Source organism: Nostoc sp. FACHB-152 (assembly GCF_014697475.1).
Classification (GTDB): Bacteria; Cyanobacteriota; Cyanobacteriia; order Cyanobacteriales; family Nostocaceae; genus Nostoc_B.
Map to the genome: position 1 here is coordinate 1 of NZ_JACJRV010000010.1, position 115343 is coordinate 115343.

Below are 115343 nucleotides of genomic sequence, written 5' to 3' on the forward strand. Positions count from 1 at the left end.
CGAACTCTAGCTAGTGCCACTGCCAAACTCAACCTCTGCTTCATCAGGCTCATGATTAAGAGGCTTGCAGGTTCTTCCTAAGATGTCAAATGGGTTCTATATATCGCTTATCTTCTGATTATCAGCACTTGATTGGTAGGCGGAGCAAAGCAAAATAATTTAGGCTAAAGATAATTCACAAATATCTATAAAATCCAAATTTATGTTGGACTTTCTTAATCCTCTACTCGGTCGCCATCCAGAACGAGTCAAAGCTAACGTTGAAATTTATACCTGGCAAACTTGCCCTTACTGTATTCGTGCCAAAATGCTGCTGTGGTGGAAAGGCGTAAACTTCACTGAATACAAAATTGATGGTGACGAAGCCGCCAGAATCAAAATGGCAGAACGTGCCAATGGCCGTCGAACAGTACCGCAGATTTTTATCAATAATCAACATATAGGCGGCTGCGACGACATTTATCAGCTAGACACTAAAGGTCAACTCAACCCTTTGTTAGAAACTGCTTAATTTTGATTACAAGGCAATAGGAACATTAAAATGGATTTCCCTATTGCCTATTACCTATTGCCTGTTCCCTCTCGATATGCTAATCGAAGATCCAGAGTATTTGATACACCGACAATGGATGAGCCGTGCTTTAGAACTAGCACAAACCGCAGGTAATATGGGTGAAATTCCTGTAGGTGCTGTTATTGTTGACTCAGCCGGAAACGTGATTGCCGAAGGTGAAAACAGAAAAGAACGAGACAAAGACCCGACAGCCCACGCAGAAATTATTGCTATCAGAAAAGCGTCTCAAACATTACAAAGCTGGCGACTACATGAATGTACTTTGTATGTCACTTTAGAACCTTGTCCAATGTGTGCAGGTGCGATCGTGCATTCACGTATAGGAATGTTAGTGTACGGAGTGGACGATACTAAAACTGGCGCAGTTCGTAGTGTCCTTAATATCCCTGATAGTGCTGCTTCTAATCATCGCTTGCAAGTCCTCGGAGGTATTCTAGAATCAGCTTGCCGTCAGCAGTTACAAGATTGGTTTGCGAATCGACGGCTTCAGAAAGCTACAGACAGAGGTAAAACTGTCCAATAACCGCTACACAATCTACGGAAGAGAATTTACGGTTGAATTATCAAGAGTTATTTAATTTTTTACTGGGCAATTCGCAGCTACCGATATGTTGAAATTTTACTCTTCCAAAGATACGTACCAAGCAACACCAAGAGATGAGGCAGCAAATCATCTGGTGACTCAAACAAACTCACAAGTTTCTCCTTTATTAGGGCCTTTAGCGTATCTTTTGGGTCGGCATTTAGTTTTACCTTTATTCTTTGGAAGAATTAGAATTACTGGACAACAAAATATTCCCATAACTGGGCCTGTTATCCTAGCTCCCACACACCGGGCGCGCTGGGATGCGTTACTTATACCCTATGCTACTTCTCTGATTACAGGTAATGATTTGCGCTTCATGGTGACTAGCAGCGAATGTCAAGGCATACAAGGTTGGTTTGTCCGTCGCTTAGGTGGGTTTCCTGTAGATCCTAAACATCCTACAGTCTCTACCTTACGGCATGGGGTTTCCTTACTTCAGCAAGGAAAAACTTTGGTGATTTTTCCTGAAGGCGGCATTTTTCGTGATGGCGAGATTCATTCTTTAAAACCAGGAATCGCTCGTCTATCCTTAAGTGCAGAACTAAATCACCCAGGATTAGAAGTTAAAATTGTCCCAGTCAACATTAACTACAGCCAACCCTATCCGAATTGGGGTACTGATGTCAGCATTGACATTGGCAATCCGATCAATGTTGCGGAATACACTAGTGGTACGATAAAACAAAATGCTAAACGCCTTACAGAAGATTTAGCAAAGGCAATGCAAAATCTCAATCACCAAGAATCAGAAATTAGTGAATGTCAATGGTCAATGGTTAATGGTCAATAATAAAAGGCAATAGGCAATAGGCAATAGTAGATCTGTAGAGACGCGAAATTTCGCGTCTCTACTTTTTAATAACCAATAACTAATTCCCAACTGTTTAATCTGCCGACATCTTGTGGTGCAGCATCTATCAGCCATAATTGCCAGCGTCCTTTAGCTGCAAGAGATAGCAACTGCTTGAGGGCTGGATGCGATCGCACACCATAACTCATCTGTAAATTCGTCCGTCTGCCTAAAGTCCGATTCTGCAACAAAACTTGCTGATTATTCGGTGCTACTAAGTAAATTTCTAAATCACCTAAAAACTCGTGAGTGATATTCACATTCACTTGAATATCTTTAACTGTGATAGATTCGGCAATTGCGATCGCACTTTTGACACCCTGGCGATCGTTATCAGGAATTCCTACAGAGTTGGTATTGCCTACCCGCAGCTGTTGAGTAATTGGTGATGCAACTGCCTGCATTTGCTTGGCTGCTTGCACAGCCTTAGCTGCATTTACCTTGCCATAACCAAACCACAGTGAATGACCATTACCATCGTAAGTCCCGCCTTTTAAAGCTAATTGAGGGTCAGGGTTAGGGTCAACTATTTTATCCGCAGTTTCTTGTAAGATGCGTTTAACTTGTTGGGCTGTCAAGTTAGGGTTTGCTGACAAAACTAACGCCGCTACCCCTGCTACTACGGGCGTAGCACTAGAAGTGCCGCCAAAGTTATTAGTAAAATCGCCTTTATCGTAACCTGCGGCTCCTAATTGGTCAGTTGTGAACACACCGACACCGCTAAGATAAGAGGCGATCGCCGGTTGGGTGAACACATAACCCTTCTCAGGAAATGACATTCCTGGTGGCGCATTATTACTAGGCGCACACAAAGCAATGCTATCGCCCCAATTACTGTAAGCTGCTTTTTTATTCATGCTAGTAGAAGCAGCGATCGCCATCACATCAGGATGTAACGCAAATCCACTGAGCCAATCTGTTTTTCCTTGTAACAAATTATCTGGCCATTTTTTCTCTACTACAGTACCATTAACTGGACGATTGGCATTTCCGGCTGCAAATAAAATTACACAGCCCTTGCCATTGCGTCCTTTGGTTGCTGCACGGGTAATAGCTGCCTTTTGCCTCAACGATAAAGGAAAGTAAACAGCCGAAGCTCCCCAACTGCAAGAAATAACACTCGCGCCCTTGTCAACTGCCCAGTTAAAAATTTGCTCAATCGATTCATCATCTAAATAACCAGTCGTCCGGATAGGCATGAATGCACAACCAGGCGCAACCCCAACAATTCCTGCACCATTCTCTTCCGCAACTGCTACCCCTGCACAGGCTGTGCCGTGGCTAGTTTCTTTGGCATCAGGTAGAGGTAAAAAATCATTTTGTCTTAAATCTCTAGGTGCAACAACTTTACCTGAACCTTGAAAATCAGGATGATTCAAATCAAAAGAATCATCTACCACTGCCACAACTACAGAACGGACACCGCGAGTAATATCCCAAGCTTTTTCTACTGAGATGTGAGAATTTAAAGTTAATTCATCACCGCCATTATGGTTTAAGTACCACTGTTGGGCATAAAGCGGATCGCGGGGTTTATAATGTGTCTCGCTATTAATAATAATGTTAGGTTCAGCCGATAAAACTTCTTTAAGTCCTTGGAGTTGGTTAGTAATTTTAATCGGGTTTTCTGTTGCTTGTTTGCTAACTAAAAATACGAAAGTATTAGGTATACCAAGAACAGGTTTATCTTGAATTAAACTGTATGTACTGGCTATGGCGTTAATTCTGGCGGTTTCTACGTTGGTTGCAAATTGAATAGTGATTTGGTCGCCTAAGTAAACAAAAGTCCCTGGATTACTTTTAATAGCGTAAACATGACTGGCAAAGGCGACATTTTCCGCCGCACGTGCTTGAGCCATCGCTGCGTCTAATTGGTCAGGCGCAACCGTGAATAATTCGAGTTGCGCTTGGGGAATACTTCGCTGCCAAATGCCCCAACTTACCTGAGATAATTGTTGAGGTGTAAAATCGGTAGCTGGGCGGATGGTGAAACGGTCGATAGCTTTTTCTAACACTAATTCTTCACCACCGCGTTGCAAAACAATACCCAAATTGCTTGCTGGTACACCTGTGGTTGGAAGATCAGAGGAATTGATGCGATCGCTCATAGGGGACGATTGTAATTAGTATACAGAGGCAATGGGAACTCTATTAAATCGATTTTCAGTCTAAAACAAAGAAACCAAGTATATAGCTGTGTTTTGATTAAAACGAAAACAAAGTTAAGATACCCCAAGTTTCCCTTAGTATTTGTATATATTTGTCGCACCCGTTTAATCCATGAAAATTGCTGCAACTGCGCCTTTAATTGGCCTCAGTTCCTTATCAGTCATCGCCTGCTTGAGTTTGCTATCACCTGCAAATGCTCAGGTACAGCTTTATAGCCAAAAAGCACAGCCTATTGACCCCAATGCACCCAATAATCTCCGCCCTGCCACCCAAAATAATAGCCTTTTAAGCATTGACGGAGGCGATCGACTGATGAAAGAAGCTGAAGCAGCTGTTTCCTCTCAAAACTACACCTTAGCTGCTAAAAAGCTTCAAGAAGCACGGCAAGTTTATAATCAGCTATCTAATTTTTATCAAGAACTCAACTCCAGCTTTTCAGGCATTGACCTGAGAGTTTCCGACTCTCAGCGTCAAAAAGCCTTATTAACCGCCCAAAAGCGAGATGAAGCCACCTATCAGTTAGCATTGGTACATCGCGCCCTCAACCAGCCAGAATTAGCCGTACCACTATTAATTCAAATCGTTAAAAGCCAAAACCCCACCAGAGATTTAGGCAAAAAAGCATATCAACAGCTATTTGAACTCGGTTTTGTTGATACTCCCTACCCCAGACAAGGCAGTGGCGGTTCAACTTCTCAAAAGTAAATCTTCAGCGTCAATAGTCATTAGTTATTCCCCCTTGTCTCCCCTGCTCCCCTGCCCCCCTGCCTCTTCCTCCCACTCCCTAATCTGCTAATAATAGAGAAGTAAGTTTTTTCAGGAATTGCGATGATTAGTCCGCAGCAGATTGAAGAAATGATCAAGGCGGAACTGCCAGACGCTCAGATACAAGTGCAAGATTTGACAGGTGGCGGAGACCACTATCAAGTTACTGTCGTATCATCGCAGTTTGCAGGTAAAGGACTGGTGCAACAACATCAGTTAGTTTATGGTGCGTTGCGGCAAGCTATGTCAACTGAAGCAATTCACGCCTTGGCAGTTAAAACATTTACGCCTGAAACTGGGCAGACAACAACCACTTCGTAAAATCAATAGTTTCGAGCTATGTTGAGCATGAACTATTGATTTTTCATATCAGTAACATAGGAAATCAAAATACCATGTCACCAGAACTAAAAGAAAGAATCGATAACTTAGTCAAAGAAAACAAAATTATGGTTTTTATGAAGGGAACTAAGTTAATGCCTCAATGTGGTTTTTCTAACAACGTTGTCCAAATTCTCAATACTTTGGGCGTTCCCTTCGAGACAATTGATGTTCTATCTGACAGCGAAATTCGCCAAGGTATTAAAGAATATTCTAACTGGCCAACTATTCCTCAAGTTTATATTGATGGTGAATTCATTGGCGGTTCTGACATTCTGATTGAAATGTACCAAAAGGGTGAATTACAGGAAAAAGTGACAATTGCCCTAGCTTCGTAAATTAACTAAGCAGCAATTAATCTAATATGACAAAAAAGCCCCTATATGGGGCTTTTTTTTGATGGACTACGCTTCCCAAAGCAGAAAAATTACTCAACATTTAGTAGCAAGTAGCGGATAAAAAATTTTCTGCTTTTTTAATGAAAATTACTTATTAAACATCCCTCAGCAGAATTAACAAAATTAGAGTGAGCATGAGGGAATGTTTCTCCCAGTACAATCTCTCCCCAAATTCACACCACAACACGGTTGATTACTACAGATAATGTGTTATAATTATCTGCGTCAATCTACGGTTACTTTTAATGACTAAAGCAAAGGCATTAGTAGTAATCGTGCTGCCGTTGTGGTTCTGGCTCCGGCATTGCAAAGTTTGATGCATCGTACAAGTAGCGGCTGGCTTCCTCTTCTAAACGATGAATCTGATATGGCTCTATAGCGTTGCCATGTCGCAGTGCGGCTAGATATCCATCCAAATACATCCGCATATCGTCCATACGATAACCGCGATTCCATAGCTCGACGAAGGCGTCTGTGAGTCTTTGGTAATAGCGGATGGTTTGTGTGTCTTGAAGCATAACTGCTGTTTTGATCTCTTTGGAATGAGAATTGTAAATGATTAAATCTGAAATGTGAAGTGCCACTTTCGCCTATTTAGCGTTTTTGGCATATACCTTATGCCAATGAGTCAACTTTTGTCAGTTCCCTCCAGCAGCTACAGCGTATATAGATCCTATTCCAGAAAACGGGTAATTGATTGTTTGGTAATTTATTCTTATGATTTTCTCGGTCAATACCCTGATTCTTATTGCTGATTGGAAGCTTCACAAAGCTGGATTCGCTCTCCGCAGCAAGGTTGAAGGATAGTTAAAGTAATCTTTATTTGCTTGAGTATAAATTCTTAATAAAGTTACATTTTGCTAAGAGCAACATGATTGTTAAGAAGAACTTTTAATAAGTCTAACAAAAATTTAAGAAAATTAGTATTTAACCTTGGAAATAGGCGTAGGTTGGAGATATTACGCCTGTTTCTTAGAATGAATGTCAGATGAATTGTGATTAGAAGTAGCACAGGCTACAAAACCTTGAGCATGAGCTTGTTACTTTGAAAGTCATCAACGCTAAGGGGTCTTACCGCCGTGGGTTCGGTTTGTATTGAAATCGTTGAGGGGAATCCCCATCTAAGATCGTTGCTGGGTTGGCACTTGCAACAATTGGAGTATAGGGTAAATCAAGCTGCCAGCATTTATCAAGCAAGGGAAGTGTTTTTAACCCATCAACCTACTCTAGTAATTCTAGATGCGGATTTGCCTGATGGAGATGGTATCGAGTTTTGCCGTTGGTTGCATCGTCAACAACAGCCTTTAATCTTAATGCTATCTGCACGTAGCAATGAAGCGGATATTGTCGCAGGCTTGAAGGCGGGGGCAGATGATTACCTCAGTAAACCGTTTGGAATGCAAGAGTTTTTGGCAAGGGTTGAGGCGTTAATTCGTCGCAAACGTACGCCTACTGCACCAGCATATTTGGACTATGGCACTTTGCAAATTGATTTAGTGCAACGCCGTGTCCGGTTTCAAGGAGAGTTTATCGATTTAACGCCTCAGGAATTTAGTTTGCTGTATGTTTTGGCACAAGCTGGCGGAGTTCCTTTGTCTCGGTCGGAATTGCTGCGTCGTGCTTGGCCAGATGCGATAGACAACCCGCGCACGATTGATACTCATGTTTTGTCGCTACGCAAAAAAGTAGAACTTGATCCCCGCCAACCTAGTTTGATTCAAACTATTCGGAATGTGGGATATCGCTTTAACATGGAAATTTTGAATGCTAATCTTCCTCAATCACAAACAAAGTTAGCAAAAGAAAGGTTCAGTAATCCACGCCCAACACTTACTACTCAACGGTAATGATATAGCAGGGAACAGGTGACAGGTGACAGGCGATAGGTTTAAATATCTTTTTTTGCCTAAGTTGTATCATCTGTTGATTTCCTTAACGATGCTTGTACTGTCGTATTACAACGTTTCTCGGTTGGGTGCAGTACAAAATCTCAAGGAGAGAGAACAGAGGCGAGAGACTAGAGATTAAAAACTAGGCTTACTGTGCCTCATCCGGATGAAAAGTACTGTAAGTGTTGAATTTAGGGTGATTTATCAGATCAGAAGTTTTTAAATCCATTCTTCTACGGCTTGAGTTTCCGCCTTTATCAAACTTGCTTGTAAACTAGCTAAGTCTACCTCTAAGGCTGGTTTATCTGTTAACAACTGTCCTTGGTGCAGGTGTAACAGCCTTGTACAAAATTTCTGGGCAAAGTCTAACTGGTGATTGACCATCAAAATTGTAGTTTGTTGGGTTTTAGCTAGTTGAATTAAGATTTGCATCAGATTAGAGGCGGTACCCGCATCCAAGGCAGATGTTGGCTCATCTAATAGTAAGATTTTGGGTTGAATAATTAAAGCACGAGCGATCGCAATTAATTGCCGTTGTCCTGCTGAAAGCTGTAACTCATTTTTACCTAACCAATCGTTAGGAATGTGCAATTGTTCCAGCCAATGGCTAACTCGTTGCTGAATAGTCTGTTTGGACATCCCACGCACAACTAAAGGATATTCTAAAGCTTGCTGGACTGTCATCCCTAGTAGCTTTGACTCTTGCAACACCAGTGTCACCATTTGGCGCAGCTGGATGGCAGGAATTTGGCGATACTCTTGATTGTCTAGATAGATTTTGCCGCTAGTAGGTTCACTCAAGCGATTGATTAGGCGTAGTAATGAGGTCTTTCCCGCACCAGTCACGCCGACAATAGCAATTCTTTCACCAGGGAATACTTGGAAAGAAATATCCCGCAAGATTGGGTATCCCTGGTGATTGCTTTTTAATTTTGTAAATAGATTAACTTGCTCAAGCTTGAGTTGGGCTTGTGAAGTGAAATTATCCACAGTTTAGAAATATAGCAGGTGAGAGGGAACAGGTGAGAGAATTAAAAGCCTTGGATAGGCTAGGTTTTTTCATCTGTTGATGTCTTAAACTATGCTTCGTTTGCTATGTATGATTTTTTTATTCTCACGCAAAGGCGCAGAGGCAAGGCAGTGCGTTGGGCGGCTCTGCTGACTTGTTCGCCTTGGTCTCCGATTAGGAGAAGCAACTGCCGCGCGGAGAGTGCCTTTGAGCCTTTGCGTGAGACTTTAAATTTAAGATAGTGTCAAGGCTGTATTAATAGTCCAAGCATCGACTAACAGCAGCAGTAATGTAAATCCAAATAAAATCGCATACATCCAAGGCTGTGCTAAGGGGCGGACATCTGTGGTGTCTATGCCTGTTTTTGCTTGGACGATGTTAACTAAACGGGCAAAACCAGCTACTCGCATCGGTAATAAATAAGCTTTACCATCTTTGCTGAGGAAATAATAAACCAGTCCCCCTTGACCAGTCGAGCGGGGCTTTAATTCTTTGACTTCTGACCAAGGTAAAGTCCAGCCTTTACGAAAGAAACGTGGAACCCACATAGGGTAAGTTACCTGAATTTCTTGGTCGTTGACAATTACTCTTTCAGTCAACACAGCATATAGCCCGACAAAGCCGATACAAATTCCTACCCACAGTAATGAGGGTGGTGTTGGTGCTGCTGTTGCTTGGGCTAAAAATGGCAATGGCACTGTAAGTGCTACATATAAACTCAACAGCGTAATCCGAATCAACGGCGATAGGCGAAAAATAGTAATAGAGGTATTAGCTGAGTTTGCTGTCACGGTTCCATTAAGATTGTTGCTTTCAGTTTTATCCTAACTGGAAGCAGAGTAGAGAAGCGAAAGTTGAGGCAGCGTGTTGCTGTGAGTCCAGCACTGCGGGAGGGTTGTCCTCCGCAGGCGACTGGCGTTAGCGACGCAGGAGCGTCACCCGAAGGGGGTTCCCATGCCACATACTTCAAGTCGGCAGAGCTGCAATACGGTTCGGATAAGCATTTTGAACTAAGAATTGGTTTGGGGAAAAGGTTAAAGGGTAAGGGTTAAAGGTTTTTTCTTCCCCTTTCCCCCTTCGCCTTTCCCCTTTAACCGAACCGTATTGGACAGAGCCGCCCAACGCAGTGGCTCCCCGTTGTAGCGACTGCCGTCGCGTTTCTACATCTGGTGGAATGACGAAAAATCAAGATTAATAGGACACGCCCTAGCCTCTGTTTCCTTTACTACCCTAATGCACTATTAATTGCATCTTCTTGCCCAACTAAAGATAAGTAAGGTTCCTTTAAATAGCGGGTAGCAGTTGCTTTTGCATCATCAACATTGACTGCGGCAATTATCTCTTGAAATTTACTGTCAAAATTAATGCCCAAGCCTAAAATTTCATACCAACCGTAAATTTGAGCAATTTGCCCATTAGTTTGTTTACCAAGGGCATACTGTCCCAAGATTTTATTTTTAGCAGCTTGAAATGCGCTTTCTGATACTTCTGTAGAACAAAGTAAGTCTACCTCTTTCCACAGTCCTTCTAAGGCAATACTGGTATTTTCTGGGGCTGTACCCATGTAGACGACAAATGAGCCTGGATATAACTTAGTGGGATAAAAAGCCGAGACTTCGTAAGCTAAACCCCGCTTTTCTCGCAATTCCACAAATAAACGACTTGATAACCCATTGCCTAAGTAAGTAGACAGCAGTTTGAGTGAGGCGTAGTCTGGAGAACTGACTGCGGCTCCTAAATAACCCAACATCACAATTGATTGCTGTGTCTGTAGCGGCTTCAGCCGATGTTGTGGGTTGACTGGAATTTCTGGCAAATTCAGGATGGGTAGTGGTTGTGTTGGTACTTGCCAGTCACCAAACACTTGCTCTACCAATGCTACTGCCTCTGTTAAGGTAATTCTTCCGGCAATACTAATTACTAAATTATCTGGACGAAAGTGAGTTTGATGATACTGCACCAAGTCAGAACGAGTAATGCTGCTCATGGTGGTTTCATCCCCTAGTAAAGACATAGCATAGGGATGATTTTGGTACATCGCTTGGCGCATTTGCTCGAAGGCGAGGGTAAAAGGCTGCTCTTTTTGCGAGCGAATATCTTGGAGTGCCAAACGTCGTTCTAGTTCTACTTGTTCTTCGGGGAAGGTTGGCGATCGCAAAATTCGCCCTGTCAGTGCTAATATCTCTGGAAAGTCTGATGTAACTGTTTTCAACGACAGCAAAAAATAATCTGTAGAGGTATCCGCGCTCAAACTAGCCCCTACAGACTCTACTTGTTCGGCAATTTCTAAGCTGGAAAGCCCATCACATCCCTTTGTCATCACAGCAGAGAGTAAATGTGCTAACCCCGCTTGCTCTGGTTTTTCGTAACAACTACCAGCACGAATAAAAATTCGCGCCGCAATAATATCCGCCGCCGGATTTTCTGCTGTCAAAACTACAATACCGTTGTTGAGTACAGTGCGATGGATGGGGGAGTGAGAAAGGGCAGTTTTCACAGTTTGAGTCATTAGTCAATGGTCAATAGTCGATGGTCAATAGTCATTTGTTTTTCCCTCTCGCCCCTGTTCCCTTGCCTCTTCCTAGCATGGATTAACATGGTCTGAGGATCGTAACTGCATAATCTTGAGGTGACAGATACTGTTTAGCTAATTGTTGCAGTTCTTGAGTAGTAAATGACTGAATTTGTTGCGGATAAGTTACCGCAACTTCGGCTTGCGCGATAGTGTTGTAGTAACCATACAGTCCTGTCAGTTGACTTGGCGTTTCAGTCGAAAAGGCATACTCATTACATAACAGCCTACGCATTCGAGCCAGTTCTTGTTCTTTAATTCCTTCAGTTTGCAAATCATGCAAATGAGAGCAAATTAAATACTCTACTTTCTCTAAGTTCTCTGGCTCTAACCAAGCAGTAATTGTAAATAAACTTGATTCTTGTTGTAGAGAAAAATTACTACAAACTCCTTGTACTAATTGCTTTTCTTCTCGTAAATCACGTACTAAGCGTGAAATTCGCCCTTCTGTTAAGAATACAGATAACACATCTAAGCCATAGGCGGTGCGGAGTTGTTCAACTCCGGGCGCAGTCCACGCCATCAGCAACCGGGCTTGTTCTAGGCGCGGTAAACAAAGCTCTTGACGCTGTATACCTTTAATAACTGGTTGTGATACTTTTACCGACTGGGGACAAGCAATTGGTTCGCTAAAATTAGCAAATGATTTATTTACTAATTCGTATGCTGTTTCTTGTTCAATTCCACCTACAACTACCACTGTCATGTTTTCTGGTTGGTAGTGAGCGCGATAAAAACAGCGCATATCTTCTGGAGACTGCTGTATGAGTTCTACTTCGCTACCCATTACAGAGCGTCCATAAGGATGGTGCTGATAAACATTTTTGATCAAAGACTGAAATCCTAGCCAGTCGGGATCATCGTTGCAGGAGCGAATTTCTTCTAAAACTACATCCCGTTCCCGCCCAAATTCATCTTCAGGAATTGCGGCATTAACTAGTAGTTCTGCTAAATGTGGTAAGGTATCTGCTAGATAAGACGCAGCAGTTGTTACGTAATAATGAGCATAGTCGTAACTAGTCGCGGCATTACTAACTCCACCACGATTTTCGATTTTGCGATCAAAAGCTCCAGGGGCTAGTTTGGCTGTCCCTTTAAAAATCATATGTTCTAAAAAATGAGCCATACCATACCAAGGTTCTGGCTCCCTGGCTGCTCCAGCACGCACCCAAACATCGGCCACAACTACAGGAGTTGTGGGAATTTCTTGATGAATTAACGTTAAGCCATTGTCTAGTCTGACAACCGAGGCTGGAAAAACTGAATTAATTAATTGTTGGTGTGACAATTTTTGGTAGTTTTAACCACAATTTAATATAATTCGGCTATCTTAACTCTTAACTAAATCTAAATTAGAATCAATTGATACAGATTTAATTTTATTAATCATATATTCTTTCCACGTTGGATATAGGGGTTAGGAGTTAGAGGCTAAGATCTAGATTCAGAGGAGCGATCGCGCTAAGATATAAAAATTATTAAGTTTTATTACTATAAATAATTAGGAGCAGCAGAACTAATTCCAACCTACTGCACAAATAATATTGTTGGGTTACACTTCGTTAGATCCCACTTTGTATCTAAATTTATTTAGATTTTTCAATATTTATTTTTGCTATTTATGCTAATTCAAAATATTAAAGCTCCCAAGTTTTAAATAAATTTGGGAGCTAAAAATTTTAAGTTCACCGCAACGCCGTTTTACCTAAGTTTATGACCTGGTTAAACCAGGTGGGAATTGATGTTGCTCGTTTAAAGTTTCCGGGTACCAGCCCGGTCTACTGCCACGAGAACGATTTAGTTCCCTTTTCTTTAAAGACATAGATCAAAAAACTTGATGGCAGTCACCAACGTCGCAGTGCAACTAATTCATTATAGCCTTCTCAACCACTTTGTGTGACTAATATGAAAATTTTCTGACCAATTTAATTGGGATACCAGATAGATTCTATGGTGTGGGCGAGACTATTTGCTGCTTCTTGGTTCTGTGCATCTAGCAAAACTGTAACGTGTCCTAACTTGCGCCCTGGACGAGATTCTGTTTTGCCGTACCAATGAACGCTTGCGTGAGGAATTGCGGCTAATTGTTGGCGTTTGTTTTGATAGTCGCTTTCGGAATTTTCGTATCCTAAAAGGTTGACCATTACAGCAGCTTTACAGTGTAGCACAGGATTGCCCAAAGGTAGACCACACACGGCTCTGAGGTGCTGTTCAAATTGTGAAGTTTCGCAAGCATCTATCGAAAAATGTCCGGAATTGTGTGTCCGAGGAGCGATTTCATTAACTAAAACTTTGCCATCTGTGGTAAGAAATAGCTCAATCCCAAAAACGCCCACAGCTTCTAAGCTATTTAATAGAGTACGAGCGATCGCTTCACTTTGTTGGGCTTGATTTGGTGTAATCTCAGCAGGTGCTATTACTCGCCGGCATACCTGTTGTTCTTGTTGAGTTTCTACCACTGGATAGATGACAACCTCGCCATTTATAGAACGTGCTGCAATAACCGCTAGTTCTCGCTCAAATGGCACAAATTTTTCGATTAAATATTGTGATTGAATTGCTGCATTCGATAACTTTTGCTGTAAATTTGCTAAATCTTCGATGATAAATGTCCCTTGTCCGTCGTAACCATGTCGTCGAGATTTTAAAACAACTGGAAAACCTAAATGCTCTATTTCTGCGAGATTGTCTATATTATCTACAGCAAAAAATTGGGGTACAGGTAATCCTAAATCCCTCAAATAACAACGCTGATGATATTTATCTAATAGCGGTGATAACGCTTCTAACCTGGGACGGAAGCAAACACCTTGATTTGCTAATAAAGATAAAGCATTGAGGTCAACAAATTCGTTTTCAAAGGTGATGACATCGCTTTTTTGAGCTAAGATTTCGGTTGCTTTTGCGTCATCAATTGCAGCAAAAACTGTATCCTGGGCAATGCTGACTGCGGGATCAGACTCGCTAGGAGTTTGCACTACTAATTCTACTCCTAGTTTCTTCGCTGCCTCCCCCATCATCCAGGCTAGTTGCCCACCACCAATTACACCAACACGCTTCATCGACATCCTAGAGAATCACGAGTTTCTACGCCAGTCTTAGAATTTATGCCACTGGCTTTGCTGCACAGTTCTTTAATTTGCGCTTTATCCAAAATTGCATCGGTGAAGTCTGCACCTTGGATATTCACATCTGTAAAGAGGGCGCGAAGTAATAATGCTTCTTTGAAAACGGCATCGCTTAAATCTGCCCCTGTCAAGTTTACCTGATCGACCATCGCATTTGTTAAATCGGCTTGGTGAAGATTTGCGTTTGTCATCACTGAAGCACTCATGACTGCTCCGCGCAAGTCTGCACCTGTAAAATTAGCCATTTCCATATTCGCGTTAGAAAACTCAGCCGCTTGCAAACTCTGTCCAGAAAAATCGCGTCTGCCTAACTCTGCATTGCTAAAAGATAGCGGATGAGTCCAGTCTACGGCTAGGGCTGGAGAAGGCAAGAGGCAGGAGGCAGGAGGCAGGATGAAAAGGGTAATCAAAACTTTAATTAAAGCCTTTCTAACTATTTGAGACTTGTTTACTTGTTGAATAAAGCAAAATACTAAAATTCCTATAATTAATGCTATTCCTTGCTGCCAAAACATATCTGTTAGCCTATTGAGTATTTAATTGCTGTAATTGAGGTGTTGTATTTGACTTCATCTTAACATTTCGTAACTAAAGATATGCGATCGCCACAAAACAAACAGCAAGTTCTTACCCAAGGCTGACTTATTACATTGCCATTTCATCAAGAAATCTATATATCAAAAGTTCTATTTCTTTGATTGCTAACTCTTGAAGAAGTCGCTACAGCATATACTCACTTTGAACTTTACAAATCTTGATTTTCTCTGATTAATTTTGCGATATAAAGATTTTATGATTAGACATCTATAAATAGAATTATTTACATTTCTTTATTATGGATTTTCCAGGTAAAGTTTATTGTATTTTGCGTTTAACACTCACTCTCGACTGTTAGTGTTTTTATTAAGGTGAGCAGTCAGCATTGCTTGAGCATATTAATTATCTGTCTCAAATGCCCAGTCGGCTGCACAAGAGGAGAAATTAACTAGATCGCAAATAGTTTTTTAGCCAGTGCAGAAAGTAGAAGGAAGTCGAAAGTTCAAGAGTATACAAAATAGGTTTGTTAGCCTTCTCTAACGGTCGGGTTATTTCCATTGCTACTTGCTAGTTAGAAACCTATCAGTTTATATTCAAAAACTACACAAAAGTCACAAGCTGCATTTTTACGCTAATGATGAAACATTATTCTCTTGAATGGATTGAGGCATGGTGCCAAGAAAATGGCTGGACAGAATTATTTGTCGAGCGGCGTAACAATTATTGGGCATTTCCTCCTGGAGGAGTAATGCCGGAACCAATTCCATCTCATGTACTGAGAGGAATTAAAGCCCAAAAAGGACTCACCTTTGAAGAAAGAATTTGGTCGATGTCAGCATTGATTGGTACAGTTGTAGCTGTTGTTAGCACCTTTATACTCAGATGCCCAATGCCATTGGTATTGGCGTTTGCCTTTAACGCTGTGACGGTAGCTCAATTTGAAATGGAAGATGTTTAGTAGAGTCAATAGTCAATAGTTATGGCAGTGGACAATTGGCTTTTGACTATTGACCAGATGCTTTTTTAATTTGTTGCGTGAAATAATCTTCTTCGTGTTTGAGTTGTTGTGCTAGTTGTAATCCTTGTTGAAAAGCTGAGACTGCTTGAGGATAGTCTTTTTGTTCTAGATAAATTTTTCCCATTTGGTCATAGGCTTCCATCAAGCCATAATAATTAGAAGCTTTAGCCTGGGTTTCGACAAGAATTTGGCTAGCTTGTAACGCTGCATCAATTTGTCCTTGAGAACGATACAGAGAAATTAACTTTTGTAACGCTTCTCCAGCGACTACAAACTGTTGTGATTGCCAAGCAATAATGTAAGCTTCTTGATAATTATTAAAAGCATCTCGTAAAAAATTAGGATTTTCGCGCGCTAAAGATTCATAATTTTTAGCGATCGCCAGTTTTAATTGTGGTACTTGAGTAAGATTGGCTTGACTCGTATAAATTTGCACGAGCTTATTTAATTTATCAATAGCCTGTTGAGGCTGTTTGTTTTGCTGATAAATATAAGCTAACTGTTGAGTGTATGTTAACTCATTAGTAATATCGCCTTTAGCAGTCGCTAGACCTAATAATTCTTCGTAGGTTGCCGCAGCTTTGGGATAATCAAACCAACCCAGATTTAATTCAGCAATTGTGGTTAAAGTTGCTAACTCTGCGGTTGCATCATTTTGCTGGCGGACAATAGCCAAAATCTGATTGTAAATTGCTAAAGCATCGGGAAGCGATCGCACATTTTGATAAGCTTCACCAAGAGCCTGCAATACTTGTAAATCTACAGGTTTTTGGGCGGTAACTTTTGGTGAAAGTACCTGCTTTTGAATAGCGCGTAATCGCTGGGTAATATATTCTAACTGTTGACGGTCATTTTGATTCCAGGCGATCGCGCCTACCCTTGATAACGCTTGAACTTCCGCTAACGTACCCAAATACCGCCGCAAGCGTAATTCCCGGTTCCAAATTTCAAACGCTGTATCCTTATCTCCAGTTTGCAGTGTCGCCGCCGCTTCTCGATTTAAATTATCTAATGCAGCCTTTAACGCTAGCTGTTCTGTCAAAGTTAAGGGTTGTTTGTTAACCGAAGACCGCACCAAAGGATCAGGCGTAGTAATTTCCAGAGGGCTAGGCGGGAATTTATCTGCTTGGTTAGGATCTTTAGGGGCTGCCAGACTTAATGAAGTATTTAATAGAATAGCTGGAAAAATAAACGCACTGAACCGCTTGAACATAGGTGGTGTAGTTTATAAATTTATTGACTAGCTCAATAATGACGGTATTTTTGTAAAAAGTCTTCCCGAAAGCTATGAAACACAGTCGATAGGCAATAGGCAAATAGGCAATAGGCAATAGGGTAAGAAGATAGTCCGCCTGCGCGGCTACCTTGCTGGTTCGCCATTTGTCGGGGTTTGGTGCAAGATGTAAGCCTCCAAATAGTGGCTCACGCCACTAGCAAAATATAGAAAAAACACAATTTCTTTTCTTATTGCTTTATTGCCTATTGCCTGTTCCCTATTGCCTTTCAGATTTCAGACTTCATAGTTCTACAATATTCAAAGAGATTTTTAAGCAATCAATAGATAAGCGGTAATGACAAATTCTACAGATATTGCTACCTTAGCGCGATGGATGGCAGCTGATTTTAGCAATCAAGCGCAAGCTTTTGAAAATCCACCTTTTTACGCACATATTCGGGTGTGTATGCGTCCCTTGCCTTTAGAAGTGCTGTCAGGGGTAAGTTTTTTCGTGGAACAAGCCTATGACTATATGCTAAATGACCCCTATCGCTTGCGGGTATTAAAGTTGGTCAACGGGGGCGATCGCATCAACATTGAAAACTACACTGTAAAACAAGAAGAAAAATTCTATGGTGCATCCCGTAACTTAGAACGCCTCAAAACCTTAACAGTCGATGATTTAGAGAAATTACCAGGTTGTGACATGATTGTCGAGTGGACTGGTAAAAGCTTTAAAGGTCATGTAGAACCCGGCAAAGGCTGTATAGTATTTCGCAAAGGTCAAAAGACTTATTTAGATAGTGAATTTGAAATTGACGACGAGAAATTTATCAGCCTTGACCGAGGACGCGACCCAGAAACCGATGAACATATTTGGGGTTCCGTCGCCGGCCCGTTTTACTTTGTCCGAAAGGCAAGTTTTGCAGATGAAGTGAAGTGCTAAGTAAACAGAGATATTAACTTTACGCTTATTGCGCCACAACTGCCAGCCGTTGAAGAGAAGTGCAACATTTGAGAATCGCTCATCAAACCTCATACTTCTCTTCTCCGCGCCTCTGCGCCTCTGCGTAAAAAAATTTCCTGAACGAGTCTTTGATACTCGCGGGCGAGTCTTTACTACTCGCGGGAGAGTGTTTGATACTCGCGGGAGAGTGTTTGATACTCGCGGGAGAGTGTTTGATACTCGCGGGCGAGTCTTTAAGATTCGTCAATGAGTCTTTGATATTCACCGATGAATGTTTGAGACTCATGAAAGAAAGTTTTAAATTAATTTATCACACTACTGCCTACTCCCAATTCTCTACTCTCCATGCTGCCAGACTATTGTGGTAAACATCGTTACAGAGTTAGTGAGGTTTACAGGTGACAAACAAAGAAGTGCTGAAAATTATTGAACGAGCATCCAAGGAAAAGGCAACGGAGCTAACCCTTTATAACAAGCGTCTAAGCAGCTTACCACCAGAAATCTGTCAACTCTTCAACTTGACAAGATTAGATCTCTCTAACAATCAACTGAGCAGCCTGCCACCAGCATTCATTCAACTTTCTAACTTGAGGGAGCTAGACCTCTCCAATAATCAACTGAGCAGTCTGCCACCAGAAATCGGACAACTATCCAACTTGAGGGAGCTATCTCTCCACAATAATCAAATGTGCAGCCTGCCCTCAGAAATTAGTCAACTCTCCAATTTGACAAGGCTATTTCTCCACGAAAATCAACTGAGCAGCCTGCCGCAAGAAATCGGTCAACTCTCCAGCTTGAAAGAGCTATTTCTTCACAAAAATCAATTGGGTAGTTTGCCGCCAGAAATCGGACAACTCTCCAACTTGACGCGCCTAGATCTGGATAACAATCAATTGAGTAGTCTGCCACTAGAACTCTTCCAACTCTCCAATTTGACGGAGCTAGACCTCTACAATAATCAACTGTGCAGCCTGCCACCAGAAATCGGACAACTATCTCACTTGTCTTTTCTAAGGCTCGATGGCAATCAACTAGGCAGCCTGCCACTAGAAATCGGCCAACTCTCTCACTTGACAAGGCTACAACTTCGTTACAACCAACTGACCAGCCTGCCGCCAGAAATTGGTCAACTCTCCAACTTGACTTTCCTATATTTAGATCACAATCAACTGGGCAGCCTACCGCCAGAAATCGGTCAACTCTCTAACTTGAAGGGGCTGTCACTCCATGAAAATCAACTGAGCAGCCTGCCGCGAGAAATCTGCCAACTCTCCAATTTGAGGGAGTTATCTTTCTTTGAAAATCCACAATTGGCTTGGCCACCAATTCAAATTGTCCAGCATGGAACGCAGGCAATCTTGACCTATCTTCGAGAAACTTTAGAGGATAAGTAAGTCTGTAGGAAAAAAGCTATGTTAAAAAAGTTGGTACCAGAAATTTATCTTTTTTGTCAATCTTTCTAAAGATGTAAAACCTAAACAAAATAGATGTAAATAATAAATCTAGAGATAGAATTTATCTTTAAAGAATGTATCGGAAAAGTTGACTAATGTATAGTAATATTTTTAGTCCGGATTAGACTAAAAATACTAAGGTTATTTTTATCTATCTTTTTAAATAAAAAATGAGATTTAGTGACTGGGCAACCAGAGTGTCGCTGATTTTTTTCATGTTAGCTGCACTAATGTTGGTACTATCTTTTGGAAAAGCAAAACAGTTACCCAAAAATATAACAACAGCAAATCCAGACATTAATGTATGGAGTCGATATCCGCAAATAAAAGCCCAGCAAATAGAAAGTAAAGGAGATAAGGCTCAAAAATTGCTGAAAACTCCAGAAAAAACAAAGCAACAGACTGGGAGATACACAACTACTGAAGCTTTTGCTAGTTATACACCTAGATATGAAGTTGCGGCGGTAGATTCGAGTAATTATGGCGATCGCTACACTCAAGACATTAATGGTATACCTGTCAATAATCAACCAATCATAGTCATACATGAAACTGGTTATTCAGCTGCCAGTGCCATTAATTTCTTTCAAAACCGCCACGACGATGAAAGTGTCCAAGCCAGTTATCATACATTAATTAAGCTAGATGGAACTGTTGTTTATTTAGTTCCTCCAGAAAAACGAGCTTTCGGCGCAGCTAACTCAGTATTTGAAGGTCTTTATGGCGCAGAAACTGTGCAGACTAATCCAAATTTACCCCCATCTGTGAATAATTTTGCCTATCACGTTTCGTTAGAAACTCCCCCAGATGGTCGTGGTGATAATTACATAAAAGCTCATAGCGGCTATACAGAAGCTCAATATCATTCCCTAGCTTGGCTAATTGCTCAAAGTCAAATTCCTGAAGATCGCATCACTACACATCAAGCCGTAGACCGTTCTGGTCAAAAAATTGACCCCATAAGTTTTGATTTTGATAAGTTGTTGACTTTACTCAATACCTATCGTGAAATCAGCCCAGTGTATCGCGTACAAAGGTGACAGGGGATAGGTTACAGGTTATAGGTGACAGGGATGAGAAGCTAAATGTTAGTGTAAAATCCAATCACAACACAAAGGCGTTGTAGGAAAACTAAATTAGCTTTTCTACAACGCTTTTATATAGTAGTTAAAAACTCTATTACCTGTCACCTGCCATAACTTACTCTGGTTTACTAAAACTATAAATTTGTTGTTGTTCCAAGCGATCGCATAGTGATGAAGGCACTGTCTCAAAAGAGAAAAACTGTCGATCAAGCTGAACTTGCAAATTACTTAAAGGATCACCACCAGTAGAAATCAGAAATTCTAGTTTCTGGATGTAAGGTAAAGTGACTAGGTTATCCAAAATTTGGAATACCGCTTGCAGGTAAGGATGACCTTTTTGCTGATACCAATCAGCACTAGCCACTGTAGCTTGGTCGAAACCTAAGTGTACTGTCAAAGATGGCTCGTCAAATAATGCGATTCCTAAAGGACGGGCTTCTTCTTGCAACAATAAATCATTGCTTCTGGCTAAATGTCGCAATTTTTCCAACCGTTCATAACGTTTCGTGATTGATTGCGGTTCATCTTGCCAATGCAGGGCAATTGTTACTAGATAGGTCTGCAACAGCATATGACCTAACTTTTTCGCCTTGGTCGCCAAGTAATAGGAATTGTAATCGTTGGCTTCAATCAACAACGGTACGCGATCCACTACTTCTAAGCCATAGCCTTTAACGCCAGCGATTTTCCGGGGATTATTGGTAATTAGGCGGATATTTTTGACACCTAAATCCATCAGCATTTGTGCGCCCATCCCGTAGTCGCGCAGGTCAGCCGGAAAGCCTAAACGCTCGTTTGCTTCTACTGTATCCAGCCCCATATCCTGTAACGAGTAGGCTTTGAGCTTATTAATCAAGCCGATTCCCCGACCTTCTTGGCGTAGGTAGACGACGATACCTTGACCAGCAGTTTCAATCATTTTCAACGCGGCTTGCAACTGCATCCGACAGTCACAACGCAAAGAACCCAAAGCATCACCAGTTAAACATTCTGAGTGCATCCGCACCATAACTGGTTCATCTTTGAAAGTAGCGGGGTCGCCTTTAACGATCGCCACGTGTTCGCAGTTGTCAAGGGTGTGGCGGTAAGCGTAGATTTTGAAATGACCGAACTGTGTGGGTAACTCAGCAATACTTTCGCGGATAACTAGGCGATCGTGTTGCAGGCGATAGCTAATTAAATCTGCAATACTAATAATTTTGAGATTATGCTGTCTAGCATAGTCAATCAACTGGGGCAACCGTGCCATTGAACCATCGGGGTTTTGAATTTCGCAAATCACCCCTGCTGGATAAAGCCCAGCCAATCGAGATAAATCAACCGCCGCTTCCGTATGTCCTGCGCGTTTAAGTACACCGCCAGCCTTAGCACGAATCGGGAAAATATGACCAGGACGGCGTAAATCTAAAGGTTTTGTCGCTGGATTGAGGGCAACTTGAATAGTCCGGGCGCGGTCTTCTGCGGAAATGCCCGTGCTGACACCCAAATGAGGGCCAGCATCGATACTAACGGTAAAAGCAGTCTGATTAGTATCGGTAATGTTAGTCACCATCAAAGGTAAGTCTAGCTCGTCAAGGCGATCGCCTGTCATGGCTAAACAAATCAGCCCTCTTGCTTCTACCGCCATGAAATTGATCATGTCGGGTGTGGCAAATTGGGCAGCACAGATTAAATCACCTTCATTTTCGCGGTTTTCATCATCTACCACCACAATGACTCGACCTGCCTTGAGGTCTGCCAAAGCAGCATCAATAGAATCAAATGCAAAAGCTTGGTTAGAGGAGGCAGCAATTTCCACAGTTTTCTCTTCTATTTGAGGAGTTACACCCTGAGAGTTTTCTCCCTCAAAGGGAGTGTCATGAGATTGCCGTGTAGGTTTAGGCGTTGACACAAGGACTTCCAGCTAACGATAGTAAATTTTTTTTAACAATTTCTGTTTTTTGATTGTAACTCCTTTATAAGGCAGAGAATTACACTAGCAATGATTCGATAACATGGTCTAGTTTCTGGCATTAAAATCAGGTCTAATATCAAGAATGCAAGTACAGAGGAGCAAGGGGGCAGGGGAGCAGAGGAGCAGGGGAGCAGAGGAGAATAATTTTGACCATTTCATTTACTATTGACCAAGGACAAATGACAAATGACCGTTGACCCTTCGGGTTCACCAGTTGCTTATGGGGGAAACCCCCAAGACCGCGCTGGTTCACCATGAACCATTAACTCATAAATTAATTAAAAGCAGATAAGGATTTTAGAAACATGGGCAATATTAGACGCGTACCTGTTGGGATTGTTGGCGCGTCAGGCTATGGTGGAGTGCAGCTAGTCCGATTACTCTTGGAACATCCAGAGGTGGAACTAGTTTATTTAGGCGGTGAGAGCAGTGCAGGTAAATGTTTTGGGGATCTTTACCCACATCTAGCTCATATAATTAACTTGCCAATAGAGGCGGTTGAGCCAGAAATTATTGCTGAACGCTGTGAAGTCGTGTTTCTCTCTCTACCAAATGGTCTGGCTTGCCAAATCGCACCGCAATTATTAGAAAAAGGTTGTAAGGTACTAGATCTAAGTGCGGACTATCGATTCAATAATTTGGCAACTTACACCAGTTGGTATGGACAAGAAAGAAGCGATCGCGCCGCCGCCGCCACAGCAGTTTACGGTTTACCAGAACTTTACCGCGATCGCATCTCTGAAGCACAGCTTATTGGTTGTCCCGGTTGTTATCCCACAGCCAGCCTCTTAGCACTGTCGCCACTCCTGAAGCAAGGCTTAATCGTCCCTGAAACCGCAATCATTGACGCTAAATCTGGCACATCTGGCGGTGGACGGCAAGCCAAAGTTAACTTATTACTCGCAGAAGCAGATAATTCCTTAGCAGCCTATGGCGTAGTTCGTCACCGCCATACTCCGGAAATTGAGCAGATTTGCAGCGAATTAGCCGGACACGAGGTAACTGTGCAATTCACACCCCACCTCATCCCGATGGTGCGAGGTATTTTAGCCACCGTCTATGCCACACTGCGCGATCCTGGTTTAGCCAGAGATGATTTAATTACGATTTATAATGCTTTTTACCGTAACTCTCCTTGGGTAAAGATTTGCGAGAGTGGTGTTTACCCGCAGACAAAATGGGTAAGCGGTAGCAATCTTTGCATGATTGGTGTAGAAGCTGACCCGCGCACAGGTCGTGTAATTGTGATGTCAGTAATTGACAATCTAATTAAAGGGCAAGCGGGTCAAGCAATTCAATGTCTGAACCTAATGATGGGTTGGGATGAAACCTTGGGGTTGCCCAAACTCGGTTTTTATCCTTGATGAGGTGAGAGGTAACAGGTGACAGGTAACAGGTAATAGTTTCTGTCACCTGTTACCTATAACCTGTTACCTACTTCGGCCCTAAACCCACAGCACCAGCATAAACGGCGCGATCGCCTAGTTCATCTTCAATCCGCAGCAAGCGGTTGTATTTTGCTACACGTTCACTGCGGCAGAGAGAACCTGTCTTGATTTGACCGGCGCGGGTAGCTACAGCCAAGTCAGCAATTGTCGTGTCTTCAGTTTCGCCAGAACGATGGCTAATTACTGAGCGGAAACCGTTGCGAGTTCCCATGTCAATTGTTTCTAAGGTTTCAGTTAGGGAACCAATTTGGTTGAGTTTAATCAAAATGGCGTTCCCGGCTTTTTCGTCGATGCCTTTACGGAGGCGGGTAGCGTTAGTTACAAACAAATCATCCCCTACCAATTGCACCCGTGAGCCTAACTTTTGGGTGAGCAATTGCCAGTTAGACCAATCTTCTTCATGCAAGCCATCTTCAATGGACACGATGGGATATTGGTCAACCAATTGTCCCAAATAATCAATAAACTCAGCAGGAGAGTGTGGTTTCCCATCGTAAACATACTGTCCATCTTTGTAAAATTCACTAGCTGCCACATCTAGTGCTAAAGCTACTTGTTCCCCAGGCTTGTAACCTGCCTTCTCGATTGCAGCCACCAGCAATTCTAAGGCTACCTGATTAGATTCCAAGTTAGGAGCAAAACCACCTTCATCACCCACACCAGTCAGCAAACCCTTATCATCCAAGACCTTGCTGAGTGTGGCAAACACCTCTGCACCCCAACGCAATGCTTCCTTAAAAGAAGATGCACCAACAGGAACAATCATAAACTCCTGAAAATCCACATTATTGGCTGCGTGTGCGCCACCGTTAATCACATTCATTAATGGTACTGGCAATAAATTTGCCAAAGGCCCACCTAAATAGCGATAAAGAGGAATTGCCAAAGCTTCCGCACCCGCTTTAGCAGCTGCTAAAGAAACAGCCAAAATCGCATTTGCACCCAAGTTAGATTTGTTTGCCGAACCATCGAGGGCAAACATTGTCCGGTCAATCAGTTCTTGATTCAGGACATCCAAGTTAATCAATTTTGGTGCTAATACTTCTTTCACATTTTGCACCGCCTTAAGAACGCCCTTACCCCCGTAGCGGCTTTTATCATCATCCCGCAGTTCATGGGCTTCAAAAGTTCCTGTAGAGGCTCCACTCGGAACCTGCGCTAGCCCCACAGCACCGTTTACCAAATGCACTTCGGCTTCCACCGTTGGTCTACCCCGTGAATCCAGAATTTCGCGGGCAACAATCGCCTCAATGGCAGTATCTAGAATGTTACTCATTTGTGCTTTGTCCTTTCTTCGAGTGCTTCCTTAGTTTTAAGCGCATACAGTCCAGTGGATTAACCCAACCCATTCGTTAGCATAGGCTTTTGCGCGACTTATGAGGCTGAGATTAAAGAAGATTTCCAGATGTTTGGTAAATCGCTGTTGGATGCACAAACTTTGGATTTTGAATTATTTTTTAGGCCAAAGTCAACAGTAGAGACTTGACTTGTCGTGTCTGTACAAGAAAGTTCTCAGTTCTGGCTAGAGAAGCAGGGAACAATAATCAACAGAACTGAAATATTTTTGTCAACCATGATGAAATCTATTTTGACTGCGATCGCATCTTTCACTATCCTTTCGGGAGGAGCTAATGCGGCTCAACTCTCTTTCCCGCAACCCCCTCCTAATTATGCTCCTATCCTGACTCAAGCGACAGAAACCTTAGATTTATCTTTATTAGCTAAAACTGTTGCTGCTTTTTTAAAAAGCGATCGCTATCAAACAGATTCACAAACCCAGTTTAAGGTTTCCAGTCAAGGTAATGAAACAACAATTTACTTACAAAATAAAATCATTACTCAGTCTGGTAAAAAGTTTCGGGCTGAAATTACTTATGCAAAACCAGGCGAACCACCTCAAACTGGAACTTTAGTAGTTTCTAATGGTACACAACTATGGATTTACCGACCTGATTTAAAGCAATATTCAGTCACAACATACACAAGTTTTAAAGACTCAGGCGATTGGATTTTACTTGGTTTATCTTCCTTCGCCTTCCTAGACTTTCCAGAAGCAGATAGAAAAATTGTTGTAGATGGTAAATTATCAGCTAAAAACGTTTTGACATACCTTGGCTTGTCTAGTAACGGCGAATTAAAAGGCGAAAGACGGACATTGGAGGGTGAAGCATTTTATGTCTACGATTACAAAGATTCGCAAGAAGGATTTACCTTAAGTGCTTTTGTCAATCCAAAAACTGCCACTCTCAAGCAACTGCAATTAGCAGGTAAATCACAAAATTTAGACATTCTGCTGACTGAAAAAATCCTCCGCAGAACTGCTAACCCTGCTGTTACTACCAACACATTCCGATTTTCTCCACCTAAAGGCACTCAAAGAGTTAAATCACTTTCCATCAATCCCTTGTAACCAAGGTTGAAAGGTAGGGACTAATAAAAATAAGGGTGTAGAGGTATAGGAAAGAAACAGTAATCTCAGATCTTGCAGCAAGCGAGGGAAAAAACCTTTTTTACTGTTGCCTATTGCCTATTGCCTATTGCCTATTCCTCTTCCCTTTCAAAATCCCAACCTTTCAGACAGTAGGTTAATTGAGTAACTTCTGTAAAATGTTGGCAGAAATCTATATTTTACAGATCCTTATGCGCTTACTACATACAATGCTGCGGGTAGGCAACCTAGAAGAGTCATTGAAATTCTATTGCGATGTACTAGGAATGCAATTGTTACGGAAAAAAGATTTTCCAGGGGGAGAATTTACCTTAGCTTTTATTGGCTATGGTGATGAAAGTGACCATACAGTTATCGAACTAACCTATAACTGGGGAGTAGAAAAATACGAGTTAGGTAACGCTTACGGACACATTGCCTTGGGTGTAGATGACATTTACGCTACCTGTGAAGCTATCAGAAATCGCGGCGGTAAAATTGTTCGGGAACCAGGCCCCATGAAACACGGTTCCACAGTAATTGCTTTTGTCGAAGATCCCGATGGCTACAAAATTGAACTAATTCAATTGGGTACTCAAGGATCAGCAGCAAAACAAGAATCACAAAACCAACTTGTGTCCCAATAATTTTACTAGGATAAAAGGGTAAGGCTAGGAAAGTTATGAAGTGTGAAGTATGAAGTGTGAAATTTTATCCTGGCTGTGGCAATTCCCTTCTGATACCCTTCATAATTCCTAGCCTCTAGTCCCTAACCTCTAGCCTCTAACCTCCAGCCCCTCTTCCTCCTCTCCACTTCCTTAAATAAAATCCGCAATTCAAAATCGTAAAGATGCAGCCTACAGATCCTAATAAATTTACTGATAAAGCCTGGGAAGCAATTGTAAAATCTCAGGATATAGTGCGTGCGTATAAACAACAACAATTAGACGTTGAACATTTAATTATTGCCCTGTTAGAAGAACCCACAAGTTTAGCTATTCGCATCTTAGCGCGGGCGGAAATCGACCCCATCCGCTTACAACAGCAATTAGAAGCCTATACCCAACGTCAACCTAAAGTTGCCAATAATGACCAGCTTTACCTCGGTCGCAGTTTAGATGCGCTACTCGATCGCGCCGAGGAAGCTAGAGTCAAAATGAAAGATACTTACATCTCAGTAGAACATATTCTCTTGGGTTTTACTGAAGATGAACGCATCGGTCGGCGGATACTGAAAGGTTTTAATGTTGACAGTACTACATTAGAAGCAGCGATTAAATCTGTACGGGGTAGTCAAAAGGTGACCGATCAAAATCCAGAGTCTCGCTATGAAGCCCTACAAAAATTTGGTAGAGATTTGACAGAACAAGCCAAAGCCGGAAAACTCGACCCAGTTATCGGCCGGGATGATGAAATTCGGCGCGTAATTCAGGTGTTATCTCGCCGGAGTAAAAATAATCCAGTATTAATTGGCGAACCGGGTGTAGGTAAGACTGCGATCGCGGAAGCTCTAGCACAGCGTATAATTAACGGCGATGTCCCGGAATCTCTCAAAAATCGTCAGTTAATCTCTTTAGATATCGGCAGTTTAATTGCTGGGGCAAAATACCGGGGTGAATTTGAAGACCGCCTGAAAGCTGTACTCAAGGAAGTTATTGAGTCCAACGGGCAAATCGTCCTGTTTATTGATGAACTGCACACCGTGGTTGGTACTGGTTCCAATCAACAAGGGGCGATGGATGCTGGAAATTTACTCAAACCCATGTTAGCTAGGGGTGAACTGCGGTGTATTGGTGCAACTACCTTAGATGAATACCGCAAATACATTGAGAAAGACGCAGCCCTAGAACGGCGTTTCCAGCAAGTATTTGTTGATCAGCCTAGCGTAGAAAACACCATCTCTATTCTCCGTGGTTTAAAAGAACGCTACGAAGTGCATCACAACGTTAAAATTTCTGACTCCGCACTAGTAGCTGCTGCTACCTTGTCAGCGCGATACATTGCTGACCGCTTCCTACCTGACAAAGCCATTGATTTGGTAGATGAAGCCGCCGCCCAGTTGAAAATGGAGATTACTTCCAAACCTTCAGAATTGGAAGCCATTGACCGTCGCTTAATGCAGCTAGAAATGGAAAAGCTGTCATTAGCCGGAGAAGAGAAAGTACCCGCCCAAACGCGAGAACGTTTGCAGCGAATTGAACAAGAAATTGACACTTTAAAGCTAAAACAGCAAGAATTTAACGATCAATGGCAAGGTGAAAAGCAGTTATTAGAAGCTATCAGCGTCTTAAAGAAAGAAGAAGAAGCCTTGCGTGTGCAAATTGATCAGGCAGAACGGGCGTATGATTTGAATAAAGCTGCCCAATTGAAGTATGGCAAACTGGAAGGCGTGCAGCGCGATCGCGAAGCCAAAGAAGCAAAACTTTTAGAATTGCAAAGTCAAGGTTCTACCCTACTACGTGAACAAGTCACGGAAGCCGACATCGCGGAAATCGTCGCCAAGTGGACAGGAATCCCCGTCAACCGTCTACTAGAATCAGAACGGCAAAAATTACTGCAACTCGAAAGCCATTTACATAAACGCGTCATTGGGCAACACGAAGCGGTAGAAGCCGTAGCTGCCGCTATTCGTCGCGCCCGTGCAGGGATGAAAGATCCCAGCCGCCCCATTGGTTCATTTTTGTTTATGGGGCCGACTGGAGTAGGTAAAACTGAACTAGCCCGTGCCTTAGCGCAGTTTCTCTTTGATTCTGATGATGCTTTGGTACGCTTAGATATGTCCGAGTATATGGAGAAACATTCTGTTTCCCGGTTGGTAGGTGCGCCTCCAGGTTATGTAGGTTACGAAGAAGGCGGTCAACTTTCCGAAGCGGTTCGCCGCCATCCTTACTCTGTAGTGCTGTTGGATGAGGTAGAAAAAGCTCACCCCGATGTGTTCAATATTTTATTGCAAGTACTTGATGATGGTAGAATTACTGACTCTCAAGGCAGAACAGTAGATTTTCGCAACACCGTCATTGTGATGACCAGCAATATTGGTAGCGAACACATTCTTGATGTTTCCGGTGATGATTCTAAATATGACATGATGCAGAACCGCGTGACAGATGCGTTGCGATCGCACTTCCGCCCGGAATTTCTCAACCGTGTAGATGATACCATCTTATTCCACACCCTCAGCCGTTCAGAAATGCGGCATATCATCCGCATTCAACTCAAGCGCGTCGAATTCCTCCTCCAAGAACAAAAAATCTCCTTTGAAATCACCCAAGAAGCTTGTGATTACCTAGTAGAAATGGGTTACGATCCAGTTTATGGCGCACGTCCTCTCAAACGCGCAATTCAGCGAGAAGTAGAAAACCCCATTGCCACTAAATTATTAGAAAATACCTTCATTGCTGGCGATACTATTCTTATTGATAAGAATGAGGCTGGTCTAACTTTTAGCAAAAAACAACCAGCGAAAGTAGTAGTCACTCAAGTCACAACATCGTGAGTTGAACTATCTCAGTGCTAAGTAGGGTACGTTGTCGTGTAGCACAACGTACCATTTTGTTATAGTTATCATCTTACAAGACTTTTAACCTGTTCCCTGTCACCTGTAACCTATCACCCAATACGGTTCGGTTAAAGGGGAAAGGCAAAGGGCAAAAGGGGAAGAAAAAACCTTTAACCCTTACCCTTTAACCTTTTCCCCAAACCAATTCTGAGTTCAAAATGCTTATCCGAACCGTATTGACCTATCACCTACTATAAAAAATTTATTAACTCAGTTTAAAGATAAAAGTTATTTCAGATGTAGACTATCAATTTAAGTGATTATACGGTAAAACTTAAATAGCATACTCTCCAAAAGTAGGTTAGACAAGCAAATTTTTATGCAGCTAATCACATCATTCGACCTGAAAAAGTCTGAGTATTTATCCAAAGACAGATTCATCAGTTATCATCATCAATTACGTTTAATATTTTCCCTTGGCAATCAAGTCAAAAACGTTTTAGAAATTGGAATTTACAATTCATTATTAACAGATATTCTTAAGTCTTATGGTTACGAAGTCAATACAGCAGATATTGACCATAATCTTAACCCAGATATAATTTTAGATTTAGCAACAGATTTTTCATTACCTAAAGATAAATTTGATGCGATCGTTCTATTTCAGGTTTTAGAACATCTCCCTTACGAACAGTCAGAACTAGCTTTAAAAAAGCTAGCAGCAGCAACCAAGAAATATTTAGTCATCTCGCTTCCTTATAACACGTTATATTCAGCTTTCCAAATTAGGTTTTCTGGGATACCAAGGTCAAGATATTTATTACTAGAAATACCTAAATTTTGGACTAACAAACCTTTATCAAAGCATCATTATTGGGAAGTTGGATTAAAAGACTATCCCAAAAAGCGGATTTTATCTTCAATTAAAAATGCTGGATTGAGTGTAAAAAAAGAATTTATTGATCCGATCAATCCCTACCACTACTTTTTAGTGTTGGAAAAAAATATTAATAACTATTAATGAAATTTACAGGGAAGGGTGCAATTTAAATCTTTTTAAAAATCCCAACCCAGCCATCTTTTCTGCCTAACCAACCAGATGAGATAAAACACAGCAATATATTAATAAATTCAATAATTTGATAAATTTTTGTAGTCCAATCTCTAATATATTTGCCCCTAACAAAAGTAAATCTATATGGTCTTTTGCGAAACTTGATGTCTTTTAATCCAAGTTTATTTCGGGAATAATATTGAACCTGAGTAGGTGTTTTGCCAAATACCATCAAAATTCCCAGAGGTAAATAGGGTTTAACATGATCAAAATCTTCATAAAAATACTCTGTTAATAACGGAGTTGCAATAATTAAATATCCACCTACTTTCAGCCTATCTAAATAAATATCCATAAAATCTTTGAGAGCCTCTGGATTAAAATGTTCAATGATATGAGACATTAAAATTACATCAAACTGGTTTTGAGTCTGAAGAAAATCTTCTACAGTGAGGCAATTTAAACCCTGTTTTTGATTGGCTTCAACAAGTTGATTATTTACATCTACACCTAAGACTTCATATCCGGCTGTAGAGATCGCCATCATTTTCTTGCCCATTCCACAGCCAACATCTAAAACGGAGCATTGCGATCGCTCTGGTTGACAGTATTTATTTAACAAACTAAGTATAATAGGCAGATCATAGTCATAGCGAATCGCCAAATAGTAAATTTGTTTAAGTTGTTCATATATTTTGCTAAGACTATAATTGCTCATGTTGCTATTGCCCAATAAAGTACTGTAGAAAAATTTTACGTAGCAAAAATTGAAATTTGTAACAAAAAGTAAATTACACGATTTTTTAAGAAGTAATATACAATTCGTCCAAAAGTACCCTACGCCTATATTTCGTGATAAGTAGGGTAATCCGAATCTGTTATGTCTAGATATTACTGATTAATTAGGAATGACTGCTAGACAAGCAGCCGTTACAATCCTCACTGAGACATTCTTATTCATTACAAACCATGCTAGAACAAGGCACTATCAGTATTCATACTGAAAATATTTTCCCGATTATCAAAAAATCTCTCTACTCAGACCACCAAATCTTTTTACGGGAATTAGTCTCCAATGCTGTAGACGCTATCCAAAAGCTAAAAATGGTATCCCGCGCCGGAGAATACAATGGCGACATCGGCGAACCAGAAATTCAACTGGCGATCGATAAAGATAAAAAAACCCTCTCCATCACCGATAATGGCATCGGGATGACCGCAGAGGAAGTCAAAAAATATATTAACCAAGTTGCTTTTTCTAGTGCAGAAGAATTTATCCACAAGTATGAAGACAAAGCTGATCAACCAATTATCGGTCACTTTGGTTTAGGTTTTTACTCCTCCTTCATGGTGGCGCAAAAGGTAGAAATCGATACTCTATCTTATAAAGAGGGCGCACAAGCAGTTCATTGGACTTGTGATGGTTCGCCAGAATTTACCTTAGATGAGTCTCCCCGCACTACTCGCGGTACTACAATTACCCTCACCCTCATGGCAGATGAGGAAGAATATTTAGAGTCAGCACGAGTTAAAAATCTGGTTAAAACTTACTGCGACTTCATGCCAGTACCCATCAAACTAGATGGTGAAGTCATAAACAGACAAAAAGCACCTTGGCGGGAGTCTCCTAGCAGTTTAACTAAAGAAGATTATTTAGAATTTTATCGCTATTTATATCCTTTCCAAGAAGAACCGTTGCTGTGGGTGCATCTAAATACAGATTATCCCTTCATCATCAACGGTATTTTGTATTTCCCCAAAATGCGCCCAGATGTGGATGTAACTAAAGGGCAAATTAAATTATTCTGCAATCAAGTTTTTGTAAGCGACAACTGCGAAGAAATCATTCCCCAATTCCTGATGCCGATGCGGGGGGTAATTGATAGTACTGATATTCCATTGAACGTATCGCGCAGTGCCTTACAAGGCGATCGCACCGTCCGCAAAATCGGCGATTATATAGCTAAGAAAGTCGGCGACAGACTCAAAGAATTATACCGAGGCGATCGCGAGCAGTACATTAATGCTTGGAAGGATCTCGGCACTTTCGTCAAATTTGGCGCGCTTAACGACGAGAAATTCAAAAAGCAAGTTGAAGATATTATCGTCTTCCGCACCACCACCGACTTAGCTCAAAAAGCTGCCGAAACTCCTGCCGTTGAAGTGCAGTCCCAAGAAGGGGATGCTTGGCAAGATGTCACCTCGACTACATCCAGCAGCATACCCTACACCACCATCAAAGAATACTTAGATCGCAACAAAGAACGCCACGAAAACCGCGTCTTTTACAGCACTGATGAAGCCACCCAAGCCCCTTACATAGAGTTGCATAAAAACCAAGGCTTGGAAGTCCTGTTTATGGACTCCTTCATCGATACCCATTTCATCAACTTCCTGGAACGGGAATACAATGATGTCAAATTTACCCGCGTAGACTCCGACTTAGATAGCACCCTACTCGATAAAGACAAATCTGGCGAAATAGTTGACCCCACAACCAACAAAACCAAGAGTGAAGTCATCAAAGAGCTATTTGAAAAATCCCTTAACAAACCCAAACTTAACATCCGCACCGAAGCCTTAAAATCGGACGATCCTCAAGGGACACCTCCGGCAATGGTACTGTTACCAGAAATTCTCCGCCGCCTGCGCGAAATGAACGCCATGATGCAGCAACAAACAGTAGAGTTTCCCGAAGATCATATTTTGTTAGTAAATACTGCCCATCCCTTAATTCAAAATCTAGCTAATCTCAACCAAGGCAGTATTATTCAAGGTGATACACCCTCACCCACAGGTCAGTTAGTTAACTTAATTTGCCAACACGTTTATGACTTGGCGTTAATGTCTCAAAAAGGGTTTGACGCTGAAGGGATGAAATCTTTTGTTGAGCGTTCTAATGAAGTTCTCACCAAGCTAACAGAACAAGCCACCAAATAGTGCTGAGTGCTGAATATTAAATACTTCCTCTGCACTCCTGCCCTTTACCCCCCACCTTCTTGTCCCTTTTTCTAGGAACTCTCCCTGATCTGTTTCCTAAGCCCTAAAATAGAAAGGTTGCGTTGAAATAACAATTTCCTATGTCTCGTCGTTGTGAATTAACTGGCAAAAAGGCAAATAACGCCTTTGCAATTTCTCACTCTCACCGTCGCACCAAACGCCTTCAACACGCGAACCTGCAAACCAAGCGCGTTTGGTGGCAAGGTGGAAATCGCTGGGTAAAACTGAAGCTATCTACCAAAGCTATCAAGACCTTAGAAATCAAAGGTTTAGAAGCAATGGCTAAAGAAGCAGGAATTAACCTGAATCATTACTAAATCCCTAAAGGGCAGTGAATTAAACGATAACAATATTAGCCTTAGGGTAAATATCGTTGAACTCAGCTTGAATTAGTTAAAAATATTGATTCTATAAACCTCCTCATTCTGGGGAGGTTTTTAATTGATTAATCTTGCATTAACATGACGTGATACCATTTCACAAAAAATCTGATACAAATACAGTAGAGACGCGATATATCGCGTCTCTACACAATTTATGGTTATCATGATTAACGTAAAATGGTATAAGTAACCATAATGGGTGAAGAAGACAAAAAAGTGTTCGTAACGACACTAATTTGTCACTTTACAACTTGTCTATTTATTACTCACAATCAGTGCGGATGAAAGGACTTGAACCTTCACTCCTCTCGGAACTAGAACCTAAATCTAGCGCGTCTGCCAATTCCGCCACATCCGCATCAGTTATCTATACTAGCATAACAAATTTTGAAAGGGAAGAGGTAATTTTAAAAAGGGAACAGCTTTAAAAAAACAGCTGAATATATGGTAGGCACGTGCCTCAAGTTATTTATGAAAAATCAAAATATTTCTTTTCAAGACACGTATTGCCACAAAAAAAGATTTCCCTATTGCCTGTTCCCTATTGCCTTAACTTTAGACAATTCCAACACGTGGTAAGCGATGCTTGAACCCACAGAGAATTTCCCAAGAAATAGTGTTTAACTGTGTTGCCCAATCGTCAGCTGTGATTTGCTCTTGTCCTTCTTTTCCTAGTAAGGTAACTACTTCGCCTTCTTGTAAATCTGGAATGGTGCTGACATCAATCATTAACTGATCCATTGTAATCGCACCGATTTGTGGTACTCGCTGACCGCGAAGCAACACCTGCATTTTGTTAGAGAGATTGCGTGGTACTCCATCAGCATAGCCAATCCCCACAACCGCTAGGCGCATTTCTTGGGGTGCAATAAATTGATGCCCATAGCTGACACCAGTACCAGCCGGGATTGTCTTGACTTGAGTAATTCGCGCCTTGACTTGTAACACAGGTTTCAGGCGAACTTGATGATTTAAATGTGTCGCTGGGGAAAGTCCGTAAACACCTAAACCTACGCGCACCATATCATAGTGCAGTTGCTGATCGGCAAGAGTAGCAGCTGAGTTAGCTAAATGCAAGCTAGGGATTTTGATACCCAGATTTTTGATTTGGGCGATCGCCTCTTCAAATCTTTGATGCTGTTCTTGCATAATGGCAGTGTCAGGACTATCGGCAGTTGCCAAGTGAGAGTAAATACTGGCAATTTTCAAATGGGGTAATCGTTTGACTAACTGCACAAACTCCGTCGCTTCCTGCCAATTAGTCCCCAACCGCGACATTCCGGTATCTAATTTTATGTGTACAGGTATGGGCGAACTGTAGTTAATTGTCTCTAAGACATTAGAAAAAATGAAAGCTTGTTTAGGACTGCACAAAGTTGGCTGGAGTTGCCATTGCGCGATCGCTTGAATTTGCTCTGGTGTCTGGGCAGCCCCTAAAATCAAAATTGGTGCTTGAATACCCGCTTCTCGTAGTTCAATACCCTCTGGAACGGTTGCAACTCCCAACCAATTAGCCCCTGATTGTAATGCTGTTTGAGCAACTGTCACCGCCCCATGTCCATAAGCATCAGCTTTGACTACCGCCATCAACTGAGTGCGTGGTGATAAAAACTGTTTAAATTGTTGTACGTTTTCCGACAAAGCCCCTAAATCAATTTCCACCCAAGCACGCTGCGAAAACCACGCATAGGTGTCGCATTCTTGATTTGACGCAACACCAGGCGTTTGATTTCGACTTAACATATTTCTTTCCTCCTCTCACACCACTTTTTTGTTAACCCCCTACGGGGCGGGAACGGGGAACGGCCAACAGAGAGAAAAATAGCCCCATCAGGTTTAAAACCAAGTGGAATTTTGGGCAAAAAAATTATTGCATCCAGGGTAAACTCGTGCAAAGTACTAGCTCACACTGGTGGGCAGCTTAGTTTCCCTTTTGCCTGTTGCCTGTTCCTTTTTATTATGTATTTTTAGTTATTCATACCCATATAACTTAAATTCTTGTCAGTTGAGAAATTTTTCTTAAAAGTATTGAGATATTAGGAACTAGGATTTTTCTGCCTAGCTCTTCCTCCCTTAGTTAATCAAAGAATAGCTAAGTTATTTTTCATACTCAGAAATAGCAGCACAGTAAATAACTGTATTGCTCAGTCTGAATACTTAATATATGGGGATCATTCTCCTCAATTGTTTGTGGCAAATGATATCTTATTCGTTACAACAATTATTGGTTATTGTGGAAGTATAATATCTTCTCATCTCCCAAGGAGAAGACATTCGTGTTAATATATGTAAAACTAATACCTTGAGCGATAATCAATGGGGAAGGTTTTAGTCTTAAACGCCTCTTACGAACCGCTCAATATTACGAGTTGGCGTCGCGCTGCGGTTTTGTTAATTAAAGGCAAGGCAGAACGAGTCGAACACAATGGTAGGTTGCTGTACTCTGGTTTCCCGTTACCAACGGTGATCCGGTTACGCCATTATGTGCGCGTTCCATACAAGGAAATGCCTCTGACTCGCCGAAACATTCTGCACAGAGACGGACATACTTGTCAGTATTGCGGCTACACAGGGGATGAATTGACGCTAGATCATGTCATACCGCGATCGCGTGGTGGCGGTGATAGCTGGGAAAACATTGTTACGGCTTGCGTTCGTTGCAATGTTAAGAAGGGCAATCGCACACCTCAAGAAGCGCATATGCTACTGCGTCATTTACCCCGCCAACCTTATAGCAGCCTCTATTTTGAGGTTAGTAAACAACTGAAAAGTGGACTGCATCAAGAATGGCAAAAATATGTGATAGGTCTTTGACGCTAACAACTTAACCCTAGCATTACAAAGTAAGCGTAGCCTGATTTAGGTGCCACACTTTTGTCATCATTGGGGTAATTAAATAGTCAGGTGCTAACATACTACTAAAAACAATGTTGCATTCTACATAAGTAATGCAGCTGCTGACGGGCTTTTACCCTAGTAGCTGTTAAGGTAGTGTGCTGGCATCTGCCTAAATAATTCAACAGTCTCTTATTGTATATCCATAGTCTGAAAAAATCTAGACTGTCCCAAAAAATTCTCTTCAATTCAGAGGATGGTCTAATTAGGCTCAATATTGCTATTTAGCGAAGTCAGAGTTTTGTCATCAACCACCAGAAGCAAAACCTTCTGCGACTGTATGCAATTTGAAAGAATTTAATAAATTTTTGCCTAGTTATCTTGACAAAAAATACACCAAGATACGTATCCCCAGGTTTCTAGATTTTTGCGAAGATCAGAATGTGTGGCTAAATCAGTAAAACCCTGGTTGTGATTTTCTCAATCAATCAATAGGGCCTCACACTTAACAAATATGTTTTCTATGCAACTAAATTCTTCCTTGAAGCAGTCAGAGAGTTTTTCATTGACCACAGAGCCAAATCCAGAGGATGCTGAGGTTGACCAAGAAGTAGTAGAAGTACCGCTTAACAGGTCATCCTTGCCAACATCGCCAAGCGACGGAATCAGTGTTTATCTCGGTCAACGTAACAATTCCGTAGCTTTTCAAAAATCAGAGGAACTGCAAAAGGTCTTTTTGGCGCATAGGCATGAGCGCCAACTAATCATTTTGCAAGATTTTCCTGATCCTGATGCGCTTTCCTGTGCTTGGACTTACCAGCTAATTGCTCAACAGTATGACATTAAGTGTGAAATTATTTATGCTGGTACGTTGAGCCACCAAGAGAATATCGCCCTAGTCAAGCTTACAGGTTTACCGGCGCAGCGTTGGACGCTACAAAACCTGAAATCTAAAGATTTGTCCTGTTATCAAGGTTTTGTATTAATTGATAACCAAGGAACCACCAGTCAGTTATTAGCAGGGTTACAGCAGGCAGGAATGCCATTAGTAGCAGTGATTGACCATCACAGTTTACAGGCAGAACTCAAAGCAGAGTTTTTGGATATTCGCCCATATGTACGAGCAACATCCACAATTTTTACTCAGTATCTGCAATCTGGCTTATTGACTTTAGACAGCAGCATCAGCCAACACGTTAAATGTGCAACCGCCTTGATGCACGGCTTGCGATCGGATACAAATCGACTGATGCAAGCACAAGAAGAAGATTTTATGGCAGCTGCTTATCTGAGTCGATTTTATGATGCTCAACTATTAAACGCGATTCTCCAGGCAAACCGTTCTAAGCGGGTAATGGATGTGATTGAGCGATCGCTTAAAAACCGCATCGTCCAAAATAACTTTTCCATCGCTGGCGTTGGCTATTTGCGCTACGACGACCGCGATGCGATTCCCCAAGCAGCTGATTTTTTAGTTACAGAAGAAAACGTCCATACCGCAGTAGTGTACGGCATTGTCCACGATGAAGACGACGAACTCGAAGTAGTCATCGGTTCCCTGAGAACCACAAAACTTACCCTCGACCCCGATGAATTTATTAAAGAAGCCTTTGGCCAAGACAGCACCGGACGCTTTTTTGGCGGTGGTAGAACCAGTGCAGGTGGCTTTGAAATTCCAATGGGTTTTTTATCTGGCAGTAACGAAAATCCTGCCTATGCCAAGATGAAATGGGAGGTTTTTGATGCTCAGATTAAGCAGAAATTACTGAAGTTAGTAAATCCTAGAGATAACCCGATTCAGTCCGAGTAATCTTGCAATCAACAGCGAAGAATCGATAGCAAAAGTTTAACTGAATTTAGATTTGCAGCCCAGAAATTTATTTCTTGGCTGTTTATTTACTTTATAAATCTAAATTTTAGTTAATTCACGTCAAAACTATAGTAAATCTACGGCTTATGTTTAGTATATTTAATAGCTAATATCATGTTTATTATGATTAGCCTATTGTATCGCTGATGGCAACTATTATTTTTCTTTGCAATAGTAATACTTATAGAGATATCCCTGATAGCATAAAGTCTAAGATTTCATTAGGTAATTATTATAAACTGTCATGGAGTTGCGGAAACTCTAAATTTATAAAAGTTGGAGATAGAGCATACTTTCAGAAGACTGGAAGCGTTGGTAATGAACCCAGTGGTTTTATTGCTGCTGGTCATGTTATTGCAGCATCGGAAAATAAGCAATTAAGGCTTCGGAATAGAAGTAAATATCCAAATTTAAGTGCAGCATATTCTGACATTCGTAATGAGCGTTTTTTTGTTCGCATTCAAATAGATTCAGTAGTGAATTTTGATGTTCCTTTGGAACAAAAATATTTAAAAAATTTGCTTGAATTTCAAGGAGTAAATTTTAATTTTCAAGGTAGTGGTTGTAGATTCGATGAAAAAGCTGCTTCCTTTTTGGATTCAGAATGGGAGAAGCATTCATTAATACAGCAAAGACAGAAAAGAGGACGTAGACTTGTTGATGTATTTTTTGATCAAGGTGAGTCTTTCAAACAAAATAAGGAATATCATGCTGCAATTGAAGCTTATGAATCAGCTTTAAAAATTGCGCCAAAATATGCTAAAGCAATTAATCAAATCAAGACTTGTCAATCAATTTTAAGCAGGAGCGAGAAGATAAAGCCACCAGAAACATCAATAGTTCCACCACCTCAAAAAACATCATCATTGCCAGATGAGAGTAAACTAATAGCTGAGAGAGAAAAGCTTGATAAAGAAAAATTCTTGACCTTTAAAAGCGATGCTGATGCTTGTGAAAAAATTACTGTATCGATTGCTAGGAGACAAGGGCAACAAAAGTTTCGTCAGGCTTTGCTAAATGCTTATTCTGGTAAGTGTGCAATTACCAATTTTGATGCTGAAGCAGCACTTGAAGCTGCTCATATAATTCCTTATATTGAAACAGAGAATAATGAACCATCAAATGGTTTATTATTACGTGCAGATTTGCATACCTTATTTGACTTAAATCTTATTACTATTGATCCAGAAACCCTGAAGGTTTATATTCACCCTACTTTGGAAAAAACTGAATATCGAACAATTGAGGGCAAAAAACTACGAGTTCCACAGGATGAAATGCGCCGTCCCAACAAACAGTTTTTGAAAGAGAGATTCAAGCAATGTGAATGGTGGAAAAATATTTAGTGCGAACACTCATCATAGAAACTAAGTAACCCCTTTCTATTAGCAGAAAGGGGTTATTGGGTAATATTTAAAGATAGGTCAAGACCTTTAAATTAGGCTCGAAATTCATGATTAAGAAATTCGGCAATAGATGCATATATCTCGCTTGGTAGGTGCATTTCTACTAGTTATAAATTTTTAGTAATTTTCGTCATAGTAGGCGAGATATTCCTTAAAATTTACCAATAAAATTGGTGTCTTAACCTTTTATATAACCCGTTTATAGTTGCTAGCTGACTAAATCAGGAAACACTTCTTGCACCGCAGGATGCACTAGGCGATGATTATCGACGTTTACACCCTTAGCTAAGGATGGGTTAACATCTAAAGCTTTGAGTCCTAGATTGGCTAACTGTACAACATAAGGTAATGTACTGTTGTTGAGTGCTTGGGTTGATGTCCAAGGCACTGCACCTGGCATATTAGGTACGCCATAATGGACTACGCCTTCTTCAATGTATACAGGGTTGGTGTGAGAGGTAGCGTGTAATGTTTCTACACAACCACCTTGGTCAACAGCCACATCAACAATTACAGAGCCAGGATGCATTTGTTTAACCAATTCGCGGGATACTAGGATTGGCGCTCTGCGTCCTAAGATTAAAACAGCACCGATAAGTAAGTCGGCTTGTTTCACAGCCTCTTCTATATGGGCAGAGTTGCTATAAAGTAATTCAACTCTGGAACCAAACAAAGTTTCTAAATAAGATAAGCGTTCGACATTAACATCTAAAATTTGTACAGTCGCGCCCATACCAACAGCGATTTTGGCTGCTTCTGTGCCGACTACACCGCCACCTAAAATTACAACTTTGCCGGGTTTAACCCCAGGAATACCACCTAAGAGGACTCCTCTACCGCCTTGTTGACGTTCTAAAAATCTCGCCCCAAATTGCACTGATAGCCGACCAGCTATGACACTCATGGGTGCGAGTAGAGGGAGTCTGTTAGCACCTGGTTGTTCTACAGTTTCATAAGCGATCGCACAAGTGCCACAATCAATTAAATGTTCGGTCAATTTGCGATCGGCTGCTAAATGCAGATAAGTGAACAATATCTGCCCTTTTTGCAAAAATTTATATTCGCTCGATAATGGTTCTTTAACTTTGACTACCAACTCTCGATTCCAGGCGGCATCTGCTGTCGAGACAATTTCTGCACCAGCACCCATATAATCTTCATCTGTAAAACCAGCACCATCACCAGCTTGTGTCTGCACAAAAACGTTATGACCATTTTCTCGCAGCACTCGCACGCTAGAAGGACTTAAACCTACTCGAAACTCTTGATCTTTAGTTTCTTTAGGAACACCAATTTCCATATAACGCCTCTGATGAATTTTTTTGTTTAATTTAGCCTGCCAGTCTTGGACTGACAGTTCCGTATTAGGGATAGCTATCTACAACATTAGTTTTCCCTTCCACGGTAACAAAGCTGAAAACTCTTACCCTTGACTATTGTCATAATTGACTACAATATATAAAGAATAATTACAAATTGTTAAAAGAGCACCTGCACAGCTACATTTGAGAAACTGGTTCTAGAGTTCGCAAGTTCTCTGGCTCAAACCTTACAAAAGTACTGATTCAACGTTTTACTGTTAAGTCCCGTTTGCCGAAAAGAGGTTTTTTGAACATGACACAAACACAACCAACAGTTACACCCAAGCTAGAAGACCCCAAATTTGGCTTTAATGAATATGCTGAACGCCTGAATGGTCGGGCTGCAATGATTGGCTTTGGCTTAATGGTGATCATTGAATATGTGACCAATCAAGGTGTGCTATCTTGGCTTGGTCTGAAGTAGTGCTGCCATAACGCAACAGCACTCAAGTTGTAAGCTAGTAATTAGAAGCTTGATAACCAGTTGGAATACCCAGCTGGTTATAACTGTATAAACAAAACTATCCTGCAAGATTTGCCGTCTATGATTGTAAGGCACACTAAAAAGTGTCAATCCGAGCGTAGATTTACAAATCTGCAAGAGGACTAACTGATATATTTCCTCACCTATTCCAGAAAATTATAATATTTAGATGCTTTTTTCATAAAAGGCAACTTGTAGGTGAGATATTCTCGGTAAACTTACACCAAAGGTGATTTGGATAAACCAAGCTGTGATGAACGTTGCATTACCTCGTTTCTTGAAATCAGCCTACAGAAGAGAGCCAATTATCAGTATCTTGATAACGATGGGCGTAGTAGATGCTGTAATTGGTGGATTAGATGATAGTTGGTCGTTGTTTGCTGTTGGGTTGGGAACAGCAGGTGTAACCCTAGCCTGGAAGTTGTGGCGAATGCAGCAGCGTCGCCCAATACTAGAAGAGGAACCTGTGGTACAACATTACCTACCCTCCCGCTCATCTAGCCCGACGCTACCAATATTGACTGTTGCTAAGAAAAAACCACCCCGTTGAGCAGTGATGAATCACAAAAGTGAAGCTAACTGACTTAATTATTTAAACAGAGAGGAAAATTTGTGAGGAGTCAGGGAAAAAGGGGCGGCTTTAAGCTGCGCCCATATATTGTTCTGGGATTGATGGCAGCAGCATTAATACCAGCAAATATTGGGCAAGGGTATGATATTCACCCTGCTCAAGCTGCCATTGAAGAAGTACCAAACTCCCAAACTCAAACTAGTTTTGCTAATCCCCAGCTACTTTATAGCTTGATGGCCCATGTGGGAACTGTTAAATCTTTAGCATTCAGCCCAGATGGTAGAATACTCGCCAGTGGTGGAGCCGAAAATGACGGTATAATCCGGCTGTGGAATCCCTGGACTGGGAAAAGATTAGCAAATATTCGCAAAGCACACAAAACCTCTGTAGAATCTTTGGTAATTTCGCCTGATGGTCGTACCCTCGTTAGTTGTAGTACTGACAGCACAATTAATCTTTGGAATTTAAAAAATAATAGGTTTCGTCGCTCTTTTGTAGGGCATAGTAGCAATGTTTTATCTTTAGCTATATCTCCCGATAGCAAAGTTCTTGTCAGTGGTGCTTTAGACGGAATTCGGATGTGGGATTTGCTACAGCAGCGTCCACTGACAACATTAGTTAAGTTCGATAACTCAATTTATACATTAGCTATCAGTCCTGATGGACAAACTATCGCCAGTGGTGACAACAAAGGTGAGATTAAGCTATGGGATTTAAAGGCGGGAAAATTAATCAGAGCTTTTTCTGCCCATTCCCAAGCTGTTAGTGCTGTAGCATTTACGCCCGATGGCTCAACATTAATTAGTGCCAGCCGCGATCGCACTATTAAACTATGGGATATTCAATCTAATACCTTAGTTCGTATCCTTAAAGATAATAACTGGATAAATGCGATCGCTATTAACCCCAATGGCAAAATTTTAGCTAGTGCTGGTAGAGATGGTTTGAAAGTGTGGGATTTAACTACAGGTGAGGTGTTATACACACTTTATGGACATCATGATTGGGTAAGTGCGATCGCGTTTAGTCCTGATGGCAAACTGTTAGCTAGTGGCGGTTTTGATGGCAGAGTCAATATTTGGGGAACTCCACTACCAAAACGTAAATAGCAACATCTAAAATGGCGAGAGATGTTTTTCATCAACAGGTCAAAGCTGCATTAATCAAAGATGGATGGTTTATTACTCATGATCCGTTTACAATTCGCATTAGTGAAGCGATTAAATTACAAATTGATTTAGCGGCTGAAAATGCGATCGCAGCACAACGGAATACAGAAAAAATAGCAGTTGAAATTAAAAGTTTTATTGCAGACTCAGATATTAGTGAATTTCATACTGCACTCGGTCAATATCTCAACTATTGTCAAGCTCTGGAATTACAAGAACCAGAGCGAATCGTTTATTTAGCAGTCCCTATAGACACATATCAAGATTTTTTTCAACTTCCCTTTGTTCAAAGTGTGCTGCAACGTTATCAAGTTAAATTGATAATTTACGAGCCAAAGCAAGAGGAGATTCGGCAATGGATAAAATAGAACACTATCGACAACTAATCAAGCAAATTATAACAGAACACGCACAACTGAGTAGTAACAGCGATACAGTTAAATCTGAACTAATTATTGATAGAGAAAACGACCATTATCAACTAGCTTACGTTGGCTGGCAAGGAGACAAACGGGTATTTGGGCCAGTCATGCATTTTGATATCCAGAATGGAAAAATTTGGATTCAGTATAACGGTACAGAAGAATCTGTTGCTGAAAGATTGGTTAAGTTAGGTGTACCCCACTCTGATATTGTGATTGGTTTCCATTCGCCTTTTAAACGGCAGTTTACTGCTTATGCGGTCGAGTAATTTTTAATCACCTGTTCTGCCCGAAACTTAACTTTTGTCTCTTACTCAACCCTAAAAATAAAAAAACCCCCAAAAGGGGGCTTTATTTTAAGTTATTCGCGTGGAGTGAACAACTTAATAATGAATACTTACAGTAGATACAGTAATCCGAATAAAATTATCCAGATTACGTCTACAAAGTGCCAGTAGATTTCCGCAGCTTCAATACCGAAGCGTTTTTCGTTACTGTAGTGACCTTTAACGCGCGATCGCCACAACACTGCCACAATTGCTAAAACCCCGATGGTTACGTGCAATCCGTGGAAGCCAGTTAACACATAAAAGGCACTAGCAAATAAATTGGTAGTTAAACCAAATTCTAAGTGTGTATATTCATACACCTGACCTACTAGGAATAGCGTTCCCATAGCGGCGGTAATTGCCAACCAAATACGCATCCCTTTTGTATCATTCTTTTTGATTGCAGTATCGGCATTGTGCATGACAAAACTACTAGCAATCAGATTGACTGTATTAACTCCAGGAAGTAATAATTCCAACTCTGGTGTACCTGCTGGCGGCCATACAGGTAAGGTCGAACGGAAAGCTAGGTAAGCTCCGAACAAGCCCATAAAAATCATCCCTTCAGCCACCAAGAAGACAAACAAACCAAACAAACGATGGTCTGGATGTTCTTCGTGATGAGCATCTGCTTGTGCCGCGTGGTGATGATTTAGTTCAGTTTTAGCTGGGTCAATGGTTTGACTTTGCATGAATTTTTTGAAGTATGAAGTGTGAAGTATAGTCAGAGGTTAGGGTTTAGGGGCTAGAGGCTAGAGAAAGAGTGAGTGGCTGACTGAAAATGCTGAGTAAAAATACTAGCCCCTAACCTCTAGCCTCTAGACCCTTATTCATCTTTAGTCATTCTTTTCTGATGGGTGCTGTTCTAAGTAAGATTCAGTGCGGGGATATGGCTCATCAGGATCGGCACGTAACACTGAGTTCGGGCCAGCAGATAAGATAGGGTTGGGATCGGATAAAGGTACACCTTCACTTGCCCTTTCCAAACCATAGTCATAGGGGCCTGTAGCCAAAACTGGGGTTCCCTCAAAATTCTCAATTGCTGGTGGTGAAGTTGTCATCCACTCTAAGGTAAGGGCGCGCCAAGGATTATTACCAGCCTTCTCGCCATACATCCAACTCCAAATCGCGTTGATGATGAAGGGGAATGTGGAAACAGCTAATAGGTAGGAACCGTAGGTGCAGATTTCATTTATTAAGGCAAACTTGGGATCGTATTGGGCAACGCGGCGGTTCATCCCCATCATTCCCAGCTTGTGCATGGGTAAGAAGGTCATGTTCAGCCCGACAATTGTTAAGGCAAAGTGAACTTTACCCCAAGTTTCATTCATCATTCGTCCCGTCATTTTGGGGAACCAATGATAAATAGCGGCAAAAATTCCTAGTACGCTACCACCAAATAAGACATAGTGCAGGTGGGCGACGACAAAATAGGTGTCGTGAACGTGAATGTCAAAGGGTACGGACGCTAACATTACGCCGCTAATCCCGCCAATCACGAAAGTTCCAACAAAGCCGATGGCGAATAACATGGGAGTGTTGAGTTGGATTTTGCCACCCCACATCGTTGCCAACCAGCTAAAAATTTTGATCCCTGTTGGTACAGCAATGATCATCGTCATGATCATAAAGAACATCCGCAACCAACCAGGGATACCACTGGTGAACATATGGTGCGCCCAAACAATGAGTCCCAAAAAGCTAATAGCTAGGGACGAGTAGGCGATCGCTTTATAACCAAAAATCGGCTTGCGCGAATGTACAGGTATAATTTCCGAAATTGCCCCAAAGAAAGGCAAAATCATGATGTAAACGGCTGGGTGGGAGTAAAACCAGAACATATGCTGGTAAACCACAGGATCACCACCACCAGTCGGGTTAAAAAATGTTGTTCCTGCTAATAAGTCAAAAGCCAGCAAAATTAAACCTGCGGCTAAAACTGGGGTGGATACCAACACCAGTGCGGAAGTAGCAAACATTGACCAACAAAACAGAGGCATTTGATGCACTCCCATGCTGGGAATTCGCATCCTTAGCAAGGTAACCAGGAAGTTAATCGCCCCCAAAATTGACGATGTACCCAACAGCAAAACACTGATAATCCAGATAGCTTCACCCACCTGACCTGTTACCAAGCTCAGGGGAGGGTAGGAAGTCCAACCTGCATCTGGTGCATCGCCCACAGCTAAACTAGAAACGAGCAACACACCACCAATGGGAATCATCCAGAAAGCAACAGCATTCAACCTGGGGAATGCCATATCTTTTGCCCCAATCATTAGGGGGATCAAAAAGTTAGCAAACCCGGCACCTGCTGGCACAATCCACAAGAAAATCATGATTGTAGCGTGCAGGGTAAACAGGCTGTTATATACCTCTGGAGTGACAAAATCCACTTCTGGAGTGCGTAGTTCTGTACGTACCAAATCGGCTAAGACACCGCCGATGCAGTAGAAAATGAAGGAAGTAACGAGGTATTGAATCCCAATTACCTTGTGGTCAGTATTGAAGCTAAAGTAATCTTGCCATTTTCTTACCCCTGGCTCCTCAATCCGAGCCGGGATATTGGCAGTTTCTTGTATTTGGGCTTGTGTCATAGGAGTTAGTTATTCAGTTATCAGTTGTCAGTGAACAGTTATCAACCTGTTTACTGATTACTTTTCACTGTTGACTGACTAATGGTGAACTTGATGAAGGATTTCTGGTTGAATTCCCATGTCCTTGGTGTAAGGAGCGAGAAATTCATTTGGGGATAGGTTTGCTGGGTTGACAGCCACTGCGTTATTCAAGGTTTCATTGCTGGCAACTAGCTGTTCTTGCATCCATTTGTCAAATGCTTCTGGAGTTTCCACAATTACTTGGCTTCTCATCGCCCCGTGATAAGGGCCGCAAAGTTCAGCGCAAATTAGGGGATAGTCACCAGCTATTTTGGGTGTAAAGCGAATTTCGCTTTGTCTACCGGGGATTGCATCTTGTTTCAAGCGGAATTCTGGAACCCAAAACGCGTGGATGACATCGTTAGCTGTCATATTAATTTGCACTTCTCTGCCAATAGGAACGTGCAGTTCACCAGTAGTGATGCCTGTTTCAGGATAAGTGAAAATCCAGGCATATTGCAGACCTGTGACGTTTATTACTAATCCTGGCGGTTTGCCTGCTCTATCTGGACTGGGGCCAATAGTGGGTGCAACACTACCTACACCAGGAGCATTACGAAGTTGGGGAATTTGGTCAGCATTGCGTACCTCAGCAGTTGCTGGGTCTTGCATAGCCTCATCAGATTTTTGTTGATTAAGGTTGGGTGCAGTATCGCTCAAGGTGGCGGCAATCGCTGATCCCGGCATTGACATCTGGCTGTGGGCAATAGGCGAGTCATGAACAGCATGGGGATCGAAGCCACCGATGTCGTTATAAACTTCAAAGCTGTAAATAGAAATACCGATGACAATAAAGGCGGGGATCGCCGTCCAGAGAATTTCTAAAGGTACATTACCTTCGACTGGTGGCCCGTCTTGATTATCACCAGGGCGACGGCGGTATTTAAATACACAGTAAATTAAAACACCTTCAACAATCAAAAATATACCTACAGATACGGTCATCATTGAGTTGAATAAACCATCAACTAAGACGGCTTCATCCGAGGCGGCTGTTGGCAACAAGCCATGATTTTGACCGTACCAAAGGCTGACTAGCGTTAGGACGATGCCAATTAGTAATGTCCAGATTGAACTTGGAATTTTCACGGCTTACTTAAAATAATTGACTACGTTTTCTCAAAGCTGCTCACTTACTAAGGTAGTCTAGGCCATTAAAGATAGAGCTAAATGGTCTGAAATTTTTATTAATTTTTTCGACCACTTTACTAATTATGAGTACAAGAGATTTATTAGATACTGCCAGGGATAGATGCTAGTGACAGGAAAAATTTAAGAAAAAATTTAGGATAGGAAATTATTTCGCAATTATCTACTTTCACATCTTGAAAAATACCTAAAGCTTCAGGCTAAAAGCATCTGGAGTGATTCAAAGTGTAAGTAAAAGCCCATCTTAAACCTGGCATATACGCTAGGGTGGAGATGAGTTGGTACTGAAAAATTCCAAATATTAAGAAAGCTACTAGCAAGAGTGGCAAAAGGTATCGTTCATGAACGAATTTGTCCTAAAACAACAAAATGAAACGGCAGTGGAGCAGCAAAAGCCAAAGGAAATGATTCGTCGCTTGGTGTGGAGAATGTGTATAGCTACCTTGATTTTGATGGCTATAGGCTCTGCCACCCGCGTGATGAATGCTGGGCTTGCTTGCCCAGACTGGCCGTTATGCTATGGGGAACTAGTACCAGCCAAACAAATGAATCTCCAAGTGTTTTTGGAGTGGTTTCACCGCTTGGATGCAGGCTTGATTGGGGTGAGCGCGATCGCACTGTCTGGTCTATCTTGGTGGCATCGGCGTTCCTTACCTGTCTGGCTCCCTTGGGCGGCAACATTTGCCCTGTTTTTAATCTTGTTTCAAGGCATCTTGGGCGGACTCACCGTTACCGAGCTATTGCGGTTTGATATCGTCACCGCTCACTTGGGAACAGCACTGTTGTTTTTCACTACCCTGTTAGTGGTCGGGACGGCACTGACTCCATATCAGGGAACTGGCAATGTCGGCAAGTTACCTTGGATAGGTTTAATAGCTGCGGTTTTGGTGTATGTACAAAGTCTCCTGGGTGCTGTAGTCGGCTCTCGTTGGGCGTTACACCAATGCTTTGGTGCGGCTGAACAGTGCAATGTGATGTATGCCCATATTTTTGGCTTAGTACCACCCACTGTGGCAACCTTAGGGGTAGTTGTAATAGCCTGGCGGACTCCAGCCCTACATCCTGCTTTGCGACGACTAGCAAATATGGCTGGTGGTTTGTTGATTTTACAAATCCTGTTGGGAGTTGCTACTTTTCGTTTGCATCTGCAAGTCGAGCCTTTGACAGTTTCGCACCAAGCGATAGGTGCGGCTTTGCTTGGTACTTTGGTAGGTTTTACGGTTCTAGCATGGCGTGACTGGGCAGCTAGTCGTGAGATTAACTCTTTGGCTGTAAATTTCGCTACAAATGCGATCAATACTCCTGCTAGTGGCTCGAATTCATAACCAAAGTGATGCGATCGCTACGATTACTAAATGACTAATGGTGATCATAAATTAGCCATTAGTCATGTAGTAATTAACCCCAGTTGCCATCACATAGTAGTGCTGAAAGTCTACCTATCCTAGCCTCTGTCTCAGTTTCTCAAACATTAGTAACTTACTCTTCAAACAGAGAAACGGCAAGGTTAAATAAAGACTCTAACCCAAGTAAAAGCAGCCTGTGTGCAGAAGACTGCATATAAATTATTGACAAGTAAGGAAATAGAACCAAGATGATTGAGACTAATGTCTCTCGCCACCACCAAACCTTCCTCCAGGTAGTTCAAAGCTATTACCAGCTAACCAAACCACGCATCATCCCGTTGCTATTAATTACCACGGCTGGGAGTATGTGGGTTGCAGCGAAAGGACAAGTAGACCCATTACTGTTATTAGTTACTCTCACTGGTGGCACTTTAGCGGCTGCTAGCGCGCAAACAATTAATTGTATCTATGACAGAGATATTGATTACGACATGGAACGGACACGCCACCGTCCGATGCCTTCAGGGAGAGTACAACCACGGGATGCACTGATTTTTGCAATTACATTAGCGGTGTTATCTTTTACCTTATTAACAGCGTTTGCTAATTTATTAGCAGCTTGTCTGGCGTTCTCTGGCATTGTTTTTTATGTATTGGTTTACACCCATTGGTTAAAACGCCACAGTACCCAAAACATTGTGATTGGGGGCGCGGCTGGGGCAATTCCGGCATTAGTGGGCTGGGCAGCTGTGACAGATACTTTAAGCTGGGCGGCATGGTTGATTTTTGCGATCGTCTTTTTGTGGACACCGCCGCATTTCTGGGCGTTGGCACTGATGATTCGTGATGATTATGCCAAAGTGGGTATACCCATGCTGCCAGTAATTGCAGGTGCTGAAGTTACAGTCAAGCAAATTTGGTATTACACCCTAGTAACAGTCTTCGCAACGCTATTATTGTTTTATCCCTTGCACGCTAGCGGTATTGTTTATGCTGCGATCGCGGCTGGTTTAGGTGGATTATTTATCCGTAAGTCTTGGTGTTTGTTACAGCAGCCAGAAGACCGCACTGTAGCCAAAGAATTGTTTCTTTACTCCATTTCTTACATGATGCTGTTATGTTTAGCTATGGTGATTGATAGTCTGCCCATTACCCATCGTTTGGTGAGTACACTCATCGCGCAGCTACACTTATTTAGCTAAAGCATTGTATCTTTGTCCATTACTTAAGAATAACCATAAAGGTGTTTGAGCAAAACTCAAACACCTTTATTATTTCGTGAATTTCAAAATCACAGACTTCTTACAGAATATGGCTTGTAAATTAGGGATAGTAGAGACTTAGCAATGCTACGTCTCTACATACCAATTTATGCATTCTAATTTTTATACACAAATCAAATATGAAATTGCTATTTGGAAAATTCCGATTTTTAGTATTTTTTCTAACCAGTATTTTTATATTTTTCTGCTTCCTGACTCCAGGGCTAGCACTGTTAACGCGACAGTATTACCCCAAACCTATATCTTCTGATTACCATGTACAAAGAAAGAAGATTGATATTCCCTCTATGACAGCAGCAAAACAATTTACCTACCCAGCTACCCAAAAAAGCGAACAAGTAGATAATTATCATGGTACGAAAGTAGCAGATCCTTACCGTTGGTTGGAAAATCCAGACTCAGAAGAAACTAAAGCTTGGATTGAAGCAGAAAATAAGATTACCTTTGGCTTTTTAAACGAAATTCCTGCTAGAGACAAACTGAAACAACGCTTAACTAAACTTTGGGATTACGAAAAGTATGGTATCCCGTTTAAAGAAGGCGAATCTCTGCGAGAAGGTTCCACCGAACGCTACTTTTATTTCAAAAATGACGGGCTGCAAAATCAAAGTGTTCTTTACACATTAAAAACCCTCGACGCGGAACCAAAAGTTTTACTTGATCCGAATAAACTTTCTGCCGATGGTACTGTTGCTTTGTCAGGTTTATCTATTAGTGATGATGGGAAACGTTTAGCTTACGGTCTTTCTACTTCTGGTTCTGATTGGCAAGAATGGAAAGTCCGTGACGTAGAAACAGGTAAGGATTTAGAAGACAATTTAAAATGGATTAAATTTTCTGGCGCATCGTGGACAACTGATAACAAAGGATTTTTCTACAGCCGTTATGAAGAGCCTAATTCTAAAACTAAATTAGAAGATGTCAACTACTATCAAAAGCTTTACTATCACAAATTAGGAACACCGCAATCTGAAGACATTTTAATTTATCACCGATCTGACGAGAAAGAATGGGGATTTAGCGGTGATGTGACAGAAGATGGACGTTATTTAATAATTTCAGTTTGGTTAGGAACTGACACGAGAAATTTAGTATTTTACAAAGATTTAACTGACCCTCAGGCTGAAGTTATTGAACTCATTAATGAGTTTGAGGCAAATTATAGCTTTATTGATCATGATGATAGCGTTTTCTATTTCCGCACAGATTTAGATGCACCACGCGGTAAATTAATTGCCATTGATACTACAAACCCTGCTAAGTCAGCATGGCAGGAAATTATTCCCCAATCGGAAGCAACTCTAGAAAGCGTTAGTATTCTGAATAATCAGTTTGTAGCTGACTATTTGCAAGATGCGCGATCGCAAATCAAAATTTTTGACCTTAAAGGTGCATTTGTGCGCGAGGTGGAATTACCTGGAGTCGGTTCCGCAGGTGGCTTTGGTGGTAAGCGTCATGATACAGAAACTTTTTATAGTTTCACTAGTTTTACTACACCCGGAACGATTTATCGCTACGACATGGTGACAGGAAAAAGCGAACTTTTCCGACAACCAAAAGTAGACTTTAATCCTGATGATTACGAAACGAAGCAAGTATTTTACAGTAGTAAAGATGGTACAAAAGTGCCAATGTTTATTACTCACAAAAAAGGTATTAAGTTAGATGGGAATAATCCAACTTATCTTTATAGTTATGGTGGGTTTAATATTTCACTGACTCCGACTTTTTCTGTGAGTATGTTGGTGTGGATGGAGATGGGTGGCGTTTACGCTATGCCAAATATTCGTGGTGGCGGAGAATATGGCGAAGAATGGCATCAAGCAGGGATGAAAGAGAAAAAGCAGAATGTGTTTGATGACTTTATTGCGGCGGCTGAGTGGCTGATTGCGAATAAGTATACAAAACCTGCGAAACTAGCGATCGCAGGTGGTAGTAACGGTGGTTTATTGGTGGGTGCTTGTATGACACAACGCCCTGATTTATTTGGTGCAGCTTTACCAGCCGTCGGCGTAATGGATATGTTACGCTTCCACAAATTTACTATCGGTTGGGCTTGGACTGCGGAGTATGGTTCGCCTGATAATGCTGAAGATTTCAAAACGCTTTATGCTTATTCACCGTTGCACAATCTGAAAGCAAATACAGCTTATCCTGCCACATTAATTACTACAGCAGATCACGACGATCGCGTTGTACCTGCTCATAGTTTCAAATTTGCGGCGGCTTTGCAAGCTGCACATCAAGGTGATGCGCCAGTGTTAATTAGAATTGAGACGAAGGCGGGACATGGTGCTGGTAAACCAACTACTAAGATAATTGAAGAAGCGGCGGATAAATGGGCGTTTTTGGTAAAGGTTTTAGATATTAAAGTTTAAACGCGGAGGGGTGCGGAGTTTTAAGGTGTGTTAATGCGATAGGTTAACGCACCTTTTATTTAAAGAATTGAGCGATAGTTTATGAACTACTTAGATGAAGTCAAAAAGTATTATTCTCAAGATTTAGAACAGAGAAAAAACTGGTATTTTCCCGTAGCAGATGCTTATAACAAAGGAAGACCACGCTACAGCAAAGAATTAATCAATCGTGTTGTAGAGTTAGCACATCTGACTAAGGTAGACAATATTTTAGAAGTAGGTTGCGGCCCCGGAAATGCAACTATTTCATTTGCGTCAATGGGTTTTACGATGCTTTGTCTTGAGCCGAATCAAGCATTTTGTCATTTAGCACGACAAAATTGTGCATCATATCTAAACGTTGAAATTCAGCAAACTTCCTTTGAAGAATGGCAGGTAGAACCTGAGAAATTTGATGCTGTTTTAGCAGCTAATTCTTTTCATTGGATTTCACCTGAAGTTAAATATATCAAAGCCGCAGCAGCGTTAAAAGATGACGGATATTTAATTTTGCTGTGGAACATGACACCTCAACCTCAGTATGATGTCTACCAAGCTTTGTCTGAAGTCTATCAGGCTTATGCACCATCGTTAGCGAGGTATGAAGATAGAGAGTTTCAAGAAAATGTGATTAATGCTTTGGGAACAAATATTATTGATTCAGGTATATTTAGGGATTTAGTAACTGAATTAGTTCCCTGTGAACTTACCTATAATATCGATAATTATTTGTCCTTTTTAGATAGTGGTTCGCCTTATCTAAAATTAGACCCAGAGATAAAGAATTTATTGTTTACTGGATTACGTGAAAAAATAGAGCAGAACTATGGAGGAATTATTCAAACCTCTTACTTAAGTGCTTGTCACATCGCACGAAAATGTTAGATGAATTACGGGTAATATGATAGCGATCGCCAGCCTGATTCGATAGTAGAGTAGCACAGGCAGTATCATGAGGCTTATTCACTATTCAGCAAATAAGCCTAAATCATCTCAAATTAAGCTTCGACTTTTACGCCTCGCCAAAAAGCTACGTAGCCTTCAATATTTTTAGCTTTTTCCTTAGCACTAGGATAGTACCAAGCAGCGTCTTTATTAACTTGTCCATCTACTTCGATGCTGTAGTAACTAGCAACGCCTTTCCACGGACAAGTGGTATGAGTACCGCTTTCTTGAAAATACTGCTTATTAATTGCTTCGGGAGGAAAATAATGATTGCCTTCCACAACTACAGTATTATCGCTTTCGGCTAAAGTTGCACCGTTCCAAATTGCTTTAGGCATAAGTGATTTTACGAGTAAACTATACACATAATATTTTGACACTATCAACGCTGATAGTACTTCGGATGATTCTAAATTAACTTAGCTTTAGTTTTGCTCTTGGCGGCGGTGGTTTGCTGCTTGTAATAGCAGCGATTCTGCAAAAGCGATCGCCTCACTTGCCGATTTACCACCAGCTAACTGTGCTAGTTCTTCCCGACGAGTATTTAAGTTATCTAAACAGGTGACTCGGACAACAGTACGCTGTTCGGCACTACCGTTGTTAGTTTTCTTACCCTTGCCTTGGGTAATAATTTGCTTGTCCACACGGAAATGCCTGTCAGCCATCGCCGCAACTAACGGCTGGTGGGTGACACATAATACTTGATGGCTTTGTCCAAGTTGGTGTAATTTTTCCGCGATCGCTTGGGCGACCCTCCCAGATACTCCCACATCAATTTCGTCAAATACCAGCGTTCCGGCGGAGTCGGCTTGCGAAAAACAAGCTTTCAAAGCTAATAAAAAGCGACTCATTTCCCCTCCAGAGGCAATTTCCGTTAACGGTTGCAAGGGTTCGCCGGGGTTAGGGCTAAAAACAAAGGTAATTTTGTCTGCACCCGCAGCAGTTGGAACAATCGGTACTATTTCTACTTGAAACTGTACCTTTTCCATCGCTAGGGGCTTAAGTTCTGATATCAAGCGAGATTCTAAATTCGCCGCCGCTTGACAACGTAGTTTAGTTAACTTGTCACAAGCTTGGGTAAGTTTATCAAAATAAGTCTTTTCTTGTTGTTCTAAACTTTCGATAGATTGTTCGCTGTCGTTAAGTTGGGCTAATTCTTCTTGGATTTTTTCGTAGTAAGCGATCGCTTCTGTAAGTGTCGGGCCATACTTGCGGCAAATTTGCTTTAATTCTCGAATCCGTTCTTCTACTTCTTCCAATCGCTGAGGATCTGCTTCTAAACTGTCACCGTAGGCGTTAATTTGTCGCCCGACTTCTACAACTGCTGTTTGTGCATCTCTGACTAGTTCTAATAATGATTGCAGTTGGCTATCGTATTCCACCATGTCATTTAAGGTGGCTTCGCTGTCTCCGAGTAAGTCTGCTGCGGCTGGAGTATCGCCATCGTTTTGATACAAAGCCTGATAGACTTTGTAACTCATCTGTTGTAAATCAACGACGTGATTGAGACGTTCTCGTTCTTGTGCTAGTTGTTCCAATTCTTGCGGATCGCTGAGATTGGCTGTGGATAACTCCTGCACTTGATAGGTAAGCAAGTCGAGTTGTTGCAAGCGTTCCCGTTCTGAGGTGCGGCGTTTTTCTAAGGCTAAATGGGCTTGTTGATAAGCACTATAAGCCGTCGCAATTACTTGACGTTGCCGGATTAAAGGATCGCCACCATATACATCCAGCCATTCCCGGACTTGGGCTGGTTGTCCTACTTGGACAGTTTGACCTTGGGCTGTAATTTCTACCAGGCGGTCCCGCAATCCTACCATGATTTGCCGATTTACCAACACACCATTTACCCGCGATCGACTGCGGATATTACTACCTGTGGTTGTAATTTCTCGGCTAATTACTACTGAATTGTCATCAATTAAATCTATTTCTTGTTCCGTCAACCAAGCGGCTAAAAAGTTATTAGATTTAAAACTTGCTTCCACCATTGCACGGGTTGTTCCAGTGCGGATGACTCGACTAGAGACTTTCCCGCCCAAGGCTGCGTCAATGGCATCTAATATAATTGACTTTCCTGCGCCTGTTTCACCCGTTAAGACATTTAGCCCAGCACCAAATTCTAATTCTAGTTGGTCAATGAGGGCAAAGTTTTCGATTCGCAGACCGAGCAACATCAAGCTAAATTCTCCATAAGTAGTGCTGAGTCGTGAGTGCTGAGTGCGAAGTCATAATCATGTCCTTCTACCTCCTTCCTTCTTGTACTAGTACACCCATATCAGTGTAACAAACGTAGTTCTTGCCTCTGCTGGTGTAAATAAAGTACCAAAAGTTAAGCAGATGCTTTATTTCTAGCTTGTAGGTTTTGTTGACCCTGAAGCATAGTTTACAACAATACTTATTGTTCAACGTTATAAATCTTGCCCTACCTAGAAAACCCTGGAAGGTTGATAATTATTTTTACTAAAAATTAAATAATTTTTAAGAGTTTTTGCGTGTAAATATCACAAGTGATGTTTAACAATAAGCCGATTTGCGTCTATGCATCTCAGTTTACAATCTAAAGATAAGCGTAGACGTATAGCAAAAATTTTATGTTAGGTCTAGATAGAATTACATTTGACTCTATGATTATGGGTGGACAAGCTTGCATTCGTGGGATGCGAATTCCGGTTTCTCTTGTCGTTAATTTAGTGGCTAATGGCAAACCTGTAGAGGAAATTTTAGAAGAATATCCTGATTTAGAACCGGAGGATATTCGTCAATCTCTACTCTACGCGGCTTGGTTAACTCAAGAGCGAGTTTATCCCTTCAAAAGTGCGTCATAAGTTATAATGAAGTTCTTGGCAGATATGGGAATTTCGCTACGAACTGTATTGTGGTTGCGTAGTAGTGGTTATGATGTAGTGCATTTGCGCGATGAAGATTTGCAAAGGCTACCAGATAACGAGATTTTAATCAAAGCTCGTACAGAAGAGAGAATTTTATTAACTGTAGATTTAGATTTTGCCCAACTGTTAGCCATCAGTGGAGATAATTTACCCAGTGTCATCTTGTTTAGATTGGGAAATGAAAATTACGATGTAATTAACGAACGGTTGACGCAAGTTTTGAATGAATGTCAGGAAGATTTAGAAGTAGGTTCAATGATTTCTGTGAATAATGAAAGTTTCCGGGTTAGGCGATTGCCGATATGAGTAAAATGGGCAATTTATTTCAAAACTTTTGGAGGTTGATTGCAGTTTATTCTTCAATTTAGCTGTAAGAATTGCCCCTAGAACACCGTTATTTCACCTATGAACACAAAACTTCGAGTCAAAAGGTAAAGCGATCGCCCTCACAACAACATTATTCCACCTGCAAACACGAAACTTCGAGTAAAAAAGTACAGCGATCGCCCTCAGAACACCATCATTCGACCTCAGAACAAAAACATTCTCGCTTGGAACACGAAACTTCGAGTTTAGAACATGAAACTTTGAGTTCGGAACACGAAACTTTGAGTTCAGAACATAAAACTTCGAGTTCAGAACTCGAAACTTGGAGATAAAAGCTTGATTGATGGGGTTGGGAACTGGAATTTTACTGTTGTGCGTTGAGGCGATCGCGTAAATCTGCTAAATTTTTATAGATAGTTATAGTATTAGGATGGTTTACCCCTAAGCTCCTTTCTAAGATCTTTAAAGCTTTACTGTAAAAAATTTCGGCTTTACTATATCTTCTTTGGAAGAAGTAGAGTGCTGCAAGATTACCGAGGCTTAAAGCAACATCTGTATGTTCGCTTCCGAGTGAGTGTTGCCATATTTCTAAAGCTTGCAGGTAAAGGGGTTCGGCTTTACTGTATTTTGTTTGGCAAAAGTAGAGTTCCGCTAGATTATTTAAGCTGCTAGCAACATCTGGATGTTCTTCTCCTAGCATGCATCGTGTTAGTTCCAAAGCTCGCAGGTAAAGGGGTTCAGCTTCGTTGTATCTTTCTTGGGATTTGTAAACTAATGCTAGATTGTTGAGGCTACTAGCAAAATTTGGATGTTCTTCTCCTAGCAGGCATTGTATTAGTTCCAAAGCTCGCAGGTAAAGGGGTTCAGCTTCGTTGTATCTTTTTTGGGATGTGTAAATTAATGCTAGGTTGTTGAGGCTGGTGGCAACATATAGATTTTCCTCTCCCAGCAAATTTCGTATCAGTTTTAAGGCTTGCCGGGATAGCAGTTCAGCTTTATAGTATCTTCCTTGGAAATTATAAAGTGATGCTAGATTTTTGAGGCAGGTGGCAACACATAGATTTTCCTCTCCTAGAGAATTTTGCATTAATTTTAAGGCTTGCAAAAATAAAGGTTCGGCTTTGCTATATTTTCCTTGATTTAAGAAGATATACGCTAGGTTATGCAGGCTTATAGCAAAGTCTGGATGTTCTTCTCCCAAAAAATATCGCCTTAGTGCCAAAGCTTGGAGGTACAGAGGTTCGGCTTTGCTATATTTTCCTTGGCAACGATAAAGTTCCGCCAGGTTGTTGAGGCTAGTTGCAAAATCTGGATGTTTGTCACCCAAGCATTGTTTGGTTATTTCTCGACACTTCTCATACCAAGGTAAAGCCTGGTCGTACAAACCCTGACTGGTGTAAAATCGAGCGTTACTGATGAATGCCCAAATTAAATCATCATTGCTGACGTATTGAATGAGATTGTTCGCTACTTCTGCTATGTGAGGTATGGTTGGGGAGAGACTGATGATTTGTTGAAGGGTAGAGTCTTCAGGGATCTTTTTGGCGAGTGCTACCATTACTCCACAAAACGATCGCTTAAATTCCTCTGGCTGTTCTAAACCTGTAAGCTTATATTGAAAAAACTCGCGCAGTAGTGGATGTAGTTGATAAATTCCCTCACCTTTGGACTGGAGTAAATGTAGCTGTAACAACTCACGTCTGGCTTTTTTCCAATCTTGAATCTCATCATTTATTGTTATTCCCTCCACTAACTCCCAAGGAATGGGGGCTTGGGCAAATAAACTCAGAAGACAACCTAAACATTGAGCATTTTCTCGCAACCGTCGCCAACTCAATTCAAAAGCAGCAGCTACACCTAATTTAGCAGTCATTTCTGAGCGAGCTTCATCTAAAGCTTCATTCTTCAAACGCTCCTTTTCCAAGTCTTGCAGCATTTCTGCTAGGGATAACTCCTCATCACCTAACAAATAACGCCCGACTAATTCCAAACCCAAAGGCAAATATCCCAGCCACTTACAAAGTTTTCTCGCAATTAAAGGTTCACTTCGTAGTCTTTCTCTGCCAACTATAGATTTTAATAATTGCATCGCCGCCAGTGGTGTCAGCACATCTAAATCTAAACGCACTATCGGCTGCTGTAATTTTTCCCGCGTGGTAATCAACTGCTTAAATCGGGAAGGAACAGACTCTAAATAACACCTGACTTCTTCTCGATAGTTAGTGACGTTATCAATTACTAGTAAAACCTCACCCGCCTGCCATTTTGTTAGACAGTGTTGAACTCTCCCAACTAAATCTAAATCTTCTGGGATGTTCAATTGCAGCTTATTAATAGCAAACTGCACTAGTTGCACCCCCACATCCTGTAATGCAGACAACCAGCAAATTCCGCCTTGATAAGTGACGCGGTGCGAATTGGCATATTGCAAAGCTAGTTCTGTTTTGCCGACTCCACCCATCCCCGCAATAGCAGCAATTGCTACCTGTTGGTTTTCCTGTAACAACCGATGGAGGTTTTGTAATTCCGCTTCACGTCCAACAAACTTTTCCCCAGGTAAAGCTAAAGGAATATTATGATGAATTTCTTTTGTTATTTGAGTGGGGAGAACACCGTTATGTTTTGCTGTTAGGTAAGCATTTAATGTTTCTCGCTTTCCGCGTTTAGAGGTAGCTAACTCAGGATAAATCTGAGCAAACTTGTCATAAACCTCAGTCATACGCTTTTTGAACGCCCCTACACCGATACCAATCTCGTTTGCTAGTTTCGCCTCACTTGTACGTAAGTCTTCAGTCTGGAACGTGACTAAAAAGGCTTCTGTTTGCTCTGGGGATAACTTACGATCAGCAGCTTCTTGTCTTAAAAACTCATCCGATAGCATAGCCAGCCTGACCAAACTTTGCTTGATTCTACTTATCTTATACCTTGCTTCTACTATGTCTCTATTTCTCAGGAATCTCTAGCTTTGAAGGCAGAAATAAGATTTACACAGTAAAGTTTTTCACAAGGTTCGCCATGAATATTCTTCTAACAACTTCTAACAACTCTCAGTCATCTACCCAAAGTTCACAGTTATCTTCCCCAACAATTGAAAAACCCTCTGCTTGGATGCGCGACGGTTACAGTCCGACAGAAATTATTCTCGCAGCAGCAATTTTAACTTCCTTATTGATGGGAGGAATTGCAACAGTGATCATGGCAATGACTGGGTTAGTTAAAACGTTAGCCCCAGCAACAGTAAATCAAACTAACCAAAAGAAGAAATAATTTAACGTGAATTCGACAGATAATAAAGCACCCCTCTCCAAACCTCTCCCCGAAGCGGGGAGAGGCTTAGAAACCTTAATTTTTCCTTCCTAACCAAGATATTAAAGCCCCTCTGCGTCTCGGAGAGGGGTTGGGGAGAGGTTCATCGAACTCACGTTAATTTATTTGAAAAAAATACATATAGCCATAGCCAAGGTAGTTAGGACATCGGTAAATCATAAAACTGAGACAGCAAAGACTTTTAACTCTGTCACTTGTCACCTGTCACCTGTCACCTGTCCACTGCTATATAAAAATTAATAATCCTTAATAGCCTTCACTACTAAGGATTTCCAAAAAAAATAGCAGTATTCACAATCCAAACCGTTTCTTAAAAATCATCAAGAAACTGACTTAGACGACTAATAACAGGGTCAACATCTTCAGGAGGTGTAGCAATATAGTTATTATTTGCCATCTCCATTGCTGGGACTGCCGAGGCTACTGGTGTTGGTGCTGGTGACGTTGGAGGCTGATGGTGAATAATAGGTCGCTCAGTGACCAAAATTGCCAGATGCGCCATTTGTTGCGTCAGTTGCACAATATGGCGTTCCATCGCCTCCAAACGATTAGATTCTTTAGCGAAAAAACGTTCCTCAAGGTCAGCCACTTGACGTTGCAGTTCATCGATTTTCTGTTCAACCGACTCTGTGGCTGCTGTATTTGAACCAGTTTTGACAGACTCCGGTACACATAAAAATTGCCAGAGGGCTTCTTTACAGAGGTCGCTGAAAGTCTTTTCTGGTTGTGGCTCTAAGTGGCTTTCCACCAGAGATAACAAACTTTCGTCAGCGACTTCTGGGTTGAACGTGACCGATTTAACTACTTTTTTTGACCATTGGAACATTGGTTTTAAGACCTAGCAGCACGAACGGCAGACAATTGCGCCTCTCCATAAATATACTGCCCCAAGGCGTTAGCTTGGCGAGATGGTGCAGCTAAATGAGCGTTAATTTTAGCCTCCTTCAAAAGGCGTTGCACATCTTCCCAGAAGAATTCACCACCACCTCCGGTAATAATCACATCAGTCACACGCTCTGGCAACCAAGCGAGTACACGGCTGCAAATATCACGAGAAAACATCTCAATCAAGTTGGGTAAGAAATCATCAAGATTGGTAGGCTTGCTAGCACCTTTGGGACGATAGAAACGTTCACCTTTGGGTTTGTTGACGGCGGTGATTAACGCCAGAGATTGGCTATCTGCGCCCTCAATTTCCTTTGCTACCATTTCGTAGAATTTGCTCATTCCGAAGTCGTCACTCTTAGAAGCACCTCGTGCAAAGCGGAAGTTATCTACCATCAACAAATCGATAGTTTGATGACCAATATCGACAATTGCTGCCGACACCTTAGTAAAGTCGGGAGACCCAGGGCCTTTCTTGGGTTGAGCTTCGCACCACAGAAGACTACCGTAACCTTCTGGCATTACCCAAACTTTATTGATGTTGAGGGATACGGTTTCACCTCTAAAGTTCATAACGTGAGGGCCAGTCAATTGACTGATGATCTGAGCCTTTTCTTTTTCAAATTGCTCTAGAGATAGAAAAGGTAAACCCAGGACTACAGAAATTTCGTCTTTGAGTTTGAAATAGCCAGCACAAGCTAAAACTTTTGCTAATGCATCTTCTACTTTAGATTTGCCAACTCCCAAATTCGCCCCAAAATCTGCTGCTAGTTGACCTACAGCATAGCCATTGCCTTGATACTCCATCCACAAATCCATTAAAGGATCTGTAGCGCGGGCTTCAAAAATACCTCCCCGCACTTCTTCCATTGACATTTGTTTGACATTGGCGGGGATGAAAACCACGTTGTTAGGTTCGCGGCTGACGCAGGTTTTGGTAGATGTTCTGCCTAAGTCCACACTGAGAATGGATTTACCAGAACCACCATTAGGCTTTACAGAAGTAGCAGTATTAATTGGGGTAGATGCTGAAACCCTGTTGAGAGGGATAGCAGCAGCATTCATTGGGGTAGCGGCGGAAGGTTGGTCTGTCATGAAAGCTCCTAGTCCTTTCTTAACTGTCAAAATTTATCTTGCTCATCTTACATAAAACCATGCGAGATAGCATAAATTATAGGTTTCGTAAAGTGTAACTACGAATACGCCTAATGCTGAGTTAGGCGATCGCAAATTCAGCATTATTGGGCATAGTGTAGGCGAATTTTTACCAGATGTAACCCCCAACTTCAAATAAAGTTCATATAAGGATTGCATATTTTAACGTCTAGTGCTTGTTCGCCTACGCTTGAGTATCCAACCAATAAATATTAGCAGCAAGCTTCCCAGCACGATTTTAGACACCGGAGCAAGGTACTTGTCTACAAGTTCATACTGGCTACCTAACACGTATCCTGAGTATGTTAACAAACCTACCCAGGCTGCACTACCCAAGGTCGTATAAAATAGAAATGGTAGCAAATGCATATTGCTAATGCCTGCGGGTACAGAAATTAGCGTGCGGACTCCAGGTATAATACGACCAATAAACACTGCTTTGCTGCCCTGAGAATCAAACCAGCGTTTTGCCTTGGTAATATCTTTGCTGGATACAGTGATCCATTTACCGTACTTGTCAGCCCACAATTTTAGGCGTTTTTCACCCAAAAACTTACCAGGATAGTACCATACAAGTGCGCCAGCAACCGAACCCACAAGCCCAGCAAGAAACACTCCAGTGACATTTAATCGGTCTGGAGTTGCCCTAGCAGTAAAGCCTGCCAGAGGCATAATTAATTCTGAAGGTATAGGGGGAAATAGGTTCTCTACGAACATCAACAGCGCGATGCCTACATACCCCATAGAATTGATTGTATTAGTTATCCATTCGAGCATTGAGTCTAGTCCTAAAATTACTTCACAAGTGATTGTTGCTAATTTAGCGTTAATCTTTGCACAACTTTACCTAATTGGTTTTGCGATCGCAAAATCCAATATCTGGTTTTTGTTAGACCATATTGTTTTGTACGAAAAACATCAGCCAAATGTTAGGGGCGCAATTTCTTACGCCCCTACCTGTCATATATGCACTTGATATGGCTGTTTCTCTGGATAAGGTAGCCAGAAAGCAAAGAAGCAGAGTAAAACTTCATCAGTATTTCCCCCTGCTCCCAATACCGTTCGGTTAAGGCATCTCTTCGTTAGAACAGCAGGGGTGCAGAGGAGCTTCAGGTGCAGGGGAGAGAGTATCTTCGTTCCCCCTTGTACCCCTGCACCCCTGCATCCTTGCCTGCCCTTCATGAACAAATTTCTTATCCGAACCGTATTATCCCTGCTTCTGACCCTATTAGATTGTTGAAGTCAAAGATTGTACTCTTGATTCAGTCCAATCTAATGGGTTGAATACTCGCTCTTCCAAAGCCATTTGCTCAATCAAACTTGCCAACCTCAAAGCTTTGAGAGCTTGTTCGCCACCGACTGAAGGTTGATTGCCTCCGTGAACACAGTTGACAAAATGCTCTAACTCTGCACTTAGAGGTTGAATATTGGTAGTGTAAACTTTTTCAATTAAACCATCTTGCCGATAAAGTAGCTGGCGGTTATCAGTTAAATTAGTGGTTGTTTGGCGATGAACCAGAATTTCATTCTTCAGAAAATCTGCTTCAGTGAAAGATTTTTTGCAATGGGCAACAATGCGACGAATTTTTTTGTGGGTGACTTTACTAGCAGTTAAAGTAGCGACAATGCCGTTAGCAAATCCCAAGGTGGCTGTTACATAATCTAAATAACCAGAGTCTAGGGCGCGAGTGCCACTAGCTGTTAGCTTTACCACTGGAGAGGCGGCTAATTCTAGCATCAAGTCAATGTCGTGGATCATTAAATCCAGCACCACGGAAACATCATTGGCCCGGTCTGAGTAGGGACTCATGCGATGAGCTTCCAGTGCCAACAATTCTTCAGTTTTCAGCACCTTGCTCAATTCCTGAAAAGCAGGATTGAATCGCTCAATGTGGCCTACTTGCAAGATGCACCCAGATTCAGCTGCGGCATTAACGAGAGATTCTGCCTCCGAAATGCTAGCGGCGATTGGTTTTTCAATCAAAACATGAATTCCCGCTAACAAACAGTTAATGCCGACTGCATAATGCAAACGGGTAGGCACGGCAACGCATACTGCTTCCACATGAGGTAGCAAGTCACAATAATCTTCAAAAAAACGCACCTTGTATTTACTGGCGGTTTCTAAGCCTCGTTCGACATTAATATCTGCCACGCCGACTAGTTCAACATCTTTCATTGAACTCAAGACACGGGCATGATGTTGTCCCATGTTACCCACTCCGATTACGCCTATACGAATCGGTCGTGGCTGATTACGCTGTGTGTATGAATTTGATTCTGCCACTGATATGCTATTTTGCACTATTGTTCTCTCCTCAACCACCAAATTTAGAGACGCTTGGGTCGTTGGCATTTATACTGAACAGCCAGTAATGATCCGTCTAAAACCATCCAGATGGTAACATAGAGGCTCTGTTTATGAAGAATTTCAAAGTTTGCGATAGTTCCCGCAATCTGGCTGTCTTTTTGATCTTCAGTTTTAAATCAATCAGTTTTTTGCGCTTTACACAATAGCTAATGTGTTTTTTTATTAACTTTAAACACAAACTAAAACGTAAGTGAAAATTTTTAGATGTCAGCCAGAGAATTGATTACCAGGAAATTTACCATCTTAAAACGTTAGAAATAAATAATTTTATTGTGAGTAAATTTACAAAAATAGCTTTAGTTACACTGAGATAATGGTACAGTTTATAAACTGGTACATAATAAATGAAAAACAAACTAGTGAGGCTGACTTCTACTTTTTTAATTATGATGATTTGGCAATTTGAAATTTAACTAAGAAAGTTGGCAGCCGAGATGAAAGCCGTAATTTTGTTGTCTGGGGGATTAGACTCTTCTACTGTACTGTATCAAGCTAAAGCTGATGGTTGTGAGTGTTACGCCATTTCCTTTGATTATCAACAGCGACATCGCCGAGAGTTAGATTCAGCTTTGCGGGTGGCACAAACAGCAGGAGTTATAGAACATCAGGTAGTTAATTTTGACTTACGGCAATGGGGTGGTTCAGCGTTAACGGACGACAAAATCGATTTACCCCAAGAGCGGTCTTTAGATGAAATGTCGCAAAATATTCCTATTACCTATGTACCTGCACGGAACACGATATTTTTAAGCTTTGCTCTAGGCTATGCAGAAGCGATCGCTGCCCAACGAGTTTACATTGGTGTTAACGCCTTAGATTATTCCGGCTACCCCGATTGTCGCCCTGACTACATCCAGGCAATGCAAGAAGTTTTTCGCCTCGGAACCAAACAAGGACGAGAAGGCGACCCGACTGAGATTGTCGCCCCCTTGGTAAATCTGAAAAAAACCGAAATCATCCAGCTTGGTAACAAGTTAGGTGTTCCGTGGGATTTAACTTGGTCTTGCTACACCGGTGGGGATGTAGCTTGCGGAGTCTGCGATTCTTGCCGCTTAAGACTGGCAGCGTTTGATGAATTAGGCTTAACAGACCCAGTTCCATATGCTTAGTGGGCAATAGGAAGTAGGGAGTTAGATATTCCTCCCCCCCTGCTCCTCTGCTTCATCCCTGCGGTAAGCGTTGCACCTGAATTTGATGCAGCCGCGGCCCGACAATAGAGACTATGGTGAACTGAAGATTTTCGTATAAAAATATTTCGCCTTTGGTAGGCATTTTTTGCAATTGATAAAGTAAAAAACCACCCAAGGTTTGATATTCTCTAGTCAAAGGTAGATTTAGATGCAAAACCTCGTTTAGGTCTTCTAGATTAATTTGTGCCTGTATCAAAAAGGTTTCCTGATCGACAATTTGAATTAGCAAGTCGTCGTTGCTTTCCGGTTCACCTGTGTTGCCAATAATTTCGCCAATCACATCTTGGATAGTTAATAGCCCTACAGTACCGCCAAACTCATCTACAACGATCACCATAGCTGGCTTTTCTTGCTGCATCATTGGTAATAGTTCACTCAAAGGAGTGTGTTCTGGTACAAATCTGGCGGGACGCATCCAAGAGTGAATATGTGATGTTAACGTCAGTTTCTCCATCGCCAAGGGCTGTGCCAAGTCCCGAAAGTAGACAATACCGCGAATGTCGTCTAAAGATTCGCCAATGATCGGGTAGCGGGAGTGGCCAGTAGCGATCACTTCTTGCAGTAAGGTTTGAAAAGTAGCCTCTTTGGGTAAGGCAACTATACCAGTCCGAGGAATCATCACATCTTGGGCTGTCACATCGCCAAACTCAAAGACATTGTTTAAGAGTTTTCGTTCTGAAAGTAGTAAACCTGTAGATTCGCGTTCTGTAGAGATGATGATTTGTAATTCTTCTGGGGTAACAGGCGGTCTCCAGCTTTGACCTGTATATTCGATACCAAAAATTCGTAGCAGACAAAAAGTTGATTGGTTAAGAATCCAGATGAATGGACTAAAGAAACGGACGATCGCTTTTACTGATGGCCCCAAAAATCGCGCTAGTTGTTCAGAATACAACAAAGCTACTGATTTTGGGAATAATTCCCCTAAAACAATTTGCAGATAAGCAACCAAAAAAAAGGCAATGGGAATTGACAGCGAATGAGCGATGAAGTTACTCGTTGTTTCTGGTAAAGGCCAGGATTTTAGCCACGCACTCACCAGCACCACAATTGTACTTTCGCCAATCCATCCCAGTGCCAAACTAGAGAGGGTAATGCCTAACTGTGTTGTAGAAAGAAGGCGATCAATACTGCGTTGCAGTGTCTCAACTGCGATCGCTTGAATGTCACCAGCCTTCACTAACTGATGAATGCGCGATCGCCGCACTGTCACCATCGAAAACTCTGCCGTCACAAAAAAGGCATTAATGGCAATCAGTAGTAATACTGATAACAATCGCAGCCCTACATCTGCCCAAGTTAAACCAGGAAAACCAATCACTGCCAAAGCCCGTGTAAACTCATGCCCCTATTTTTTAATGGGTATTAGGAAGATATGAAGTATCAAGAGTAAATTTCATACTTCACACTCCAGTTCCAGCCCCTACCTAGCTACAGGAATATTAGATACATCTAGCTTTAGCTTTTGTGCAGGGTAATCTGTCAGAGACAGTGATACCTTATTCACATCATCCAGTAAAGCCGTAGGAATAATTACTGTACCGGAAAATGTTGGGCCATTAGCAGGTAATTCTGCTGGCAAATTTTCTGTGCTGGCACTTAAGGTTCTGCCTTTATCATCAGTGACATCTAAAAAACTATACAAGAACCGTGCAGTATCTTTTCCTTTGTTCTGCATTTTTACTTTCAGTAATAAATCTCCCCCAGAGTAACGAGCCGATTGCACCGCAAAAGTCACACCCTCACTTTCGGCACTCACAGGAAATCCTGGTTGGGGTTTTTCTTCAACTACTTCTTGTGGCTTCTCTTGCTGCTTCTGCTTTTTGTTATTGGTTTCTTCTTCGTCGTCTTCTATTTTTTCTGATTTAGCGGCTTTGGTTTTGCCTTCAATTCGAGACTTAACAACTTTTAATATATCTTCTTCTTTTAATAGTGTTAGCCCCACCTGTTGGGAGTTATTAGCCTTAGCACTGGCAAATTTGGTTGTAGGACGGCCATCTGGGGTTGATACACCTTTGAGAGCTAAACTGCCCAAATTAAACCCTAAGAATGCGCTTACAGACCCTGCGCCCAACATCAGGATTAACAGAATAAACGTCAGAATTACAGTGGAATTTATTTTCATCGCTGACAAGCTGTTGCGGAAGAATGCTGGTCTATATTAAGAGCATTGAAGTTATGTACCTCAATCCTTAAAAGAACTTCATGAATAATAGTTTGCACTATTTCATAATTAAATTATGTAGTATAAAAATCTGATAGACTATTTTGGGGTGTAGACAAATAGCAAATTTGCGGTAAAATTAATATTCGACCAGGGTTGGCCGAGCGGTTGAGGCAGCGAACTCATAATTCGCCCAAGGCAGGTTCAACTCCTGCACCCTGGATTTTTTGAAGAGTCAATAGTCAATTGTTAATGGTTATGTATCATTACAATGGACTATGGACTTTTGACCATTGACTAAATACTATCTTGGTGAAGCAGTTTCAAAATGGAACTCAGTACCAACTTTCAACTTATTGGTATTTAAGCGCGGAGACATCAGCAAAGAACTATCATAAGGATTAGGTAAATCTGGTGTACGTAGGTAGGGATCATTGCCAACTTGCTGAGTCATAACATCTCGATAGAGAGTATTCATTAACTCAGCATCACGAGCAATTTCATTTTCCGGGAAAGAGTTACGAAAACCGGAACCATTACCAAGAAAATTTTGCAACTGACGCTTAGGGCTGTTATTTTCATAAAAATTGCGATCGTGACTAAAATAAGCTCGATCAAAGGCATCATTAGCTGTTTCATAATTGGGTGTAGCCGTCTCAGCAGAAACCACAGCCGGAAACATCAGACCTGTAGCTAAAAGCACCAAAAAACCACCAAAGGGTTTAAATTTTATACCCATCTTTTTTAGCTCCTCAATTTTTGGGCAAATCTTAACTTATGCTTAATTTCAGAACTCTCATGAGTTCAACCTTTGGTGTAGCACAACTCCTAATCATTTGTAATGACGTATTCTACTGAAACCCTTACCCAGGCTGATATGTGGGCCGCGACTTCTGAATTGACCACTCTGCGCCACAAACTTTTAGATTTATTTTGTCAACTCGCCTATAAAGAGGGTGATTTTGTCCTTTCTTCTGGACAACCTAGTTCTTACTACATAAATGGGAAACAGGTAACACTCCACCCCCAAGGTGCATTAGCCATTGGTCGGATTCTTTTATCTCTGTTACCTTCCAATACTCAAGCCGTCGCAGGTTTAACGCTAGGTGCTGATCCAATGGTTACAGCAGTCAGTGTGGTTTCTGCTTACGAAAATCGACCAATCCCAGCCTTAATTATTCGCAAAGAAGCTAAAGGTCATGGAACCAGGGCTTATATTGAGGGCCCATTATTGCCGGAAGGTGGAAAAGTAGTGGTTTTAGAAGATGTCGTCACTACTGGACAGTCTGCGATGAAAGCTGTTGACCGACTCAGAAATGCTGGTTATGTCGTTGATGAAGTGATTTCATTAGTAGACAGAAAGCAGGGGGGCGCAGAATTTTACGATTCCGTTGGGTTGAAATTTACTGCTGTATTTACGATTGAGGATATTCAACAAAGATATCGAGAATTAGGCAATTAGTTAGGGAATTTAGGGTCGCCTAGCGACTCTCCCAACTTTAATTATTGAATATTTAGCGATCGCATTCTCTTCATTTTAGAAAAAGCCTTTTAAACGCAGAGGTTTGCAAAGGAAATCGCAGAGGAACGCAAAGTTTTCTCCGCGATACTCTGCGTTTACCTCTATGTACCTCCGCGTTTCAAAAATTAACCTTGTGTCACCTTTTCTTTCGCCAAAAACTTCTCTAGTTCTGTCAGTGCATCAGCATCAACTTTAGTTTGCATCGGACAGAACTTAGGCCCACACATCGAACAAAATTCAGCCGTTTTATAGATGTCTGCGGGTAAGGTTTCGTCGTGATATTCCTTCGCTCTTTCTGGGTCGAGGGATAATTCAAACTGACGATTCCAGTCGAAGTTGTAACGAGCGCGAGAGAGTTCATCGTCTCTGTCTCTTGCGCCTGGGCGATGTCTGGCGATATCAGCTGCATGGGCTGCTATCTTGTAAGCAATTAAACCGTTGCGGACATCTTCAGCGTTAGGTAGACCTAAGTGTTCTTTAGGTGTCACGTAGCACAACATTGCTGTACCATACCATCCAGCCATTGCTGCGCCAATAGCGGAAGTAATATGGTCATAACCAGGAGCAATATCTGTTACTAACGGGCCAAGCACATAGAAAGGTGCTTCAGAACACTCTTCCATTTGCTTACGCACGTTAAATTCAATTTGATCCATTGGTACGTGTCCAGGCCCTTCTACCATCACCTGTACATCGTGTTCCCAAGCTTTGCGGGTGAGTTGACCGAGGGTTTTAAGTTCTGCTAACTGGGCTTCATCGGAAGCATCATGGGTACAGCCAGGACGCAGGGAATCACCTAAGCTGAAGGAAACATCATATTTCTTGAAGATTTCAATGATGTCTTGGAAGTGGGTATATAGCGGGTTTTGTTTGTGATGATGCAGCATCCACCTTGCCAAAATACCGCCACCACGGGAAACAATACCAGTAATGCGGCTTCTGACTAGGGGCAAATGTTCCATCAAAATGCCAGCGTGGATGGTTTGATAGTCTACCCCTTGCTGGGCGTGTTTTTCGATGATGTGGAGGAAGTCATCGGCGGTGAGGTTTTCAATTGTGCCGTGGACGCTTTCTAATGCTTGGTAAACTGGTACTGTTCCGATGGGAACGGGTGAAGCGTTAATAATAGCTGTGCGGATTTCATCTAAGTTACCGCCACCTGTGGACAAGTCCATCACAGTATCAGCACCATACTTCACCGCTAGCTTCAATTTATCTACTTCTTCCTGAAGGTTAGAAGAGTTAGGTGAAGCACCAATATTGGCATTTACCTTACATTTGGAAGCGATACCAATAGCCATCGGCTCTAGGTTGGTGTGATTAATGTTAGCCGGGATAATCATCCGTCCCCGTGCTACTTCCTCACGAATCAGGTCAGCAGGAAGGTTTTCCCGTTGAGCAACGTAGTGCATTTCTTCAGTGATAACACCCTGACGTGCGTAGTGCATTTGAGTTACATTGCTCTGCCCACGCCGCTTGGCAACCCATTCTTTCCGCATATTGAAATTCCTCGATAAACAGCTTCCCTCCGCTGGTATTACCCAGACTCAGGTGTTAAGGGTGTGATCTCAGCCTTGATGATTTAGGCACCCCTAGCATGGATGTAGATTGTACCACCTTGTTTAGGGTTAGGGGCAAGAGGGTTAACAATTTATGAGGATGTGGGTTAGAGCGATCGCTATTTTTGTTATGACTTTATGAATCTGCTGTCGGTTCTTGAGGCGGTATGACTCACAGTTAAATGTTTTGTGAGCAAACAATATTTTTTATCTCACGCAGAGGCAAGGCAGTGCGTTGGGCGGGTTCCCCGACTTGTAGCAACTGCCGCGCAGAGACGCAAAGAAGAGCGCGGCAGATGTCTATACATTCTTGGGAAACTCAATCTATATGGATGCTGAAAGCGATCGCTCTCTTCTTACAATGAATTAGGGTCAATTCCTAACTGACGTAAGCGTTCTGCCAAGCGTTCGGCTCGTTGCTGTTCTTGTTCTAACTGTAGTGCTAATTGGTGCGATCGCTCATGTTCTTGTTCTAACTGAGATGTTAACTGTTGGGATTTTTCATCACTATTTAATAAAAGATTCCCTTGGGCATCCCACCAACGTAACCAAGGTGCTGCGCTATTTTTATACTGCCCTTGCCAAATACCTAATTCAACGCCCATCGGGGGGATAACATAGTGACCCCGTTCATTAGCTGTTACTAATTCATAGTGACCATCTACTAGGTGATATACTTCCACAGAAGCTTGGTTTACTTCATAGATGCCATAAAATGGCACTCTAATCGCTTGCTCATATACCCAAAATTTACCATTCAGGGGTGTTTTGTCCCGTTCTTCTGAACCATCACCAGACACAAATTCTAAGACGATTAAGGGCGCGACATACTCTTGCCACAACACATAAGAACGGCGAAATTTACCATTTAACATTGGCGGTACATTAGGCACATAAAACCAATCAGGTGCTTCTGCGCCTCTTTCTGGTGGTTCAGTCAAACGCCAGTAAATACCGCAATCTTGCCCGATACAGTATTGATTATCAGGATGTAGTTGCTGCAATACATTTGTAATAGAATCTGTCAGCAGGATACTCTGAGGATGTTCTTGAAAATTTTTCACGAAAGTTCCGTCTGACTCTGGTAATTCAGTATGGTCTGGAAGATGAGTAATGCCTAGTTCAGAAGATTTAGCAAGAGTCATAGAACTTTGGCGCAGTTTAATTTGGAGTTAGTAATTAGTAATGAAGCTTGGGAATTGGCTAACTTAAACTTAATTAAAAAATTTGGCTACATATTAGTATAAATAAAAATTAGGCAAGCAGAAGAGATCAGAAGATAGGGAAACTATAATAAACCAGTTTGAAGTAGGAACGCTCGCACCTCGTTAATTAGTAAAAAATTCTCCACAAGTAGCGATCGCACTCACCCTTCTAAATACCAGATAAATAACTCATGTTTATGTGATTTTTATTAAAATTTCTAAATTTCTGCATAATTCTACCCAGTCACTCCTGTTAAGTTTCAATTAAGAAGTTAAGGAGTAGACAAAAAATAGATAATCTCTAATGATTAGTAGTTTTCGATATCTGATTTTTTACAAACCCTACGGTGTTCTCAGCCAATTTACGCAAGAAACACCTAACCATAACACCCTGAAAGATTATATTGATGTGCCTGATGTCTATCCTGTAGGGCGTTTAGATTGGGATAGTGAAGGGTTATTACTGTTAACCAACGATGGAAAATTGCAACATCGACTATCTGATCCGCGTTTTGGACATCAGCGAACTTACTGGGTACAAGTAGAGCGGATTCCCGATACAGATGCTATAACCAAATTGCAAACGGGTGTAGAAATCCAAGATTACCGCACTCGTCCTGCAAACGTGAGACTGTTACCCAAAGATCCACCAGTGGGCGATCGCAATCCACCTATCCGATTTCGCAAAAATGTGCCGACAGCATGGTTAGAAATGACTTTGACAGAAGGCAAAAATCGTCAGGTGCGCCGTATGACTGCGGCTGTGGGGTTCCCAACGTTACGGCTGATCAGGGTGAGCATAGCTCATCTACGATTGGATGGTTTACAACTAGGCGAATGGCGCGAACTGAGTGTCTCTGAACTTCAATTGCTGCACCAATTGCCTAAGAAAAACTCACAATCCCGAACTCAGAAATCAGCAAAATAATTCTAAGTTTTTGCATTTATTAGCAATTAAATGTAAATAAACGTTATGAAAAGCCTGTGGGTAATAGGTATCACCAGAAAAAAATAAAAACCAGAAAAGAAGGTTTTTAGCTATTTTTGGCAATAATCCAGTCAATAACAGTATAATAATCTTTTTTTCGCAAATCATAAAATTCAGTCTTTGGGTACAAGTTTAAGTCTTATGAGCTTTAATCAGCGATCGCTCTGGCATCAAACTCACAAACCACAACCGCCAGCAACTCCTGTTCGCTTGGAACTTGTGCCGGAACGAACCTCTAATGTAGAACTGTACACAGCAGAAATGCTGCAACGTACTCAAGACGAACTCCACTGGTATCGGCAACTTTACAACCACGCCCCATCTATTCATTTTAGTTTGGATACAACAGGGGTAATTTTGTCTGTAAACCAGTTCGGGGCTAGCTATTTGGGTTACACACCTGAACAATTAGTCCAAACATCTATTTTTAATTTGTTCGACTTGTCAGAGAAACAAAGGTTATCTGAGGCTTTAATCAAGCTTGGTAAAACTTCTCTCTCTACTACTATTAATGGCGAATATCGTTTAGACTGCCCTGAGAGTAAAATTGCCTGGGTCAAAGTCATACTCAAGATATTGCCTGATGAAAACGGAGACTTACTAGCTGATGGTAACTTGTGTCAAAAAAGTCCTGTGATTCTCATGGTGTGTGAGGACATTACTACTGATAAACAGGAAGCAAATACTTCTCAAAAAACTCAAATCGTTCATAAGACTCAGACCTCTATGCAGGCGCAGTTGACAGATATAGAAAGTCTTAATCGCCTGAAAGAAGAATTTCTCAGTACAGTTTCTCACGAACTCCGCACACCACTCACGAATATGAAAATGGCGATTCAAATGCTAGGAATCGCACTAAATCAACAGGAAAAGTTTGTTGAATTCTCAAAAATATTTCGCTATTGTGAGATTTTAGATAACGAGTGTGAACGACAAATCAACCTGATCAATAATTTTCTTGATTTACAAAGGTTAGATATAAATGCTAAACCTTGGCTACTAGAAACTATTCCAGTACACAAATGGCTGCGGAACGTAGTAGAGTTATTTCAAGCAAGTAATGATGAGATATTTAAGCAAAAAATAAATTTAAGCATAGCACCGAATCTTCCTTTACTAATATGCGATACATTTAGCTTAGAACGCATATTGATAGAACTGCTAACTAATGCCTGTAGATTTAGCCCTCCAGATGCCGAAATTACTATTTCTGCTCAATTAAAGTTACAAAATATGCAATTTCAAGTGATTAATTCTGGTGTAGAAATTCCTAAATCAGAGTTCCCACATATATTTAAGAAATTTTATCGTATTCCTAGTACAGATCCGTTGAAGCAAGGTGGTACAGGTTTAGGGCTGGCATTAGTAGACAAACTAATTAAGCAATTAGGGGGAACAGTAGAGGTAGAAAGTAGCTCCAATCTTACCTGTTTTACTATCCAATTACCTCTGCATCGTCAGGTAGAGCAGGGGATAGGTAACAGGTGAGAGGTGACAGCGTTAAAAGTCGTTTGGTGTTGAAATTTTCGCATCTGTTAATGTCCTAAACTATAGCAAACCTAAATGATATCCAAACAAATCTATTGCTATTGCCTATTGCCTTTCTCCACGACTAGTTTGTAAATTCAGCAGGGTTGCTATATAAAACAAGAGAATTCCTAAAAAAGTGAACTTATACTTATACTTTATTGATCAGAAAAAATTAACTTGCCGTTATCTGCAATATTTAGCTAATATGCGTCACAATTAATACTGCCACCAAAATTCACTGATGAAACCACAATCTTTTGTAGGTCTACTGTAGGCAGGGGCAACTAAATTGTGGCATTTTGGAGGATATTAGTGGCTAGAAGCACCTTGGAACGGGAATAGAGGAACTTCCGCTATGCTGATTTGCCCTCAGTGTAATTTTGAAAACCCCAATGCTAACAAATTTTGTCAAAACTGTGGCACCTCCCTAACCCATCATATTTGCCAGGAATGTGGTACTGAGGTACCCTTAAACGCCCAAAGTTGTTATAACTGTGGTGCAGAATGTGGGAAAGTTTGGTGGGCAATTATTACTAAAGAAGGAAGCGGGGACTGGGACTTAGGCAGTTGGCAAGATATTCATGACGATTTACCAACTTTACCTCTTTCCAGTGAATTTGCTCCATCGCCTGCTACTAGACCTGTGTTAAAAGTAGGCTCTTACATAGATCAAGAGCAACGTTATCAATTATTAGAACCGCTACCAATCTTAGAGACAAACACCGCTCAGACAGAACTTGGTGTGCGAGTTTTAGATGCTCATCCATACCAAATATCACCTATCGAGGCAATATTAGAAAATCAGAGTCAAGGCTTGTTATCATCAACAGACCAAGAAAGGGGAATTCCTGGGCTAGCTAAAGCTTATATAGAATTGCAAGCCCAAAATCAGCCAGGAACACCAGTAATTCATGATGCTTGGCAGGAGGGCAACACCCAGGTTGTTCTCATAGAAGACCGTTCGGATTGGCCGCGTTTACTTGATCTGTGGAAAGAAGAGACGACAAGTTCGTTACAAATCTTACACTGGTTTTATCAAATGACTCAACTTTGGGCGGTATTAGAACCGTTAAAATGCCGTCAAAGTTTGCTGGAGTTGTCGAATCTGCGATTAGATGAAGACCAAACACTGGTGTTAGCAAGGTTGTATCTGGAAGCATTAAGTGGCGAACAGTCTATTGACCTAGCGACAGAAGCAAGAGACGAAGACGTAACATTAGCCCTTACTAAGCAACCTTTGACACTCAAAGCTTTGGGTGAGGTTTGGCAGGAATTATTTAGGCAGTCCCAACGCACACAGTTTGGTTCTGTATTGCAGATTTTGGAGGATTTAGAACTAGGAAAAATCCAGGCGATCGCACAGTTGCGATCGCGCCTAGAAGCGATCGCCACAGAACTAGAAACATCACCAATTCCTAGTTTCTCTCGCACTGCAAATCAATATCCGACTGCGCCGACAATTGTACAGCCAGAAGATGATTTAGAAGATAGTTCTGCCAAAACCGATGACCTGCCTACTATCGTTCTCTCAATGCAGTTAAGCAGTCTAGAAGATGCAGGACGTACAGACGTAGGTCGTCAACGTCAGCATAACGAAGACTACTTTGGCATTGAAACGAAAATTGACAAGTTAGATCTACCCAGAAATCGAGCATTCAAAGCCCGTGGTTTGTATATTCTCTGTGATGGTATGGGCGGTCACGCAGGTGGCGAGATAGCCAGTGAATTGGCAGTTAGCACTGTGCGGCAATACTTTCAAGAATATTGGCAAAGTGACCAACGCCCAACAGAAGAAAATATGCGTGAGGCAGTTTATTTAGCTAATCAAGCAATTTATCAGCTAAATCAACAAGATGCCCGTTCTGGAGTGGGTCGGATGGGTACTACCTTGGTAATTCTGCTGATTCAAGATACACAAGCCGCAATTGCTCACGTAGGGGATAGTCGCCTCTACCGCTTGACCCGCAAACGAGGACTAGAGCAAATCACTGTAGACCATGAAGTTGGACAGCGAGAAATTGCTCGCGGAGTAGAACCCAGCATTGCCTATGGTCGTCCAGATGCTTATCAATTGACTCAAGCCTTGGGGCCGCGTGACGAAAGAGCTATCAACCCAGATATTGAGTTTTTTGACATTAATGAAGATAGTCTCTTGATCCTAGCCTCCGACGGTTTATCAGATAATGATTTACTAGAAACCCATTGGAAGACTCACTTACTTCCTTTGCTTAGTTCTGGCTCTAGCCTGGAACGAGGTGTTAGCGAATTAATTGATTTGGCAAACCAAGAAAATGGTCATGACAATATTACGGCAATACTTGTGCGGGCAAAAGTGCGCCCAAACATGGATAATTCAGGGATTAGAGGCTAGAGATTAGAGGTTGCATCAAATTCAGGTAAAACGCTTACCAGAATGAAATACAAAGGAGACAAGGAAATATATTCTCCCCTCTGATCCATGCACCCTGCCCCTTTTCCTCTTTCCATTCCCAACTCCCAACTCCCTATTTTTACCTCATTCAGGTTTTATTGTGGTTATTCTGACACTGTTAGAACCGCAACAAAAAACACCTCTGAAACAGTGGTGTTTTGAGAACTCCGCCGTGATTCGGATTGGTCGAGCGGCGGACAATCATGTGGTTTTACCCGATAGTTTGGTTTCCCGGCATCATTTAGAAATTAGACACATCAGTGCAGCTAATGATGAATCTTGGCAGGTGTACAGTCAAGGTACAAATGGTACTTTCCTGAATGGCGTTTTAGTCATTCAAAGTTCGCTACCTAATAATGCTCTGCTGCAACTAGCACAGGGAGGCCCAATACTGCAATTTCAAATTCAGGAAGTATCGACCATTAGTGCTGAAACAGAAGAATCCATTGCATCATTATCTTTAAATCAAGACCCGACAAGAGCAAGTAATACTTGCACTCACGAAGGCAATTCTCCCAACAATTTGTTTTGCATCCATTGTGGTCAACCTTTGGCTGTACAGCAGACCATCCGCCAGTATCAAGTTTTGCGAACTTTGGGACAAGGCGGGATGGGTACTACTTATTTAGCTTGGGATACAAAAGGTTGGATGACGGGAAATCCTCAACTCTTGGTCTTAAAGCAAATGAACGCTGATATGGCTAAAATTGCCAAAGCCCAAGAATTATTTGAGCGAGAAGCCCATACACTCAAGTCTCTCAATTATCCAGGAATTCCCAAGTATTACGATTTTTTTGTAGAAAATGGCAAAAAATACTTGGCTATGGAATTAGTTCATGGGCAGGATTTGGAAAAACGAGTCCAGATGACTGGGCCAGTAACGCCAAGCCAAGCGATCGCCTGGATGATTCAAACCTGCGACATTTTAGACTATTTGCATAGCCAAGAGCCACCACTAATTCATCGTGACATTAAACCCGCTAACTTAATGGTGCGGAATGCCAATAATCAGATAGTGGTGTTAGATTTTGGTGCTGTTAAAGAAATTGGCACGACACCCGGCACTCGAATTGGTGCAGAAGGTTATTGCGCGCCCGAACAAGAGCGCGGACAACCTCTGATTCAATCAGATTTATATGCCATTGGGCCGACACTAATCTTTTTACTGACTGGGGAAAACCCGTTTAAGTTTTTCCGCCAAAAAGGACGAAATTTCCGGTTTGATGTGGCTAACTCTCCCACGATTACACCCCAATTAAGAGAGGTGATTGAACGTGTGACAGAGCCATTACCACGCGATCGCTATCAAACTGCTATAGAATTAGCCGCAGCATTAGCAGATTGCAAGACTTAGGGAGTAGGGAGTTGTGAGTAGGAAGAGGAAAGAGGGCTGGAGGTTGGGGGCAAGAGGGTAAATTTCCTCCCCCTATCTCCCTGCTCCTTGTCTCCCCTGTCTCTTTTTACCCCACTCCCGCTTACTATTCTTCATCCCATGCTTCTACTGCTAGCAATTCGCTGATTGGGTCTTGCATAGTAAAGCCAAAGTCCAACAGTTCCTGTTTCCAGTGCTGCCAGTCATTGCCGTAGAGCAAGGCAATTTTCCAGATGCTATCAGTTGGTTTGATGATATTGGATTCTACGAGTGATTGCACGTTACGCTGCAATTTCACCATAGGGTGAATCACTTGCTGAGTCATAACCTAAATTCAATTCAGATTTCGTTTGGGTAAATGCTTAATCAAAACTGCTTTCCGCTTTGCAATTGTTATCGATGCGTAGAGCGTTTGGAATTGGTAAAGCTAGTCTTAACTTTCTAACTATACCATAACAAACTCTACTTGTTTTTGGATAAATTCGGTTTTGTACGGTAATTACCACCACATAACTAAAATTTATACCTTGCAACGATTACTTATGCCTAACGTAAAAATTAGCCGTCTTGAAAGTTGTAGCCGTAAAATAAATGGAACTTACAGAATTTATGTGCCTCAGCCATTGTTATCTGATGTTTTAGAAAAATTACTATTTTGGGCTGTTTTGAAGTTTTTGAGACACAGTTAAGGAGACTTGACCCCGAATACTAGTTATCTACATTATCGCAAGTATCTAGGACTAAATATATTTATTACAAAAGTTCATATATTTTTAATTTTTTAGCAGACATTCACCCGTAGTGCCGTTAACATTTATATCAAAGTCAAGCTAAAGATCGATTGATTTAAGGCATTGCATAAATGCAGGATGAATTTTCTCACGCCCAGGTGCAAAGGCGCGGAGAGTATCAGGAGTTTTACATTTGAGTACCTGGAATTTCATCCCTTAATTCAGCAACGCCTGATTCAATTAGCTGGGTATGACACTGAAAGATTATAAAAACTTTACAACCAGATGATAGTTTCTCTAGGCTGCTGGGTACTCTCATAACGAGGGGTTTGCTGGCATCTCAGTATTTTCTACAGCAAGCATTGAATATATGTCTAGTTCTGGGGATGACTATATTATTTCGCGTCAAAAGAAAATTGAGCGGAAGAAAAAGATTTTAACGGTAGTAGGTTTAGTATCCTTTTTAGGTTCTACGGTATTTGGTTTAGCTAATTTAGCTCAACAAAAACAGCAGCCTCAGACAAGCAATGCAAGCAATGTATCTCTTGAGTCTACTTTACAGAAACAAGCACAGGGTTATGAGCTAGTTCTCAAACGGGAACCAAACAACCAAGTTGCTTTAGAAAAACTATCTGTAGCTAGATTGCATTTAAAGGATACCAAGGGTGCGATCGAGCTTATGGAAAAGTTAGTGAAACTACACCCTGAACGTAAGGATTACAAAGTTGTATTAGAGCAAGTAAAACAACAACAAGATAAGAGCGATCGCTAAGTTTTTTCTAAAATTAAAAAATAAAGAGATTGATTAGGTGCAACCTACTATAGGGAATTAAAAAACATGAGTCAACATATATTATTATCTACAGAAGATCCAGGGGTTGGTGGAGTTGCACAATACAATCATTCACTATTATGTAAATTAGCTAACTTAGGTTATCGAGTTACCTGCCTACAACCTCAAGCAGTAAATGATAGTATCATCACTGAGCAAAAAAAATTAGGAATTGAGCATATTTGGTTAAGCCAAGACATAATTCAAAAGTTATCTCAAATCTTAACAAATGCAGGTAATCAACCTGATTTAATTATTTGTAGTAACACAAATCCTTTTGCTAATTTAGCTATCAAGCAAATTGCTATTCAACTTCGTATACCTTACATTATTATTGAGGGACTTGTTGAGCCTCACTTAGCAGATAAATTTTATGTTTATTTAGAAGAATTATCCTATCAATATAATGAAGCTAAGTCAGTAGTTGCAGTTTCATTTGAAAATTTAAATTTATTACACAAATTATTCAAGTTATCTCCAGATTTGGGAGAAGTTATTTATTACGGACGACCTCAACAATATTTCACTGCTTGTGATTTGTATTTACGTAAAAACCTACGTCAATCACTAGGTATTCCTTCAGATGCGATAGTTTGCTTGACTGCTGCTCGTATAGAATCAAGAAAAGGCTACCAGTATCAATTAGAAGCAATTAAGCGTCTGATGAATAGTCCAATATGGGCTAAACTTTACTTTATTTGGATAGGTGGGGGAATCTTTGAGCCACAACTAGAAACCAACCTAAAAGAAGAAGTTGAGCAACTAGGAATTAGCAACAAAGTTCTTTTTTTAGGGCAGCGATCTGATGTTTTAAATTGGCTAAATACAGCTGATATTTTTGTTTTCCCTTCTGTATTAGAAGGAATGCCTTTATGCGTCATGGAAGCGATGGCGAAAGGATTACCAGTCATCGCTTCAGCAGTAAGTGGCATTCCTGAAGAATTGGGTGAAACTGGTAAACTACTGACTGATCCTAAACTTGATCCACAAGCCACAGTCAGAGAATTAGCCAGCACTATTGAAGACTGGGCTATAAATTCTGAATTACGTGAATCTATTGGTCAAGCTTGTAAGCAAAGAGCAGAATATCTGTTTCGGGAAGAGCGAATGCTAGAGCAAACTATGACAGTAGTTGAAAGAGCATTATTACCCGCTAGAGACTATGCTTCACCAGGATTAAAAATCATCCAACCCAATCAATTTTTTCCTAATATGATTGTAGGTAATACAAGCATTTGTAAATGGCCTTATCTACGTCATGATATACCTCATAACTGGTATGTCGATCAGAGGCAACCAAGTATTGGATTTTTAAGTCGTGACGAGGCACATATTCTTTATAATACAGCCCTGAAATTTAAAGGTAAAAAAGCTTTAGAAATTGGATGTTGGCTTGGTTGGTCTGCTTGTCATATGGCTTTGGCAGGGGTTGAATTAGATGTAGTTGATCCTTTATTAGGTAGAGAAGATATTTATGAAAGTGTCAGTGCTTCTCTAAGGGCTGCTGGGGTTTTTGATTCGGTTAATCTTGTATCTGGTTATAGCCCACAAAAAGTAGATGAGTTAGCCCAGCAATTACAACGCAAGTGGTCTTTAATATTCATTGATGGTGATCATGAAGCACCAGGGCCTCTCAATGATGCGATCACGTGCGAAAAATTAGCAGAGCCTGATGCTTTAATTCTATTTCATGATTTAAACTCTCCTGACGTAGCCCAAGGCTTAGACTACTTTAAGGACAAAGGGTGGAATACAATGATCTACCAAACCATGCAAATTATGGGGGTAGCTTGGCGTGGAAATGTTGAACCAGTTGAACACCAACCTGATCCAAAAATTAATTGGAAATTGCCAAAGCATTTAAAAAATTATGATGTCAGCCACAGATCTCAGGCTCAATTACAAATAGTAGGGATTGAGAAATTAGATAATATTAAACAAGCATTTGGAAAAATTATTATTGATGGCGTATTTTTTCAACTCTACCAAACTGGTATTGCTAGAGTTTGGCGAAGTTTATTAGAAGAATGGGCAAATAGTGATTTTGCTAATCATATTTTAGTTTTAGATAGAGCAAATACTACACCTAAAATTAAGGGTATTCGTTATCGCACAATTTCTGCCTACGACTATAACAATAGCGAAGCTGATAAACAGATGCTGCAACAAATCTGTGATCAAGTAGGCGCAGAGTTATTTATCTCTTCTTATTACACAACTCCTATGACAACCCCTTCTGTATTCATGGCTTATGACATGATTCCAGAAGTTATGGGATGGAATATGGATAATCCCATGTGGCAAGTAAAACATCAAGGTATCCAGCAAGCGTCTTCTCATATAGCTATTTCAGAACATACTGCGCGTGACTTGGCAAGGTTTTTTCCTGAAGTAGCTGTAGAGTCTATCACTGTAGCTCATTGTGGAGTTAGCAGTACTTTTTCGCCAGCAAAAGCTGAAGAGGTTAACGCATTTAAAGCTAAATACGGCATTACAAAACCTTATTTTATTTTGGTTGGTGCTGGTAATGGTTATAAGAATAGTATGTTATTCTTTCAAGCTTTTGCTCAACTTGCCAGTAGCTATGGATTTGATATTGTTTGTACAGGAAGCGGCGGTATATTAGCACCTGAATTTCGAGCTTGCACATTAGGTAGTTCTGTTTATATGTTGCAGCTTAGTGATGAAGAATTAGCAATAGCTTATTCTGGTGCTGTGGCACTCGTTTATCCTTCTAAGTATGAAGGCTTTGGAATGCCAATTGTAGAAGCTATGGCTTGTGGCTGTCCGGTAATTACTTGTGCTAATGCTTCAATTCCTGAAGTAGGAGGTGAGGCGGTAATATATGTCAAAGATGATGATGTATATGGACTGGCAAATGCTTTATGTGATGTGCAGAAGCCGAGTGTTCGTCAAGCCTTAATTAAGGCTGGTTTAGCTCAAGCGCAAAAGTTTTCTTGGTCAAAGATGGCTAATATAGTAAGTTCTGCTTTAATTAATGCCACTTTGCTGTCTTTAAATCTTCAGGAAGTTAATTTGATAGTTTTCCCAGATTGGTTGCAGTCAGAAGAGTTAGTTGGTTTAGAATTGCAATCAGTAATTCAAGCGATCGCAACTTATCCTGACAGTCAAAAAACTACTTTACTCATCAATACACATAACATCGCTACTGAAGATGCACAAATGTTACTTTCTGGTATTGCAATGAATCTTCTGATGGAAGAAGATTTAGATATCAGTGAGGGGCTAGAAATTTCTTTGGTTGGTAGTTTAGCAGATGTTCAATGGCAAGCTTTATTACCTCGTCTCAACAGCAGAATTATTTTGGAACATGAAGATAAAACTGCTTTAGCAGAACTACCAGTAAAATTGCTTCCAGCTTGCAAACTAGAAAGTTTTGTTAATCAACTGTGTGTTTTATAAAGTGAAGTGATACAGAGGTTTGAAGTATGGAATTGCAAAATTCCATATTTCTCCTTTGTAATGTACAGCAGTGAAAGATCCTAAATAGACTTTCAAGCCTGTTGTTTATTGCCTATTGCCTATTCCCTGCTATCTTAGCTTACTCCTCAGACTGACCAACGCGACGAATATTGATAATGTCGCTCATTTTTTTGATTTGAACAAAGACTTGTTCGAGTTGCGAGCGATCGCGTATATCTATTCCTAAGTCCATTAAGGCTGGTTGTCCAATAGCTGTTTTAACTTGGGCATGACGGACGTTGATGCCTTGGTCACTCAATCGCGATAGGATATCTTTTAAAACACCCACACGGTCAAGAGCTTCAATTTGAATACTCACTGGGTAAGTGTGGGGACGGCTACTATTCTCTGCGGCTGGGTTCCATTTTACAGGTACTAGGCGATCGCACTCCACATTATCCAGATTATGACATCCTTGGCGATGAATCGAAATTCCTCTGCCTCTGGTCACGACCCCAATAATCGCTTCTCCAGGAATTGGTGTACAACACCCTGCCATATGATAAACTAGCCCTTCCACACCTACAATTGGGGAATCGCTTGCACGGGAACTAGTGTGAGGTACATCCCGTAACGATTTGGTTGTAGCTGATTCTTTAGGTAAAACTAGCGGCGCAGTTGTTACAGGTTGCTGTGACTTAACTACTTCACGCCAACGATTAAGTACTAAGTTTAAGGTGACTTCACCGTAACCCAAACCTGCTAGTAAGTCTTCCACACTGTGATAATTACATTTTTCCGCCACAGTTTGCATTGCATCTGACTTCAGCAAGTTATCAAAACCTGTTTTACCCAGTTCTTTTTCTAATAATTCTCGTCCACGGGTGACATTTTCTTCGCGGCGCGATCGCTTGTACCATTGTTTAATCCGATATTTTGCCGTCGAAGTTCTGACAAAGTTCAACCAATCTAAACTCGGATGGCTATTCTTTTGGGTAATAATTTCTACAATATCGCCATTTTGTAGTCTTGTAGGCAAAGGCACCATCCGCCCATTTACCCTAGCACCGGCACAATGGTTACCTACTTCTGTATGGATGCGATAGGCAAAATCTATACTAGTAGAACCAGGATTTAAGGAAACAACATCTCCCTTAGGGGTGAAGACATAAACATCGTCTTCAAATAAATTATCTTTGACGCTATCTAAATATTCTTGGGCATCTTTCAGGTCACTTTGCCATTCCAACAGCTGGCGTAACCAAGTAAACTTTTCATCTGTGGCTGTCAATGGTGTATAAGAACCACCTGTTTCTTTGTACTTCCAATGGGCAGCAATTCCATATTCCGCAATATGGTGCATTTCTAGGGTACGAATTTGAATTTCTAAAGGACGACCTGTTAAACCAATCACCCCAGTATGCAAAGATTGGTAGCGGTTAGGTTTGGGTAGTCCAATATAATCTTTAAATCTCCCTGGAATAGGGCGAAAAGCATCATGAACTATAGCTAAGGCGCGATAGCATTCTTCGTTTGTTTGAACAATAATTCGCAGGGCTGCTAAATCATAAATTTCATGGAATTCTTTGTGCTGTCGCTGCATTTTTTGGTAAATGCTATAAAGATGTTTGGGACGACCGCTAATCTCTAGACAGCAAATTCCTGCTTGTTGCAACCGTTCTCTTAAAAGTTCTGTAGCTTTAACTAATTTCTCTTCTCGCGCCTTGCGTTTTTCGGAAACGTGCTGCTGTATTTCCCGAAAAGCTTCTGGTTCTAAATATTTAAATGCTAAATCTTCTAATTCCCATTTAATCCGCCAGATTCCTAAGCGGTTAGCTAGAGGTGCAAATATATCTCGTGTTTCTTGGGCGCTGCGGCGGCGGCTTTCTTCGGACATATATTGCAGTGTTCGCATATTATGCAAACGGTCTGCCAATTTCACCACTATTACTCTAATATCTTGCGCCATTGCCAAAAACATCCGCCGGAAGTTTTCAGCTTGGCTTTCGGTTTTGCTTTTAAAATTAAATTTAGAAAGTTTGGTGACACCTTCGACTAGGCACCGCACTTCTGCGCCAAATAGCTCTTCTATTTCTTCAATGGTGACATCTGTATCTTCTACTACATCATGAAGAAATCCAGCTGCTATCATAGCAGGACTACCCCCTAAGTCGCGTAGCAAACCAGCTACAGCTACGGGATGACAGATATATGGTTCTCCCGATTTGCGAGTTTGTCCTTTATGCAGTTGATAAGCAAATTCAAATGCTCGGCAAATTAATGATGCATCATTTTGCCGTCGGTCATCTTCTGCTTCACTCCTGGGTGATGACTCGCGTAAACATTTGTTTAGCCATTCCGGGAGTCTAACGTCAATTGAAGTACTAGTAGCTGTGCCGCTCATACAAGAGGTAATCGCTGGTTAGGTAAACTATGGACGAGATTTACAGCATTTTCTGGGAATGATGCTGTGGCCCTGGTGGGGGCGATAAATGGAATGTCAGGATGGTTGTTAAATTGCCTTTGTTAGTTATCTAGTTTGGTTTTCCAGGATCGTAAACTTGAAAAACAATAGATGACAAACAAAGCCTCAAACCCTGCTTTGAAGCTTGTGATAGTGGTTCAAGAAGATATATTGTAGAAAAATTCTTGTCATTAATACTATCTTAAATGGCACTCAATGTCTTTAAATTGTGAGAAATATCAGGCACTAGCCAATTTACTAGTGCAATTAAATTCGGAAATAACTGCTAACGAACCTGACATAACCCTATTTCGGCAGCGTGTTGCCCAGTTGCAGCAGTTATTTCAACAAGAGATTGTGCCTTTAGTAGCAGAAAACTCAAAAGAGCAATCTTATCGGACGGAAATTAGCAAACAACTGCGTTTATTAGAAATTGATGTTATGTTTTTTCAGGGAGCGCGGCAGACTGCTACGGCACAAGTGAGACTTAAGACCATTGGCGATCGCCTCACTACATTACTTCAATATTGCCATGCGATACTGCAACAAGAGACACCAGGAGAAATTAAAGATTAGCTTGCTGTTGAAGTTTTGTCGTTAAATTAACCAGGATCAAAGAAAACTTATCAACAACATATCTCCTTTAATATCATAAAGATTTAATACTAAGATTCAGTCGCAGATTTGGATGGACATTATTAGTAATAAAACTGTATAAGTATGATTAATGAGTGCCAACACCTTTGATTATCAGTTCTAGAGTCTGGCGCATATAAGCTGTTAATGGTGCGGATGTCGGTTTGAAGACAAGTGCATAATATAATGACCCACTCACTAGGTCGATAATTAAGTCAATATCAGCATCCGGTTGAATTTCACCTCTTGACTTGGCACGTTCTAAGACTTGTGCAAACGCATCACGTCGGGGTTGGGTATATTTTTTCCAATAGACTTGGGCAAATTGCGGATTGCTAGATGCTGTACTGATTATCAAAGCGAGTGTTTGGCGACCTAGGGGACTCTGTATTCTGTTTGCCGCATTCTCGATCACAATATCCATATCTCCCCAAAAACTGCCAGTATTGGGTATCTGTAAATCTTCCCGCAGACTTTCGATCGCATCTGCAACTAATTCTTCTTTAGAAGTATAACGTCTGTATATTGTCGTTTTACCTACACCCGCGCGGGAAGCGATCGCTTCTATACTCATGCTTTGATATCCAATTTGGGCTAATAAGTCTAGGGTTGCTTGCAGAATTGCTTGGTCTGCCTGGCTACTACGTGGTCTACCAGAAGGATTTTTCATAAGGAGTGGGGAAGGGAAGGAGAAAGGGTAAGGGGGATAGGGGAAAGATTTAAATCCTTACCATTTCCCCGCTCTACACCTGTCAATATTTGCGTGGTGAACTACTACTGTGTCTTTAGATAGTATTTTTCCAGTTTTAGCGAATTCCCCCTTGACCTTTCTTAATATGATACGCTACCGTAGCGAAATAGATTGGTCAGCATAATTATGCCCTAACAGGTCAGGGCATTCTCTGAAATTTTTAGCTTTAAATATAATTCTGTTGAGAAAAATGGCTATTACTAATAGTTCCAGTTTTAATCAAGCTGGCTATGTGCAGGGGCCGCTAAAATGGGCGATCGCTTTCTCTGCTGCTCTCGGTGCGATTCTCGAAGTAATTGATACTAGTATTGTGAATGTTGCTCTGACATCTATGCAAGCGAGTTTAGGAGCAACCGTGAGTGAAATTGGCTGGGTGGTTACAGGATATGCGATCGCTAACGTCGTGTTAATTCCTTTATCTGCTTGGTTAGGAGATTATTTTGGTAAAAAAACATACTTTATCTTTTCCCTAATTGGGTTCACCATTGCCTCGGTTGTGTGTGGGTTATCAATTAATCTACCGATGCTGATTGCTTCCCGCATCGCCCAAGGCTTATTTGGCGGAGGATTATTAGCCAAAGCCCAAGCTATTTTATTTGAAACCTTTCCACCAGCCGAGCAAGGTTTAGCGCAAGCAGTATTTGGCGTGGGGGTAATTTCTGGCCCAGCAATTGGCCCAACGTTGGGAGGTTATCTCACCGACGCTTTAGGCTGGCGGTGGATTTTTTTCATTAACATCCCCTTTGGGATTCTAGCAGTAGTCATGTGTTGGATGTTTCTGCCGAAAGACAACAAAAACACAGATCATAGTAAAGCTGTTGATTGGCTAGGGATTGGGCTGTTAATCATTGCGATCGGCTGTATGCAAACTTTCCTAGAGGAAGGCGAGAAAGAAGACTGGTTTTCCTCTGGGTTTATCACCAGTTTGGCTGTAGCTAGCGTTGTGGGATTGGTGTTATTTATTTGGTGGGAACTAAAAACTTCCCATCCAGCCGTTGCATTGAGAGTTTTGCGTCACCGTTCTTTAGCTGCGGGAAGCTTTTTATCTGCAATTGTCGGGATGGGATTGTATGGTGCGCTGTTTGCAGTGCCGATTTTTGCCCAAAGTATCCTGCACTTTACAGCCACACAAACAGGATTATTGTTAGCTCCTGGTGCTTTAGCCTCAGCGATCGTAATGATTATGCTGGGTAAATTATCCACCAAAATCGATGCCAGATTATTAATTGCGATCGGTGGTGTTGGTACAGCTTTTGTCATGTTTGACTTGTCAAAATTGACTTTGCAAACTGGCACAGATGATTTATTTTGGCCGTTGATCTGGCGGGGGGCTTTTACTGTACTGATGTTTTTACCCCTAAGTTTGGCAACTTTAGGTCCTTTACCCAAGCAAGACGTTTCTGCGGGTTCTGGCTTTTATAACCTCACCCGACAACTAGGTGGTAGTGTTGGTATTGCCTTTCTGACTACTTTGTTAGATAAACGCGAAGCTTTTCACTGCGCGATTTTGTCAACTAACCTCAGTCTTTATGATTTTGAAACGAATCAACGCCTCAGTATGCTGACTGGGGCGATGCAAAGCCAGGGAATGGATGCAACCACCGCCCAACAACAAGCCCTGGCTTTACTTCAGCAAACTGTAAATACCCAAGCTGCTGTTTTATCTTTTGCAGATATATTTCGAGTTGTGGGAGTAGCCTTTCTTTGCTCATTACCTCTGTTGTTGTTCTTAGGTAAAGGCGGTGCAAGCGCAAAAGCCCCTGTCGGGCATTAGATACCCGACTTCTTTGAGGATACTGTTGGTGAATGGTGGGTATAACCCCTCACTCCACGAAATTTCGTCATTTCACCAAATGTAGAGACGTAGCAATGCTACGTCTCTACAAGCCAATTTGTAGATAAACAAGGGGTCTGACCCCCTATTCACCAGCTGTATCCGCTTTGGAGAGGAGTTGGGAGAGAGGTCTAAACTATTCATCGAACTCAAGTTAATTTAGTACCTTGAAACAGTTACTTTTGCGGATCTGATAGACTATCTTAAATTTGAAATTTATAGAAGCTAATAGCTCAGGGCTGATCACTAAGATGAGCGATGCCTTATTTAGTATAGAAAATTTGCGAGTAGCCTACCCTCAACGAGGCGACGAAGAGCTAACTTGGGCGGTTGATGATGTATCTTTTAGTTTAAAACCAGGCGAGCGTATGGGCTTGGTAGGTGAGTCTGGTTGTGGTAAATCTACTTTGGGACGGGCGGCGATGCGGTTGTTACCTCCGTCTAGTCGGGTTGATGGACGGGTGACTTTTCAGGGGCAGTCGGTATTTGATTTAACAATTCCTCAATTGCGTAAATTCCGTGGTGAGGCAGTAGCACTGATTTTCCAAGACCCGATGACGCGCCTCGACCCTTTGATGACGATTGGTAAACATTGCATAGAAACTCTGCAAGCACATTCACCTCATTTATCAACTAAGGAAGCGAAAGAAAAAGCTTTGGCGACTTTGGAAAAGGTGAAAATTCCTGCTAGTCGTTGGAATCAGTACCCCCATGAGTTTAGCGGTGGGATGCGCCAAAGGGTAGCGATCGCACTCGCTTTACTTCTCAACCCCAAGTTAATTGTCGCTGATGAACCGACGACAAGTTTAGATGTGACTGTCTCAGCGCAGATATTACAAGAGTTAACGCGATTGTGCGCTGAAGACAACATGGCATTGTTGCTGATTTCTCACGATTTGGCGATGGTGGCAGAATACTGCGATCGCATTGGTGTGATGTACAACGGCAAAATGGTGGAAATGGGGGCGACATCATCTGTGTTTGGCAACCCTCAACATGAATATACGCGATCGCTTTTACAAGCAGCGTTACACATTCAAACGGTGGATGAACTAACTGAAGATTGGGGACTGGGTAATGAAGAACACATTTCTGCATCGCCGATTTTGCGTGTCACAGAACTTCAGCAACACTACACTATAGAACCTAACTTTATTGAAAAGTTATTTAAAGCCGAAAATCAGACAATCAAAGCAGTTGATGGAATCAACCTCGAACTATATAAGGGAGAAATTTTAGGCTTAGTGGGCGAGTCAGGCTGCGGTAAAAGCACTTTATCACGGACTATTTTGCAATTAATTCGTCCGACTGGTGGCAAGGTAGAATTTTTAGGCAAGGATTTAACAAAACTATCGCGCCAACAAATTCGCGCTTCCCGGCGACAGATGCAAATGGTGTTTCAAGACCCCCATGCTTGTCTCAACCCGGCGATGACAGTAGGACAGAGTATCGGCGATCCTTTGTTGATTCATCATCTTGCGGATGCAGCTAAAGCCAAAGAAGAAGTTTTGTGGATGCTGCAAAAAGTCGGGTTAACGCCGCCAGAAGTTTATTATCAGCGTTATCCTTCAGATTTGTCTGGAGGACAGCAGCAACGGGTAGCGATCGCCCGTGCTTTGATTACTCGTCCGAAACTATTAATATGCGATGAACCTGTGAGTATGTTGGATGCAAGTGTACAATCGCAAGTTTTGGATTTGATGTTGCAATTAAAAGAAGAATTTGAGCTAACTTATCTATTTATTACCCATGATTTGTGGTTGGCGCGATTTTTGTGCGATCGCATTGCCGTAATGAATGGCGGCAAAATCGTCGAACTGGGGTTAACAAAACAAATTTTTGCCAATCCTCAACATCCGTATACTAAAACTCTATTAGCTGCGGCTCCCCTTTTAGCACGTGCCTAATACCGTTTCACTATTGAAAGGAGCTTGAAACCCGCGCAGGCAGTTTTTGCCTGTGTAGCCGCGACTCCAGTCGCATGATACAAGATAAGAGTTAAGTCAAAACCAAGTTATCTCTATGTATTACCGTATCTACACCGACATAGCCTAATATCTCAGGAATCTCCCGCGAGTGACGACCGCAAATCTTTTGCAGTTCATTGCTACTATAATTTACAAGTCCTCTGGCGATTTCGTTACCGTTGGTGTCGCACAATTGCACTGCGTCTTGAGTATCAAACTCTCCTTCTACAGTTTTAACACCTGCTGCTAATAATGATTTTCCGGCTTGAGATATCGCTGCGATCGCTCCTGCATCTAAATACAATTTTCCAGATGGGACAAGGCCATAAGCTATCCAACGTTTTCTGGCGGAAGTTGGTTCCGGTTGCGGCTCAAAATGAGTTCCCAACAATTCGCCTTGTAAAATTTTTTCGAGATTTCGCGGGTATCGCCCTTGAGTAATCACAGTCCGCACTCCAGCAGCAACGGCAATTCTCGCAGCCGATATCTTTGTCACCATTCCACCCGTTCCCCATTGTGAACCTTGAGTGCCTGTTTGCACTTGCAATTGAGCTAATTCTTTGATGTCACTCACCAAGGAAATAGGTTTTGCATCAGGGAAGGAACGCGGGTCGGCGGAGTAGAGTCTGTCTACGTCGGTGAGTAAAAATAGCCAATCTGCTTCAACTAAACTAGCCACCAATGCCGAGAGAGTGTCATTGTCGCCAAATTTCAGTTCATCGACGGCGACGGTATCATTTTCATTAACTACAGGAATTACCCCCAGCCCTAGCAATTCTTTAAAAGTGTTGTAAACGTTCAGGTAACGGCTACGTTGTACCAAGTCGCTGCGAGTCAGTAATACTTGAGCAATCGGTTGTTGCAAGGTAGTAAATAAATCATCATACACCCGCATTAACCGCCCTTGACCAACTGCGGCTACTGCTTGTTTAAGCGCGATCGCTTTGGGACGCTCGGTTAAGCCTAATCTGGCACAGCCCACGCCTACCGCACCAGAAGAAACTAAAATTACGCGATTGCCTTTCCGCCTCAAGTCGCAAAGAGTTTCCGCTAAGGTAGCAATGGTAGAAAGTGCTAATTGCCCTGTTTCTGGTTGGGTGAGGCTAGAAGTGCCGATTTTGACGACAATTGTTTTGGTCATTTCTCAATGGTCAATGGTCATTAGTCATTAGACTTCTTGCAAAAGTCCTTATTTGCGAGCTTTTCTTTGCGTCTTTGCGCCTTTGCGTGAGACAAAAAAATATTTATGCAAAAGGTCTATTCGTCATTAGTCAATGGTCATGAACAAATGACAAAGGACAAAAAAGTAAAGCGTCATTCCTTCTATAAGTGAAGGCTGACGCTTTACCAGTTTATAGTTATTTGTTATTTACTAGGGTCTTTTTTGGCTGACCCCATGTTATCAATACTTATAATCACAGGTTTTTTGTGCTTCCCAATAATTTTTAATTATTTCTTTAGATTTACTTTCCTGACGATTTGTTAACTTTTGTGGATTTTAGATTGTTTAGGTGTGATTGAGGCTCCTAATATCTCTGAAATCCAAACTTCAAAATTTCTGACGGGATGGGAGCGCAGGGCAGCATCAGGATGGACAATCGGTTCTACAAGAATTGTAAACATTCCCAGGCGATTACCAGCCAAGACATCAGTAAACAAGCGATCGCCCACCATACCTACTTGTGCGGCGGGCAAGCTCATTGCTTGGAGTGCGGCTCTAATTTTTCTGCGTGAGGGCTTGGCTGCACCTAAGTAGTAAGGCAAGTTTAAAGAACGAGCAATGCTGCCAATTCGGGCTTCACTTAAGTTATTACTCACCAACCACAAATCGACATGACTGCGAATTTCTTCTACCCATTGTTTAAGTTCTGGAGAAGCCGTATCCACAGTAAAAGGAACTAAAGTTTCATCAACATCTAACACCAGCCCTTTCAGCCCATATTGTTGAATCGTTTCTGTACTCAACTGCAAGATTGAACCTTCTAAAATCAAGTCAGGCTGTAAGAAATTGTTCCAGGTCATAGACATAATTAAAGATCACAAATAGAAACGCCCTTTATGGAGAGCGTTTCTTTAGTACTCACGAAATCTTTTTGATTAAAAAATTCTCAATTAAAAGTATAAAAATGTAACATTTTTATTTTCAATTTTGAATTTTCCATTTTATTCCACTTCGTTAAAAAGTTGTTCTTCTAAAAGTGGTTGAACTTGGCGAAATTCTTCTGGAGAGAGCAATTCCGGTTCACCATCTTTGGTAATCCTAGCAAAAAATAGCAAGGGGTCAAGAGGCGTATAAATTGCGTACTCTTGCTCTTGGTGATAGAAGCTAGCAAGTAACTGTAATTGCTCTGGTTCTAAATCTGTATTGTCGTCTTCGATTTCTAAAGTGAAAAGTTCAGATTCTTCTACAGCTGGTAAGTCGCCAGCTACCGTCAAAGCGTAGGCGGTGTTTTTTAGAACTAGATTTTGTTCAGATAAGACAGCTTGAGCTGTGCTAAAGATTTCGTCAAGAGTCTCATCATCTTCTACTAAAACAGCTTCTTCTTCCTCATCTTCACCTTCCCAAGCAAAAACTTCTATGGGTGAATCCACAGGCAGAAGTAAAACATAATCTTGCCCATCTACAGAGAGCGAATGTTCTATATAACATTCGAGGGTTCGCCCTGTGTCATCAGTCAAGGTGATTGATACTGTACGATCGCGATCGTTGTCTTCAGAAAATGGAGAGGAAAACATAGCCGATTGGTTAAACTTTATCTCTACTCGCAACTGTGAAATTGGCTTGACTATTGAATGACATTTAATGACAAACAAATAGTTTTAGGCTAATACACAACTGCTAAGTAATTGCTTTCAGAATATCATGTCAAAAGCTATCAAGACTCGACAGTTGCCGCCCAACTGCGCTTACTAGCTCGTCTGGCATCTAGCCATTGTTGCAAAATCAAAGCTGCTGCTTTACGGTCAATTAAACCTTTGTTACGTGATGGTGAACGGTTTTCTGCTATGAGCATCTGTTCTGCTTGAAAAGATGTTAATCGCTCATCCGCGTATTCTATTGGTAAATTGAGAGCATGAGCCAGTCTGGTGGCATATTTCTGCACTTGACGCGCCTGGAAACCCAAAGAGCCATCCATTGAATATGGTAAGCCAACCACTAAGATTTCTACCTGACGCTCATTGACTATATGTTGAAATTGCTCTACATCATGGATAAAAGATGAGCGTTCAATAGTGGTGAGTCCAGTGGCAATTAAACCAGTGCGATCGCATCCTGCCACACCAATGCGCTTGCGACCAACATCTAATCCTAGTGCTGAAATATGCTGATTTATTGTCATTATTGCTTTCTGCTTTCTACCTCCTCATTTAAGTATGAAGTATGAAGGATAAAAATAAAATTTCATCCTTCAGCCTTGCAACCTACTTTTCCTGCTGTGCATCTACTGAATCATTTGGACAAGATGCTTCCATATTACAGTTGTTGCACTTAAAAGCAATAGGATCTGATTTAGCTGGTACTGGTATTTCTGAGGCTGGCTGCTGTGCAGTTTTTGCCCAAGACATCCCACCTGGTATTGGTTTGCGGGCTGGTTGCAGACCTTGCAGTACATCAGTCCACTGAATGCCTTCTAGGGAAACAAATTTAGATTCCCGCAGTTTATGCCATACAGAACGAGACATAATCAGCGTATGCTCTGTGCGTTTTGCACCAATCCGTTCTAAATATTCTTCACGTTCTGGCTGGTAATCTAAAGAAGCCAGACGCAAGCCTTGTTGCGGAAAGTCTTGGACAATACGAGCCAACTGCGAAAGCAATTCTGGATACAGCCAAGTATAAGCAGGGTGAACTGTCAGCGTGGCAACATGGGGAGCGTCACCCTGACGCTCAAGCTGCACTTGAAAATAGCCAATTGCGGCTTTGCGTTGCGGTTCAAACACATAGCCACTTACGACTTCGGTTTTGGTTAACCACTGCTTAACTGCATCGGTCAAAGCTCCGAACAAGCTAGTTTTAAAATCGCGGATATTGCGGTCAAATACTTGACGCACCAAGGGTGGCATAGATGCTGTATCTAGTTGATAGAGTAACTGAGCATCTGCATTACTAACTGGTAACAAATTGGGTAAGTCTGGCTCTGCTTGTGCCAATTCTGCTACTAATTCAGGTTCAATTTCCCAGTGGGTGATTTCTGCTAAACGTTGAAAGCCGTTTTGCCGATAGAGTGCTAAGGCATCTACGTCATTGATATTTACTTCTAATACCCAAGTCCGAGCTTCTAAAATCGACTCAAAGCAATAACGCAACAATTGTGAGCCAATTCCTTGCTTATCAGCAGCCCGTTCTAACATCACCCGATCAATTCGCCAAGTACTGCGAGTGCGGTTAAACGGTGATACTTGAATCATTCCTAAAAGTATCCGCCCCTGTTCTGCTACGTAGGCGCAAAAACGATACTGTAGCGGATTTGGGAACCAACTCAAAAATTTAAGCAAGCCGTACCAACGACGCAGCCATTGCATCTGACGGTTAGCATAGCTAGCCCCTCTGGGAGTCATAGCTATGAATGACTCTTGAGTTAATCGCTCAATGCCATCCAAATCCCGATAGTGGACTGGCCGGATGACAACGCTGAGATTTCGAGGAAGTAATGAAGTCATTTTGATTCAAGCCGCCATTTAGCTTTAACTAACTGCTCTTGGTAGGAACTGCTGCAATAATTTTAACGGCTTTCCGTTGCTTGCTATTGCTCCAAAAGATTGATTTTATTGATTCAATACTAACAAAAGCAAAAAAGCAGACCTGATAAGTTCGCTATTAGCATTAACTTAACAAGATCTGCTTCTATTTTATTTAAATTTTGATGAAATTTCCGTTAATTATAGCCCTTGCCGAGAAATTAGCTTCTCAAAGTTAGCTTGGGTTTGATGAAGTAGTTGCTGCCGACTATCTTCCACAGTATGCTTCAAATTTGGAACCAGATTGCGAGCTTGCAGAGTCATGTGTAGCTGTAAATGGGCAACATATTCGCTAAAATCTTCGTTTTGTACAGCTTTGCCCGTTAGTAAATTGGATTCCATTGCCACTGTGTTCTCCTTTACTATGTCTATGATTGCCGTTGCTTCACATCATCAAAACTTATCATGTTGGTGAGATTAGCTTTTTATTTTGCAATGAAGTTTAACGGTTGTTTGCAATTCAGTCAGCAGTTAGCTTCAGACTTCACTCGCGCAGAACGTAGCCAACGCCGCGCACTGTTTGAATTAGGCGTTTTTCGTCGTTGGTTTCTAGTTTGAGGCGCAAGTAGCGGATGTAAACTTCGATGATGTTGGAGTCACCCATGAAGTCGTAACCCCAAACTTCTTCTAAAATGCGATCGCGGGTTATTACTTGTCGTGGATGAGATAGTAGATAATCTAGCAAATCAAATTCTTTGGCAGTTAACTCTATTAATCTATTGGCCCGATAGACTTCTCTCGTGCGACGATTTAAGCTGAGGTCTTCAAATATCAATATTTCTGCTGCGTCTGCTTCTTGGTTACGACGTAGATGGGCGCGGACTCTGGCTAATAGTTCTTCGATACTAAAAGGTTTCACTACATAGTCATCAGCACCAGCATCTAAACCTGCAACGCGATCGCTAACTTCATCTTTAGCAGTTAATAATATGACTGGTACTTTATCACCTGTGCTACGCAGGCGACGGCAAATTTCTAAACCTGATAAGCCAGGTAGCATCCAATCTAAAATAATTAAATCTAAATTTAACTCTCGTGCAGCTGTAAGCGCAGTTAATCCATCGTAGGCGACACTGACTTGATAACCTTCGTAATTCAGTTCCAATTCGATAAATCGTGCCAGTTTGACCTCATCTTCTACTAGTAAGATGTGCGTCATATTAATGATTTCAGCAGAGTAGGGCAGTAATGAACACAGACTCAAAAATATTTAGATACATATCGAATTGAGTCTCGACTAGCTTAGTACAGGCTCAACCAAATCACAAGCGTAAGTCTGTAATTACCGATAGCTGCTGTTTATAGTAGCATCCCTGTTTAACAATAAATAGTTACATCTTCACCGCATTCATCGGCAAGATAGCATAATGCCTTAAAACGCAGACTTACTACTTGCTCGTATAGAGGGTTTAGTTTACACATTGCAGGAATGTGAAACAGTTTACGACCAAACAAAATTACGTCTCGTTCAAACGGACATTGAGCAGGTATATTTTTACATAAGAAATGCGCAAGTTTGGAGTTATGAATTTCTATATTGTCTAACCACTCACGGACTGGGCTTAAGAGGTCTTTTTGTAGATAACGTAGGGTAATAGATGTAGATGTCATAATTTTTACCTTAATAATTTTAGTTTGATGAGGTTATAGCCTCTGTAAATATATACGTTGAAATTACCTGGGGTTATGCAGCGATCGCTTGTGGCTGCTAGATTCAGAGATAAGATTTACTCTGTGGCTATAGATTAAACTACAAGCTATATTTCCCAGATTTCAGAATAACTAACTTAGTTCCCCAAATTTTTTGCTGCACGCTAGGCTAGATATCGCTCAATACTGTATTGACCAATGACTGATAACTTTCTCAGTAACAAGAAACTCATTTTTGACCGATGGGCTGCAAGCTATGATTGGATTTTCCCGTCGGTATTTTATCGAGCTATTCATCAACGATTATTAGAATATGTTGATTTACCACCAGCCAATGTCCTTGATTTAGGCTGTGGTACTGGACGCTTGTTAGGCCGCTTGGCCACACAATTTCCTCAGCTGCGTGGTACAGGTTTGGACTTATCTCCGAAAATGTTGCGTGTGGCGAGACTCAGCAACCACCACCATCCGCGCTTAATTTATGTTGAGGGTAAAGCTGAGTCGCTTCCTTTTGGAGTAGGTCAATTTGATGCCGTTTTCAACACTATCAGCTTCTTACATTATTTAGAACCTCAACAGGTGTTGAGTGAAGTAGCAAGGGTACTAAGTCCTGGCGGACGCTTTTATTTAGTGGATTTTTCCTTGAAACAAGAGTTAGACCTTCAAAAACTGGCAACTTCTCAGCTAGGAATCAGAGTTTACAGCCCCAAGCAACGCGAAGCTTTAGGTTCTGCTGCTGGGCTTTTGTGTGTAAGTCACTATTATTTATTAGGGCCGGTTTTGCTGACGATTTTTGAGAAAGAGGCAATAGGCAATAGGCAATAGGCTAAAAAATGTAATTCAGACTTCAGAGTTTCTATATTCCATAAACACCACAGGCACTTTCACTAGTTTTTTAGCTAAATGCGAAACTCTAAATTTCCGTTTAAGAGACTGGGGTAAATTTTCAAAAGCAACTGGTACGAAACCGAAGTGGCTGTAAAACTGTGCTAGTTTCTCACCTAAACATTCAAGATACAGTGGTTCTGTGGCTTGGTTTATCAAATGCTGAGTGAGCAAACTGCCTAAACCACGACCTCTCCAAGCTGGTGCAACAACCAAACTACCAAGTTCTTGTACACCAGAAAAACTCCTTAGTTGTCCGCAAGCTATGACGTTGCTGTTAGATTCGATAATCCAGAATTGTTGCCAACGTAATTGCGTAGGATCGAGTTTAGCGGAAAGTACTAATAATATAATCGGCCACTTATCGCCTGAGGTGGCTTGACGTAAAATACACCCATATGGTAAGTAGAGAGCATTTTGCTTCATGAACTATACTTCAAGCTTTAGTATTGCAAAATATATATATTGGCTGTCACCAAGAACTGACGAGTTTATAATTAACGGTCATCCAATTAATTAAGGTTATCAGCTATAAAATCACTTTTATCTATTCGTTAATTTATAAAAAATTATCATCGCTTTTCAATTCAAAAAATGTAATTTTATGCTGAATCCAAGTATATATAAGTAATGATAAATGATCCTTGGTGAAAAGCAGGCTAAAATTTAATAATAGAATAGGCGATCGCTCTCCACTTTCAAACGTTGTTCCGTCGTCTAACAAGAAATATATTGTATTTTTGATTAACCTATTGTTAACTTGGCTCCAAGCTTTATACCTAGAGAGCTATGCAGTAAACAATGTAAATATAAGCATAGCTTTGATGAAAGTTATAAATTTTGAATGTATCATTTGATTCAAAAGCTTAATTGCTAGCTATAAAGAATAAATCTATTGAAAGATTAGCTGCCTTCTCGCCAAGCATCTATGAACAAACTATCACAAAAAATTGTTGTATATGGTTTTACTTTGGCATTATGTTTACTAAGTGGTGTTGGGATAGCTTCTTTTATAAGTTTCAGTAGGTTAAAAGCAGAAAAGCAATGGCTGATTCATACTCATCAAGTTATAGAAGCTTTAGAGAATGCACGTCTGAGTTTAACTAATGCCAAAAGCGCACGCAGTAGTTACATACTTACCAAGAAAGCGGTTTATAAAGAAGTTTATCAGCAGGAAAGACAGAAAGTTAATCAACAAATTAAAACCATCAGAAATCTAACTATTGATAATCTCTATCAGCAAAAGCAAATTGACAAGCTTGAACCTTTGATGGCACAAAAGTTTAACTTATTGCAGGAATCTATCCAGATATTTGAACAACAAAGTTTAGATAAGGTTACTCCATTTGTTAGTAATGATGAAGTGATAGCAGTTGGTGAACAAGTTTATGGAATCTTTCAAGCAATGGAAATTGAGGAAGTAAATCTATTGCGACAAAGGACATTAATTACAGATACAAGTTTTAGAAACATGATTGTGTTGGTAGGACTGGGATATGGTTTGAGTCTTTTGTTGATTGTAGTTGTTTACTGGCTGTTGCAAAAGCAAATTCGCATTAATAAAGCTTTGGCAGAAGAAGCGATTCGTATGGAACAGCAAGCTACACAAGCACAACTGACAAATATTTTAGAGACAGTCACAGATGCTTTTGTGGCTTTAGATAATAATTGGTGTTACACCTACGTTAACCAAAGAGCCGGGCAACTTTTTAATCGTCGGTCTGAGGACTTAATAGGCAAAAATATCTGGGAAGAATTTTCTGAAATTCGGGGAAAAAAGTTTTATGATGCTTGTTACAAAGCGGTGGCAGAAAAGCAACCAATTGAGATAGAGGAGTATTATCCACTATGGGATCGTTGGTTAGAAAATCACATTTATCCTAGCAAGGAAGGTCTATCGATTTTCTTTCAAGACATTACTCGCCGCAAATTGGCCGAAATTGCCTTAGAAAAGAGTGAAACACGCTATCGTTCGTTGGTAATTGCCACATCTCAAGCTGTTTGGATAGCAGATGCAAATGGGTTACCCAAAGAATTTTCATTGTGGAGTGCTTTGACAGGGCAAACTCAAGCAGAAGTCGAAGGTGGGGGATGGTTGAATGCAATTCATCCTGATGATAGGGAGTTGTCACAATTGTTATGGAATCATGCGTCGGCAAGTAAAAGCCCTTATAAGCTTGAGCATCGTGTACGAGTAGCTGATGGGAGTTATCGATTTTTTTCTGTATATGCAGTGCCGATATTAGATAGCCAGAATGAAATTCTGGAGTGGATAGGCACTCATACTGATATAACAGAGCGTAAATTAGCGGAAGAAGCTTTACACCAGACCAAAGCAGAGTTAGAAATTAAAATCCAAGAACGTACAGCAGAATTACAAAAAATTAATGAGGAACTTAAGCGTTCTAATCAAGAATTAGAACAGTTTGCGTATGTAGCTTCTCACGATTTGCAAGAACCATTAAGGGCTGTGACTGGCTATAGCCAACTACTAATGGAAGAATATCGAGAGGTGCTTGATGAATCTGCTAAGGAGTATATAGATTACATTATTGATGGCGCGAAACGGATGCAGCAGTTAATTCAAGACTTGCTTGCTTATTCGCGTGTAGGAACTCGTGGGCGAGAATTTACTCTGATTGATTGTCATACTGTACTAAATGAAGCTTTGAGTAATTTATCTGTAGCGATCGCCCAAAGTCAAGTTATCATCACCCATGATTCATTGCCCACCTTACTCGCAGATAAAACTCAACTGGTGCAATTGTTTCAAAATTTAATTGGCAACGCCATCAAGTTTCACCGCAAAAATGTGCCACCAAGAATTCATGTTAGTGCGGTCAGGGCGGAGGAAGTGGGGGAGCGGGGGAGCGGAGGAGCAGAGGAGCAAAGCTGTGAGATTTCCCCCCTGCACCCCTGCATCCCTGCACCCTTACATAGTTCCCACCCAGTCTGGTTGTTCTCGGTACAAGATAACGGCATTGGGATTAAAACCCAATATTTAGAGCGTATTTTTGAAGTTTTTCGTCGTCTTCATACCCGTCGGGAATTCCCAGGTACAGGTATTGGTTTGGCTATCTGTAAAAAAATTGTGGAACGACATCATGGTCACATCTGGGCGGAATCTCAGTTAGGTATAGGCACAACTTTCTACTTTACTCTTCAGGAAAATTCTGTTACCTGATAAATTTTCTAAAAACACGCTTAATATATGCTTAATACCATCACATATAATATTCAAGGATTCCGAAATATTGAAATATTGTTAGTAGAAGACTCCCCTAGTGATGCAAATCTCACTATTAAAGGGTTTGTGAATGCCAAAATCGCAAATAATTTGCAGCCGTGAGGCTAGCAACGGAGTTTCAAACTTGAGAATATTTGTTTTTCATGAATACTTCTAGCAGTTGGCCAGTAGGGAAAGTACAAAATGTAAGACTTAAAACTAGCCATCAAGTGTTAATAACTATTGCCTCATACCTCAAAACTAATAGCTTTGTACTTCATCCAAAAGAAAACTGCTGTATTAATATTTAGTGCTGTTCTACAAATGAAAAATGCAGATAATTATTGGGACAATTTATCTAACGCTTATTGTTTATGCAAAAAAATCAGATTTACATTTTACTTGTAGAAGATAGCCCCAGCGATGCCAAGCTGTTGCAACGGATATTTCTCCATGCAGATAAACATGGTTTAAAGATGATACACGTTGAACGATTATCCCAAGCAATAGATGTTAGTTTGGCAGGTTATGAACTAAGTCCAGATGAGCAAGAAAATGAAGCTTCTAGACAAGCTAAATTTGATGTAGTATTATTAGACCTTGGCTTGCCAGACTCTGTTGGGTTAGATACTTTAAAAGGATATAAAGCAGCAGTTACAGATATTCCTGTAGTCGTGTTGACAGGGCTGGATGATGAAGAATTAGCCATGCAGGCATTAGCAGAAGGCGCGCAAGATTATCTAGTTAAAGACCAAATTACAATTCAACGGTTAGTACGTGCTATTCGCTATGCCATTGAACGAGAAGAAATTTTAAAAAAGTTACGAGAAAGTGAAGAAATCAGCCGTCAGGCACTAGCTAAAGAACAACAACTCAATGAGCTAAAGTCAAATTTTGTGGCAATGGTTTCTCATGAGTTTCGCAATCCGATGACGACAATTCGGACTGCTATAGATATTATCCAAAATAATAGTGAATTGACTGAAGAGCGGAAAGATTTCTATTTTGAGCGGGTACAAGATTCTATTAACCATATGCTTCAACTATTGGATGAAGTGTTGTTTTTAAGCAGAAGCGAAGCTGCAAAATTAGAATACAAACCTGCACCTTTGGAATTAATCAGTTTTTGCGAAGAAATGATAGAAGTTTTTCAAATGCAGGCTGGAGAACAGTACACTATGATCTTTAACTTTGAAGGGGAATGCACCGCAGCCTATATGGATGAAGAACTACTTCATCATATTCTGACTAATCTAATTTCTAATGCTATTAAATATTCTCCACCACAAAGAAATATCTGGTTACATTTAAGTTGTCGTGATGGTATGGCAACTTTTCGGGTGCAAGATGAAGGGATAGGTATACCAGAAAAAGACCAAACAAATTTATTTCAAACTTTCTATCGCGCTAGCAATGTGCGTCGAATTCAAGGCACAGGGCTAGGACTGGCTATGGTAAAGAAGTGCGTGGATATACATGGTGGTGAGATTTCTATCGCAAGTCAGCAGAATGTGGGGACTACGGTGACAGTGATACTACCATTAAATTATCGGGGCTTGGATAATATGAACAGTCAGAATGAATAAGCTGGCAAAGTAATTGTAAACATACTTCCTTCACCTAAGCGCGATCGCACTGTTACATGACCACCCATCCCTTCTACCAGGGTTTTAACTATTGATAACCCCAAACCACAACCACCAGTAGAACTGGTACGCGCTTCATCTACACGGTAAAATCGCTCAAAAATGCGTGATTGATGTTGTAACGGGATACCATAACCTTGATCGCAAACTTGAATAATAGCTTCGTCTCCTTGTTGATGTAGCTTCACAGCCACAGGAGTCTCAGGTTCAGAGTATTTAACGGCGTTATCAGTCAAATTTAGTAAAACTTGTTTGAGGCGGTTGTAATCGGCTTTAACTACGATTGGCTGACTTGCTGATTCAATTGTAATCTGGCGATCGCTATAAATCTCTGCCATAGCAACAACTTCTGCCACTAAGTCATTCACTACGCAACGCTCTAAGCGAAAATGCAAATAACCACTATCTGCCCTGGCTAAATCAAGTAAGTCTTGCAGAAGACGAATAGTACGTTCGGCTTCCGCCGATGCTGTTGTTAAGGCTTCGCGCTGAATTTCGGTTAAATTACTTTGCCTGCGTAAAACACTTTGCAAGTAACCATGTACTATCGTCAGAGGTGTGCGTAACTCGTGAGATACATTACTCACAAATTGTCGCTCTTGTTCCCAAGCTTGGGCAAGGCGCGATAACATCATATTGCAGGTTTGGGCTAATTCTCTAACTTCACTAGGTGCATTGTCTAAATACAGTTGCGCTTGTCCTAAGTCTGCAATGGAAATAACTTCTGTCATTTGGCTTAACTGGCGCAGAGGTTGCAGAGAACGTTGAATATAAAGTGCGATCGCTAGAGAAATTACAATGATTGTACAAATACTACCAATTTCTATACTCTGCACAATTACTAAAAACATCGTTTGTTCATAGGTAACATCCTGCACAACAAACAATTGTCCCATTACCTTACCGCGTAATGGTAATGCACCACCACACAGCACAAAATAACGTTCATCTACTTTTTTAACTTGGGGTTTCATTGACATCTCAGTTAACGAAATTAACTGAGATACTGTTGGTTGAGATAAATGATTTAAGCTCTGTGATTTTGCCAAAATCTTATTATCAAAGCTTTTTATCCATAAAAATGTATTGTTAGTACTTAAACTATCAATTATTTTTTGTTCACCATCAGCTGATGGCATCATTTTATGATAAAGTTCTATATCATGGGGTAAACGCGTGGCGATTTGTTGAATATTATTTTTATGCTTATTAATTAAAAGTTGCTGCATTTTCCAGCTTGTCCAGATTGAGAGACTGCCTAATCCTAAAGCTGAAACCGCAGCCACCCCAACGCTCAGGCGGACTCGTAACGAAAAAGGGTCAATTTTTTGTAATAATTGCTTGAGTTGGTTCACTTTGGCTCTTGAGTGTTTGGCATTGGACAAGTTTTGTTGACATAATCACACTGATAAATGTATGGTTCCTGCCAACTTAAAGGAATTTCTAATAAATCTCTTGTTCCAGTTAACCCTTGACCCATAAATAGTAATAAAGCTACACAGTTTAAAACTGTGTGAATTAACCGCCAACGATGAGATTTATCTTGATAAATATCTTGCACAATTGCTACAGAAAAAATCATCAGTAAGGCTGCGGTAATTCCGATATAGTAATGTGACCAATACCACTCGTTTGTGCGTCTGAACACTCCATCTTGACAGCCAATAATTACTAAACCAGCGCCAGTTAAAGTGGCAAAAATACCGCGCCATAACTTCTGATTTGACCGATAAAGCAATACGAGAGAAACTATAGTCGCAGCAAACATTAATAAGATGAAAATTACTTGAAAACTAGCTGTACTCCATAGTTGCTTCTGCACAATATTTTTACCAATAGCATAGGCTAAACCTACTAAAGTTAATCCCACAACTGAACTGGCTAGCCAATCACCTAATTGCTTATGTTCTTTGCCAACAATAGGTGGAATTTTACTCTTACCCTCCGTTGAAATTTGCAAGCGACGTTGACGTGTCTGCCAAGCAAAATTAACGATGTTGCCAATCAGGGGAAAGACAAAAATAACTGCGATCGCTGGATGTACAAGCCCTAAAAAATCTGCTATTTCCATAAAATATCTGACAATTAATTATTTACAACTGACAAAACTTTTGTTCACTCATCAAACCGAACTTCTATAGCAGCCCTAATTAAGCTACAACCACATCGATGCTACTGTCCGGTTTGAAACTATAATAAATTTGTGATTTTGATTGTGCTGCTAAATTCTCCTTGGATGGGTGTTCTAGAAGCTGAAATTAACCAGACAAGGTTACAAAAGTAACAGCTTGAGTAATTGAAGTATTAACGACAGTATCTTAGTAGCAGTCTAATATGCAGTTAGCTTTTTAATCAAGCTAAACCTAAAAGTTGCACTTTCCTAAGAACAGCAAAACTCTTGACTCACATATGATTTATAGCTGCGAATTCAGCATATGATGATAATTTAAATCTATCTGCCATGTTGAAGATTAATTTAAGCTGAGAATTGGTTTAAAATTCAATTTGAGAGTTTTTAGCCTAATTTCAACTAACAATAACATAGTTCATGTCAACATCTTCTGAATTGCGGCTACACAGGCAAAACCTGCCTGCACGGCTTATTATATATAGTTCCTGTAATTTAACTCTGTTTGTGTATCAGCGAATTTTATTCGCCCAATTATTGAAAAATTAATCACAACTGTTCAGGATTGCTATATATTAAGTTGACGCAAAGAATTAAATAGCAAATAAATTTTTGAGAATTTAGGAGATTAATCAGGTGCGAAAACGCGAGATTGTAGAATTCAATCAGAAACGAAAAACTAATAAAAATACTGTTTCTCAAAGAGTTTTTCAATTTCGGTCGGCAACGCTAATTCTTTTGAGTATTGTTGGTTTAATAAGCCTCTTGGTAGGAGGTTGGTTTGCCGGATTCAGCACAATTAATAAATTTTTTACTCAAATTCATCTTTGGCAAACCAACCCACCTATGTGGTTAGAAGCACCAATGGTAAAGGATGAATATTTACTGCTACCAACTGTGCTATTACTACTCGCTGTGTTTGCAGTAATGAAACTTTCTCCTCAACCCCGTATTTGGTCGCAGAGGTTGGTCGTAGGGATTTTAATTATTTTAACTTTGCGGTATTTGTTGTGGCGATCGCTTTCTACCCTTAACCTGATTGATCCACTAAATGGGGTAATTAGTTTGGGGTTATTTGGCTTTGAATTTGTGACGCTTTGCAGCATCTTAATTGAGCTATTCTTAATGTTAAATATCAAAGAGCGTCACCGCGAGGCAGATCAAAAATCAATTGCTGTAATTGCTGGCTGTTTTACACCATCTGTAGACATCTTTATTCCGACATATAATGAACCAGAATTTATAGTCCGGCGCACAATTATTGGTTGTCAAGCTCTAGAATACCCGCACAAAAAAATCTATCTTTTGGATGATAATAGACGCTCACAGATGCGGGGATTAGCCCAAGAATTAGGCTGTCACTATATTGCAAGAGCAAATAATCAATATGCTAAAGCTGGGAACTTAAATCATGCGATCGCTCAAACAGATAGTGAATTAATTGTTGTTTTTGATGCAGATTTTGTCCCTACTAAAAACTTTCTTACCCGCACGGTTGGCTTTTTCCAAGATGAAAACATAGCCATTGTTCAAACTCCCCAAAGCTTTTATAATTCTGACCCCATAGCCCGTAATCTTGGCTTAGAAAATATTCTCACTCCTGATGAAGAAGTATTTCATCGCCACATTCAGTCCATCCGAGATACTGCTGATAGCGCGATTTGTGCTGGTACTTCTTTTATTGTTCGTCGTAGCGCATTAGAAGAGAATGGAGGTTTTGTCACTGAATCTTTATCTGAAGATTACTTTACAGGAATTAATCTGTCTGCTCAAGGTTATCGCATTATTTATTTAAATGAATTATTAAGTGCTGGGTTAGCAGCAGAGAACATGAGCGCGTATGCAACTCAACGCTTACGCTGGGCGCAAGGAACGCTCCAAGGATTATTTATTAAAGCTAATCCTTTAACAATTCCAGGGCTAAGTTTGGCGCAAAGGATGGCTCATTTAGAAGGATATTTGAATTGGCTAGGAAGTATTGCTCGAATTTATTTTCTGTTAATGCCCTTAGCTTATTCGTTTTTAGGTGTAATTCCTATTTACTCAAACTTACCAAATTTGCTTTATTTTTGGCTACCTTTTTACTTAGTTAATCTTTCAGTATTTAGTTGGTTAAATAGACATTCGCGGTCAGCTTTATTGTCAGATTTATATTTTTTAGTCATATGCTTTCCTATAGCTTTAACTGTGATGCGCTCTCTATTTAATCCCTTCTCGAAAGGCTTTAAAGTTACACCTAAAGGGATAAAGAGCGATCGCTATATTTTTAATTGGAAATTAGCCCTGCCTTTGATAGTATTATTTATTGCTACATCTGCTAGTTTGTTGCAGAACTTTTGTATGTGCATAGTCAAGCATCCGGCAACTACAACATTACCATTAGTGGCTGAACAGACAACAGGCTTAGGCTTAGGTTGGCTGTGGAGTATCTACAATTTATTCATGATTGGTAGTGCTTTATTAATTTTGTTGGATGCTCCTAAAACTGATAAATTTGAATGGTTCGATTTACGGCGAGTCGTGCAGGTAAAAATCGGTAGTTATAATTTTTGGGGTGTAACAACAATGATTTCCGAAGTTGGCGCAAAAATAGCACTAACTCAGCAACCGCCTATCAAATTAGTTGTAACTCAACCAGTAAAAATTAAAATCGCCGAAGAAAATCTACAGCTTGATGCAGAAATTATCAGCACTGGATTTGAAGATGAGTTTCCCACAGTCAGAATTGGGTTTGAATCATTGACTTTAAGCCAACATCGCCGTTTAGTAGAAATGTTATTTTGCCGTCCGGGACAGTGGAAGCGTCAAAAAGCACCCGGAGAGTTAGCTTCATTATGGTTACTGTTGAGAATATTGTTGAAACCGCGCATTTTATTTGAGAGAAAAGTGGAAATAAATCCCGTAACAGTTTCTAAAATATAGAGGTTAAATCCCTGACTTCTTTAAGAAGTCGGGGATATTGTTATTGACACCAAACGACTTGTAAATCTATCACCTATAACCTGTCACCTGTCGCCTACTATATCTACTTTCCAAAGCTGATAATGATTGTCACTATAAACAACATTAGTTATAGATTTATATTGAACTTCTATTTCCTTGCGCCATTTCTCTGAAGGGCTTAATAAAAAAATATCACTAAAGCCATTGGGGATATTAGGAAAATTCTGTTCTGATAGTAATAGATATTTTACCTTTGGCTGCAAAACATAGCTCAAAGAAAACACATTTCCATAATTAATTCCTACATCATCACTAATCAAAAGAGGATTTTCGGCTTGATTAATGATTTTGGCAACCTGTGGATTACCATCGCTAATTACTTTACTCCACCAAGTTTCTGCTTGAGAACTTACACAATAGGAAACTAACCCACAAATTATCAGCACCATCATAATAAATTGCCCAATTCGGCGGCGTAATAAACTTCTATTACATAATTGTTGAGCTATTAAGTAATTAACCGCTAGTTGGATACCTAAATAAGATGGTAATAAATAGCGTTCTGAAAGTGAGCGTATCCCCCCAACAATTAAATCTGGTAGCATCAGGGGCAATGCTGGTAAAACAGTTAAGGTTACAATAAATAGCCAGACTTGAGATTTAGCCGTCCGACAAAGGAAGTAAATAGCGTATACAACTAAAGTTAAAAATATTAGTGTTATTAAGTAAGATATAGGGTTTTCAAAGCCAAAGTTTAAATCTAAAAAAATTCGGCTCAACTGTAACAGCCAAGATTTTATTAAAGCTTCTAATGGTAATTGCAATTTTGTCCAGGATGTCGATTTATCAAACTGTCCAAAATTATCTATCAAAACTGCTATCCAAGGCATGAATGCTAAAAAGCCTGCTAAGGATGCTAAAAGATAAGCTTTGACAGTTTTGTTTACTGAGAATTTAGCAGTAGCAATTACATAAATGCTATGAGCAACTGCTACAAATCCACTCAATAAAAATGTATATAAACTTAATGCTAAAGTTACACTATAAATTACCCAATTCCCAATCCTAATTGATAGGTTATTTTGGGATTTTGCATCTAATCTTAATGCTCGTAAAAGTGACGCACTAGATAGCAAAATAGTGACAACCCAAAGTATATACTCTCTGGCCTCTTGAGCATATACTAACTGAATCGGGGATATAGCCATAAGTGCGATCGCAACATTTGTTATCCCTGAAGGTGCAGGAAATAATTCTCGGCAAAGCCAATAAGTACAAGGAAATACTAACAAGCTAATCAACGCCGACAAACTTCTGATTGCTGTAACTGAATTACCAAAAATTCCGACCCAAAATCTAGCAAGGACATAATACACTGGCGGATGTTGAGGGTCTTCAATTGCTAAAGATTTGATAGTATCATTTAAACCTTTTTCCTGATTTAAACCTTGATAGTGGGCTAAACTTTCTTTCGTAATCACACTATTAGTTAATATTCTCTGTTTAACTTCACCTGCTGTATAGCCAGAAATTCTTAAGGAAGTAAAAGTTTCATCATGCCAGTAAATTTTGCCATCTAAGTTAAAAAAGCGAAAAAATACCCCAACTACTAACACAACGACAATCAACAACCGCAACCAACTTGGAGCTAGTTTGAAATTCCGTATAATTGAGTTGCTCATGAAGATGCAAAATCAAATACTTTGCGAGACACTAGCTTTAACTTTTTTCATACATCGCGCTATTAGTCAACTCCCAAAGGATTGATTACTGTGTAAAACCCTTGTTTGGCAGGAGGTACAAGATTTAATTAATTTCTAGAGCGAATAATATTCATTGTGATGAACTGAATTTATTTGATTGATACTATCTAGCTATTTGCAGCCAAGTATCAATGGTAGAAGTAAAATCCCTGGTTGATGCTATTTGTTATGATTAAAATATTAGCAGGCTGTTATTTTTTTGCTAAAGACGCACTTATTTTTTACCAAAACAAGCTGGTGAATGCCATCTAGTAAAGTTTTCTATATTAGAGATAGTCAAAAAATCAATTGTTTTAAATTGCCGATCAATTGCTGGTAGGCTGCATATTTTGGCTCCGATACTCAAATAAGCTTGTAAAATTTTGGGAATTTCTAAATCACATTTATTTGAACAGGTATGGATAGTTTCTAAAGAGTATTGCGAATTTGGAGAAACCAAAATACTTGAATGCATGAATTTATGTTTTTGAAAAAAGTTATAAGCACAAGCAGCTTGTCTAGAAGATTGCGTGAGTAATGATGCACAGCCAAAAAAATATTTGCTTTTACTCCAGATGAGGTAATTTGCTAATCCTTCCCAGAGTAATAGTAATGCTTGACTATTGCGAAATTCCTTAGCAATACAAGCACGCCCAACTTCCACAGATGCTTGCAGCACAGAATCTGGAATTGTGCTGAGATTAAATACGTCAGCAGCATCAAAACCTAGCCTTTGAGATGCCATTTTATAAGTTTGCATCCGATATGTTCCAATAGTTTTACCAGTATGTTTAGAAATTAGGATCAAATGATGGCAAAAAGCATCAAACTTGTCTTGATCCATTTGAGTGAGGCTAGAACTAGAAAAGCCTAAACCTAGTTCTAAATTAAAAACTTCAAACCGCAAGCGGAAGATAGATTCTAATTCTTCTTCAGTAGAGGCAAGCCGTAGGATATACTTATCGGTTTGAAGGACTGGAAAATCTTTCAAAAAAAAATTAAGTTGGTCATTAATATTGCAGTAAGAAATTTCCATCGGTCTTCTAACTTAGATTTACGGAGATATCCTACTGGGGTTTACGCGCTTTAAAAAGAAAGCATACGATGCACTAATATGCCCAAGCGTTACAGGCGCGGTTTTCCAGCATAGATGATAGAGAGTTTGTTTGATAGCAGAAGGCAGGAGGGAAAGTATCATTATTCCTGGTAGTCTGGCAAGGCAACTTTGCAAAGTCATGGGAAGAAAATAAAGTTCTTTCCCCCCTGCTCCCCCGCTCCCCTGCTCCCTTCCCAATCGCAATTTTAGGTTGTCAGACTATTAGAGATGGGGTGTTTTCATTATGTTGTTGGCTTCGAGAAAAATCTGGCAATAAGATACAAATTTTACTATGCATATATTAAATTTTCTGTCAATATTAACAGTTAATTTCCTTGACTCCATCCGGCAATAAAGCCCCCAATTTTGTTTGGGGGCTTTATATCAGGGCTGTGGTAGAAGCATCGCCTATGAGATTGCCGAGAATGACACTGAGGCTGGATACAAGGGTCATCAATTACGATGATTATTGCTGTAGCGAACCCGCGTACCTGCCCAGAGTAACTTCTCGCGCAGCGTTTGATAATAAGAATTGTTCTCTCGTAAAACAATAAATTTAGCTCGACAATCAGCCATCCGCACATCAACACGATGTCCAGGCCAAATTGAAGTAGATAACACGCCATCCATCCACAATTTAGTGCTTAAATCATAATCGCCCAACGGCCAGATGCTCACGACAGAACCCGGAGGTAAGACCAAAGGACGACTAGAAAGACTCATGGGACAAATAGGCGTGATGGTAATTGCCTCCATACCATCGTGCATGATGGGGCCATTTGCCGAAACTGTATAACCAGTGGAACCTGTGGGAGTAGAAATAATCAACCCGTCTCCGACATATTGATCGACTACCTCACCATCAATTTCCATTTCTAAAATTGAGGTGATCATGCGATCGGCAGAAGCGGGTTTGACACAAAATTCATTCAACGAAAGGTAGCGTTCGGTGACTGGTTCCAAGTTTGTGTGATGTCCCTCATACACTGCCGCTTGTAGCATCATCCGCCGTTGAATAGCATAACGATCCTCAAACAGCCGATCCCAAACTTTTTCCGTATCTTGAAATTCATCTACAGACTCGGTTAAAAAGCCCAGATGACCGCCCACATTCACACCAAGAACAGGGATACCAGCTGGGGCTAAATGTCTGGCAGCAGTTAAAACTGTGCCATCACCACCGAGTACTAAAGCCAGATCTATTGGTTGGCCAGCCGAAGCCAAAAAGACCGGGTAAGGGTTATCTTTTGGCCCGCTAGGCCCCACTAATACTTGGCAATCGCGGTTTTCTAGTTGCTTGGCACAAATTTCAGCCCAGCGTTTACTTTGAGAATCTCGCGCTTTATAAGCAATGATTACCTGCTTGAGTTGCACGCCAAATTACCACTTCAGGAGATTAAACTGCTCCATGTCAACGGTGTCACGGTTACGATAAATCGCCAATACGATCGCCAAACCCACCGCCGCTTCAGCAGCAGCCACAGTAATCACAAACACGGTGAAAACCTGGCCTTTAATTAATGTTGAGTCAAGGAAGTTGGAAAATGCCATTAAATTCAAATTAACAGCATTCAGCAGCAACTCAATCGACATCAGCACGCGCACAGCATTACGGCTGGTAATTAAACCGTAAATACCAATACAAAACAAAGCGGCTGCCAGTAATAAAAAGTACTGAAGTTGCATGAATCTTAGTGTTCCTTCTGAAATATGCTAACTGTTGACCTGCTAATTAATTCGCAAATGTTACTCTTGTGGTTTCTGACCTGCTGATACCAACTCTCTGGGGCGTTCAGGCAAGGTCAAAACGGTTTGGGACAAATCTGAAGAAGGTTCGGGTAAATATTCACGACGTGCCAGAATAATTGCGCCTACCATTGCCATCAGTAACAGAATCGAAGCTAATTCAAAAGGTAATAAAAAGTCGCTGAAGAAATGCTCACCAATTAAGATGATAGAACTTTCACCACTCACAGGAGTCGTTGAGTATGCCCAAGGTGTTGCCAAAACCATTGCACTCAACAGTCCAAATAATCCCACACTAACTACGGCTGTGAGTACTTTTCGCACTCCCGCACTGGGATATGGAGTAAAGTCCTGGCGTTTGTTTACCAACATGATGGCAAACAAAATTAACACGTTAACCGCCCCAACATAAATCAGCACTTGGGCTGCTGCTACAAAATCTGCATTTAGTAACAAGTACAATCCTGCAATGCTGATAAATACGCCTCCCAGCATAAAGGCAGAATAGACAATGCTAGAAGACAGCACTACACTCAGTGCTGCTCCAATCATCATCACAGCTAATATGCCAAACGAAACAATCTGTACACCTTCCGCTAGATTCACTTTTTTGTCCTCGGTCAATGGTCAATGGTCAATAATGGTCAATGGTCAATGTCAATGGTCAAAGTAGTACAGACAATTGACTCTGGACTTTTGACTATTGACTAATCTTATTTTTCCACTAAGTCTTCGGGTCGTGCGCCAGCACGGGGTGCATCTGCGGGTAAATCGTGAGGGTCAAGTACGCCCTTAGGTAGGTATACTAATTCCCGTAATGGTGTAACCATTGGGTCATCAGTAACTTTGTAAGGCAGACGACCTAGAGCTACGCTGTCAAAGTTTAAGTCATGGCGATCGTAGGTGGAAAGTTCGTATTCTTCTGTCATGGCTAGACAGTTTGTTGGGCAGAATTCCACACAATTACCACAGAAGATACAAACCCCAAAGTCGATGCTGTAGTGTTTGAGCTTTTTCTTTTTGCTGCCTTTGTCAAATTCCCAATCTACTACGGGTAAGTTGATGGGACATACACGCACACAGACTTCGCAGGCGATGCACTTATCAAACTCATAGTGAATCCTACCGCGAAACCGTTCGCTGGGGATTAGTTTCTCATAAGGGTACTGTACGGTAACTGGTCGCCGCCGCATATGGTCGAAGGTGACAGATAGACCTTGACCGATATAACGACCAGCTTGTACTGCTTCTTTAGCGTAATCGCCAACTTGCTTGAGGAACTTTAGCATTGTGTTTCACTCTCTCTTTAATTTGCTATTAGCCAATTGTCAAAAGTCCATAGTCAAAAGCAATTGACAATTGACTCTTGACTTTTGACTTTTGACTATCCACCAAAGGCGAC

At 41.1% G+C, this 115343-nt stretch carries 103 protein-coding genes, 2 tRNA genes, 1 other RNA gene and 1 riboswitch (1 of these 107 running past the window's edge); of the genes, 52 read left to right on the forward strand and 54 right to left on the reverse strand.

From position 1 onward, the window contains the following. Nucleotides 1-202 precede the first annotated feature (202 nt). The 3 genes from grxC (at nt 203) to H6G76_RS10895 (ending at nt 1950) form a co-directional block, all read left to right on the forward strand. Complete coding sequence (gene grxC / locus H6G76_RS10885; protein WP_190699661.1) at nt 203-511, forward strand: glutaredoxin 3; 309 nt, start codon at nt 203-205, stop codon at nt 509-511. 76 nt (nt 512-587) lie between these two features. After that, a complete protein-coding gene (gene tadA / locus H6G76_RS10890) occupies nt 588-1097 on the forward strand; it encodes a tRNA adenosine(34) deaminase TadA (RefSeq protein ID WP_190699664.1) in 510 nt (169 codons plus the stop codon). Between the two features lie 85 nt (nt 1098-1182). Beyond that, complete coding sequence (locus tag H6G76_RS10895; RefSeq protein WP_190699666.1) at nt 1183-1950, forward strand: 1-acyl-sn-glycerol-3-phosphate acyltransferase; 768 nt, start codon at nt 1183-1185, stop codon at nt 1948-1950. A 65-nt stretch (nt 1951-2015) separates the two neighbouring features. Here H6G76_RS10895 and H6G76_RS10900 read toward each other — a convergent pair whose 3' ends face one another. Next, nucleotides 2016-4118 carry a S8 family serine peptidase gene (locus H6G76_RS10900; protein WP_190699669.1) on the reverse strand — a complete coding sequence of 701 codons (2103 nt, stop codon included), beginning with the start codon at nt 4116-4118 and terminating at the stop codon, nt 2016-2018. A 172-nt stretch (nt 4119-4290) separates the two neighbouring features. Between H6G76_RS10900 and H6G76_RS10905 the strand changes: the two genes are divergently transcribed. The 3 genes from H6G76_RS10905 (at nt 4291) to grxD (ending at nt 5663) form a co-directional block, all read left to right on the forward strand. After that, complete coding sequence (locus tag H6G76_RS10905) at nt 4291-4884, forward strand: hypothetical protein (protein ID WP_190699672.1); 594 nt, start codon at nt 4291-4293, stop codon at nt 4882-4884. A 123-nt stretch (nt 4885-5007) separates the two neighbouring features. Next, a complete protein-coding gene (locus tag H6G76_RS10910) occupies nt 5008-5265 on the forward strand; it encodes a BolA family protein (protein WP_190699675.1) in 258 nt (85 codons plus the stop codon). Nucleotides 5266-5339: 74 nt separating this feature from the next. Continuing rightward, entirely contained in the window at nt 5340-5663 is a 324-nt protein-coding gene (gene grxD / locus H6G76_RS10915) for a Grx4 family monothiol glutaredoxin (protein WP_190699678.1), read from the forward strand. Nucleotides 5664-5986: 323 nt separating this feature from the next. Here grxD and H6G76_RS10920 read toward each other — a convergent pair whose 3' ends face one another. Beyond that, complete coding sequence (locus tag H6G76_RS10920) at nt 5987-6241, reverse strand: DUF6761 family protein (protein ID WP_190700029.1); 255 nt, start codon at nt 6239-6241, stop codon at nt 5987-5989. A 561-nt stretch (nt 6242-6802) separates the two neighbouring features. Between H6G76_RS10920 and H6G76_RS10925 the strand changes: the two genes are divergently transcribed. After that, nucleotides 6803-7570 (forward strand): response regulator transcription factor, encoded by a 768-nt coding sequence (locus H6G76_RS10925; protein WP_190699680.1) that lies wholly within the window; start codon nt 6803-6805, stop codon nt 7568-7570. Between the two features lie 261 nt (nt 7571-7831). On the opposite strand, the gene H6G76_RS10930 is transcribed toward H6G76_RS10925, so the two are convergent. Further along, nucleotides 7832-8602: an ATP-binding cassette domain-containing protein gene (locus H6G76_RS10930; RefSeq protein WP_190699683.1), complete on the reverse strand. Its 771-nt coding sequence runs from the start codon at nt 8600-8602 to the stop codon at nt 7832-7834. A gap of 252 nt (nt 8603-8854) precedes the next feature. Next, entirely contained in the window at nt 8855-9412 is a 558-nt protein-coding gene (locus tag H6G76_RS10935; protein WP_190699686.1) for a hypothetical protein, read from the reverse strand. An 81-nt stretch (nt 9413-9493) separates the two neighbouring features. On the opposite strand from H6G76_RS10935, the gene H6G76_RS10940 reads away from it, so the two are divergent. Continuing rightward, nucleotides 9494-9673 (forward strand): hypothetical protein, encoded by a 180-nt coding sequence (locus H6G76_RS10940; RefSeq protein ID WP_190699689.1) that lies wholly within the window; start codon nt 9494-9496, stop codon nt 9671-9673. A gap of 173 nt (nt 9674-9846) precedes the next feature. Here H6G76_RS10940 and H6G76_RS10945 read toward each other — a convergent pair whose 3' ends face one another. The 5 genes from H6G76_RS10945 to H6G76_RS10965 form a co-directional block, all read right to left on the reverse strand. Beyond that, on the reverse strand, nt 9847-11130 hold the full coding sequence (locus H6G76_RS10945) for a pitrilysin family protein (RefSeq protein ID WP_190699691.1): 1284 nt from the start codon (nt 11128-11130) through the stop codon (nt 9847-9849). A gap of 82 nt (nt 11131-11212) precedes the next feature. After that, on the reverse strand, nt 11213-12481 hold the full coding sequence (locus tag H6G76_RS10950) for a pitrilysin family protein (RefSeq protein ID WP_190699694.1): 1269 nt from the start codon (nt 12479-12481) through the stop codon (nt 11213-11215). 393 nt (nt 12482-12874) lie between these two features. Beyond that, a non-coding RNA gene (gene ssrS / locus H6G76_RS10955) (6S RNA) lies at nt 12875-13058 on the reverse strand. A 60-nt stretch (nt 13059-13118) separates the two neighbouring features. Beyond that, on the reverse strand, nt 13119-14255 hold the full coding sequence (locus H6G76_RS10960) for a 5-(carboxyamino)imidazole ribonucleotide synthase (protein ID WP_190699697.1): 1137 nt from the start codon (nt 14253-14255) through the stop codon (nt 13119-13121). Next, nucleotides 14252-14836 carry a pentapeptide repeat-containing protein gene (locus H6G76_RS10965; protein ID WP_190699700.1) on the reverse strand — a complete coding sequence of 195 codons (585 nt, stop codon included), beginning with the start codon at nt 14834-14836 and terminating at the stop codon, nt 14252-14254. The genes H6G76_RS10960 and H6G76_RS10965 overlap by 4 nt, the downstream gene beginning before the upstream one ends. A 656-nt stretch (nt 14837-15492) precedes the next feature. On the opposite strand from H6G76_RS10965, the gene H6G76_RS10970 reads away from it, so the two are divergent. Continuing rightward, the gene (locus H6G76_RS10970; RefSeq protein WP_190699703.1) at nt 15493-15816 is read left to right on the forward strand and encodes a hypothetical protein; all 324 of its coding nucleotides are present in this window, start codon (nt 15493-15495) and stop codon (nt 15814-15816) included. A 46-nt stretch (nt 15817-15862) separates the two neighbouring features. Here H6G76_RS10970 and H6G76_RS10975 read toward each other — a convergent pair whose 3' ends face one another. Next, nucleotides 15863-17089, reverse strand: a complete 1227-nt coding sequence (locus tag H6G76_RS10975; protein ID WP_190699706.1) for a lipopolysaccharide assembly protein LapB — start codon at nt 17087-17089, stop codon at nt 15863-15865. A 32-nt stretch (nt 17090-17121) separates the two neighbouring features. Next, nucleotides 17122-17256: a hypothetical protein gene (locus tag H6G76_RS37645; protein WP_277883082.1), complete on the reverse strand. Its 135-nt coding sequence runs from the start codon at nt 17254-17256 to the stop codon at nt 17122-17124. Between the two features lie 191 nt (nt 17257-17447). On the opposite strand from H6G76_RS37645, the gene H6G76_RS10980 reads away from it, so the two are divergent. The 3 genes from H6G76_RS10980 to H6G76_RS10990 all read left to right on the forward strand — a co-directional run bounded on the left by H6G76_RS10980 (nt 17448) and on the right by H6G76_RS10990 (nt 20553). Next, nucleotides 17448-18038: a chromophore lyase CpcT/CpeT gene (locus H6G76_RS10980; protein WP_190699709.1), complete on the forward strand. Its 591-nt coding sequence runs from the start codon at nt 17448-17450 to the stop codon at nt 18036-18038. 419 nt (nt 18039-18457) lie between these two features. After that, nucleotides 18458-19453, forward strand: coding sequence for a leucine-rich repeat domain-containing protein (locus tag H6G76_RS10985; RefSeq protein ID WP_190699712.1), 996 nt, complete (start codon nt 18458-18460; stop codon nt 19451-19453). A 230-nt stretch (nt 19454-19683) separates the two neighbouring features. Continuing rightward, complete coding sequence (locus tag H6G76_RS10990) at nt 19684-20553, forward strand: N-acetylmuramoyl-L-alanine amidase (protein WP_190699714.1); 870 nt, start codon at nt 19684-19686, stop codon at nt 20551-20553. Between the two features lie 160 nt (nt 20554-20713). Here H6G76_RS10990 and ribBA read toward each other — a convergent pair whose 3' ends face one another. Further along, a complete protein-coding gene (gene ribBA / locus H6G76_RS10995) occupies nt 20714-22489 on the reverse strand; it encodes a bifunctional 3,4-dihydroxy-2-butanone-4-phosphate synthase/GTP cyclohydrolase II (RefSeq protein ID WP_313934765.1) in 1776 nt (591 codons plus the stop codon). A 368-nt stretch (nt 22490-22857) separates the two neighbouring features. Here ribBA and argC point away from each other — a divergent pair, with 368 nt between their 5' ends. Next, nucleotides 22858-23916, forward strand: a complete 1059-nt coding sequence (gene argC, locus H6G76_RS11000) for an N-acetyl-gamma-glutamyl-phosphate reductase (protein ID WP_190699717.1) — start codon at nt 22858-22860, stop codon at nt 23914-23916. Nucleotides 23917-23986: 70 nt separating this feature from the next. Here argC and eno read toward each other — a convergent pair whose 3' ends face one another. Continuing rightward, nucleotides 23987-25276 (reverse strand): phosphopyruvate hydratase, encoded by a 1290-nt coding sequence (eno, locus tag H6G76_RS11005; protein ID WP_190699720.1) that lies wholly within the window; start codon nt 25274-25276, stop codon nt 23987-23989. A 297-nt stretch (nt 25277-25573) separates the two neighbouring features. Between eno and H6G76_RS11010 the strand changes: the two genes are divergently transcribed. From H6G76_RS11010 to H6G76_RS11025, 4 genes are all read left to right on the forward strand, one after another. Next, on the forward strand, nt 25574-26410 hold the full coding sequence (locus H6G76_RS11010) for a hypothetical protein (protein ID WP_242056367.1): 837 nt from the start codon (nt 25574-25576) through the stop codon (nt 26408-26410). A 230-nt stretch (nt 26411-26640) separates the two neighbouring features. Then, nucleotides 26641-27075, forward strand: coding sequence for a lactoylglutathione lyase (gloA, locus tag H6G76_RS11015; protein WP_190699723.1), 435 nt, complete (start codon nt 26641-26643; stop codon nt 27073-27075). Nucleotides 27076-27278: 203 nt separating this feature from the next. Then, on the forward strand, nt 27279-29924 hold the full coding sequence (gene clpB / locus H6G76_RS11020; RefSeq protein ID WP_190699726.1) for an ATP-dependent chaperone ClpB: 2646 nt from the start codon (nt 27279-27281) through the stop codon (nt 29922-29924). 382 nt (nt 29925-30306) lie between these two features. Further along, nucleotides 30307-30948 carry a bifunctional 2-polyprenyl-6-hydroxyphenol methylase/3-demethylubiquinol 3-O-methyltransferase UbiG gene (locus tag H6G76_RS11025; protein WP_190699728.1) on the forward strand — a complete coding sequence of 214 codons (642 nt, stop codon included), beginning with the start codon at nt 30307-30309 and terminating at the stop codon, nt 30946-30948. Nucleotides 30949-30973: 25 nt separating this feature from the next. Here the strand turns inward: H6G76_RS11025 and H6G76_RS11030 are convergent, their stop codons facing one another. Beyond that, nucleotides 30974-31699: a bifunctional 2-polyprenyl-6-hydroxyphenol methylase/3-demethylubiquinol 3-O-methyltransferase UbiG gene (locus H6G76_RS11030; RefSeq protein WP_190699731.1), complete on the reverse strand. Its 726-nt coding sequence runs from the start codon at nt 31697-31699 to the stop codon at nt 30974-30976. Nucleotides 31700-31950: 251 nt separating this feature from the next. Between H6G76_RS11030 and htpG the strand changes: the two genes are divergently transcribed. Both htpG and rpmB read left to right on the forward strand, forming a co-directional pair. Continuing rightward, on the forward strand, nt 31951-33921 hold the full coding sequence (gene htpG / locus H6G76_RS11035) for a molecular chaperone HtpG (protein WP_190699734.1): 1971 nt from the start codon (nt 31951-31953) through the stop codon (nt 33919-33921). 140 nt (nt 33922-34061) lie between these two features. Continuing rightward, complete coding sequence (gene rpmB, locus H6G76_RS11040) at nt 34062-34298, forward strand: 50S ribosomal protein L28 (protein ID WP_190699737.1); 237 nt, start codon at nt 34062-34064, stop codon at nt 34296-34298. A 342-nt stretch (nt 34299-34640) separates the two neighbouring features. On the opposite strand, the gene H6G76_RS11045 is transcribed toward rpmB, so the two are convergent. Together H6G76_RS11045 and alr are read right to left on the reverse strand one after the other, a co-directional pair. Further along, nucleotides 34641-34722: transfer RNA gene (locus tag H6G76_RS11045), tRNA-Leu, on the reverse strand. A 197-nt stretch (nt 34723-34919) separates the two neighbouring features. Next, nucleotides 34920-36107, reverse strand: a complete 1188-nt coding sequence (gene alr / locus H6G76_RS11050; RefSeq protein ID WP_190699739.1) for an alanine racemase — start codon at nt 36105-36107, stop codon at nt 34920-34922. 573 nt (nt 36108-36680) lie between these two features. Here alr and H6G76_RS11055 point away from each other — a divergent pair. The 3 genes from H6G76_RS11055 to H6G76_RS11065 all read left to right on the forward strand — a co-directional run bounded on the left by H6G76_RS11055 (nt 36681) and on the right by H6G76_RS11065 (nt 40415). After that, nucleotides 36681-37178: an HNH endonuclease gene (locus H6G76_RS11055; RefSeq protein WP_190699742.1), complete on the forward strand. Its 498-nt coding sequence runs from the start codon at nt 36681-36683 to the stop codon at nt 37176-37178. A gap of 544 nt (nt 37179-37722) precedes the next feature. Next, on the forward strand, nt 37723-39009 hold the full coding sequence (locus H6G76_RS11060) for a bifunctional oligoribonuclease/PAP phosphatase NrnA (protein ID WP_190699745.1): 1287 nt from the start codon (nt 37723-37725) through the stop codon (nt 39007-39009). A 206-nt stretch (nt 39010-39215) separates the two neighbouring features. After that, a complete protein-coding gene (locus tag H6G76_RS11065) occupies nt 39216-40415 on the forward strand; it encodes an HNH endonuclease (protein WP_190699748.1) in 1200 nt (399 codons plus the stop codon). A gap of 268 nt (nt 40416-40683) precedes the next feature. Here H6G76_RS11065 and ald read toward each other — a convergent pair whose 3' ends face one another. Beyond that, nucleotides 40684-41775, reverse strand: a complete 1092-nt coding sequence (gene ald, locus H6G76_RS11070) for an alanine dehydrogenase (protein ID WP_190699750.1) — start codon at nt 41773-41775, stop codon at nt 40684-40686. A gap of 314 nt (nt 41776-42089) precedes the next feature. Between ald and H6G76_RS11075 the strand changes: the two genes are divergently transcribed. The 5 genes from H6G76_RS11075 (at nt 42090) to H6G76_RS11095 (ending at nt 44751) form a co-directional block, all read left to right on the forward strand. Then, nucleotides 42090-42260, forward strand: a complete 171-nt coding sequence (locus H6G76_RS11075; RefSeq protein WP_190692053.1) for a hypothetical protein — start codon at nt 42090-42092, stop codon at nt 42258-42260. Between the two features lie 313 nt (nt 42261-42573). After that, on the forward strand, nt 42574-42870 hold the full coding sequence (locus H6G76_RS11080) for a hypothetical protein (protein WP_190700036.1): 297 nt from the start codon (nt 42574-42576) through the stop codon (nt 42868-42870). 62 nt (nt 42871-42932) lie between these two features. Further along, complete coding sequence (locus tag H6G76_RS11085) at nt 42933-44000, forward strand: WD40 repeat domain-containing protein (protein WP_313934766.1); 1068 nt, start codon at nt 42933-42935, stop codon at nt 43998-44000. An 11-nt stretch (nt 44001-44011) separates the two neighbouring features. Then, on the forward strand, nt 44012-44428 hold the full coding sequence (locus H6G76_RS11090; RefSeq protein WP_190699753.1) for a XisH family protein: 417 nt from the start codon (nt 44012-44014) through the stop codon (nt 44426-44428). Beyond that, nucleotides 44416-44751 (forward strand): XisI protein, encoded by a 336-nt coding sequence (locus H6G76_RS11095; RefSeq protein WP_190699755.1) that lies wholly within the window; start codon nt 44416-44418, stop codon nt 44749-44751. The genes H6G76_RS11090 and H6G76_RS11095 overlap by 13 nt, the downstream gene beginning before the upstream one ends. 128 nt (nt 44752-44879) lie before the next feature. On the opposite strand, the gene H6G76_RS11100 is transcribed toward H6G76_RS11095, so the two are convergent. The 3 genes from H6G76_RS11100 to H6G76_RS11110 all read right to left on the reverse strand — a co-directional run bounded on the left by H6G76_RS11100 (nt 44880) and on the right by H6G76_RS11110 (nt 48557). After that, the gene (locus tag H6G76_RS11100; protein WP_190699758.1) at nt 44880-45503 is read right to left on the reverse strand and encodes a heme-copper oxidase subunit III; all 624 of its coding nucleotides are present in this window, start codon (nt 45501-45503) and stop codon (nt 44880-44882) included. A gap of 144 nt (nt 45504-45647) precedes the next feature. After that, nucleotides 45648-47408 (reverse strand): cytochrome c oxidase subunit I, encoded by a 1761-nt coding sequence (gene ctaD / locus H6G76_RS11105; RefSeq protein WP_190699761.1) that lies wholly within the window; start codon nt 47406-47408, stop codon nt 45648-45650. 78 nt (nt 47409-47486) lie between these two features. Beyond that, nucleotides 47487-48557, reverse strand: coding sequence for a cytochrome c oxidase subunit II (locus tag H6G76_RS11110; protein ID WP_190699764.1), 1071 nt, complete (start codon nt 48555-48557; stop codon nt 47487-47489). 401 nt (nt 48558-48958) lie between these two features. Between H6G76_RS11110 and H6G76_RS11115 the strand changes: the two genes are divergently transcribed. The 4 genes from H6G76_RS11115 to H6G76_RS11130 all read left to right on the forward strand — a co-directional run bounded on the left by H6G76_RS11115 (nt 48959) and on the right by H6G76_RS11130 (nt 54527). Then, nucleotides 48959-49942, forward strand: coding sequence for a heme A synthase (locus H6G76_RS11115; RefSeq protein WP_190699767.1), 984 nt, complete (start codon nt 48959-48961; stop codon nt 49940-49942). A gap of 269 nt (nt 49943-50211) precedes the next feature. Then, nucleotides 50212-51165, forward strand: coding sequence for a heme o synthase (locus H6G76_RS11120; RefSeq protein WP_190699769.1), 954 nt, complete (start codon nt 50212-50214; stop codon nt 51163-51165). Between the two features lie 368 nt (nt 51166-51533). Next, complete coding sequence (locus H6G76_RS11125; RefSeq protein ID WP_190699772.1) at nt 51534-53624, forward strand: prolyl oligopeptidase family protein; 2091 nt, start codon at nt 51534-51536, stop codon at nt 53622-53624. A gap of 81 nt (nt 53625-53705) precedes the next feature. Beyond that, entirely contained in the window at nt 53706-54527 is an 822-nt protein-coding gene (locus H6G76_RS11130; protein WP_190699775.1) for a class I SAM-dependent methyltransferase, read from the forward strand. Nucleotides 54528-54640: 113 nt separating this feature from the next. Here the strand turns inward: H6G76_RS11130 and H6G76_RS11135 are convergent, their stop codons facing one another. Beyond that, nucleotides 54641-54925: a DUF427 domain-containing protein gene (locus H6G76_RS11135; RefSeq protein WP_190699778.1), complete on the reverse strand. Its 285-nt coding sequence runs from the start codon at nt 54923-54925 to the stop codon at nt 54641-54643. 87 nt (nt 54926-55012) lie between these two features. After that, entirely contained in the window at nt 55013-56761 is a 1749-nt protein-coding gene (recN, locus tag H6G76_RS11140; protein WP_190699781.1) for a DNA repair protein RecN, read from the reverse strand. Nucleotides 56762-57178: 417 nt separating this feature from the next. On the opposite strand from recN, the gene H6G76_RS11145 reads away from it, so the two are divergent. The 3 genes from H6G76_RS11145 to H6G76_RS11155 all read left to right on the forward strand — a co-directional run bounded on the left by H6G76_RS11145 (nt 57179) and on the right by H6G76_RS11155 (nt 58134). Beyond that, nucleotides 57179-57412, forward strand: coding sequence for a DUF433 domain-containing protein (locus H6G76_RS11145; RefSeq protein ID WP_190699784.1), 234 nt, complete (start codon nt 57179-57181; stop codon nt 57410-57412). 6 nt (nt 57413-57418) lie between these two features. Then, complete coding sequence (locus tag H6G76_RS11150) at nt 57419-57781, forward strand: DUF5615 family PIN-like protein (protein WP_190699787.1); 363 nt, start codon at nt 57419-57421, stop codon at nt 57779-57781. Between the two features lie 71 nt (nt 57782-57852). Beyond that, nucleotides 57853-58134: a hypothetical protein gene (locus H6G76_RS11155; protein ID WP_190699790.1), complete on the forward strand. Its 282-nt coding sequence runs from the start codon at nt 57853-57855 to the stop codon at nt 58132-58134. A 32-nt stretch (nt 58135-58166) separates the two neighbouring features. Here the strand turns inward: H6G76_RS11155 and H6G76_RS11160 are convergent, their stop codons facing one another. Further along, nucleotides 58167-60683 (reverse strand): tetratricopeptide repeat protein, encoded by a 2517-nt coding sequence (locus tag H6G76_RS11160; protein ID WP_190699793.1) that lies wholly within the window; start codon nt 60681-60683, stop codon nt 58167-58169. 134 nt (nt 60684-60817) lie between these two features. Here H6G76_RS11160 and H6G76_RS11165 point away from each other — a divergent pair, with 134 nt between their 5' ends. After that, a complete protein-coding gene (locus H6G76_RS11165; RefSeq protein WP_190699796.1) occupies nt 60818-61069 on the forward strand; it encodes a hypothetical protein in 252 nt (83 codons plus the stop codon). 370 nt (nt 61070-61439) lie between these two features. Here the strand turns inward: H6G76_RS11165 and H6G76_RS11170 are convergent, their stop codons facing one another. The 4 genes from H6G76_RS11170 to H6G76_RS11185 are packed head-to-tail and all read right to left on the reverse strand — an operon-like array spanning nt 61440 to nt 63946. Further along, complete coding sequence (locus H6G76_RS11170) at nt 61440-61955, reverse strand: plasmid segregation centromere-binding protein ParR (RefSeq protein WP_190699799.1); 516 nt, start codon at nt 61953-61955, stop codon at nt 61440-61442. A 5-nt stretch (nt 61956-61960) separates the two neighbouring features. After that, the gene (locus tag H6G76_RS11175) at nt 61961-63109 is read right to left on the reverse strand and encodes a ParM/StbA family protein (RefSeq protein ID WP_190699801.1); all 1149 of its coding nucleotides are present in this window, start codon (nt 63107-63109) and stop codon (nt 61961-61963) included. 42 nt (nt 63110-63151) lie between these two features. After that, a complete protein-coding gene (locus tag H6G76_RS11180; protein WP_190699804.1) occupies nt 63152-63328 on the reverse strand; it encodes a hypothetical protein in 177 nt (58 codons plus the stop codon). Nucleotides 63329-63331: 3 nt separating this feature from the next. Continuing rightward, nucleotides 63332-63946: a DedA family protein gene (locus H6G76_RS11185; protein WP_190699807.1), complete on the reverse strand. Its 615-nt coding sequence runs from the start codon at nt 63944-63946 to the stop codon at nt 63332-63334. On the opposite strand from H6G76_RS11185, the gene H6G76_RS11190 reads away from it, so the two are divergent. Next, complete coding sequence (locus H6G76_RS11190; protein ID WP_190700069.1) at nt 63897-64145, forward strand: hypothetical protein; 249 nt, start codon at nt 63897-63899, stop codon at nt 64143-64145. The genes H6G76_RS11185 and H6G76_RS11190 overlap by 50 nt on opposite strands. A gap of 252 nt (nt 64146-64397) precedes the next feature. On the opposite strand, the gene H6G76_RS11195 is transcribed toward H6G76_RS11190, so the two are convergent. After that, nucleotides 64398-65474 (reverse strand): Gfo/Idh/MocA family oxidoreductase, encoded by a 1077-nt coding sequence (locus H6G76_RS11195; RefSeq protein WP_190699811.1) that lies wholly within the window; start codon nt 65472-65474, stop codon nt 64398-64400. Nucleotides 65475-65974: 500 nt separating this feature from the next. Here H6G76_RS11195 and queC point away from each other — a divergent pair, with 500 nt between their 5' ends. Beyond that, nucleotides 65975-66649, forward strand: a complete 675-nt coding sequence (queC, locus tag H6G76_RS11200) for a 7-cyano-7-deazaguanine synthase QueC (protein ID WP_190699814.1) — start codon at nt 65975-65977, stop codon at nt 66647-66649. Nucleotides 66650-66701: 52 nt separating this feature from the next. On the opposite strand, the gene H6G76_RS11205 is transcribed toward queC, so the two are convergent. Then, nucleotides 66702-68051 (reverse strand): hemolysin family protein, encoded by a 1350-nt coding sequence (locus H6G76_RS11205; protein ID WP_190700040.1) that lies wholly within the window; start codon nt 68049-68051, stop codon nt 66702-66704. Between the two features lie 102 nt (nt 68052-68153). After that, nucleotides 68154-68855 (reverse strand): hypothetical protein, encoded by a 702-nt coding sequence (locus tag H6G76_RS11210; protein WP_190699817.1) that lies wholly within the window; start codon nt 68853-68855, stop codon nt 68154-68156. A 189-nt stretch (nt 68856-69044) separates the two neighbouring features. On the opposite strand from H6G76_RS11210, the gene H6G76_RS11215 reads away from it, so the two are divergent. Next, nucleotides 69045-69117, forward strand: a tRNA-Ile gene (locus H6G76_RS11215). An 81-nt stretch (nt 69118-69198) separates the two neighbouring features. Here H6G76_RS11215 and H6G76_RS11220 read toward each other — a convergent pair. Then, nucleotides 69199-69633 (reverse strand): hypothetical protein, encoded by a 435-nt coding sequence (locus H6G76_RS11220; protein ID WP_190699820.1) that lies wholly within the window; start codon nt 69631-69633, stop codon nt 69199-69201. Between the two features lie 102 nt (nt 69634-69735). Here H6G76_RS11220 and pyrE point away from each other — a divergent pair, with 102 nt between their 5' ends. Beyond that, a complete protein-coding gene (gene pyrE / locus H6G76_RS11225; protein ID WP_190699823.1) occupies nt 69736-70356 on the forward strand; it encodes an orotate phosphoribosyltransferase in 621 nt (206 codons plus the stop codon). A gap of 185 nt (nt 70357-70541) precedes the next feature. Here pyrE and thiC read toward each other — a convergent pair whose 3' ends face one another. Together thiC and H6G76_RS11235 are read right to left on the reverse strand one after the other, a co-directional pair. Continuing rightward, entirely contained in the window at nt 70542-71915 is a 1374-nt protein-coding gene (thiC, locus tag H6G76_RS11230) for a phosphomethylpyrimidine synthase (protein WP_190699826.1), read from the reverse strand. A gap of 7 nt (nt 71916-71922) precedes the next feature. Beyond that, nucleotides 71923-72020, reverse strand: a riboswitch (TPP riboswitch). Nucleotides 72021-72331: 311 nt separating this feature from the next. Further along, entirely contained in the window at nt 72332-73120 is a 789-nt protein-coding gene (locus H6G76_RS11235) for a Uma2 family endonuclease (protein ID WP_190699829.1), read from the reverse strand. 364 nt (nt 73121-73484) lie between these two features. Between H6G76_RS11235 and H6G76_RS11240 the strand changes: the two genes are divergently transcribed. The 4 genes from H6G76_RS11240 to H6G76_RS11255 all read left to right on the forward strand — a co-directional run bounded on the left by H6G76_RS11240 (nt 73485) and on the right by H6G76_RS11255 (nt 79483). Continuing rightward, nucleotides 73485-74108 carry an rRNA large subunit pseudouridine synthase E gene (locus H6G76_RS11240; protein WP_190699832.1) on the forward strand — a complete coding sequence of 208 codons (624 nt, stop codon included), beginning with the start codon at nt 73485-73487 and terminating at the stop codon, nt 74106-74108. A 201-nt stretch (nt 74109-74309) separates the two neighbouring features. Next, entirely contained in the window at nt 74310-75656 is a 1347-nt protein-coding gene (locus H6G76_RS11245; protein ID WP_190699834.1) for a PAS domain-containing sensor histidine kinase, read from the forward strand. 397 nt (nt 75657-76053) lie between these two features. Next, on the forward strand, nt 76054-78069 hold the full coding sequence (locus H6G76_RS11250) for a serine/threonine phosphatase (RefSeq protein WP_190699836.1): 2016 nt from the start codon (nt 76054-76056) through the stop codon (nt 78067-78069). Between the two features lie 160 nt (nt 78070-78229). After that, nucleotides 78230-79483 (forward strand): protein kinase domain-containing protein, encoded by a 1254-nt coding sequence (locus tag H6G76_RS11255; RefSeq protein ID WP_190699838.1) that lies wholly within the window; start codon nt 78230-78232, stop codon nt 79481-79483. Between the two features lie 124 nt (nt 79484-79607). Here H6G76_RS11255 and H6G76_RS11260 read toward each other — a convergent pair whose 3' ends face one another. Then, entirely contained in the window at nt 79608-79826 is a 219-nt protein-coding gene (locus H6G76_RS11260) for a DUF4327 family protein (RefSeq protein WP_190699840.1), read from the reverse strand. Nucleotides 79827-80602: 776 nt separating this feature from the next. Here H6G76_RS11260 and H6G76_RS11265 point away from each other — a divergent pair. Together H6G76_RS11265 and H6G76_RS11270 are read left to right on the forward strand one after the other, a co-directional pair. Then, nucleotides 80603-81004 (forward strand): tetratricopeptide repeat protein, encoded by a 402-nt coding sequence (locus H6G76_RS11265; RefSeq protein WP_190699843.1) that lies wholly within the window; start codon nt 80603-80605, stop codon nt 81002-81004. A 66-nt stretch (nt 81005-81070) separates the two neighbouring features. Beyond that, the gene (locus H6G76_RS11270; protein WP_199337332.1) at nt 81071-84487 is read left to right on the forward strand and encodes a glycosyltransferase; all 3417 of its coding nucleotides are present in this window, start codon (nt 81071-81073) and stop codon (nt 84485-84487) included. Between the two features lie 139 nt (nt 84488-84626). Here H6G76_RS11270 and H6G76_RS11275 read toward each other — a convergent pair whose 3' ends face one another. Further along, entirely contained in the window at nt 84627-86891 is a 2265-nt protein-coding gene (locus H6G76_RS11275; protein WP_190699846.1) for a bifunctional (p)ppGpp synthetase/guanosine-3',5'-bis(diphosphate) 3'-pyrophosphohydrolase, read from the reverse strand. A 276-nt stretch (nt 86892-87167) separates the two neighbouring features. Here H6G76_RS11275 and patD point away from each other — a divergent pair, with 276 nt between their 5' ends. After that, complete coding sequence (patD, locus tag H6G76_RS11280) at nt 87168-87527, forward strand: heterocyst frequency control protein PatD (RefSeq protein WP_190699848.1); 360 nt, start codon at nt 87168-87170, stop codon at nt 87525-87527. Nucleotides 87528-87675: 148 nt separating this feature from the next. Here patD and H6G76_RS11285 read toward each other — a convergent pair whose 3' ends face one another. After that, the gene (locus H6G76_RS11285) at nt 87676-88257 is read right to left on the reverse strand and encodes a TetR/AcrR family transcriptional regulator (RefSeq protein WP_190699851.1); all 582 of its coding nucleotides are present in this window, start codon (nt 88255-88257) and stop codon (nt 87676-87678) included. Between the two features lie 271 nt (nt 88258-88528). Between H6G76_RS11285 and H6G76_RS11290 the strand changes: the two genes are divergently transcribed. Both H6G76_RS11290 and H6G76_RS11295 read left to right on the forward strand, forming a co-directional pair. Beyond that, a complete protein-coding gene (locus H6G76_RS11290; protein WP_190699856.1) occupies nt 88529-90112 on the forward strand; it encodes a DHA2 family efflux MFS transporter permease subunit in 1584 nt (527 codons plus the stop codon). Between the two features lie 311 nt (nt 90113-90423). Then, on the forward strand, nt 90424-92079 hold the full coding sequence (locus H6G76_RS11295) for an ABC transporter ATP-binding protein (RefSeq protein WP_190699859.1): 1656 nt from the start codon (nt 90424-90426) through the stop codon (nt 92077-92079). Between the two features lie 91 nt (nt 92080-92170). On the opposite strand, the gene proB is transcribed toward H6G76_RS11295, so the two are convergent. The 8 genes from proB to H6G76_RS11335 form a co-directional block, all read right to left on the reverse strand. Continuing rightward, the gene (gene proB, locus H6G76_RS11300; RefSeq protein WP_190699863.1) at nt 92171-93280 is read right to left on the reverse strand and encodes a glutamate 5-kinase; all 1110 of its coding nucleotides are present in this window, start codon (nt 93278-93280) and stop codon (nt 92171-92173) included. A 341-nt stretch (nt 93281-93621) separates the two neighbouring features. Beyond that, nucleotides 93622-94161 carry a YqeG family HAD IIIA-type phosphatase gene (locus H6G76_RS11305; protein ID WP_190699866.1) on the reverse strand — a complete coding sequence of 180 codons (540 nt, stop codon included), beginning with the start codon at nt 94159-94161 and terminating at the stop codon, nt 93622-93624. A 141-nt stretch (nt 94162-94302) separates the two neighbouring features. Continuing rightward, the gene (locus H6G76_RS11310) at nt 94303-94875 is read right to left on the reverse strand and encodes a DUF3727 domain-containing protein (RefSeq protein WP_190699868.1); all 573 of its coding nucleotides are present in this window, start codon (nt 94873-94875) and stop codon (nt 94303-94305) included. 140 nt (nt 94876-95015) lie between these two features. Further along, nucleotides 95016-95474: a Holliday junction resolvase RuvX gene (gene ruvX, locus H6G76_RS11315; protein WP_190700046.1), complete on the reverse strand. Its 459-nt coding sequence runs from the start codon at nt 95472-95474 to the stop codon at nt 95016-95018. 88 nt (nt 95475-95562) lie between these two features. Next, nucleotides 95563-96801 (reverse strand): N-acetyltransferase, encoded by a 1239-nt coding sequence (locus H6G76_RS11320; protein WP_190699871.1) that lies wholly within the window; start codon nt 96799-96801, stop codon nt 95563-95565. A 219-nt stretch (nt 96802-97020) separates the two neighbouring features. After that, nucleotides 97021-97221, reverse strand: coding sequence for a hypothetical protein (locus H6G76_RS11325; RefSeq protein WP_190699874.1), 201 nt, complete (start codon nt 97219-97221; stop codon nt 97021-97023). A 142-nt stretch (nt 97222-97363) separates the two neighbouring features. After that, nucleotides 97364-98038, reverse strand: coding sequence for a response regulator transcription factor (locus H6G76_RS11330; protein WP_190699877.1), 675 nt, complete (start codon nt 98036-98038; stop codon nt 97364-97366). A 158-nt stretch (nt 98039-98196) separates the two neighbouring features. Beyond that, complete coding sequence (locus H6G76_RS11335; RefSeq protein WP_190699880.1) at nt 98197-98490, reverse strand: Mo-dependent nitrogenase C-terminal domain-containing protein; 294 nt, start codon at nt 98488-98490, stop codon at nt 98197-98199. Nucleotides 98491-98727: 237 nt separating this feature from the next. Here H6G76_RS11335 and H6G76_RS11340 point away from each other — a divergent pair, with 237 nt between their 5' ends. Continuing rightward, the gene (locus H6G76_RS11340) at nt 98728-99354 is read left to right on the forward strand and encodes a class I SAM-dependent methyltransferase (protein WP_190699883.1); all 627 of its coding nucleotides are present in this window, start codon (nt 98728-98730) and stop codon (nt 99352-99354) included. A 15-nt stretch (nt 99355-99369) separates the two neighbouring features. Here the strand turns inward: H6G76_RS11340 and H6G76_RS11345 are convergent, their stop codons facing one another. Beyond that, a complete protein-coding gene (locus H6G76_RS11345; protein ID WP_190699885.1) occupies nt 99370-99840 on the reverse strand; it encodes a GNAT family N-acetyltransferase in 471 nt (156 codons plus the stop codon). Nucleotides 99841-100342: 502 nt separating this feature from the next. Here H6G76_RS11345 and H6G76_RS11350 point away from each other — a divergent pair. Both H6G76_RS11350 and H6G76_RS11355 read left to right on the forward strand, forming a co-directional pair. Then, the gene (locus H6G76_RS11350; protein WP_190699888.1) at nt 100343-102598 is read left to right on the forward strand and encodes a PAS domain S-box protein; all 2256 of its coding nucleotides are present in this window, start codon (nt 100343-100345) and stop codon (nt 102596-102598) included. Between the two features lie 416 nt (nt 102599-103014). Further along, nucleotides 103015-104226 carry an ATP-binding protein gene (locus tag H6G76_RS11355; RefSeq protein ID WP_190699891.1) on the forward strand — a complete coding sequence of 404 codons (1212 nt, stop codon included), beginning with the start codon at nt 103015-103017 and terminating at the stop codon, nt 104224-104226. On the opposite strand, the gene H6G76_RS11360 is transcribed toward H6G76_RS11355, so the two are convergent. Together H6G76_RS11360 and H6G76_RS11365 are read right to left on the reverse strand one after the other, a co-directional pair. Continuing rightward, nucleotides 104214-105641 carry a cell wall metabolism sensor histidine kinase WalK gene (locus tag H6G76_RS11360; protein WP_190699894.1) on the reverse strand — a complete coding sequence of 476 codons (1428 nt, stop codon included), beginning with the start codon at nt 105639-105641 and terminating at the stop codon, nt 104214-104216. The two genes, H6G76_RS11355 and H6G76_RS11360, sit on opposite strands and share 13 nt — an antisense overlap. Beyond that, complete coding sequence (locus H6G76_RS11365) at nt 105638-106357, reverse strand: DUF4079 domain-containing protein (RefSeq protein WP_190699896.1); 720 nt, start codon at nt 106355-106357, stop codon at nt 105638-105640. Before H6G76_RS11365 ends, H6G76_RS11360 begins: the two co-directional genes overlap by 4 nt. A gap of 693 nt (nt 106358-107050) precedes the next feature. On the opposite strand from H6G76_RS11365, the gene H6G76_RS11370 reads away from it, so the two are divergent. After that, nucleotides 107051-109336 (forward strand): glycosyltransferase, encoded by a 2286-nt coding sequence (locus H6G76_RS11370; RefSeq protein ID WP_190699899.1) that lies wholly within the window; start codon nt 107051-107053, stop codon nt 109334-109336. Between the two features lie 83 nt (nt 109337-109419). On the opposite strand, the gene H6G76_RS11375 is transcribed toward H6G76_RS11370, so the two are convergent. The 7 genes from H6G76_RS11375 to nuoH form a co-directional block, all read right to left on the reverse strand. After that, nucleotides 109420-111039 (reverse strand): glycosyltransferase family 39 protein, encoded by a 1620-nt coding sequence (locus H6G76_RS11375; protein ID WP_199337335.1) that lies wholly within the window; start codon nt 111037-111039, stop codon nt 109420-109422. A 295-nt stretch (nt 111040-111334) separates the two neighbouring features. Further along, the gene (locus H6G76_RS11380) at nt 111335-112135 is read right to left on the reverse strand and encodes a GNAT family N-acetyltransferase (RefSeq protein WP_190699902.1); all 801 of its coding nucleotides are present in this window, start codon (nt 112133-112135) and stop codon (nt 111335-111337) included. Between the two features lie 513 nt (nt 112136-112648). Beyond that, nucleotides 112649-113569 (reverse strand): NAD(+) kinase, encoded by a 921-nt coding sequence (locus tag H6G76_RS11385; RefSeq protein WP_190699905.1) that lies wholly within the window; start codon nt 113567-113569, stop codon nt 112649-112651. A 6-nt stretch (nt 113570-113575) separates the two neighbouring features. Beyond that, nucleotides 113576-113881 carry an NADH-quinone oxidoreductase subunit NuoK gene (gene nuoK / locus H6G76_RS11390; protein ID WP_006199065.1) on the reverse strand — a complete coding sequence of 102 codons (306 nt, stop codon included), beginning with the start codon at nt 113879-113881 and terminating at the stop codon, nt 113576-113578. Between the two features lie 60 nt (nt 113882-113941). Continuing rightward, nucleotides 113942-114547, reverse strand: a complete 606-nt coding sequence (locus H6G76_RS11395; RefSeq protein ID WP_190700052.1) for an NADH-quinone oxidoreductase subunit J — start codon at nt 114545-114547, stop codon at nt 113942-113944. 107 nt (nt 114548-114654) lie between these two features. Further along, nucleotides 114655-115230, reverse strand: coding sequence for an NAD(P)H-quinone oxidoreductase subunit I (gene ndhI / locus H6G76_RS11400; protein ID WP_190699908.1), 576 nt, complete (start codon nt 115228-115230; stop codon nt 114655-114657). Between the two features lie 95 nt (nt 115231-115325). Then, nucleotides 115326-115343 carry the final stretch of an NADH-quinone oxidoreductase subunit NuoH gene (gene nuoH / locus H6G76_RS11405; protein WP_190699911.1) on the reverse strand. 1101 nt of this gene lie beyond the right edge of the window, so only the last 18 of its 1119 coding nucleotides appear in the window; its start codon lies beyond the right edge, outside the window; the stop codon is at nt 115326-115328.

Coding starts and splice junctions, on each gene's coding strand:
- grxC (WP_190699661.1), top strand. CDS start 203: ATGTTGGACTTTCTTAATCCTCTACTCGGTCGCCATCCAGAACGAGTC.
- tadA (WP_190699664.1), top strand. CDS start 588: ATGCTAATCGAAGATCCAGAGTATTTGATACACCGACAATGGATGAGC.
- H6G76_RS10895 (WP_190699666.1), top strand. CDS start 1,183: ATGTTGAAATTTTACTCTTCCAAAGATACGTACCAAGCAACACCAAGA.
- H6G76_RS10900 (WP_190699669.1), bottom strand. CDS start 4,118: ATGAGCGATCGCATCAATTCCTCTGATCTTCCAACCACAGGTGTACCA.
- H6G76_RS10905 (WP_190699672.1), top strand. CDS start 4,291: ATGAAAATTGCTGCAACTGCGCCTTTAATTGGCCTCAGTTCCTTATCA.
- H6G76_RS10910 (WP_190699675.1), top strand. CDS start 5,008: ATGATTAGTCCGCAGCAGATTGAAGAAATGATCAAGGCGGAACTGCCA.
- grxD (WP_190699678.1), top strand. CDS start 5,340: ATGTCACCAGAACTAAAAGAAAGAATCGATAACTTAGTCAAAGAAAAC.
- H6G76_RS10920 (WP_190700029.1), bottom strand. CDS start 6,241: ATGCTTCAAGACACACAAACCATCCGCTATTACCAAAGACTCACAGAC.
- H6G76_RS10945 (WP_190699691.1), bottom strand. CDS start 11,130: ATGACTCAAACTGTGAAAACTGCCCTTTCTCACTCCCCCATCCATCGC.
- H6G76_RS10960 (WP_190699697.1), bottom strand. CDS start 14,255: ATGAAGCGTGTTGGTGTAATTGGTGGTGGGCAACTAGCCTGGATGATG.
- H6G76_RS10965 (WP_190699700.1), bottom strand. CDS start 14,836: ATGTTTTGGCAGCAAGGAATAGCATTAATTATAGGAATTTTAGTATTT.
- H6G76_RS10970 (WP_190699703.1), top strand. CDS start 15,493: ATGATGAAACATTATTCTCTTGAATGGATTGAGGCATGGTGCCAAGAA.
- H6G76_RS10975 (WP_190699706.1), bottom strand. CDS start 17,089: ATGTTCAAGCGGTTCAGTGCGTTTATTTTTCCAGCTATTCTATTAAAT.
- H6G76_RS37645 (WP_277883082.1), bottom strand. CDS start 17,256: ATGGCGAACCAGCAAGGTAGCCGCGCAGGCGGACTATCTTCTTACCCT.
- H6G76_RS10980 (WP_190699709.1), top strand. CDS start 17,448: ATGACAAATTCTACAGATATTGCTACCTTAGCGCGATGGATGGCAGCT.
- H6G76_RS10990 (WP_190699714.1), top strand. CDS start 19,684: ATGAGATTTAGTGACTGGGCAACCAGAGTGTCGCTGATTTTTTTCATG.
- argC (WP_190699717.1), top strand. CDS start 22,858: ATGGGCAATATTAGACGCGTACCTGTTGGGATTGTTGGCGCGTCAGGC.
- eno (WP_190699720.1), bottom strand. CDS start 25,276: ATGAGTAACATTCTAGATACTGCCATTGAGGCGATTGTTGCCCGCGAA.
- H6G76_RS11010 (WP_242056367.1), top strand. CDS start 25,574: ATGATGAAATCTATTTTGACTGCGATCGCATCTTTCACTATCCTTTCG.
- gloA (WP_190699723.1), top strand. CDS start 26,641: ATGCGCTTACTACATACAATGCTGCGGGTAGGCAACCTAGAAGAGTCA.
- clpB (WP_190699726.1), top strand. CDS start 27,279: ATGCAGCCTACAGATCCTAATAAATTTACTGATAAAGCCTGGGAAGCA.
- H6G76_RS11025 (WP_190699728.1), top strand. CDS start 30,307: ATGCAGCTAATCACATCATTCGACCTGAAAAAGTCTGAGTATTTATCC.
- H6G76_RS11030 (WP_190699731.1), bottom strand. CDS start 31,699: ATGAGCAATTATAGTCTTAGCAAAATATATGAACAACTTAAACAAATT.
- htpG (WP_190699734.1), top strand. CDS start 31,951: ATGCTAGAACAAGGCACTATCAGTATTCATACTGAAAATATTTTCCCG.
- rpmB (WP_190699737.1), top strand. CDS start 34,062: ATGTCTCGTCGTTGTGAATTAACTGGCAAAAAGGCAAATAACGCCTTT.
- alr (WP_190699739.1), bottom strand. CDS start 36,107: ATGTTAAGTCGAAATCAAACGCCTGGTGTTGCGTCAAATCAAGAATGC.
- H6G76_RS11055 (WP_190699742.1), top strand. CDS start 36,681: ATGGGGAAGGTTTTAGTCTTAAACGCCTCTTACGAACCGCTCAATATT.
- H6G76_RS11060 (WP_190699745.1), top strand. CDS start 37,723: ATGCAACTAAATTCTTCCTTGAAGCAGTCAGAGAGTTTTTCATTGACC.
- H6G76_RS11065 (WP_190699748.1), top strand. CDS start 39,216: ATGGCAACTATTATTTTTCTTTGCAATAGTAATACTTATAGAGATATC.
- ald (WP_190699750.1), bottom strand. CDS start 41,775: ATGGAAATTGGTGTTCCTAAAGAAACTAAAGATCAAGAGTTTCGAGTA.
- H6G76_RS11075 (WP_190692053.1), top strand. CDS start 42,090: ATGACACAAACACAACCAACAGTTACACCCAAGCTAGAAGACCCCAAA.
- H6G76_RS11080 (WP_190700036.1), top strand. CDS start 42,574: ATGAACGTTGCATTACCTCGTTTCTTGAAATCAGCCTACAGAAGAGAG.
- H6G76_RS11090 (WP_190699753.1), top strand. CDS start 44,012: ATGGCGAGAGATGTTTTTCATCAACAGGTCAAAGCTGCATTAATCAAA.
- H6G76_RS11095 (WP_190699755.1), top strand. CDS start 44,416: ATGGATAAAATAGAACACTATCGACAACTAATCAAGCAAATTATAACA.
- H6G76_RS11100 (WP_190699758.1), bottom strand. CDS start 45,503: ATGCAAAGTCAAACCATTGACCCAGCTAAAACTGAACTAAATCATCAC.
- ctaD (WP_190699761.1), bottom strand. CDS start 47,408: ATGACACAAGCCCAAATACAAGAAACTGCCAATATCCCGGCTCGGATT.
- H6G76_RS11115 (WP_190699767.1), top strand. CDS start 48,959: ATGAACGAATTTGTCCTAAAACAACAAAATGAAACGGCAGTGGAGCAG.
- H6G76_RS11120 (WP_190699769.1), top strand. CDS start 50,212: ATGATTGAGACTAATGTCTCTCGCCACCACCAAACCTTCCTCCAGGTA.
- H6G76_RS11125 (WP_190699772.1), top strand. CDS start 51,534: ATGACAGCAGCAAAACAATTTACCTACCCAGCTACCCAAAAAAGCGAA.
- H6G76_RS11130 (WP_190699775.1), top strand. CDS start 53,706: ATGAACTACTTAGATGAAGTCAAAAAGTATTATTCTCAAGATTTAGAA.
- H6G76_RS11135 (WP_190699778.1), bottom strand. CDS start 54,925: ATGCCTAAAGCAATTTGGAACGGTGCAACTTTAGCCGAAAGCGATAAT.
- recN (WP_190699781.1), bottom strand. CDS start 56,761: ATGTTGCTCGGTCTGCGAATCGAAAACTTTGCCCTCATTGACCAACTA.
- H6G76_RS11145 (WP_190699784.1), top strand. CDS start 57,179: ATGTTAGGTCTAGATAGAATTACATTTGACTCTATGATTATGGGTGGA.
- H6G76_RS11150 (WP_190699787.1), top strand. CDS start 57,419: ATGAAGTTCTTGGCAGATATGGGAATTTCGCTACGAACTGTATTGTGG.
- H6G76_RS11160 (WP_190699793.1), bottom strand. CDS start 60,683: ATGCTATCGGATGAGTTTTTAAGACAAGAAGCTGCTGATCGTAAGTTA.
- H6G76_RS11165 (WP_190699796.1), top strand. CDS start 60,818: ATGAATATTCTTCTAACAACTTCTAACAACTCTCAGTCATCTACCCAA.
- H6G76_RS11170 (WP_190699799.1), bottom strand. CDS start 61,955: ATGTTCCAATGGTCAAAAAAAGTAGTTAAATCGGTCACGTTCAACCCA.
- H6G76_RS11175 (WP_190699801.1), bottom strand. CDS start 63,109: ATGACAGACCAACCTTCCGCCGCTACCCCAATGAATGCTGCTGCTATC.
- H6G76_RS11180 (WP_190699804.1), bottom strand. CDS start 63,328: ATGCAATCCTTATATGAACTTTATTTGAAGTTGGGGGTTACATCTGGT.
- H6G76_RS11190 (WP_190700069.1), top strand. CDS start 63,897: ATGCCTACATACCCCATAGAATTGATTGTATTAGTTATCCATTCGAGC.
- H6G76_RS11185 (WP_190699807.1), bottom strand. CDS start 63,946: ATGCTCGAATGGATAACTAATACAATCAATTCTATGGGGTATGTAGGC.
- queC (WP_190699814.1), top strand. CDS start 65,975: ATGAAAGCCGTAATTTTGTTGTCTGGGGGATTAGACTCTTCTACTGTA.
- H6G76_RS11210 (WP_190699817.1), bottom strand. CDS start 68,855: ATGAAAATAAATTCCACTGTAATTCTGACGTTTATTCTGTTAATCCTG.
- H6G76_RS11220 (WP_190699820.1), bottom strand. CDS start 69,633: ATGGGTATAAAATTTAAACCCTTTGGTGGTTTTTTGGTGCTTTTAGCT.
- pyrE (WP_190699823.1), top strand. CDS start 69,736: ATGACGTATTCTACTGAAACCCTTACCCAGGCTGATATGTGGGCCGCG.
- thiC (WP_190699826.1), bottom strand. CDS start 71,915: ATGCGGAAAGAATGGGTTGCCAAGCGGCGTGGGCAGAGCAATGTAACT.
- H6G76_RS11235 (WP_190699829.1), bottom strand. CDS start 73,120: ATGACTCTTGCTAAATCTTCTGAACTAGGCATTACTCATCTTCCAGAC.
- H6G76_RS11240 (WP_190699832.1), top strand. CDS start 73,485: ATGATTAGTAGTTTTCGATATCTGATTTTTTACAAACCCTACGGTGTT.
- H6G76_RS11245 (WP_190699834.1), top strand. CDS start 74,310: ATGAGCTTTAATCAGCGATCGCTCTGGCATCAAACTCACAAACCACAA.
- H6G76_RS11250 (WP_190699836.1), top strand. CDS start 76,054: ATGCTGATTTGCCCTCAGTGTAATTTTGAAAACCCCAATGCTAACAAA.
- H6G76_RS11260 (WP_190699840.1), bottom strand. CDS start 79,826: ATGACTCAGCAAGTGATTCACCCTATGGTGAAATTGCAGCGTAACGTG.
- H6G76_RS11265 (WP_190699843.1), top strand. CDS start 80,603: ATGTCTAGTTCTGGGGATGACTATATTATTTCGCGTCAAAAGAAAATT.
- H6G76_RS11270 (WP_199337332.1), top strand. CDS start 81,071: ATGAGTCAACATATATTATTATCTACAGAAGATCCAGGGGTTGGTGGA.
- H6G76_RS11275 (WP_190699846.1), bottom strand. CDS start 86,891: ATGAGCGGCACAGCTACTAGTACTTCAATTGACGTTAGACTCCCGGAA.
- patD (WP_190699848.1), top strand. CDS start 87,168: ATGTCTTTAAATTGTGAGAAATATCAGGCACTAGCCAATTTACTAGTG.
- H6G76_RS11285 (WP_190699851.1), bottom strand. CDS start 88,257: ATGAAAAATCCTTCTGGTAGACCACGTAGTAGCCAGGCAGACCAAGCA.
- H6G76_RS11290 (WP_190699856.1), top strand. CDS start 88,529: ATGGCTATTACTAATAGTTCCAGTTTTAATCAAGCTGGCTATGTGCAG.
- H6G76_RS11295 (WP_190699859.1), top strand. CDS start 90,424: ATGAGCGATGCCTTATTTAGTATAGAAAATTTGCGAGTAGCCTACCCT.
- proB (WP_190699863.1), bottom strand. CDS start 93,280: ATGACCAAAACAATTGTCGTCAAAATCGGCACTTCTAGCCTCACCCAA.
- H6G76_RS11305 (WP_190699866.1), bottom strand. CDS start 94,161: ATGACCTGGAACAATTTCTTACAGCCTGACTTGATTTTAGAAGGTTCA.
- H6G76_RS11310 (WP_190699868.1), bottom strand. CDS start 94,875: ATGTTTTCCTCTCCATTTTCTGAAGACAACGATCGCGATCGTACAGTA.
- H6G76_RS11320 (WP_190699871.1), bottom strand. CDS start 96,801: ATGACTTCATTACTTCCTCGAAATCTCAGCGTTGTCATCCGGCCAGTC.
- H6G76_RS11325 (WP_190699874.1), bottom strand. CDS start 97,221: ATGGAATCCAATTTACTAACGGGCAAAGCTGTACAAAACGAAGATTTT.
- H6G76_RS11330 (WP_190699877.1), bottom strand. CDS start 98,038: ATGACGCACATCTTACTAGTAGAAGATGAGGTCAAACTGGCACGATTT.
- H6G76_RS11335 (WP_190699880.1), bottom strand. CDS start 98,490: ATGACATCTACATCTATTACCCTACGTTATCTACAAAAAGACCTCTTA.
- H6G76_RS11340 (WP_190699883.1), top strand. CDS start 98,728: ATGACTGATAACTTTCTCAGTAACAAGAAACTCATTTTTGACCGATGG.
- H6G76_RS11345 (WP_190699885.1), bottom strand. CDS start 99,840: ATGAAGCAAAATGCTCTCTACTTACCATATGGGTGTATTTTACGTCAA.
- H6G76_RS11350 (WP_190699888.1), top strand. CDS start 100,343: ATGAACAAACTATCACAAAAAATTGTTGTATATGGTTTTACTTTGGCA.
- H6G76_RS11355 (WP_190699891.1), top strand. CDS start 103,015: ATGCAAAAAAATCAGATTTACATTTTACTTGTAGAAGATAGCCCCAGC.
- H6G76_RS11365 (WP_190699896.1), bottom strand. CDS start 106,357: ATGGAAATAGCAGATTTTTTAGGGCTTGTACATCCAGCGATCGCAGTT.
- H6G76_RS11375 (WP_199337335.1), bottom strand. CDS start 111,039: ATGAGCAACTCAATTATACGGAATTTCAAACTAGCTCCAAGTTGGTTG.
- H6G76_RS11380 (WP_190699902.1), bottom strand. CDS start 112,135: ATGGAAATTTCTTACTGCAATATTAATGACCAACTTAATTTTTTTTTG.
- nuoK (WP_006199065.1), bottom strand. CDS start 113,881: ATGCAACTTCAGTACTTTTTATTACTGGCAGCCGCTTTGTTTTGTATT.
- ndhI (WP_190699908.1), bottom strand. CDS start 115,230: ATGCTAAAGTTCCTCAAGCAAGTTGGCGATTACGCTAAAGAAGCAGTA.